At 69.6% G+C, this 113,733-nt stretch carries 102 protein-coding genes, 1 tRNA gene and 1 pseudogene (1 of these 104 cut by a window edge); 41 read left to right on the top strand and 63 right to left on the bottom strand.

The window, feature by feature from the left end; translation table 11 throughout:
* Window positions 1-1,783, bottom strand: partial view of a translation elongation factor 4 gene (gene lepA, locus HDA39_RS02045; protein WP_184793543.1) — the 5' portion only. It extends 104 nt beyond the left edge of the window; the window shows 1,783 of its 1,887 coding nt (coding positions 1-1,783); its start codon is at window positions 1,781-1,783; its stop codon lies off the left edge, out of view.
* 135 nt (window positions 1,784-1,918) lie between these two features.
* Between lepA and HDA39_RS02040 the strand changes: the two genes are divergently transcribed.
* From HDA39_RS02040 to HDA39_RS02020, 5 genes are all read left to right on the top strand, one after another.
* On the top strand, window positions 1,919-2,455 hold the full coding sequence (locus HDA39_RS02040; protein WP_238355956.1) for an RNA polymerase sigma factor: 537 nt from the start codon (window positions 1,919-1,921) through the stop codon (window positions 2,453-2,455).
* Complete coding sequence (locus HDA39_RS02035) at window positions 2,452-3,672, top strand: hypothetical protein (RefSeq protein WP_184793541.1); 1,221 nt, start codon at window positions 2,452-2,454, stop codon at window positions 3,670-3,672. Before HDA39_RS02040 ends, HDA39_RS02035 begins: the two co-directional genes overlap by 4 nt.
* Window positions 3,673-3,753: 81 nt before the next feature.
* Window positions 3,754-4,653, top strand: a complete 900-nt coding sequence (locus HDA39_RS02030) for a phosphotransferase family protein (protein ID WP_184793540.1) — start codon at window positions 3,754-3,756, stop codon at window positions 4,651-4,653.
* Between the two features lie 54 nt (window positions 4,654-4,707).
* The gene (locus tag HDA39_RS02025; RefSeq protein WP_184793539.1) at window positions 4,708-5,226 is read left to right on the top strand and encodes an RNA polymerase sigma factor; all 519 of its coding nucleotides are present in this window, start codon (window positions 4,708-4,710) and stop codon (window positions 5,224-5,226) included.
* Window positions 5,226-6,470, top strand: coding sequence for a hypothetical protein (locus HDA39_RS02020; RefSeq protein WP_184793538.1), 1,245 nt, complete (start codon window positions 5,226-5,228; stop codon window positions 6,468-6,470). The genes HDA39_RS02025 and HDA39_RS02020 overlap by 1 nt, the downstream gene beginning before the upstream one ends.
* 51 nt (window positions 6,471-6,521) lie before the next feature.
* On the opposite strand, the gene HDA39_RS02015 is transcribed toward HDA39_RS02020, so the two are convergent.
* Window positions 6,522-9,512, bottom strand: coding sequence for a S8 family serine peptidase (locus tag HDA39_RS02015; protein ID WP_184793537.1), 2,991 nt, complete (start codon window positions 9,510-9,512; stop codon window positions 6,522-6,524).
* A gap of 227 nt (window positions 9,513-9,739) precedes the next feature.
* On the opposite strand from HDA39_RS02015, the gene HDA39_RS02010 reads away from it, so the two are divergent.
* A complete protein-coding gene (locus HDA39_RS02010) occupies window positions 9,740-10,201 on the top strand; it encodes an SRPBCC family protein (protein ID WP_184793536.1) in 462 nt (153 codons plus the stop codon).
* Window positions 10,202-10,340: 139 nt separating this feature from the next.
* Window positions 10,341-10,601 carry a 30S ribosomal protein S20 gene (rpsT, locus tag HDA39_RS02005; protein ID WP_184793535.1) on the top strand — a complete coding sequence of 87 codons (261 nt, stop codon included), beginning with the start codon at window positions 10,341-10,343 and terminating at the stop codon, window positions 10,599-10,601.
* A gap of 237 nt (window positions 10,602-10,838) precedes the next feature.
* On the opposite strand, the gene HDA39_RS02000 is transcribed toward rpsT, so the two are convergent.
* From HDA39_RS02000 to holA, 3 genes are all read right to left on the bottom strand, one after another.
* Window positions 10,839-11,378: a GNAT family N-acetyltransferase gene (locus HDA39_RS02000; RefSeq protein ID WP_184793534.1), complete on the bottom strand. Its 540-nt coding sequence runs from the start codon at window positions 11,376-11,378 to the stop codon at window positions 10,839-10,841.
* A 769-nt stretch (window positions 11,379-12,147) separates the two neighbouring features.
* Window positions 12,148-12,285, bottom strand: coding sequence for a hypothetical protein (locus HDA39_RS01995; protein ID WP_184793533.1), 138 nt, complete (start codon window positions 12,283-12,285; stop codon window positions 12,148-12,150).
* A gap of 131 nt (window positions 12,286-12,416) precedes the next feature.
* Entirely contained in the window at window positions 12,417-13,361 is a 945-nt protein-coding gene (gene holA / locus HDA39_RS01990; RefSeq protein ID WP_337925591.1) for a DNA polymerase III subunit delta, read from the bottom strand.
* Between the two features lie 2,790 nt (window positions 13,362-16,151).
* Here holA and HDA39_RS01985 point away from each other — a divergent pair.
* Window positions 16,152-17,102: a ferredoxin reductase domain-containing protein gene (locus tag HDA39_RS01985; RefSeq protein ID WP_202892839.1), complete on the top strand. Its 951-nt coding sequence runs from the start codon at window positions 16,152-16,154 to the stop codon at window positions 17,100-17,102.
* A gap of 17 nt (window positions 17,103-17,119) precedes the next feature.
* Here the strand turns inward: HDA39_RS01985 and HDA39_RS01980 are convergent, their stop codons facing one another.
* The 3 genes from HDA39_RS01980 to HDA39_RS01970 form a co-directional block, all read right to left on the bottom strand.
* Entirely contained in the window at window positions 17,120-19,621 is a 2,502-nt protein-coding gene (locus tag HDA39_RS01980; protein ID WP_184793531.1) for a ComEC/Rec2 family competence protein, read from the bottom strand.
* Window positions 19,608-20,288 (bottom strand): helix-hairpin-helix domain-containing protein, encoded by a 681-nt coding sequence (locus HDA39_RS01975; protein WP_184793530.1) that lies wholly within the window; start codon window positions 20,286-20,288, stop codon window positions 19,608-19,610. Before HDA39_RS01975 ends, HDA39_RS01980 begins: the two co-directional genes overlap by 14 nt.
* A gap of 413 nt (window positions 20,289-20,701) precedes the next feature.
* A complete protein-coding gene (locus tag HDA39_RS01970; protein ID WP_184793529.1) occupies window positions 20,702-21,544 on the bottom strand; it encodes a DegV family protein in 843 nt (280 codons plus the stop codon).
* 53 nt (window positions 21,545-21,597) lie between these two features.
* Here HDA39_RS01970 and HDA39_RS01965 point away from each other — a divergent pair, with 53 nt between their 5' ends.
* Window positions 21,598-22,107 (top strand): pyridoxamine 5'-phosphate oxidase family protein, encoded by a 510-nt coding sequence (locus HDA39_RS01965; protein ID WP_184793528.1) that lies wholly within the window; start codon window positions 21,598-21,600, stop codon window positions 22,105-22,107.
* 556 nt (window positions 22,108-22,663) lie between these two features.
* On the opposite strand, the gene HDA39_RS01960 is transcribed toward HDA39_RS01965, so the two are convergent.
* The 5 genes from HDA39_RS01960 to HDA39_RS01940 all read right to left on the bottom strand — a co-directional run bounded on the left by HDA39_RS01960 (window position 22,664) and on the right by HDA39_RS01940 (window position 29,297).
* Window positions 22,664-25,219 (bottom strand): ATP-binding protein, encoded by a 2,556-nt coding sequence (locus tag HDA39_RS01960; protein WP_184793527.1) that lies wholly within the window; start codon window positions 25,217-25,219, stop codon window positions 22,664-22,666.
* 132 nt (window positions 25,220-25,351) lie between these two features.
* Entirely contained in the window at window positions 25,352-25,543 is a 192-nt protein-coding gene (locus HDA39_RS01955) for a hypothetical protein (protein WP_184793526.1), read from the bottom strand.
* A 100-nt stretch (window positions 25,544-25,643) separates the two neighbouring features.
* Window positions 25,644-26,063, bottom strand: coding sequence for a YjbQ family protein (locus HDA39_RS01950; protein WP_184793525.1), 420 nt, complete (start codon window positions 26,061-26,063; stop codon window positions 25,644-25,646).
* Window positions 26,064-26,068: 5 nt separating this feature from the next.
* The gene (leuS, locus tag HDA39_RS01945; RefSeq protein ID WP_184793524.1) at window positions 26,069-28,549 is read right to left on the bottom strand and encodes a leucine--tRNA ligase; all 2,481 of its coding nucleotides are present in this window, start codon (window positions 28,547-28,549) and stop codon (window positions 26,069-26,071) included.
* A gap of 157 nt (window positions 28,550-28,706) precedes the next feature.
* Window positions 28,707-29,297 carry a TetR/AcrR family transcriptional regulator C-terminal domain-containing protein gene (locus HDA39_RS01940; protein WP_184793523.1) on the bottom strand — a complete coding sequence of 197 codons (591 nt, stop codon included), beginning with the start codon at window positions 29,295-29,297 and terminating at the stop codon, window positions 28,707-28,709.
* A 110-nt stretch (window positions 29,298-29,407) separates the two neighbouring features.
* On the opposite strand from HDA39_RS01940, the gene HDA39_RS01935 reads away from it, so the two are divergent.
* Window positions 29,408-29,842, top strand: coding sequence for a hypothetical protein (locus HDA39_RS01935; RefSeq protein WP_184793522.1), 435 nt, complete (start codon window positions 29,408-29,410; stop codon window positions 29,840-29,842).
* Here HDA39_RS01935 and HDA39_RS01930 read toward each other — a convergent pair.
* The 7 genes from HDA39_RS01930 to HDA39_RS01900 form a co-directional block, all read right to left on the bottom strand.
* Window positions 29,826-30,728, bottom strand: coding sequence for a helix-turn-helix domain-containing protein (locus tag HDA39_RS01930; RefSeq protein ID WP_184793521.1), 903 nt, complete (start codon window positions 30,726-30,728; stop codon window positions 29,826-29,828). The two genes, HDA39_RS01935 and HDA39_RS01930, sit on opposite strands and share 17 nt — an antisense overlap.
* Window positions 30,725-31,483 (bottom strand): phytanoyl-CoA dioxygenase family protein, encoded by a 759-nt coding sequence (locus tag HDA39_RS01925; RefSeq protein ID WP_184793520.1) that lies wholly within the window; start codon window positions 31,481-31,483, stop codon window positions 30,725-30,727. Before HDA39_RS01925 ends, HDA39_RS01930 begins: the two co-directional genes overlap by 4 nt.
* Before the next feature lie 97 nt (window positions 31,484-31,580).
* Entirely contained in the window at window positions 31,581-33,356 is a 1,776-nt protein-coding gene (locus tag HDA39_RS01920; protein ID WP_184793519.1) for a GMC family oxidoreductase N-terminal domain-containing protein, read from the bottom strand.
* Window positions 33,356-34,252 (bottom strand): hypothetical protein, encoded by an 897-nt coding sequence (locus HDA39_RS01915; RefSeq protein WP_184793518.1) that lies wholly within the window; start codon window positions 34,250-34,252, stop codon window positions 33,356-33,358. Before HDA39_RS01915 ends, HDA39_RS01920 begins: the two co-directional genes overlap by 1 nt.
* A 96-nt stretch (window positions 34,253-34,348) precedes the next feature.
* The gene (locus HDA39_RS01910; RefSeq protein ID WP_184793517.1) at window positions 34,349-34,609 is read right to left on the bottom strand and encodes a hypothetical protein; all 261 of its coding nucleotides are present in this window, start codon (window positions 34,607-34,609) and stop codon (window positions 34,349-34,351) included.
* 19 nt (window positions 34,610-34,628) lie between these two features.
* Window positions 34,629-36,311 (bottom strand): sodium:solute symporter family protein, encoded by a 1,683-nt coding sequence (locus tag HDA39_RS01905; RefSeq protein WP_184793516.1) that lies wholly within the window; start codon window positions 36,309-36,311, stop codon window positions 34,629-34,631.
* 226 nt (window positions 36,312-36,537) lie between these two features.
* Window positions 36,538-37,548: an endonuclease/exonuclease/phosphatase family protein gene (locus HDA39_RS01900; RefSeq protein WP_184793515.1), complete on the bottom strand. Its 1,011-nt coding sequence runs from the start codon at window positions 37,546-37,548 to the stop codon at window positions 36,538-36,540.
* A gap of 155 nt (window positions 37,549-37,703) precedes the next feature.
* On the opposite strand from HDA39_RS01900, the gene HDA39_RS01895 reads away from it, so the two are divergent.
* Entirely contained in the window at window positions 37,704-38,198 is a 495-nt protein-coding gene (locus HDA39_RS01895; protein ID WP_184793514.1) for a PaaI family thioesterase, read from the top strand.
* Window positions 38,199-38,250: 52 nt separating this feature from the next.
* The gene (locus HDA39_RS01890) at window positions 38,251-38,859 is read left to right on the top strand and encodes a hypothetical protein (protein WP_184793513.1); all 609 of its coding nucleotides are present in this window, start codon (window positions 38,251-38,253) and stop codon (window positions 38,857-38,859) included.
* Between the two features lie 37 nt (window positions 38,860-38,896).
* Here HDA39_RS01890 and HDA39_RS01885 read toward each other — a convergent pair whose 3' ends face one another.
* From HDA39_RS01885 to HDA39_RS01855, 7 genes are all read right to left on the bottom strand, one after another.
* Entirely contained in the window at window positions 38,897-39,916 is a 1,020-nt protein-coding gene (locus tag HDA39_RS01885) for an ABC transporter substrate-binding protein (protein ID WP_184793512.1), read from the bottom strand.
* Between the two features lie 79 nt (window positions 39,917-39,995).
* Complete coding sequence (locus HDA39_RS01880) at window positions 39,996-42,275, bottom strand: glycoside hydrolase family 95 protein (protein ID WP_184793511.1); 2,280 nt, start codon at window positions 42,273-42,275, stop codon at window positions 39,996-39,998.
* 21 nt (window positions 42,276-42,296) lie between these two features.
* Window positions 42,297-43,958, bottom strand: coding sequence for a type 2 periplasmic-binding domain-containing protein (locus HDA39_RS01875; protein WP_184793510.1), 1,662 nt, complete (start codon window positions 43,956-43,958; stop codon window positions 42,297-42,299).
* A 27-nt stretch (window positions 43,959-43,985) separates the two neighbouring features.
* Window positions 43,986-44,936 carry a carbohydrate ABC transporter permease gene (locus HDA39_RS01870; protein ID WP_184793509.1) on the bottom strand — a complete coding sequence of 317 codons (951 nt, stop codon included), beginning with the start codon at window positions 44,934-44,936 and terminating at the stop codon, window positions 43,986-43,988.
* Entirely contained in the window at window positions 44,933-45,928 is a 996-nt protein-coding gene (locus HDA39_RS01865; RefSeq protein WP_184793508.1) for an ABC transporter permease subunit, read from the bottom strand. The genes HDA39_RS01870 and HDA39_RS01865 overlap by 4 nt, the downstream gene beginning before the upstream one ends.
* A gap of 385 nt (window positions 45,929-46,313) precedes the next feature.
* Window positions 46,314-46,874 carry a GNAT family N-acetyltransferase gene (locus tag HDA39_RS01860; protein ID WP_184793507.1) on the bottom strand — a complete coding sequence of 187 codons (561 nt, stop codon included), beginning with the start codon at window positions 46,872-46,874 and terminating at the stop codon, window positions 46,314-46,316.
* A 12-nt stretch (window positions 46,875-46,886) separates the two neighbouring features.
* Window positions 46,887-47,792 carry a phosphotransferase enzyme family protein gene (locus HDA39_RS01855; protein ID WP_184793506.1) on the bottom strand — a complete coding sequence of 302 codons (906 nt, stop codon included), beginning with the start codon at window positions 47,790-47,792 and terminating at the stop codon, window positions 46,887-46,889.
* A 52-nt stretch (window positions 47,793-47,844) separates the two neighbouring features.
* Here HDA39_RS01855 and HDA39_RS01850 point away from each other — a divergent pair, with 52 nt between their 5' ends.
* On the top strand, window positions 47,845-48,684 hold the full coding sequence (locus HDA39_RS01850) for a GNAT family N-acetyltransferase (RefSeq protein WP_184793505.1): 840 nt from the start codon (window positions 47,845-47,847) through the stop codon (window positions 48,682-48,684).
* Between the two features lie 152 nt (window positions 48,685-48,836).
* Here HDA39_RS01850 and HDA39_RS01845 read toward each other — a convergent pair whose 3' ends face one another.
* Both HDA39_RS01845 and HDA39_RS01840 read right to left on the bottom strand, forming a co-directional pair.
* Window positions 48,837-49,814, bottom strand: a complete 978-nt coding sequence (locus HDA39_RS01845) for a TerC/Alx family metal homeostasis membrane protein (protein WP_184793504.1) — start codon at window positions 49,812-49,814, stop codon at window positions 48,837-48,839.
* Between the two features lie 255 nt (window positions 49,815-50,069).
* The gene (locus HDA39_RS01840; protein WP_184793503.1) at window positions 50,070-51,080 is read right to left on the bottom strand and encodes an AraC family transcriptional regulator; all 1,011 of its coding nucleotides are present in this window, start codon (window positions 51,078-51,080) and stop codon (window positions 50,070-50,072) included.
* 71 nt (window positions 51,081-51,151) lie between these two features.
* Here HDA39_RS01840 and HDA39_RS01835 point away from each other — a divergent pair, with 71 nt between their 5' ends.
* A complete protein-coding gene (locus HDA39_RS01835; RefSeq protein WP_184793502.1) occupies window positions 51,152-52,537 on the top strand; it encodes an FAD-dependent oxidoreductase in 1,386 nt (461 codons plus the stop codon).
* Between the two features lie 141 nt (window positions 52,538-52,678).
* Complete coding sequence (locus tag HDA39_RS01830) at window positions 52,679-54,742, top strand: PQQ-dependent sugar dehydrogenase (RefSeq protein WP_184793501.1); 2,064 nt, start codon at window positions 52,679-52,681, stop codon at window positions 54,740-54,742.
* Between the two features lie 50 nt (window positions 54,743-54,792).
* Here HDA39_RS01830 and HDA39_RS01825 read toward each other — a convergent pair whose 3' ends face one another.
* The 3 genes and pseudogenes from HDA39_RS01825 to HDA39_RS44055 form a co-directional block, all read right to left on the bottom strand.
* Complete coding sequence (locus tag HDA39_RS01825; RefSeq protein ID WP_184793500.1) at window positions 54,793-55,452, bottom strand: siderophore-interacting protein; 660 nt, start codon at window positions 55,450-55,452, stop codon at window positions 54,793-54,795.
* Window positions 55,453-55,460: 8 nt separating this feature from the next.
* Window positions 55,461-55,589: a hypothetical protein gene (locus HDA39_RS42985; protein ID WP_273481448.1), complete on the bottom strand. Its 129-nt coding sequence runs from the start codon at window positions 55,587-55,589 to the stop codon at window positions 55,461-55,463.
* Between the two features lie 320 nt (window positions 55,590-55,909).
* A pseudogene (locus tag HDA39_RS44055) lies at window positions 55,910-56,179 on the bottom strand (ABC transporter substrate-binding protein); the annotation flags it as partial.
* A gap of 328 nt (window positions 56,180-56,507) precedes the next feature.
* Here HDA39_RS44055 and HDA39_RS01815 point away from each other — a divergent pair.
* Both HDA39_RS01815 and HDA39_RS01810 read left to right on the top strand, forming a co-directional pair.
* The gene (locus tag HDA39_RS01815; protein ID WP_184793499.1) at window positions 56,508-57,305 is read left to right on the top strand and encodes a helix-turn-helix transcriptional regulator; all 798 of its coding nucleotides are present in this window, start codon (window positions 56,508-56,510) and stop codon (window positions 57,303-57,305) included.
* A gap of 17 nt (window positions 57,306-57,322) precedes the next feature.
* Entirely contained in the window at window positions 57,323-58,081 is a 759-nt protein-coding gene (locus HDA39_RS01810) for a class I SAM-dependent methyltransferase (protein WP_184793498.1), read from the top strand.
* On the opposite strand, the gene HDA39_RS01805 is transcribed toward HDA39_RS01810, so the two are convergent.
* Entirely contained in the window at window positions 58,071-58,784 is a 714-nt protein-coding gene (locus HDA39_RS01805) for a transporter substrate-binding domain-containing protein (RefSeq protein WP_184793497.1), read from the bottom strand. The genes HDA39_RS01810 and HDA39_RS01805 overlap by 11 nt on opposite strands.
* Before the next feature lie 10 nt (window positions 58,785-58,794).
* Complete coding sequence (locus HDA39_RS01800; protein WP_202892838.1) at window positions 58,795-59,610, bottom strand: methyltransferase domain-containing protein; 816 nt, start codon at window positions 59,608-59,610, stop codon at window positions 58,795-58,797.
* A 151-nt stretch (window positions 59,611-59,761) separates the two neighbouring features.
* Here HDA39_RS01800 and helR point away from each other — a divergent pair, with 151 nt between their 5' ends.
* From helR to HDA39_RS01785, 3 genes are all read left to right on the top strand, one after another.
* The gene (helR, locus tag HDA39_RS01795) at window positions 59,762-61,909 is read left to right on the top strand and encodes an RNA polymerase recycling motor ATPase HelR (protein ID WP_184793495.1); all 2,148 of its coding nucleotides are present in this window, start codon (window positions 59,762-59,764) and stop codon (window positions 61,907-61,909) included.
* A gap of 100 nt (window positions 61,910-62,009) precedes the next feature.
* A complete protein-coding gene (locus HDA39_RS01790) occupies window positions 62,010-62,426 on the top strand; it encodes a YciI family protein (protein WP_184793494.1) in 417 nt (138 codons plus the stop codon).
* Window positions 62,427-62,433: 7 nt separating this feature from the next.
* Window positions 62,434-63,669, top strand: coding sequence for an RNA polymerase sigma factor (locus HDA39_RS01785; protein WP_184793493.1), 1,236 nt, complete (start codon window positions 62,434-62,436; stop codon window positions 63,667-63,669).
* A 19-nt stretch (window positions 63,670-63,688) separates the two neighbouring features.
* Here HDA39_RS01785 and HDA39_RS01780 read toward each other — a convergent pair whose 3' ends face one another.
* Window positions 63,689-64,312: a TetR/AcrR family transcriptional regulator gene (locus HDA39_RS01780; RefSeq protein ID WP_184793492.1), complete on the bottom strand. Its 624-nt coding sequence runs from the start codon at window positions 64,310-64,312 to the stop codon at window positions 63,689-63,691.
* 76 nt (window positions 64,313-64,388) lie between these two features.
* Between HDA39_RS01780 and HDA39_RS01775 the strand changes: the two genes are divergently transcribed.
* The gene (locus tag HDA39_RS01775) at window positions 64,389-65,237 is read left to right on the top strand and encodes an alpha/beta fold hydrolase (RefSeq protein WP_184793491.1); all 849 of its coding nucleotides are present in this window, start codon (window positions 64,389-64,391) and stop codon (window positions 65,235-65,237) included.
* 54 nt (window positions 65,238-65,291) lie between these two features.
* Here HDA39_RS01775 and HDA39_RS01770 read toward each other — a convergent pair whose 3' ends face one another.
* The gene (locus HDA39_RS01770; protein WP_184793490.1) at window positions 65,292-65,918 is read right to left on the bottom strand and encodes a TetR family transcriptional regulator; all 627 of its coding nucleotides are present in this window, start codon (window positions 65,916-65,918) and stop codon (window positions 65,292-65,294) included.
* Window positions 65,919-66,057: 139 nt separating this feature from the next.
* Between HDA39_RS01770 and HDA39_RS01765 the strand changes: the two genes are divergently transcribed.
* A complete protein-coding gene (locus HDA39_RS01765) occupies window positions 66,058-66,540 on the top strand; it encodes a DUF2867 domain-containing protein (protein WP_184793489.1) in 483 nt (160 codons plus the stop codon).
* A gap of 96 nt (window positions 66,541-66,636) precedes the next feature.
* Here the strand turns inward: HDA39_RS01765 and HDA39_RS01760 are convergent, their stop codons facing one another.
* Window positions 66,637-67,380 (bottom strand): VOC family protein, encoded by a 744-nt coding sequence (locus HDA39_RS01760; protein ID WP_184793488.1) that lies wholly within the window; start codon window positions 67,378-67,380, stop codon window positions 66,637-66,639.
* Window positions 67,381-67,458: 78 nt separating this feature from the next.
* Here HDA39_RS01760 and HDA39_RS01755 point away from each other — a divergent pair, with 78 nt between their 5' ends.
* On the top strand, window positions 67,459-68,391 hold the full coding sequence (locus HDA39_RS01755) for an ATP-binding cassette domain-containing protein (RefSeq protein WP_184793487.1): 933 nt from the start codon (window positions 67,459-67,461) through the stop codon (window positions 68,389-68,391).
* Window positions 68,388-69,137 (top strand): ABC transporter permease, encoded by a 750-nt coding sequence (locus tag HDA39_RS01750; RefSeq protein WP_184793486.1) that lies wholly within the window; start codon window positions 68,388-68,390, stop codon window positions 69,135-69,137. The genes HDA39_RS01755 and HDA39_RS01750 overlap by 4 nt, the downstream gene beginning before the upstream one ends.
* On the opposite strand, the gene HDA39_RS01745 is transcribed toward HDA39_RS01750, so the two are convergent.
* Window positions 69,121-72,210 carry a BTAD domain-containing putative transcriptional regulator gene (locus tag HDA39_RS01745; RefSeq protein WP_184793485.1) on the bottom strand — a complete coding sequence of 1,030 codons (3,090 nt, stop codon included), beginning with the start codon at window positions 72,208-72,210 and terminating at the stop codon, window positions 69,121-69,123. The genes HDA39_RS01750 and HDA39_RS01745 overlap by 17 nt on opposite strands.
* 43 nt (window positions 72,211-72,253) lie before the next feature.
* Complete coding sequence (locus HDA39_RS01740) at window positions 72,254-72,892, bottom strand: DUF998 domain-containing protein (protein WP_184793484.1); 639 nt, start codon at window positions 72,890-72,892, stop codon at window positions 72,254-72,256.
* Between the two features lie 418 nt (window positions 72,893-73,310).
* Here HDA39_RS01740 and HDA39_RS01735 point away from each other — a divergent pair, with 418 nt between their 5' ends.
* Together HDA39_RS01735 and HDA39_RS01730 are read left to right on the top strand one after the other, a co-directional pair.
* Window positions 73,311-73,940, top strand: a complete 630-nt coding sequence (locus HDA39_RS01735) for a histidine phosphatase family protein (RefSeq protein ID WP_184793483.1) — start codon at window positions 73,311-73,313, stop codon at window positions 73,938-73,940.
* A 161-nt stretch (window positions 73,941-74,101) separates the two neighbouring features.
* Complete coding sequence (locus HDA39_RS01730; protein WP_202892837.1) at window positions 74,102-74,767, top strand: N-acetyltransferase; 666 nt, start codon at window positions 74,102-74,104, stop codon at window positions 74,765-74,767.
* Between the two features lie 126 nt (window positions 74,768-74,893).
* Here the strand turns inward: HDA39_RS01730 and HDA39_RS01725 are convergent, their stop codons facing one another.
* The 6 genes from HDA39_RS01725 to HDA39_RS01700 form a co-directional block, all read right to left on the bottom strand.
* Window positions 74,894-75,232 carry a hypothetical protein gene (locus HDA39_RS01725; RefSeq protein ID WP_184793482.1) on the bottom strand — a complete coding sequence of 113 codons (339 nt, stop codon included), beginning with the start codon at window positions 75,230-75,232 and terminating at the stop codon, window positions 74,894-74,896.
* 278 nt (window positions 75,233-75,510) lie between these two features.
* Window positions 75,511-75,583, bottom strand: a tRNA-Ala gene (locus HDA39_RS01720).
* Between the two features lie 353 nt (window positions 75,584-75,936).
* Complete coding sequence (locus HDA39_RS01715; RefSeq protein ID WP_184793481.1) at window positions 75,937-76,584, bottom strand: histidine phosphatase family protein; 648 nt, start codon at window positions 76,582-76,584, stop codon at window positions 75,937-75,939.
* Window positions 76,585-76,723: 139 nt separating this feature from the next.
* Window positions 76,724-77,107 carry a ribosome silencing factor gene (gene rsfS, locus HDA39_RS01710; RefSeq protein ID WP_184793480.1) on the bottom strand — a complete coding sequence of 128 codons (384 nt, stop codon included), beginning with the start codon at window positions 77,105-77,107 and terminating at the stop codon, window positions 76,724-76,726.
* Between the two features lie 10 nt (window positions 77,108-77,117).
* Window positions 77,118-77,729 carry a nicotinate-nucleotide adenylyltransferase gene (gene nadD, locus HDA39_RS01705; protein WP_184793479.1) on the bottom strand — a complete coding sequence of 204 codons (612 nt, stop codon included), beginning with the start codon at window positions 77,727-77,729 and terminating at the stop codon, window positions 77,118-77,120.
* A gap of 18 nt (window positions 77,730-77,747) precedes the next feature.
* Entirely contained in the window at window positions 77,748-77,906 is a 159-nt protein-coding gene (locus HDA39_RS01700) for a hypothetical protein (RefSeq protein WP_184793478.1), read from the bottom strand.
* A 339-nt stretch (window positions 77,907-78,245) separates the two neighbouring features.
* Between HDA39_RS01700 and HDA39_RS01695 the strand changes: the two genes are divergently transcribed.
* Entirely contained in the window at window positions 78,246-78,695 is a 450-nt protein-coding gene (locus HDA39_RS01695; RefSeq protein ID WP_184793477.1) for an Lrp/AsnC family transcriptional regulator, read from the top strand.
* Here HDA39_RS01695 and HDA39_RS01690 read toward each other — a convergent pair.
* Window positions 78,628-79,824, bottom strand: a complete 1,197-nt coding sequence (locus HDA39_RS01690) for an MFS transporter (protein WP_184793476.1) — start codon at window positions 79,822-79,824, stop codon at window positions 78,628-78,630. The two genes, HDA39_RS01695 and HDA39_RS01690, sit on opposite strands and share 68 nt — an antisense overlap.
* Before the next feature lie 111 nt (window positions 79,825-79,935).
* Between HDA39_RS01690 and HDA39_RS01685 the strand changes: the two genes are divergently transcribed.
* Both HDA39_RS01685 and HDA39_RS01680 read left to right on the top strand, forming a co-directional pair.
* The gene (locus HDA39_RS01685; protein WP_184793475.1) at window positions 79,936-80,796 is read left to right on the top strand and encodes a winged helix-turn-helix transcriptional regulator; all 861 of its coding nucleotides are present in this window, start codon (window positions 79,936-79,938) and stop codon (window positions 80,794-80,796) included.
* Window positions 80,793-81,482 (top strand): 4'-phosphopantetheinyl transferase family protein, encoded by a 690-nt coding sequence (locus HDA39_RS01680; RefSeq protein ID WP_184793474.1) that lies wholly within the window; start codon window positions 80,793-80,795, stop codon window positions 81,480-81,482. Before HDA39_RS01685 ends, HDA39_RS01680 begins: the two co-directional genes overlap by 4 nt.
* 24 nt (window positions 81,483-81,506) lie before the next feature.
* Here HDA39_RS01680 and HDA39_RS01675 read toward each other — a convergent pair whose 3' ends face one another.
* The 10 genes from HDA39_RS01675 to HDA39_RS01635 all read right to left on the bottom strand — a co-directional run bounded on the left by HDA39_RS01675 (window position 81,507) and on the right by HDA39_RS01635 (window position 94,204).
* Window positions 81,507-82,751, bottom strand: a complete 1,245-nt coding sequence (locus HDA39_RS01675; protein ID WP_184793473.1) for a glutamate-5-semialdehyde dehydrogenase — start codon at window positions 82,749-82,751, stop codon at window positions 81,507-81,509.
* Between the two features lie 3 nt (window positions 82,752-82,754).
* On the bottom strand, window positions 82,755-82,880 hold the full coding sequence (locus HDA39_RS42980) for a hypothetical protein (protein ID WP_273481447.1): 126 nt from the start codon (window positions 82,878-82,880) through the stop codon (window positions 82,755-82,757).
* A gap of 192 nt (window positions 82,881-83,072) precedes the next feature.
* The gene (gene proB / locus HDA39_RS01670) at window positions 83,073-84,185 is read right to left on the bottom strand and encodes a glutamate 5-kinase (RefSeq protein ID WP_184793472.1); all 1,113 of its coding nucleotides are present in this window, start codon (window positions 84,183-84,185) and stop codon (window positions 83,073-83,075) included.
* A gap of 59 nt (window positions 84,186-84,244) precedes the next feature.
* Complete coding sequence (gene obgE, locus HDA39_RS01665) at window positions 84,245-85,879, bottom strand: GTPase ObgE (RefSeq protein WP_184793471.1); 1,635 nt, start codon at window positions 85,877-85,879, stop codon at window positions 84,245-84,247.
* A 119-nt stretch (window positions 85,880-85,998) separates the two neighbouring features.
* On the bottom strand, window positions 85,999-86,259 hold the full coding sequence (gene rpmA, locus HDA39_RS01660) for a 50S ribosomal protein L27 (RefSeq protein ID WP_184793470.1): 261 nt from the start codon (window positions 86,257-86,259) through the stop codon (window positions 85,999-86,001).
* 7 nt (window positions 86,260-86,266) lie between these two features.
* A complete protein-coding gene (rplU, locus tag HDA39_RS01655) occupies window positions 86,267-86,608 on the bottom strand; it encodes a 50S ribosomal protein L21 (RefSeq protein WP_184793469.1) in 342 nt (113 codons plus the stop codon).
* A gap of 157 nt (window positions 86,609-86,765) precedes the next feature.
* Window positions 86,766-90,128, bottom strand: coding sequence for an Rne/Rng family ribonuclease (locus HDA39_RS01650; RefSeq protein WP_184793468.1), 3,363 nt, complete (start codon window positions 90,126-90,128; stop codon window positions 86,766-86,768).
* Between the two features lie 143 nt (window positions 90,129-90,271).
* A complete protein-coding gene (locus HDA39_RS01645) occupies window positions 90,272-91,099 on the bottom strand; it encodes a TIGR03936 family radical SAM-associated protein (RefSeq protein WP_184793467.1) in 828 nt (275 codons plus the stop codon).
* 68 nt (window positions 91,100-91,167) lie between these two features.
* Window positions 91,168-91,668, bottom strand: coding sequence for an anthrone oxygenase family protein (locus tag HDA39_RS01640; RefSeq protein ID WP_184793466.1), 501 nt, complete (start codon window positions 91,666-91,668; stop codon window positions 91,168-91,170).
* A 196-nt stretch (window positions 91,669-91,864) separates the two neighbouring features.
* Window positions 91,865-94,204 (bottom strand): M64 family metallopeptidase, encoded by a 2,340-nt coding sequence (locus tag HDA39_RS01635; RefSeq protein ID WP_184793465.1) that lies wholly within the window; start codon window positions 94,202-94,204, stop codon window positions 91,865-91,867.
* Window positions 94,205-94,378: 174 nt separating this feature from the next.
* Between HDA39_RS01635 and HDA39_RS01630 the strand changes: the two genes are divergently transcribed.
* On the top strand, window positions 94,379-95,182 hold the full coding sequence (locus HDA39_RS01630; protein WP_184793464.1) for a lysophospholipid acyltransferase family protein: 804 nt from the start codon (window positions 94,379-94,381) through the stop codon (window positions 95,180-95,182).
* A 39-nt stretch (window positions 95,183-95,221) separates the two neighbouring features.
* Window positions 95,222-96,100 carry a prephenate dehydratase gene (locus tag HDA39_RS01625; RefSeq protein ID WP_184793463.1) on the top strand — a complete coding sequence of 293 codons (879 nt, stop codon included), beginning with the start codon at window positions 95,222-95,224 and terminating at the stop codon, window positions 96,098-96,100.
* 62 nt (window positions 96,101-96,162) lie between these two features.
* On the opposite strand, the gene HDA39_RS01620 is transcribed toward HDA39_RS01625, so the two are convergent.
* Window positions 96,163-98,664 carry a S8 family serine peptidase gene (locus HDA39_RS01620; protein WP_184793462.1) on the bottom strand — a complete coding sequence of 834 codons (2,502 nt, stop codon included), beginning with the start codon at window positions 98,662-98,664 and terminating at the stop codon, window positions 96,163-96,165.
* A 129-nt stretch (window positions 98,665-98,793) separates the two neighbouring features.
* Between HDA39_RS01620 and HDA39_RS01615 the strand changes: the two genes are divergently transcribed.
* Window positions 98,794-99,780, top strand: coding sequence for a GNAT family N-acetyltransferase (locus tag HDA39_RS01615; protein WP_184793461.1), 987 nt, complete (start codon window positions 98,794-98,796; stop codon window positions 99,778-99,780).
* Here the strand turns inward: HDA39_RS01615 and HDA39_RS01610 are convergent.
* Entirely contained in the window at window positions 99,773-100,321 is a 549-nt protein-coding gene (locus tag HDA39_RS01610) for a hypothetical protein (RefSeq protein ID WP_184793460.1), read from the bottom strand. The two genes, HDA39_RS01615 and HDA39_RS01610, sit on opposite strands and share 8 nt — an antisense overlap.
* A gap of 299 nt (window positions 100,322-100,620) precedes the next feature.
* Here HDA39_RS01610 and HDA39_RS01605 point away from each other — a divergent pair, with 299 nt between their 5' ends.
* From HDA39_RS01605 to HDA39_RS01590, 4 genes are all read left to right on the top strand, one after another.
* Window positions 100,621-102,942, top strand: coding sequence for a DUF8189 domain-containing protein (locus tag HDA39_RS01605; protein WP_238355954.1), 2,322 nt, complete (start codon window positions 100,621-100,623; stop codon window positions 102,940-102,942).
* 110 nt (window positions 102,943-103,052) lie between these two features.
* Window positions 103,053-103,223: a hypothetical protein gene (locus HDA39_RS01600; RefSeq protein ID WP_184793459.1), complete on the top strand. Its 171-nt coding sequence runs from the start codon at window positions 103,053-103,055 to the stop codon at window positions 103,221-103,223.
* 128 nt (window positions 103,224-103,351) lie between these two features.
* On the top strand, window positions 103,352-104,680 hold the full coding sequence (locus HDA39_RS01595; RefSeq protein ID WP_184793458.1) for a M28 family metallopeptidase: 1,329 nt from the start codon (window positions 103,352-103,354) through the stop codon (window positions 104,678-104,680).
* A gap of 5 nt (window positions 104,681-104,685) precedes the next feature.
* Window positions 104,686-106,062, top strand: a complete 1,377-nt coding sequence (locus HDA39_RS01590; RefSeq protein WP_184793457.1) for an HAD-IA family hydrolase — start codon at window positions 104,686-104,688, stop codon at window positions 106,060-106,062.
* Window positions 106,063-106,162: 100 nt separating this feature from the next.
* Here the strand turns inward: HDA39_RS01590 and HDA39_RS01585 are convergent, their stop codons facing one another.
* Together HDA39_RS01585 and HDA39_RS01580 are read right to left on the bottom strand one after the other, a co-directional pair.
* The gene (locus tag HDA39_RS01585; protein ID WP_184793456.1) at window positions 106,163-108,094 is read right to left on the bottom strand and encodes a TIGR03960 family B12-binding radical SAM protein; all 1,932 of its coding nucleotides are present in this window, start codon (window positions 108,092-108,094) and stop codon (window positions 106,163-106,165) included.
* Window positions 108,095-108,131: 37 nt separating this feature from the next.
* The gene (locus tag HDA39_RS01580; protein ID WP_184793455.1) at window positions 108,132-108,614 is read right to left on the bottom strand and encodes a winged helix-turn-helix transcriptional regulator; all 483 of its coding nucleotides are present in this window, start codon (window positions 108,612-108,614) and stop codon (window positions 108,132-108,134) included.
* An 86-nt stretch (window positions 108,615-108,700) separates the two neighbouring features.
* On the opposite strand from HDA39_RS01580, the gene HDA39_RS01575 reads away from it, so the two are divergent.
* Entirely contained in the window at window positions 108,701-109,093 is a 393-nt protein-coding gene (locus HDA39_RS01575; protein WP_184793454.1) for a PPOX class F420-dependent oxidoreductase, read from the top strand.
* Between the two features lie 42 nt (window positions 109,094-109,135).
* Here the strand turns inward: HDA39_RS01575 and pcaD are convergent, their stop codons facing one another.
* Complete coding sequence (gene pcaD, locus HDA39_RS01570; protein WP_184793453.1) at window positions 109,136-109,894, bottom strand: 3-oxoadipate enol-lactonase; 759 nt, start codon at window positions 109,892-109,894, stop codon at window positions 109,136-109,138.
* Between the two features lie 36 nt (window positions 109,895-109,930).
* Here pcaD and HDA39_RS01565 point away from each other — a divergent pair, with 36 nt between their 5' ends.
* Window positions 109,931-110,884: an asparaginase gene (locus HDA39_RS01565; protein ID WP_184793452.1), complete on the top strand. Its 954-nt coding sequence runs from the start codon at window positions 109,931-109,933 to the stop codon at window positions 110,882-110,884.
* 9 nt (window positions 110,885-110,893) lie between these two features.
* Here the strand turns inward: HDA39_RS01565 and HDA39_RS01560 are convergent, their stop codons facing one another.
* The gene (locus tag HDA39_RS01560) at window positions 110,894-111,304 is read right to left on the bottom strand and encodes a DUF2000 domain-containing protein (RefSeq protein ID WP_184793451.1); all 411 of its coding nucleotides are present in this window, start codon (window positions 111,302-111,304) and stop codon (window positions 110,894-110,896) included.
* 111 nt (window positions 111,305-111,415) lie between these two features.
* Here HDA39_RS01560 and HDA39_RS01555 point away from each other — a divergent pair, with 111 nt between their 5' ends.
* On the top strand, window positions 111,416-111,865 hold the full coding sequence (locus HDA39_RS01555) for an Lrp/AsnC family transcriptional regulator (protein WP_184793450.1): 450 nt from the start codon (window positions 111,416-111,418) through the stop codon (window positions 111,863-111,865).
* A gap of 69 nt (window positions 111,866-111,934) precedes the next feature.
* Here HDA39_RS01555 and HDA39_RS01550 read toward each other — a convergent pair whose 3' ends face one another.
* The gene (locus tag HDA39_RS01550; protein ID WP_184793449.1) at window positions 111,935-112,342 is read right to left on the bottom strand and encodes a RidA family protein; all 408 of its coding nucleotides are present in this window, start codon (window positions 112,340-112,342) and stop codon (window positions 111,935-111,937) included.
* Window positions 112,343-112,439: 97 nt separating this feature from the next.
* Between HDA39_RS01550 and HDA39_RS01545 the strand changes: the two genes are divergently transcribed.
* Together HDA39_RS01545 and HDA39_RS01540 are read left to right on the top strand one after the other, a co-directional pair.
* Window positions 112,440-112,820, top strand: a complete 381-nt coding sequence (locus HDA39_RS01545) for a winged helix-turn-helix transcriptional regulator (protein WP_184793448.1) — start codon at window positions 112,440-112,442, stop codon at window positions 112,818-112,820.
* Between the two features lie 92 nt (window positions 112,821-112,912).
* Entirely contained in the window at window positions 112,913-113,707 is a 795-nt protein-coding gene (locus HDA39_RS01540) for a hypothetical protein (RefSeq protein WP_184793447.1), read from the top strand.
* Window positions 113,708-113,733: the final 26 nt, after the last annotated feature.

The following is a 113,733-nucleotide window of genomic DNA, read 5'->3' as shown; positions in this document are numbered from 1 at the left end:
CCTTCTGCTTCTCCAGCAGCTTGCGCTTCCGGGTGATGTCACCGCCGTAGCACTTGGCGAGCACGTCCTTGCGGATCGCCCGGATCGACTCCCGGGCGATGATCCGGGACCCGATCGCGGCCTGGATCGGCACCTCGAACTGCTGGCGCGGAATGAGTTCCTTGAGCTTGCCGGCCAGCGAGACGCCGTACGCGTAGGCGTTGTCGCGGTGCACGATCGCGGAGAACGCGTCGACGGTCTCGCCCTGCAGCAGGATGTCGACCTTGACCAGCGCCGCGGACTGCTCACCGGTCGGCTCGTAGTCGAGCGAGGCGTAGCCCTTGGTCTTCGACTTCAGCTGGTCGAAGAAGTCGAAGACGATCTCGGCCAGCGGCAGCGTGTAGCGTAGCTCGACGCGGTCCTCGGACAGGTACTCCATACCGAGCAGGTTGCCCCGCTTGGTCTGGCACAGGTCCATGATCGTGCCGATGAAGTCCTTCGGGCTGAGGATCGTCGCCCGCACCACCGGCTCGTAGATGTCGGCGATCTTGCCCTCGGGGAACTCGCTCGGGTTGGTGACGACGTGCTCCTTGCCGTCCTCCATCTCGACCCGGTAGACCACGTTCGGCGCGGTCGAGATCAGGTCCAGGTCGAACTCGCGCTCGAGCCGCTCGCGGACGATCTCCATGTGCAGCAGACCGAGGAAGCCGCAGCGGAAGCCGAAGCCGAGGGCGCCCGAGCTCTCCGGCTCGTACTGCAGGGCGGCGTCGTTCAGCTGCAGGCGCTCCAGCGCGTCGCGCAGCGTCGGGTAGTCGTCGCCGTCGATCGGGAACAGACCGGAGTAGACCATCGGCTGGGGGTGCTTGTACCCACCCAGGGCCTCGGTCGCGCCGCGGATCGACGAGGTGACGGTGTCACCGACGCGGGACTGGCGGACGTCCTTCACGCCGGTGATCAGGTAGCCGACCTCGCCGACGCCGATGCTCAGGCCCTTCACCGGCTCGGGCGAGATGACACCGACCTCGAGCATCTCGTGCACGGCGCCGGACGACATCATCTTGATCTTGTCGCGGTGCGTCAGCTCGCCGTCGACCACCCGGACGTAGGTGACCACGCCGCGGTAGGTGTCGTACACCGAGTCGAAGATCAGGGCCCGCGGCGGAGCGTCCTTGACGCCCTTCGGCGGCTCGACCTGCGCGACGATCTCGCTGAGCAGGTCCTCGACACCCTCACCGGTCTTGGCCGAGACCCGCAGGACGTCGGACTCCTTGCAGCCGATGATGTGCGCCAGCTCGGCGGCGTACTTCTCCGGCATGGCGCCCGGCAGGTCGATCTTGTTCAGCACCGGGATGATGTGCAGGTCCGCGTTCAGCGCGAGGTACAGGTTGGCCAGCGTCTGCGCCTCGATCCCCTGCGCCGCGTCGACCAGCAGCACCGCGCCCTCGCACGCCTCCAGCGACCGCGACACCTCGTAGGTGAAGTCGACGTGGCCGGGGGTGTCGATCATGTTCAGGATGTACGTCGTACCGTCCTCGGCGAGCAGGCCGCCGGGGCTGTCCGGCTTCGGCGCGTACGGCAGGCGCACGGCCTGGGACTTGATCGTGATGCCGCGCTCGCGCTCGATGTCCATCCGGTCCAGGTACTGCGCCCGCATCTGCCGGCCGTCGACGACACCGGTGATCTGCAGCATCCGGTCGGCCAGCGTCGACTTGCCGTGGTCGATGTGGGCGATGATGCAGAAGTTCCGGATCAGCGACGGGTCGGTGCGACCCGGCTGCGGAACGGTCGTGGGTCCTACGGGCACGGAGGGATCCAGTTCGTCTGAGGATGGAGACAGGACAACTCCTCCATCTTCCCATGACACGCCAGCCCTTTCCGCATCGAAGCGTCCGGCCGTGCAACAAACGGCGTGGACCGGTGTCTCTCTACCGTGACGAACATGATGCTGAGCCTGGGCCGCTCCCGGACTCACCCGCCGCCCGTCGCGGAGCGTGAGTCCGCGATCACCCGGCTCTACGAGGAACAGTGGGCCGGGATGGTCCGGCTCGCCCTGCTGATGCTGGGCGACCGTGCCTCGGCCGAGGACGCCGTGCAGGAGTCCTTCACGGCCGTCTACCGGCGCTGGGACAAGATCAAGGACGGCACCCGGGTGGAGGCCTACCTGCGGTCGGCGGTGCTGAACACCAGCCGCTCGGTCCTGCGCCGCCGCAAGCTCGCCGTACTGCACCGGCCGCCCGTCGATCCGCCGGTCTGGTCCGCCGAGAGCCAGGCGATGCTCGGCGAGGACCGGCGCGAGGTGCTGGCCGCGCTGGCGACGCTGCCGGCCCGTCGGCGAGAAGTGCTGGTGATGCGGTTCTACCTGCACCTGTCCGACGCCGACATCGCCCTGACGCTCGGCATCACCGAGGTCTCGGTCCGTTCGACCATCTCCCGGGCGCTGAAGGCCCTGGGCGCGAAGCTGAAGGAGGACCGGTGAATCTCGACCAGCGTCTGACCGACGCGCTCGACTCCGCCGCCCGGACCGTGCCTGACGACGCGGTGCCAGCTGAGATCGTGAACACTCCCGTACGGCGTACGCGGCCGGTGCTCGTGGTCGCGCTCGCCGCGGCGGCCGTGGTCGCGGCGGTCGCCGTACCGGTGGCTCTCTCCCGGAACCACGACCCCCAGGTCACCACCGGCAGCTGCGCGACGCCTCCCGCCGTCGAGCCGTTGGAGTACTCGCAGGTCAACGGCACCAAGCCGGCCACGCCGGAGGTCGACCGGATGCCGTTCGGCGCACCGCCCCGGGTGCCGTTCACGATGGCCCCGAACCGCGAGGGGACGGGGGGCTATCTCGAGGACAACGGCGTCCGCACGCCGGTCGAGACCGGCTACACCTACTTCGGCCTCGGCCGGGTCGACTGCGGGTGGATCATCGGCCGGCAGCGCTACGGCCCCGGCGGTGAGCTCGTGATCGGGCGATTGGACACCTCCGGCGCGTTCAACTCGTTCGGCGCGGTGTCCGGCGACGGCATGGGCCTGTCGCCGGACCGGTCCGAGGTCGCCTTCGTCGCGCCGACCGGGGACGGCCAGGCCCGGGTCGCCGTCCGGAACGTTGCCACCGGCAAGGAGACGGCGTCGTGGCCGACCGACCTGGAGGCCGAGGTGCTGGGCTGGAACGGTGCCGGGATCTGGTTCATGCCACGGGGTGAACGCACCCAGACCCGGGTCTGGAAGCCGGGCTCGGAGCCGGTACCGGTGGACACCGAGGGGCGCCGGCTGACGGCGTACCGGACGACCGATCGGATCCTGCTCAGTGAACCGGCGCAGACCGGCGAGGACGGTCAGGGGCCTGGACCGTGCGTGCGGGTCGCCGAACTGGACGGCACGCGGCTGAGGACTCTGCGGGAGCAGTGCGGCAGCAGCACCGCGGTGCTGTCACCGGACGGGAAGATCCTGGTGGCCGAGGGAGCCACGGTCGGGGCAGTGGTGGTCGACACCGGGGCCAAGACGCGTCTGCAGCTGTCGCCGCGGCTGCTCCATGCGGATTACCCGGGCGTGTGGGAGGACGACACCCACCTGATCGGCCAGATGGGGCTGGGAACCAACCGCGACATCACGTTGAGGTGCGACGTCGTCAACGGGTCCTGCGAACGCATCCAGGACGGCCCACGGCAAGGCGGGCTGCCGGGGCCTGGCATCGGGCGCCCCTGACCCTTCCACCGGCCGGGCTACTGTCCGGCCGGTGGAAAACCGGCCGCCAGTGGCTGGACCGACCATCTACCCTCAGTAGGCATGGCGCACGCACTGGGGACCCGCTTGGCCTACGAACAGGCTCCTGCCCGGGTGCGCGCGTGGGTCGAGCGCTCGCTCGGTGCCTCGGTCGTCTCGGCCTCCACGCAGCTGGGCGGGTTCTCGCCGGGCGTCGCGGCGCGGTTGGTGACGGCCTCGGGCCGGCGTGCGTTCGTCAAGGCGGTCGGCCCCGAGCTCAACCCGGGCACCCCCGACCTGATCCGCAACGAGATCACCGCCATGCAGGCGATCGGCCCGCTGCCGCAGACCCCCGGCCTGTACGGCGTGTACGACGACGGCGACTGGGTCGGGATCCTGCTGGAGGACATCTCCGGCTACGTGCCGCCGCACCCGTGGCACCAGCACGACGCTTCCCGGGTGCTCGACGCGCTGGCCGACCTGTCCGAGTCGCTGGACCCGGCGCCCTGGTCGGAGGCCCCGGTCGCGGCTGAGCGCAGTCAGGGCTTCCTGAGCCGGTGGGAGAAGGTGATCGCCGACGGCGTCGCCGTACCGGACTGGGCAGCCGGCCGCGAGCAGGAGTTCGCCGAACTGGCCCAGACCGGGCTGGACGAGCTCTCGAAGGGCAGTGCCCTGGCGCACTGGGACCTGCGGGCCGACAACCTCCTGCTCACCGAGGACCGGGTCGTCTTCGTCGACTGGGCCCACGCCTCGATCGCACCGGTCTGGACGGACACGGTCATCCTGTGCGGCGACATGTACGAGTCGGTGGACCTGCCGGACCTCCCGGACGAGCCGGGGGTGAACGGCCTGATCGCCGGGCTCTGCGCCGGGTACCTGTGGGGCAGCACCCAGCCGCCCCAGCCGAGCATCCCGACCATGCGGCCCTGGCAGTACGAGACCGCGCAGGTCCACTTCGACTGGCTGCGCGAACGACTCGGCTGACACCTGATGCAGCGTTCTGACTCACCGGGCGTCTAGACGGGTGTGACGAATCCAATGGTGAGTATCGGCGCCGCCGTACCGGTGCCTGACGACGCACCGGCCGCCGTGACCCGGCTGTACCGGGAGCACTGGGTCGGTCTGGTCCGACTGGCGGTGCTGATGGTCGACGACCGTCAGCACGCCGAGGACCTGGTCCAGGAAGCCTTCGCCGAGCTGTACCGGCGCTGGCCACTCGACGACTCCGGCAAAGCCCTCGGCTACCTCCGTACGACGGTGCTCAACCGCAGCCGATCCGCACTACGCCGGCGCCGCGTGGCCCGGCTCTACGCACCCCCTCTCGACCGGCCCGGCGCATCGGCCGAGAGCGAGGTGGTGCTCAGCGAGGAGCGCCAGGAGGTGCAGCGGGCGCTGAGCAAACTCCCTCGGCGTACCCGTGAAGTGCTCGTCCTGCGCTACTACCTCGACCTCCCGCACGCCGAGATCGCCCAGACCCTCGGGATCAACGAGTCGACCGCACGCGCCACCGCGTCGCGAGGCCTCGCCCTCCTGACCCAGCACCTGAAGGACTCCTGATGAACGACACCGAGACCCGCCTCCGCGATTACCTGCACACCAAGGCCGCCACGGTTCCGGACGGCGCCGAGCCTCCTGGCCTCGACGAGGCCGCTGCCAGGAAGCGGCACCTCTGGCCGGTCGTGCTGGCCGCGGCCGCCATCGGCGCGATCCTCGTTCTGACCGTGCCCTTCCTCACCCGCCTCGGTGACAAGACCGACCCGGCCAAGCCCGCGCCGGCTCTCGCGGTCCCCTACACCCTCTCGATTCTCGACTCCGAGGGCAGCGGCACGAAGACGTTGCACGACGGGAAGACCGCCGTACAGGTCCCGAACGACGTCTTCTCCCTGTCCTCCCGGGTCGACGGAGGCTGGGCCGGCACGGTGTCGGTGCCGCGGACCGGCGGAGGCAACGCCCAGCGGATCGGTGTCCTGCGACCCGACGGCACGTTCCGCGCGTTCGGACCGAAGGACACCAACTACCTGGCCGTCTCGCCCGATCGCCGGCAGCTGGCCACGGCCGAGCCACTCGGTGGCGGCAAGACCCGGATCGCCACGTACGACGTGGCCTCCGGCCGCCAGGTCGCCGCGGTGATGGTTCCGCACCAGACCTCCATCGTGTACGGCTGGAACAAGAACGGCATCTGGTTCGCCCAGGACTACAAGGTCGGCGCCCAGCCGCTGGTGTGGCAGCCGTCGACCGGCCGGCTGATCCAGCTCTCCGTCCGGGGCTTCGACCTGAGACTGATCGCACCGCCGAACGCCGACCGGGTCATGCTGGTGACCCGGGTGAAGCAGGGGGCCTGGTGCATCCAGGCGGCCCGGTTGGCCGGCTCCGGACTGGTGGTCGACCGTGAGCACTGCGGCACCGGCGGTCGCGCCATCTACCCGGACTTCTCCGCCGACGGCTCCACGATTCTCGACGTCGACCAGAACCTCGTCGTCGACGTCGCCACCGGTCGCAAGACGAAGCTGCAGCTTCCCGGCCCGCTGGAGATGCTGGCCTCGACGGCCTCCGACGGTAGTGGGCACGTGCTCGTCGAGTTCGGGCACCGGATGCTCGGCGGCGAGCCGCGACGGGGCCTGACGCCACCTCCGTCGGGCGCGCTCACACCGAACCCGAGCAGCCGCACCCCTGTTCCGAACGCCGGCCGGCTCGTCCCGGAGGGCGGCGGCGAGGTCTACCGGTGCGATCTCGGGACCGGTGCCTGCCAGGAGGCGCTGAAGATCCCGAAGCGCGGACTCCTTCGGCTGATTCAGCCGTAGTACAGGACGAGGGGCCCCACGCTTCGTGCGTGGGGCCCCTCGTCGTGCAGCTCAGCTGTCGACGCGGACCACCGTCGAGCCGGACCCGGCCGCACCGTCGGTGTACGACAGCAGACCCAGGTACCTCGTGCCGGCGGTCAGGCCGGACCAGGCGGCAGTCACAGTCGCCTGGCCTGCCACCTGGACTTGCTGGCTGGCAGGAGTCGCGGTGAGGTTGCCTGCCGGGGTCTGCAGCTCCCAGTGGTTGAGCTTGACGCCCTGCTCGTCAGCACCGGCGAACAGGTCGACGTACACGTCGTACGAACCACCGGCCGGAGCAGGCAGGTTCACCTCTTCCTCGGCCGAGCCGCCGGTGCTGCTGCCGAGCACTGCCGTCGTACCGGCCTTGTAGACGAACACGTCGAGGTCCGTGCCGGCCGGGTAGTCGGCGTCGAAGGTGGAGAACCGGGCGTACTTCGTCCCGGCCGGGACGTTCACGGTGAACTTGGCGACGTGCTCGTTGGCCGCCGGGTTCGCGGTCGGGAACGACACCCCGCCCGGGTTCTTCAGGGCCGCCTCGTTGACGCCCGCCGCGGCCAGGCCGACCGCGGAGGTCTGCAGCGTCCCGGCGTACCCGGAGGTGAGCGGGACCGGGACGGACCCGGTGGTGCCCGTGCCGTTGACCTGGACCGGCGCCTTGACGGTCAGCGGCCGGACCGCGAGCGTGCTGCTGACCACGTGCCGCGCGGAGCGCAGGTTGAGCTTGCCGAACGAGTACTGCTCCAGCAGAGCGCCGTTGTTCTCGAAGGTCACCCGGTACGACGCACTGGCGCCCGGCAGCAGGACCAGCAGCTTCGGCGTCACGGTCACCTTGAAGCCGGCCAGGCCCTCCACCTTCGGGAAGTACACCTCGGGCAGCTTGCCGACGTTCTTCACGGTCCGCTTGACGGTCTGCTTGCCGGCCAGGTCGCCGATCGCGATCGTCGGGTAGTTCAGGTCGCTCGGGTCGATCTTGCCCTTGGCGCACAGCTCGTGCGTCGCGCCGACCTGCCCGGACCCGCAGACGAACCGCGCCCAGTCGTCGTACGACGAGTCGTAGACCAGGCCCGGATCCATCGCCTTCTTCGGCTGCATCAGGCCGGCGCCGTACCCGAACGGGTTGCCCGGCGAGCCGGCGTCGTTCTGGATCGGCCCGCCCTCGGCGTTCAGCGACGTGGCGGTGGTCAGCAGGGCCGACTTGATCGCCATCGGCGACCAGGTCGGGTACCGGCCCTTCAGTACGGCGGCGGCGCCGGCAAGGTGCGGCGCGGCCATCGACGTACCGCTCATGAAGGCGTACTCGCCACCGGCGGCCGCGAACTGACTCGTTGCCGCGAGCACGTTGGTGCCCGGCGCCATCACGTCCGGCTTGAGCAGGTCACCGTTGCCGGCCAGGGACGGGCCGCGGCTCGACGAGCTGGCGACCTTCGGCGCGTTGACGCGCACGGTCTTCGCGGCGGCGATCGTGGCGGTCGGGTTCGCGGTCGCGGCGTACGCCTTGACCTCCGGGCCGACCACGTTGTCCAGGTGGACCGTCGGGACCGAGTGCAGGTCGGAGTCGAGCGTGTTCGCGGTCGGGTTGACCAGGATCATCCCGACGCCGCCCGCGGCCTTGACCTGGCGGCTCTTGTCGACCCGGTCGCTGACGCCGCGGTCGCAGACGACGATCTTGCCGGTCGCCTTGGCCGCGTCGAGCGTGCCGGGCATGCAGAGCACGAGGTTGGTCTGGTTCGCGCCGTCGAGGCCGGCGTCCTTGGCCAGGACGAGCGGCTTGCTCGGCGTACCGTTCGCGATACCGGCGCCGGTGTACGACTTGCCGTTGCCGAGGGTGACCGTGGTCTGGACGTCGCGGTCATGGGTGCCGTTGGCAACGGTCGTCACCCACGGGTAGTTCTTGCCGACCGTGCTGACGCCCGGCCCGGTGTTGCCCGCGCTGGTCGAGACGAACACGCCGGCCTTCGCAGCCCGCAGGAACGCCAGGCCGGTCGCGTTGACGAACGTCGACCCGGAGCCGGAGATCGAGTAGTTGAGTACGTCGACGCCGTCGGCGACGGCCGCGTCGATCCCGGCCACGATGTCGGCGTCGGTCCCGCTGCCGCCACCGGCCGCGTCGACGGCCCAGAGCACCTTGTAGATCGCCAGCCGCGCGTGCGGGGCGATGCCGGACCCCTTGCCGTAGTCCCGGTCGAGCACCTTCATGTCGACGCCGTGGTTGCCGGCCGCCGTACTGGCGGTGTGGGTGCCGTGGCCGCCGTAGTCACGCGGCGAGCGGTACTCCTCCGGGATCGGGCGGTTGCCGATGCCGGCGTCGAAGTAGCGGGCGCCGATCACCTTGTTGTTGCAGGCCACCGGAGCCTCCGTGCCGACCTGGCAGGTGCCCTTCCACTTCTTCTTGACCAGCGCGTCGGAGGCCTTGGTCGTCTTGATCGGCGCGAAGCTCGGCCGCTCCGGGGTGAACCCGGAGTCGAGCACCCCGACGATCACGCCGTCGCCGGCCTTGTCGACGCCACCGGCCTGCTGCCAGGCGCCGCCCTTGCCGGACAGGCCCAGGTACCGCGGGGTGTCGACGGTGTCCGCCTGCTGCAGCTCGCTCGGCTCGACGCTCTTCACACCGGACGTCTTGGCCAGCCGCACCGCGTCGTCGTGCGACATCCGCGCCGAGAACCCGGCGTACGTGTAGTCGTAGTCGTACAGCTTCTCGACACCCGGGACCTGGTCGAGCACCTGGGTCCGCTCGCTGGCGAGGTGCTCGACGTAGCTGACCACCGGGGTCGCCTCACGCAGCAGCTTGCCGCCGGGCAGCACCCGGGTCGCGGCCAGGCCGGCGATGTCGCCGTCGTACTCGGTGACCGGGGAGTCGTCGAGCTGGACGATGTACGCCCCGGTCGAGGACTCCTTGACCTGCGGGTCAGCTTGGGTCGGGGTGGAGGCGGTCGCGTGGTTCACGACGGTGGCGACCAGAGCGGTCGCGCTCACGGCGGCGACGGTGAGCACCGTCAGACGCCGGCGGGCAGAAGCTGGCACGGAGTTCCTCCAGAGCTGGACGGAGCTGGCTGGTCGGCTTACTGGTTCGTTGCCGAGGTGGCGGCCGTCCCCAACGGCGCCACGAGGGCCCTGAGTATGCCGGTGGCCCGCGTGGATGTCACGCTCGGTCGGCGCCGTGTCACGGGATGCCGGGTGCTTTTGCCCGTCGTACCGGGTTCTTGTTGCTGTTTCTTTTGCCTTGCCTCTTCAGATCACCAGGAGCTTCGATGCCGGACCACAGCGAGTCGATCCAGGTCGCCACGGCGCCCGCGGCCGTCTACGCCCTGATCACCGACCTCCCGCGGATGAGCGAGTGGTCGCCGGAGTGCACGCGGGTCACCTGGCGCGGGAGCGCGCCGTACGGCGTTGTCGGGAGCCGGTTCATCGGGCACAACCGGGTCGGCGCTGCTCGGTGGTTCACGCAGGGAGTCGTCACCGAAGCGCTGGTGGACCGGCGCTTCACCTTCCACATCCACTTCGGCCCGGTCCCCATCTCGGACTGGTCCTACGAGCTCGCCCCCGCCGCGGACGGCACGTGCGTGGTTACCGAGTCCTGGACCGACCGCCGCCCGCGCCCTCTGCGCCGCGCCTTCGCGCTGGCCTTCGGCCAGCGCGCTCCGCGCAACGAGCACGGCATCCACACCACCCTGGTCAACCTGAAGGCGACGGCCGAGTCCGCCGTACGCTGAACCTGCGGGGAGCCCCTCAGTTTGGAGGACCCCCCAAGTTGTTGCTAATCTGTCTCTTCGCGTGTGTGCGTCGGTTTACCGCCCTGCACCCGCCACCTTTCCTGTACTGACCGCAAACTCCTGATCGAGGCTCTGCTCCGTGGCGAACATCAAGTCCCAGATCAAGCGCAACCGCCAGAACGAGGCTGCGCGGCTTCGCAACAAGTCGGTGAAGTCGACCCTCAAGACGGCTGTTCGCCGCTTCCGTGAGGCCGCCGACGCCGGCGACTCCGCGAAGGCCCAGGAGCAGGCCCAGGTTGCTGGCCGCCTGCTCGACAAGGCTGCCAGCAAGGGCGTCATCCACGCCAACCAGGCCGCCAACCGGAAGTCGTCCATCTTCAAGAAGGCCGCTTCCCTCTGATCGCACCCAACGATCGGCCCTCCACCCAGTGGACCGGGCCGATCGTTTTTGCGTGCCTGAAACCGCTGGCCTTGACCTGCAGGTAGGCACCCCCTCCGGTCGGCCGGCTTCTCAGCCTCTTCACCGGCCCCACCTCGTACCAGCCTGCCGGTCCGCGCCTCAACCTGCGCGTCTTCCCAGCCCGCCGGTCCGCGCCTCAGCCTGCGCGTCGTCGTACCAGCCTGCCGGTCCGAGCCTTCAGCCCTGCTCGAGCTCCCGGGTCATCCAAATCGAATCCCCACGCTCGGCATCCGCGGTCACCCGCCCACTCCGCTCGAACCCGAGCTTCTCGAGCACCCGGAACGACTCCGCGTTCCACTCCCGCACGGTCGCCCACAACCGCCGCCGCCCCGTCCGCGCCGCCGCCTCGACAACCGCCCGCGCAGCCTCCGTCGCATACCCCTGCCCGTGCGCCCGCCGAGCCAACTCGTACGCAATCTCAGGCTCCTCGAACGACGCCTGCCCCACGGTCAACCCGCAGTACCCGATGAACTCCCCCGTATCCCGCCGCTCGATCGGCAACAACCCCAACCCCGGCGCGGCAGCCAACGGATTCTCGACCAGCCACCCCCGAATCTCCTCCACCGTCGGCCGCCCCTCAGCATCAACCCGCCGCACCGCCCGCGGATCCCGCTCCAACCACAACCCCCGGTACTCCGCAGCATCCGCCCCCACCCACCGCCGCAACCGCAACCGCTCGGTCCCCAACTCCCCCGGCAGTTCCCCATACGTAGCCACCCACCCAACCTAGCCGCCCACCCCCGCACCCCGATCCAGGGCCAAGCCCACACCCCTGCCCACACACCGATCCAGGCCCGGGCCCCCGCTCGCACGCCGATCCAGCCCAGGCCACCGCACCAACCCGTACACCGATCCAGGACCAGGCCCCCTGCCCGCGCGGCGGTCCAGGGCCGAGCCCACACCCCAGCACCTCCAGCTCCACCTGCAGGACCGTCCGGTCACGCCCACACGCCGATCCAGCGCAAGGCTCAACCCAGCCCACACACCAAAGGACCGCTCAGCCCATACCCCGGCGCCTCGCACCGACGACCACAGAACCCGCCCACTCCCGTTGCCCGGCAGTCGCCCGGGCGCCCACCACCCCACCCCCGCGAACTCGCCCCACTGGCAAGCGCCGGAGACACTGCAGCAAGCAATCCACCCCCGGCCACCGCTCATCCTCCGCCCCGGCTGCCTGCCCCCTGACCGACCGTGGCCACCCGCCGGCAGCAACCCGCACCGCCGAGAACACGCCCTCCACCCCGAGGCCGAACCACAGCACGCCCCATCGCCGCTTCGAAACGGCACCGACTCAACGCCGTACCGTCAGCACCCGCGTCGATGCAACCCCAGCTCCTGCCGTGGTTGCGGCGCCTGCTCGGGCCGGCGCCAATGCAGGCCGTCAGCACCTGCCGTCGCCCCGGGCCCGACGGACCATCAACATCTGCCGTCGACCCAGTACCGACCCGGCACCAGCATCCGCCGTCGCCCCAGGATCGGCAGCCTGTCAGCGTTTGCCGTCGGCGCAGACCGACGCGGTGTCACGCATGTCGTCGTCGCGGACCGACCCGGTATCACGCATGTCGTCGCCGCTGACCGACCCGGTGTCAGCACATGCCGCCAGCGCGGCCGACGAAGTCAGCATCTACCCGGCGCGCGGCCAGCGAAGCATCCGCTTCGTCCGTGAACCCAGGTCCGACGGATTACAGCACCTACCGTGTGCCACGAATCGACAGCCTGTCAGCATCTGCCCTCGGCACGGGGCCAGCCGGGATGTCAGCGTCGACCGTGGGCTCGGCTGACGGTGATCACCATGCGCTCCAGCGCGTACCCGGCGTCGCCCGATGCACCCTTCACGTCAGCATCCGCTTGGGCGACCGCCTTGATCGCGGTAGCCAGACCACCCGGAGTCCACCCTCGAGACTGCTGGCGGAGAGTCTTCAGCTTCCACGGAGGTACGCCGACCTCGCGGGCCAGATCTGCCTCGCGGAGACCAGGAGGCGCACTGGAAAACTTCGCCAAACCGCGAAGCCCACCAGCCATCGCACTCGTGACCAGAACCGCAGCGACCCCGCAATCAAGAGCCCACCGCAACTGCTCAAGTGCCGGCTCGGTACGACCCGCGATGGCAGCATCGGCAACTGCAAAACTCGTGACCTCAGCGCGCCCACCGAAGTACTGGCTGATCAAGTCGGTCGAGATCGATTGCCCGTCCGAGTCCGACACCAGCTGCGAACACGCGCCCGACAACGCGCGGAGATCATGCCCGACGGCATCCACCAGCGCAGCCGCACTGTGCTCGTCGATCGAACCGCCGAACGACCGGATCTCCCCCAGCACAAACTGCGGCAACTCCCAAGTCTTCGGCGCCGTCGCGACGACCTCATTCACCGAGGCCTTGCGCAACTTGTCGAGTACACCCTTGCCCTTCTGCCCACCCGAGTGCACCAGCACGACCAGCACGTCGTCCGCCGGCGCACCCGCATACTCCAGCAAATGGGCGACCATCTCGGCCGGCAAGTTCTCCAGCATCCGCAGCACCAGCACACGCTCGGTCGCGAACAACGAAGGCCCGGTCAGCTCCGCAAAGTCCCCGACATCAAGCTCGCCCGCCCCGACATCGGTGACCTCGACATCAGTCTTCCCCTTGGACACAGCAGCAATCGCGGACCGCACAGCCCGATCCGCCAAAAACGTCTCCGAGCCGGTGACGAGCAACACGTCACCCAACTTCGGCGCACCACTTTTCCGAGCAGCCATAACCCCCACAGCATCCCACGCCCCACCGACAACCCCCGCCTCCACCCCACGCGCCACCTAGTCCACCTCGCCAACAGCCAGCACACTCACGACCACACGAACGCTGCCGAACTCGGACATCTCTCCCCGGCCATTCACACCCAGACCCCAAGGCGCCACGCACCGGTTTCTCCTCCAGTGCTTAGCCAGCGAGTACCAAGCCGGCCCGCAAATGACGCGTGCCGCCGCCTGCACCTTGCCCCACCCCACAGACCGCACCGCCCCCGATCCGGCGGGCACGTGCGTACTCCGGAGAACCGAACTTGCCCACACAGCAGCCCAGTAGCAGTGTGCGAAACCAATCGCCCAGGCAGGCACACAGGCGGACAGGCAGGCGGACGGGGGGATGCCGGAGCGGGCGGCCAGGCGTGCCGTACATAGCGGCGGCGTGGACCGACGCAGGAGCGTGGCCGTTGGCCGACGCGCTCCGAACCGGCGCGGGTTTGCACAGAACCGGGGCACGACGACGCGGCACACCGCGCGCAGAGGTCGAACAGACCGACCGCCGGAACGCGGCCACGACCCGACGCGCACAACCCGGGCCACGCAACACGCAGTACGCGCGGATCGATCACCGGACCGCGGCCATCGGCCGATTCGATCCGAACCGGCGCGGGCCACGCACAATTGGGCGGGACGGTGCGGCACGCCGTACGCAGAGGTCAAACAGACCTACCGCCGGAGCGTGGCCATCGGCGCCGAAGCGCGCCCGGGCCGGCCAACGCACAGGACGTGCGAATCAACCACCGGAAGCGTGGCCACTGGCCGACATGCTCGGAGCCGGGGCGCGGATAATGCGGAACCGGAGCGGACGACGCAGCGCGCCGCAGGGTGGAGGTCGCGTAGACCGACCGTCGGGACGCGTCCGCGAGGGCCATCGCGGGCGACGCGCAGTACGTGGCACACCCGCGCGTCAGCCCGGCGACAGCGCCGCCTCCGGCTCCCCGACACCTCGGCCTTGGGCTCCGCAGGCACCTCGGCCTCCGGTGGCAACGCCTCCTCTTCGGAGCGCGGTCGCAGGCCGACCTACTCCGAGCCGGCGCAAGGGGGGACACGGAGTTGGGACAGGTGGCGCGCTGTACGCAGAGGTCGGTGGAGCGCGGGGCGGGGTGTGGGCCAACGCCCTTGGAGCCGTCGCAGGCAGCGCGGCGCGAGTGCGTAGTGGTCTCGTGGACCGACCGTCGGAGGTGGCCCACAGAGCCCGCGCGGAGCCGGAGCGGGCGACGAGCGCGTCCGGTGACCACGAGAGCGACCAGCACACGCTGTGCGCCGTGCGTCGTAGTGGTGTGGAGCGGCTGCCGCCAGCGGGCGCGGAAGCTGGCGCGGGCCGAGCCAGCAGCAGCGTCCCACCGCCGTACTCGTCACATCAGCCTCTGGCGGGTGGGCGGGCGATGTGGCGCGCTGTGCCTGGTGTGTGGATCGACTGTCCGAACGTGGACCGCGGGCTCTGCACTGCCGGGTCTGGGGTGTGGGGCACGGGCGCAGCGTTGGCTGATCTGTGGGCGGTCAGCAAGTACAGGGCGGTGACCGGTGCTGGGCACCGGTCGGGGTTTCGGCGGCGTTGCGGCACGGCGGCTCGGTGGGATGCGTGGTGTGGGACTGGTGGTGCCGGCGCGTTCGGCTGGCGTGGGTGAGTGCAGGGCATTGCCTGTGCTTGGCGGCGCGGGGTCGGTCTCGGGAGGCCGAGCGCGGCGGTGGCTAGATGCGTGGTGCGGGGTGAGGGCGCCGACCCTCTGGGGTAAGTGGCGGCTGGGCGGTGGCATGGGTGAGAACTGGTTGGGGTCGTGCAGGCGGAGTGGTTGATGTGCGGCGGGTGGCTGGGCGGTGTGGCTGGGCGGATTGTTTGGTTGGGGGCGGATGGCAAGGGTGTAAGGGGTTGCTTGGGAGTGCAGCAGTGGGTTGGCGTTGTGCTGTGGGGGTTCGGGGTGGACTGTTGAGGTTTTGTTGCAGTGGGGTTGCACACGGGGGTGGGGGCGAACTGGGGTTGGGGTGAGGTCGTCTCAGCCTGCGACGCCGGGTTGGTTCGGTGGTTCGCGTGGGCTTGGTCATCGGGGTGATGATCGGCGGCGCTCTTCGGGGTGGTTCGAAATTCTGGGGGAATTTCATGGATGCGGTGGATTTGTCGTTGGCGGAGCGCGGTCTGGGGCCTGGGGCGGAGTGCAAGCCTGGGCGTCGGGTTGGGCATGGGCGGCGGACGGTTGGGACGCGGGCAAAGCGCTTGCAGGTAAGGGCAAACGGGGTGGCCCGGGAGGATGCGCGGACTGGGAGCGGACGTCGTGCGACTACAGAGCAACCGCATGCCGGGCCGGCGAATGGCAGGGGTGCTGCGGTTGGGATGGGAGGGCTGGGGCGGGGGACGCCGGATTTGGCGGAGGTGGTTTTGCCGGTGCCTCTTCCATTGGGGCGGCGGGTTTTGAAGGATCCTCGGTTGATGCAGAGCCATCGGTTGATGGTTCTGGTGCTGGGGATCAATCTGGTGGTGCTCGCGCTCGGGCTGGGGAGGTCTTGGTGGGGTGGTGGGGGGCAAGCGGTGGTGAATCTTGCTTTGGTTGCGCAGGGCAACTTTGCGGTGGGGGTGCTGGTTCGGCAGCAGTTCTTGGTGAACTGGCTGTCTCGGGTGGTGATGCGGGTGCCCAAGTCGTGGCCGTTGCGGGTGCGGTGGGCGTTGGCGAAGGGGTACCACCTGGGTGGGGTGCATGTGGGTGGGGCGGTTTGTGGGACGTTCTGGTTCTGGGGCTGGTTGTGGTGGCGACCGGGCAGGTCGAGCTCGCGCTCACGGTCGTGTACTTCGTACAGGCTGCTTTGCTGGTGGGGATTGTCCTGACTTCGCGGCCGAAGGTTCGGGCGACGCGGCATGATCTGTTCGAGCGGGTGCATCGGTTCGGTGGGTGGGGACTGTCGGCGTTGTTCTGGGTCGGCGCTGTGTTGCTGGTGGATGAGCGGCGTGGGAGTGAGTCGCTGGGGTCGGCGCTGGTTGGTACTCCGACTGTGTGGGTGCTGGTGGTGACCACGGTCAGTTCGCTGGTTCCGTGGATGTTGTTGCGGCGGATTCCGATCGAGGTGGTGCGGCCGTCGTCGCATGTCGCGTTGGTGAAGAGTGGGCGTCGTACGCCGATGGCTGGTACGACGCGGGCGATCTCGCGGCATCCGTTGCGGCAGTGGCACAGCTTCGCCGTGATTCCGACGCCTGGGCAGGAAGGGTTCCGGATGGCAGTCTCGCGGGCTGGGGACTGGACTGGTGAGTTCATCGACGAACCGCCTTCGCAGGTGTGGGTGCGTGGGGTGGCCACGGCGGGGATGGCGAACTACGGGACGGTGTTCAAGCGAGTGGTCTACATGGTGACGGGGAGCGGGATCGGGCCCGTGCTCGCGCACGTGCTGGCTGCTCGGGTGCCGCACCGGCTGGTCTGGGTGACGCGGGATCCGGTGAAGACGTACGGACAGGAACTGGTCGACGAGATTCTGGCCGCGCAGCCGGACACGGTCATCTGGGATACCGACGCGAAAGGCAAGCCGGACATGGTGAAGCTTGCGTACGCCGCGTACGCGGAATCGGATGCCGAGGCCGTGATCTGTGTGTCGAACAAGAAGGTGACGTGGTCGGTGGTGCACGGGATGGAGCGGTTGGGAATCCCTGCTCTGGGGCCGATCTGGGACTCCTGAGTGACGCGGTGAGCTGGTCATGGCTGCCGCCCCTGGGTGGCTGTGGCCAGGGAGTCGCCGTCGGTCGTGACGGCGACTGCTCCGGCGGTGTCGGTACGGCGGATGGTGGTGCCGGTTCGCGTGAGGAGGTCGAGAGTCCGTGGGGCGGGGTGGCCGTAGTCATTGGCGAGGCCGACGGAGATGACGGCCAGGCGCGGAGCAGCCTTGGCGAAGAAAGCCGGGTCTTGGCGGGCCGACCCGTGATGCGGGACCTTGAGGATGTCGGCGCGGATGTCGGGGTGGGCGGCCAGGACTGACCGTTGGGCTTCGGGTTCGAGGTCGCCGGTGAGCAGGATGCGCAGGCCGGCGGTCTCCACGAGCATGACGATGCTGGCGTTGTTCTCGGGCGAGCTTTCGTTGTCGTCGGTGGTCGAGGGGTTGTCGGGCAGGGACGGGACCTGGGCGGGCCAAAGGGTCGTCCAGGTGAGGGCGCCGACTGTTCGGCGTTCCAGGTAGGTCACTGGGCGGACGGGGATCTGGTGAGCGGCCGCGAGGGCTTGGACTCGGCGGTGTTCGGCGGGTGGAGAGAAGTACGGCGTCACCTCGAGCTCGTCGACTTGGCGGTCGTTGACCGCACCGGCGAGGCCTCCGGCGTGGTCGGCGTGGAAGTGGGTGAGCACAAGGACCGGGATGTGGGTGATGTGGAGGTCTTGCAAGCAGCGGTCCATCGGGGTTGGGTCGGGGCCGGTGTCGACCACGACGGCAGAGTTGGGTCCGGCGCGTAGGACAAAGCCGTCGCCCTGGCCGACAGCGCACGCCACCATGAACCAGTTGGCGGGCGGCCAGCCCAGGCGTGGAGTGGGACGAAGGACCACGAAGACGAGAATCGCCAAGCAGAGCAGGACTGCCAGCGGACGGGTGAGGACTCGGTGCAGGCCGAAGGTCAGCGCAACGCAGAGCAGCGTGAGGATCGTGACGCCGACGACTGTGGCGGGCCATGGGCTGACGGCGCCTGGGAGGTCTGCGCCGGTCTCAGCGACGAGGATGATCCAGCGGGCCGGCCAGCTTGCCAGCCAACCGGCCAGGCGGGCTAGGTCTGAACTCAGTAAGGCGATCCCGGCGGCGCCGAAGCCGAGGATGGTGGCCGGGCCGACTGCGGGACCCGCGAGCAGGTTGGCGGCGACGGCGACGAGCGAGACCTGGCCGGAGAGCCACGCGACGACCGGCGTACAGGCTAGTTGGGCTGCTAGTGGGCAGGAGATGGCTTCGGCCAGGCGGAGTGGCATCCAGTTGGCGAGGGCGTCGCGCCAGCCGGGGCCGAGGAGCACGATTCCGGCGGTGGCCAGAACGGACAGGGCGAAGCCTGCTGAGCGTGCGAGTGAGGTGTCGAGCAGGAGTAGCGCGATGACGGCGACGGAGAGGCTTCGGACTGCGCGGCGTCTGGTGCCGCCGGTGGTCATCGCTGCGAGGGCGACCAGGCCCATGGCTGCGGCGCGCAGAACGCTTGGTTGAGGGCGGGCGAGCACGACGAACGCGACGACGATCAGCAGGCCGACGACGGTGAGACCGCGGGCGCGGACGCCGAGGAGCCTGGCCATGGGGAGGACGAAGGCGAGCAGGAGGGTGAGGTTCGTGCCGGAGACCGCGGAAAGGTGAGTGAGGCCGGTCAGTTGGAAGTCGGTGACGAGGTCGGGTGGGAGGGCTGATTCGTCGCCCATCACGAGGGCGGGGACCAGACCGCGGACGTCGGCGGGCTGGTCTTGGACGGATTCGCGGAGGCCGGCGCGGACGTGTTCGGCAGCGCGGAGCCACCAGGCGGGATCTTCGAGGATCTTCGGGGTTGAGCGGGCGGAGAGCATGGCGGCGACGTCGGAGCCGGGGTCTACGGGGCTGAGACGGCCGGTGGTTTCGACGTGCTGGCCGAGGCGGACATGCTGCCAGGCGGGTGAGCCGATGAGCAGGATCTTGGTGCTGATGCGGGTGGTTTCTCCTTGAGCGGTGAGCTGTTCGGCGGTGGCTTTCAGGACGACGTACGGCGGACGGCGGTTGCCGGGGGTGCTGCGGACGGCGGGGTCGCTGGTGATCTTGAGATGGAGCTTGGCAGTGGAGTTGGTGGCGGCGAGGGCTGGGACGGGGCCGGTGGTCAGTTGGTGGATCTGGAGGGCTGAGGCTGCGGCCATGCCTGCGGAGAGGGCTGTGATCGCGACGAGGGTGAAGAGGAGTCGGGAGCGGCGTCGGAGGGCGATGGTGAGCAGGGTCAGGGTGAGGGCGGTGGCTGTTGCGGCGGTGATGACGGCGACGATGCCGGCTTGAGGCATCAGGAGGATCGCGGTGATCCAGCCGGCGGCTGCGGGGAGGAGGAGGCGGGCGTCGAGGGTCGGCTCTTCGTCGGGGTCGGGAGTGGAGGGCTCTTCGTGGGTTGGGGTGTGGAGTTCATGGTGGGTGGGGTTGGGGAGCTGTTGCTGGGTGGGGTTGTGGAGCTGTTGTGGGGCCGCCGGGAACGGGGCGGGGCTGGTGGGGTCGCGGTCAGATGCGGACATGGGGTTTCAGGTCCTCGTACTTCTTGGTGCCTACGCCGGAGACCTCCTGGAGTTGGTCGATGGTGGTGAAGCGGCCGTGCTCGGTGCGGTAGTCGAGTATGCGCTGGGCGAGGACGGGGCCTACGCCGGGGAGGTCGTCGAGTTGGTCGAGGGTGGCGGTGTTGAGGTCGATCGGGCCGGTGCTGGTGGGGGTTGCCGGGCGGTTGGTTGAGTTGGTGGTGGGTGGCGGTGGTTGGTTGGGCGTGCCGACGAGGATTTGTTCGCCGTCGGTGAGGGGGCGGGCGAGGTTGAGGGTGGTCAGGTCGGCGCCGGGGAGGGCGCCGCCTGCTGCTTCCAGGGCGTCGGCTACTCGGTTGCCCGATTTGGTGTGGATGAGGCCGGGGCGGCGGACCTTGCCGGCTACGTGGATGACGAGGGTGGTTGGTGGGGTTGTTGCTTTCGTTGGTGGGGTTGGTCCGGTGACTGGGGAGCCGGTGACCAGGCCGGGGGTTTCGGAGGGGCGGTTGGGGATTGGTTCGGGTTGGGAGCGGAGGACGGAGCAGCCGGCCCAGGTCAGGCCTGCGGCGAGGACGAGGGCGATCACGATGAGGTGGCGTGGGGCCACGGTCCAGCGGGTGCCGCGCAGGCGTTCGGGCAGCACGGTGTCAGGGATCCATCCGCCTCGCACTTGGTCCTCCCGTTCGTCGGCCGGTCTCGGGGCGGAGGCGGCGCGCAACCGGTCCAGGGCAGCCTGGCGGTCGGCCGGGTCCGGCGCTGGAGAGCGGCGTGGTGGCTTCACACAGGAAAAGTACGAGGGAATCCGGTGTTTTTGGGTGGGGATTTTTGCCTGTGGAGAAGTTCGAGGTGGGTGTTCATGCGGCCGGGGAGGTTGCCGGGGGTTGGGGTGGCTGCGGCCGGAGGAGAAGAAGTAGAAGAGGAGGCCGGGGGTGGTGGTGCGCGGGAGCCGCGGGTGGGTGCGCGGGAGCACCCGGGTGGGCGCATGGGAGCGCCCGAGTGCATACGCGGGAGCGCCGGGGGCTGGCGTCCGAGAGCGCCGGGGCCCGGCGCCCGGGACAGCCGGAGGACTCCGGGTGGGCCGAGTTACTGGGGGGCGACTACTACCGCGAGCATGCCGGGGCCTACGTGGGCTCCTATGACGGCGCCTACTTCGCGGAGGACGATTTCTTTGGCTTGGGGGAGGCGGGTGGCGAGGCCGTCGGCGAGGGTGTGGGCTTTGTCGAGGTTGGCCAGGTGGTGGACTGCTAGTTGGACTGGGCCGGTGCCGGCGCGTTGGACGGCTATGTCGGCGAGGCGGGCTATGGCTCGGGAAGAGGTTCGGACCTTTTCCAAGGGGACGATGCGGCCGCCGCTGATGGTGAGGAGGGGTTTTACGGCCAGGGCGGTGCCCAGGAGGGCCTGGGCTGGGCCGATTCGGCCGCCTCGGCGGAGGTATTCGAGGGTGTCTACGTAGAAGTACGACGAGATGGAAGACATCTGTGCTCGGGCGGCCGCTTCGACCTCCTGGTGGGAGGCGCCGGAGGCGGCGGCGGATGCGGCGGCCAGGGCGGGGAAGCCCAGGCCCATGCCGAGGGAGCGGGAGTCGATCACGCGGACCGGGATCGGGGACTCCTTGGCGCCGATCATGGCGGCCTCGACGGTGCCGGACATGTCGCCGGAGAGGTGGATCGAGACGATCGACTCGGCGCCCGCGGCCGCGCACTCGGCGTACGTGTCGGCGAAGGACTGCGGCGACGGGCGGCTGGTGGAGACGGGAGTGAAGGCCTTGAGCGCCTCCGCGACGGCGTCCGCGCTGGTGCCGCCGTCGTCGTACGAGACGCCGCCGATGACTACCTGCAGCGGTACGACGGTCAGCGGGAGCCGGAGCACCTCGTGCGCAGACAGGCCCGCCGTGGAGTCGGTGACGACGTGCACGCGGGCTGACATGCAGCGAGGTTACCGGACAGTTTTCGTCGGTGCCTGGTGCGAGAGTGGGGAGAATGAGGGAAACCACAGCGGAGATCACCGGGCTGCAGGAGCTGCTGGACGCCGCGTACGGGCGTTCGACCGAGCACCTGCGCAACATCGTCACCGACGAGCGCAACTTGACCGCCGAGGAGCTCACCCAGGCCCTGACCGGCATGTGCACGCTCAACCTGGCCACCGTCACGGCCAAGGGTGAGCCGCGGATCAGCGCGGTCGACGGGCACTTCCTGCACGCGCGCTGGGTGTTCACGACGGCGGACTCGGCGGCGAAGGCCAGGCATCTGAGGAAACGCCCGGCGGCCAGCCTGTCGTACGTCGACGGCGAGCGGATCGGGGTGTTCAGCCACGGTCAGGTCGAGTTCCTGACGGCCGGCCACGCGGACTTCGACGAGATCGAGCAACACCTCACGGCCCACTACGGCAGTTCACCGTCGAGCTGGGCCGACGACATCGTCTACTGCCGCCTGCAGCCGCACTGGATGGTCGGCTACGCGTTCGACAAGTCGAAGCTCACGAAGGCCTAGCGAGGTGGCGGCCGACCCCTCCGCCGACTGCCACCTCGCTGCGAACCGACTCCCCCTGGCTGTCAGTTCAGTACACCTCGAACTCCCCCGTACCAAGCCCCCCGGGGAGCCCCAGCGGCCGACCCCACCGATGAGTGACCAAACCCATCGGCTGTCCCGTGTCGGCCGGGCCCGCACTCGTCCCCTGTGTCGTGTGCATGGCCGCTGCTGGAGCCCCACCCCGGGTCCGGTGCCCTGACGGTGCACGGCACCCGGTACTACGTAGGACAGACCCACACGTCGCAGCACTCCGGAGCTTCACGACAGCTGAACGGCGCCCCCACCGATCACTGCCGGACCTGCTCCGTGTCGCCTCCGCCCGTCCCGTGGTCTCCCTAAGCCGGTCGGTGGTCCGCAGTTGCCTCGTCACGGTCCACCTCCTGCCTCGGACACCCGGTCCGGCCGTCGAACTCTGTCTGTGTGGCACCTGCCCTACACCGAATATCTTGGTCGGGACAGGCCCCCACGACGAGGCAGAAGAACCGGCAGTTCCCCGGTAGCTTCACTGGAGAAGCGTTTAGGAAAGCGCGCGCAGTACGTCGTCCGCCAGCCGCCGTACGGACTCGGCCGGGTTCGGCTCAGGCCAGCCCGGCGCCTGCGAGGCGCTCGAGCACGACTCCTGCAGGACCGCCCAAGCGGTCGGCAGCATCGGCGGGTCCATCGTCCGCTGCCAGGCCAGCAGCTGCCCGCACAGCAGGTCAGCGGCAGCCGACTGCCCAGCCGCATGCAGTACGGCGACCGCCTCCGGCAGCACATCCAGCAGGTAGACGACACGCCCCTCAACCTGCAGCCGGCTCACCGCGTCGCGAATCGCGACACGGGCCGCAGCAAGGTCCCCAGTACGCCGGGCAAGCCGGCTTCGGTACAGCATCACCAGGTAGTCGAAGTACCCCCGGTGCCCGCGGATGTCCGCATCGGCCTCGTCCAGCAGGGCCTGCGCCTCGTCGAAGCGCCCCTCCTGGAACTCCACCATCGCCAGGCACCCGGCGATCTTCGTCCGCTCCGGGTCGTCGGAGGCCTGACTGTCGCGGGCGAGCTCCGCCCACCGCCGCGCCTCACCGAGGTCGCCCAGCTCGAGCGAGACCCGGCTGAGCGCCATGTACGCGATCTCGTCCGGGTAGACCCCCGGGTTCACCAGCGCGGCCTCCCAGGCCAGCAGCAGCTCCTTGGCCTCCGGCAGCCGACCCCACCGGCCCAGCGCGAGCCCACAGATCGCCTGGACCGTCGCGGACCGCTGGACGTTCCCGTGCTCCCGCGCGTCGGCCACAAGCGTCGGGATCTCGGCCAGACTCGCCGTGTCCAGCAGCAGCGACCCGGACGACACCCAGCCCCCACGAGCCACCAGGCCCATCTCCGACTCCGGCGCGATCAGCGTGCGGGCTTCGCCGTACAACCGCCGAGCAGCCCGTACGTCGCCAGTCAGGCTCGACAGCCGGCCACCGATGGCCAGCAGCATCCCGCTGACCTCCTTGTCCTCCACGTTCTCGGCGCACTCCACCGCCCAGCGGATCCCGCTCTGCGCCACGCTCGCCTGGTACTGCCAGGCGATCCGGAAGCCCAGCACGATCTGCGCGGCGGTGTCCCACTGGCCCAGCTCGGCAGCGCGCTCCAGCGCCACCTCGAACGTCGCCGAGTTCGCGTTCGCGGCCCGGTACCGCCGGTCGCGGTCAGGACTCGACCAGGCGCCCTCCAGCCCCTTCACGTACTCCGCGCACCACGCCACGGCCCGGTCGCGGAACTCCGTCAGGTCGGTGCCCTGCGACGTCAGCCCGCCGTACGCGTGCTCACGAATCGTCTCCAGCATCTTGTACCGCGCGCCGTACAGCTGCTCGAACTCCAGCACCGGCTGCAGCAGCGACTTGTCCACCAGCTCGGCCAGCAGCATCGGTACGTCGAGCGGGTCGATCGGCAGGCCGGTACACACGCCGACCACCGCGTCCAGCGTGAACGGCGACCCGAGCATCGACGCCCGGTACAGCAGCTGCCGCGCGGCGTCGGACAGCGCGTCGACGCTCCAGGCGATCGTGTCGGCCAGCGTCCGCTGGTGCGGCGCCCCGAACCGTCGCGGCCCGGACAGCAGCCGGAAGCGGTCGTCCAGCGCGGTCAGAATCGTCTCCACCGACAGCGACCCGGCCCGGGCCGCGGCCAGCTCCAGCGCGAGCGGCAACCCGTCGAGCCGCTGGCACAGCCGCGCGACCGTGGCCGCGTTGTCCGGCGTCAGCGCGAAGTCCGGCCGGACCCGGGCGGCCCGTCGTACGAACATCTCGACCGCGGGGCTGGCGGCGATCTCCGCGAAGTCCCGGTCGTTCCGCGGTACGACGAGCACCTCGACCCGGCGGACCACCTCGTCCGGCAGCCCGAGCGGGATCCGCGAGGTCACCAGTACGCCGACGCCCGGGAAGCTGCGGACCATCCGGTTCGCCACTGTGGCGACTCCGTCGAGCACGTGCTCGGCGTTGTCCTCCACGATCACCAGGTCCCCCGGCTGGCGCCCGGACAGCACGTCATCCAGGTCGGACGTGCCAGGCGCCGTACCGAAGGCATCCAGAATCGCCGACGGTACGGCGGCATCGCGCTGCACCGTCGTCAGGTCGACGACCACCACAGTCGTGTCCACACCCGAGAAGCGATCGGCCGCGGCCAGCGCGAGCTCGGTCTTGCCGACCCCACCAGGTCCGACCAACGTGACCAGCCGGTTCTGCCGCAGCAGGTCAGCCAGCTCGGCCAGCTCCTTGTCCCGCCCGACCAGCCCGTCCGGAATCGGCCTGGTCCCCCGCCAGCGCATCCCGGTCGCCGCCGGAGCACCCACGGCGATCACCGGCCGGACGGTCCCGTGCCCAGCGGCGGCGAGAAACTCCCCCGCGTCCTCGAGCCCCAGGGCCGAGGCCAGCAGCCGCACCGAGTCCTTGCGCGGCCGCGCGACGCGGCCCGCCTCCAGCTCGCGAATCGTCCGCACGCTCAGGCCGGCCGCTTCGGCAAGCTCCTCCTGGGAGAACCCCGCCCGGACCCTCAGGTCGAGCAGGAGATCGGCGAAACCGCTCCGTCCCGCAGCCCGGCCATCCGCGTCCGACAAAGCCCGTCACCCCTTCTGAGCCTCACACCGCCACAGCACAAGATACGTGACCGGAGCGGGGACAGCGGGCACCCCCGGGGCGGCGGCACGGAACAGAGCAGTTGACCCGGGATTTGCTGCCCGAACAGGCAGTCACGCGCTGACGCGCGCGTCCTCGGCCTTCTCCTCGGCGTACAGGGAAAGGACCTCGGTCCAGTCCGAGAGGCGGGCCGCGGTGAGGGTCCGGCCGTGGTCGGCGTTGAGCAGGCTGCCCGCGCAGATGTTCCTGGTCGCGCGCACGATCAGCTCGGTACCGGCACCGCGCAACGAGTCAAGGGCTGCCATGCGGATATTCAAGCGAAGACGTGTTTCGCCGAGGTAACACGTCCGGCAACATCACGATACGTCAGCAAAAACCCCGCAAAAGACACTCAACGTCAATTGTTCACGACGGCAGCCAGGAAAGGCGCACCTGACGGGAAGGATTGTCCACATTCGTGTCCACCAGGCAGATCGACTGCCAGGTCCCGAGCATCAGCTGCCCACCCAGCACCGGGATAGACGCGTACGGCGGAATCAGCGCCGGCAGCACGTGATCGCGACCGTGCCCGGGTGTGCCGTGCCGGTGCTCCCACCGGAAGTCGCGCGGCAGCAACTCCTCCAGCACAGCCAGAAGATCCGTGTCGCTGCCGGCACCGGTCTCGAGGATCGCCACCCCGGCCGTCGCGTGCGGGACGAACACGTGCAGCAGCCCGTCGCCCTGGGCCTGGTGGGCCTCGGCAGCGACGAACTGCTCGCACCGGCTGGTGAGGTCGAAGACGACCTCACCAGCACCGGTCCGTACGTCGATCAGTTCGGAACGCATGGCAATCAGGCCGGGACGATGTTGACCAGCTTCGGCGCGCGCACGATCACCTTGCGCACCCCACGACCGTCCAGCGCCTTCTGCACCGCTTCCGAGTCCAGCGCCAGCTTCTCCAGGTCGGCGTCGCTGATGTCCGGGGCGACCTCCAGCCGCTCCTTCACCTTGCCCGCGATCTGTACGACGCAGGTGACCGAGTCCTCGACCAGCAGCGCCGGGTCGACCGTCGGCCAGCCGGCCTTGGCGACCGTCGGCTGGTGGCCCAGGTTCTCCCACATGTCCTCGGCCGTGTACGGCGCGACCAGGCTCAGCAGGATCGCCACCGCCTCGGTCGCCTCGCGCACCGCCGGGTCGGCGGCCCCCGGACCGGAGTCGATCGCCTTGCGGGTGGCGTTCACCAGCTCCATCACCCGGGCGATCATCACGTTGAACCGGTACGAGTCGATCAGCTCGCTCGCGTCGGCCACGGTCTTGTGGGTCAGCTTCCGCAGCGCCAGGTCACCACCGGCAACATCGACCCCGACCTCGGACTCCACCGAGCCGCTCAGCCGCCAGGCGCGCTGCAGGAAGCGCAGCGAGCCACCGGGCGACAGGTCGGCCCAGTCGATGTCGTCGTCCGGCGGACCGGCGAAGACCATCGTCAGCCGGATCGCGTCGACGCCGAACTCGTCCAGCTGGTCGCCCAGGTTGACCCCGTTGCCCAGCGACTTGCTCATCGCCTTGCCCTCGTTGATCACCTGGCCCTGGTTCAGCAGCCGGGTGAAGGGCTCGGTGGCGTCCAGCAGGCCCATGTCGTGCAGCGCCTTGGTGAAGAACCGCGCGTACAGCAGGTGCAGTACGGCGTGCTCCTTGCCACCGACGTACTGGTACGTCGGCATCCACCGATTGACCGCATCGCGATCGAAAGCGCCCTCGGTGTACCCCGGCGAGCAGTAGCGCAGGAAGTACCACGACGAGTCGACGAAGGTGTCCATCGTGTCGGTGTCCCGCTCGGCGGCGCCGCCGCACTTCGGGCAGGCCACCTCGACCCATTCGCGGACCGAGGCCAGCGGCGAGACGCCCTTGGGCTGCAGCGCCGCACCGCGCAGGTCCGGCAGCTCGACCGGCAGCTGGTCCTCGGGCACCGGAACCTCACCGCACGAAGGGCAGTGGATGATCGGGATCGGCGCACCCCAGTAGCGCTGGCGGCTCAGCAGCCAGTCGCGCAGCCGGTAGTTGATCGTGCGCTCGCCCAGCTCCTTGTCCTGCAGCCAGTCGATGATCTTGGTCTTGGCCTCGCCGATCTCCAGCCCGTCCAAGCTGATTTCACGATTCGAACTGTTGATCGCCGGGCCCTCGCCGGTGTACGCCTTGCCGTCGAAGCCCTCTTCCGGCTGCACGGTGCGCACGATCGGCAGGCCGAACTTCTCGGCGAACTCCCAGTCGCGGCTGTCCTGGCCCGGCACCGCCATGATCGCGCCGGTGCCGTAGTCGGCCAGCACGTAGTCGGCGGCCCAGATCGGGATCCGCTCGCCGGTGACCGGGTTGACGGCGTACGAGCCCAGGAAGACGCCGGTCTTCTCGCGCTCGGTGCTCAACCGCTCGATCTCGGTCGACGCCTTGACGGCCTTCAGGTACTCGTCGAACGCCGCGCGCTGGTCCGGCGTGACCAGCTCCTCGGCCAGCTTGGCGTCCGGCGCGACCACCATGAAGGTGGCGCCGAACAGCGTGTCGGGGCGCGTGGTGAACACCTTGATCGGCTCGTCGCGGCCCTCGACCTGGAACGAGGCGAACGCGCCCTCGGACCGGCCGATCCAGTTCCGCTGCATCAGCAGGATCTCTTCGGGCCACTGCAGCTGGTCCATGTCGTCCAGCAGGCGCTGCGCGTACTCGGTGGTCTTGAAGTACCACTGGGTCAGCTCGCGCTTGGTGACCTCGTGGCCACACCGCTCGCACCGGCCCTGGACGACCTGCTCGTTGGCCAGCACGGTCTGGTCGTGCGGGCACCAGTTGACGAACGACGCCTTGCGGTAGGCCAGTCCCCGCTCGAAGAACTGCAGGAACAGCCACTGCGTCCACTTGTAGTACTCCGGGTCGGACGTGTGCAGCCGGCGCGACCAGTCGAAGCTCAGCGCGTAGCGGCGGATCGACTCGGCCTGGGTCTCGATGTTGGCGTACGTGTACGTCGCCGGGTGCTCGTTGCGCTTGATCGCCGCGTTCTCGGCGGGCAGCCCGAAGGAGTCCCAGCCGATCGGGTTCATCACGTCGTAGCCCTGCTGGAACCAGTACCGGGCCAGGACGTCGTGCAGCGCGAAGACCTCGCCGTGGCCCATGTGCAGGTCGCCCGACGGGTAGGAGAACATCGTCAGCGCGTACCGCCGCTCGGCCGAGCCGTCGTCCTTGGCCTTGAACGGGTCGAGCTTCTCCCAGACCGGCCGCCACTTGTCCTGCATGGCGGTGAAGTCGTAGCCGCCCCGGTCGATCGGAGTGTCTTCCACCTGCTCGCTCACGGTCCTACTCCCGCATTCTTCTGTGATGGTTGAGCCCAAATGTGCCAGAAAGGCATCCCAGACATGAAAAAGCCCCTCACACAGGAGGGGATGCCGTACTGACGTGGATCTGCCAGTACGGCTAACTAAGGAGCAGGCTCACTCGCATACCTCCATACTACCGCCCCGCGTCGAGTCCTTTCAGCAGGGCGTCGAGCGCGAACGTGAAACGCGTGTCCGCATCGCGGTCCGGTCCGGCGGCCGCCGCCTTCGCCAGCAGCGGGAACTCCCCCGCGTCGATCGCAGCCAGGTGGTCGACCGGGTCACCGTCCGAGGCCGTCACGACATGGCCGACGACGAAGCCGGTCACGGCGTACAGGACGTCCAGCGCTCGGGCGGGCTGCAGTCCAGCAGCGCTGAGCCCTTCCAGCGCCGTCTCCAGGACGCGGAGGTTCTGAGCCGTGACAGCCGGCCTGGAGGCGATCAGAGGAACCAGGTTGGGGTGTGCGAGCAGTGCGGTGCGCAGATCGACCGCATAGGAGCGCATGCCCTCCCGCCAGGACTCCTGGAAGGTCGGTGGGGTCAAGGGAGTGATCAGCTGCTCGACCAGGCCGTCCAGCAGGGCGTCCTTGCTCGGCAGGTGGTGATACAAGGTCATCGCCTCGACGCCGAGCTCAGCACCCAGCCGTCGCATCGACAGCGCCTTCAGCCCTTCCCGATCGGCCAGTACGACGGCCGCGCGCAGCACCGCCTCGCGCGTCAGCCCCACGCGTTGTCCTGGCGCCCGGCGACCCGGCACGGCGACCTCCTCGACTTGAAAGTTCTTACACCGTAAGTTTACCCTCAAACTTACACCGTAAGAATGAGGAGGTTCGAGAGATGTCCCCGAAGAAGGCCCTGCTCGCCGGGCTGGTGCTGACCGTGCTGGCGACAGCTGCGCCACTGGTCAACCTGATGACGGTCGACAGCATCGGCGACCACGTACGCAGCGCGTACCCGGACTGGTCGGCCGCCGACGTCAGCAAGGACCGGACGGCGATCACGGCTTACCTGGTCGTCGTCGGAGTCCTCGGCCTGGTCGGCTGGCTGACGACACTGGCCGGAGTGAGCCGCGGCAAGCGCTGGACCCGCTGGGTCGGTACGACGCTCTTCGCGGTGGGCGCCACCGTCGCACTGATCGACGTGAGCGTCGGCGGAGAGGCGTACAAGACCATCGTGCCGCCGTTCCACGGGACGCTCGGACTGCTGCCGGCACTGGCCGGGCTGGTCGCCGTGGTCGCGCTGTGGCGTCGGCCGGTCAGCTCCCGAACGTAGTACCGCCCGTACGGCGGTAGACGGTCGGCGTGGTGCCGTAGTGACGGCGGAAGGCCGTCGAGAACGGCCGGACGTCGGAGTAGCCGGCCGCGTGGGCCACCTGGGTCACCGAGTTCGACGGGTCGAGCAGGAGTTGAGCAGCGAGCTCCAGCCTGAGCCGACGCAGGGTGGACATCAGCGAGGACCCAGTGACCGAGCGGAACAGCCGCTCGGTGTGCCGCTCGGACAGGTGGACCGCGGCCGCCACGTCCCGCACGGTGATCGGCCTGGCCAGGTTGTCGAGCAGCAGCCGCTGCATGGCATCCACCACGACCTGGTCGCGCGAGTCGGACCGAGCCGGCTCCACCGACAGGTCGTCGTCGAGAGCGAACGCCCGAGCGGTGTCGACCACCAGAGCAGCACCGAGAGCTGCCAGCGCTGCCTGGTAGCCAGAGCACGGAGAGGCGGCTTCTGCGGCTAGTGCAGCAACAGTAGAAGCCAGTCCGCCGACGGCCTGGGAGACAACAGGCCCGTCCGCTCGGGTGAGGCCGGACCACCAGCCGGTCCCTGCGACGTTGGAGACCGGCCGGAACGTGAAGCCCCAGAAGGCGATCCCCAACGGTTCCGCCCGGCTGGACTCGATCTCGTGCGTGTCACCAGGGCGAGCCAGGAACACCGTCCCCGGCTGTACGGCGTACTCGGTGGTGCCGGAGTTGAAGCGCCCCTCGCCCGAGAACGCCAGGCAGACCTCGTGGAAGGAGTGGCTGTGCCAGTAGTTGCGCCAGTACGCCGGCCGGTAGTGCCCCCAGCTCACGAAGTCCGCGCGAAACCCGTCGACCTCGCAGGACTCCAGCAGCCCTGCGAGGTCGACGAAACGATCAGCCGTCGCAACGGACGACAGGCTCAAGCGCCGCTCCTACCGGTCGGGTCGACTCCCCGCAGCATCATGCCCTGACCGAGCGAGTGGTCGTGCGTCTTCACCGACGGCGGGTCGCCCGCGTCGCGGTACTGCACCAGCCACGTCGTCCGCGCCTCGTCGCTCACGTTCACGCCGGACCCGTGCACGGTCAGGTAGGTGAAGAACAGCACGTCCCCCGCCTCGGCCGGCTGCGGGACCGCGGAGTCGAACGGTACGTCGGGCAGGTGGTACGACCCCTCCGGGTCGTGCTCGCGCGGCCCGTCCAGGTGACTGCCCGGGATCACCCGCACGCAGCCCTTCTCCTCCGGCGCGTCGTCGAAGTGGAAGATCGCCGCACCGACCCGGTGGTAGGTGTGCGGGAAGAACGGGTAGTCCTGGTGCAGCGGGAACGGCGACCCGTTCTCCGGCGGCTTCACGAACAGCTTGGTGTGGTGGAGCTGGACGTTGTCCACCCCCATCACCGCGGCGGCCACGTCGGTGAACCGCGGGTCCACCAGCAGTCGCGAGTACGCCGCGTCGTAGAACTGCGCGTCGTGCAGGTGCTGCAGCCGGGTGGCGCCGCCGGACAGGCCCATCGCCGACTTCCAGGTCGGGTCGTCGCTACGGTTCAGCTGGGCCAGCAGGGCGTGGCTGCGTTCCCGGTACGACGCCGCCTCCTCCTTGCTGAGCAGGCCTTTCACCAGCACGAAGCCCTGCGCCGCGTACTGCTGGGCCAGCGCCGAAAGATCGGTGGTCAGAGTCATCTCGAAGTCCTCCTCGTCGGGGTACTTCGAGCCTAGGAACACCGGCGCCCGAACGGCAGGACCGGGCCGGACGCCGATGTTCGTCAAACGGACACAGCTAGAGCCCCAGCTGCCCCATCCGCACGCTGACCCGCGGATCGGTCGACACCACCGGCGCCTCCGACCGCACCCACGGGTCCCCGTCGAAGTACGTCTGGAAGATCTTCTCCGCCGTCCGCGTCGCCACCGCCTGGCTGGTCAGCGTCGGGTTCGGGCCGCCGAGCCCGTTGGCCAGCGCCGAGTTGTCGGCGACGAACAGCCGCTTGACGGCCCTGGCCTCGCCGCTGCCCTCGAGCACCGAGTTCTGCGCCGACTCCCCCATCCGCATCGACGACTGGACGTGCAGGATGAGCGGCGCCCAGTCGACCCGGTAGACCTTCTTCGCGCCCGCGCCGCGCAGCAGCTCGGCCGCCTTGCGGGCCATGAACTCGCGGTTCCGCACCGTCCGCCGGGTCCGCTTGCGCTGCTTGAAGGTGACCTTCGGGATCGGCCCGTTCTCGTCGGCCGGCAGCGCCGACAGCGTGACCCGGTTCTGCGCCTCGACGTCGTCGTCGGTGATCACCAGCACGGTCAGCAGGCGGTCGATGCCACCGGCCATCAGCTCCTTCAGCTCCGGGCCCATCACCCGCCCGGCCGGCCCGTCCCACGGCCCGGTCGCGCCGCGGCCGTTCTTGTACTGGCCGCGGATCCCGCTGTCCGACAGCGTCCCGGAGAACGCGTTCAGCGCGGGCGGGAGCCCGACGTTCTCCAGACCGCCGTACCCCGGGTAGTCCAGGCGCGCGCTGGACCCGACGCCCTTCGGGTTGCCGGTGTAGTCGTCGAACGAACCGATCATCCAGTCGAAGAAGTGGTCGGTGTACCCGCGGCCGACCCAGCCGTTCTGGTTCGGCAGGCCGCTGTTGAACCACAGCCGCGGGTTCTCGGTGCAGCCGCCGGCCATCACCACGACGCGGGCGTCCTCGCGGTGCTCGTCACCGGACACGTTGTCCCGCCACGTCACGCCGGTCGCGGTCAGCTCGCCGTTGCGCTTCTCGCTGTGCACCTTCGTCACGTACGCGTCCGCGATCAGCTCGGCCGGCTTGCCGCCGCGCGCCCACACGTTCGCGGTGATGGCCATCGGCACGTAGCTGTTGTCGGTCGAGCGCTTCGCGAACTGGTTGCGCGGGGCACCGTTCGGCCGCATGCAGCCCTGGAAGCAGTAGCCGCAGAAGGTGCAGCCGGTCGCCTGCGGGTAGTTCAGCAGGTTCTTGTCCGACGTCTTGCCGGCCGTCCCGCCCGGCTGCAGGATCGCGTTCTCCTGCGGCCGGTACGACGGCCGGAGCGTCGTCTTCGTGGTCTGCACCGGCAGCCCGAGCGTCTCGGCGCCCTTGAAGAACACCTGCTCCTTGGTGCCCATCGCCGCGGTCATCACCGGCATCGTCGCCTCGACCCACTCGAAGTACGGCACCAGCTCGGAGTACGTGAACGGGAACCGGTGCTTCACGTCGTACTCGTTGCGGTCGGCACCGTCGTACCCCTGGAAGACGCCGGGGTACGCGCGCGGGTAGTTGCCGTAGAAGTGCTGGGTGGTGCCGCCGACGCCGGACAGCTGCCAGACGAACGAGTTCTGCGGCCACTCCCGGTACCAGGCCGGCTTGCTGCGGTCGGTCGGGCCGAGCCGGAAGTAGCCGGACAGCGGGTTGTTCGCGTCCTCCTCGAACGTACTCCACTCCTCCCGCGGCTTCGCGTGCCGCGGTCCGGCCTCCAGCAGCAGGACGTCGAGCCCCTTCGCGGCGAGCTCCTTGGCGACCACCGGGCCGCCACCGCCGGCCCCGATCACGATCACGTCGCGCATCAGTCGTGCACCTCTTTGCGTCCCTGGTAGTAGCCGATGAAGTCGTCCCAGCCCTCGACCGGCCCGTTCGGCTGGTAGCCCGACAGGGACCAGGCGACCGGGCGCCTGCGGAGGGTCTTGGTGGTCTTGTCGAGTACGCCGTACTCGCTGTACGCGCCGAAGGTGGCGAACTCGATCAGCGCACCGCCGACGAACTTGAGCAGCCCCGACACCGACTCCTTCAGCGGCTCCGGGAAGTGCACGTCGAGCAGCGCGACCAGGTCGGAGTCGGTCTTCTCGATCAGCGCGAACGCGGCCGCCTTCTCGGCGTACGTCAGCCGCGCGAACGGCGACAGGTGCACGCCGCTGACCGCGAGCGGGTTGACCTGGGTCGCCATCAGGTTGAGCAGGCCGGCGATCGGGAACGACAGCGGGATCGCCTCGTCGCTCTGCAGGTACGCCGCCAGCGCGCGGTCGAGCTGCCGCAGCTCGGGCGGGAGCAGCTCGAGCCCGGGCAGGGCGATCCCGCTGTCCGCGAGCCCGGTGACGAGCGCGGCCGAGATCGGCTGCGCGATCGCGTCGGGGAACGGGACGAAGTTGTCCAGGGCCTCGATCATGAAGTCGGTCGCGCCGGACTCCAGCGCGCCCGGCGTGCTGCTCGGGGTGCCCTGGGTGCGGGAGTACGGGTCCGGTCCGGGCATCGCGAAGACGGTCAGGCCGTTCAGGGTGTCGCGGGCGAGCTCGGCCAGCACCGGCCGGATCAGGTCGACGACAGGGGGCAGGAGCGGGTTACCGGTGGCGGCGTCGGCCGGGGCGAGGAGGCCGCGGGCCAGCAGGCCGCCTCCACCCAGCGCCGCACCGAGCACACCGATCCGGGCCAGGAAGGCCCGGCGGGACAACGGAGCTGCAGCAGGCATACGTGGTCCTTCGCGGTGGAACGGGGGCGATGCCGGCGTCCCACCGCAAAGGACCACCGGCGCTAGTGGTCTTACAACGACCGATAGCGCCGGAGGTCATGCCTGTTCCGTGCCGGATGTCTCCGACGGCTCCGCCGGTACGACGATCGGCCGCAGCCGCGACCAGAGCACGAAGACCGCGGCGAAGACGAGCATCGCGATCCCGCCCCACAGGTTGATGTTCAGCCCGTCGGCCTTGTCCACCTCGGCCGGGTCGGCGATGATCCCGAGGACCGTCAGCAGTACGCCGTACAGGCCGATCAGTGCCGCGATCACCACCCGGATGTCGAACGCTCCGGCCTTCTGCTTGTCTGCCATCTCTCGCTTCCTTTCCGGGTCAGCCGAAGACGATGTTGAGGACGACGGTCATCGCGAGCGCGATGCCGGCCAGCAGGGTGGGCCTGCGGTACCAGCCGTGGTCGCCCGCCTGGGCCGCCTCGGTCCGGTCGGCCTTCGGGGTCAGCGAGTAGACCAGCCCCTTCAGGTCCTCGTCCGCCTTCGGCCTGGTGACCATGCTGACCGCGACACTGACCACGATGTCGACGACGAACGCCGCACCGGCGCCGACGAAGCTCGCGCCCTGGCCCGGCAGGTTGATCACGCCGGTCTCGGACAGGATGAACACCAGCACCGCGGTCGACGTACCGCTGACCAGGCCGACCCAGCCGGCCGTGGCCGTCATCCGCTTCCAGAACATGCCGAGGATGAAGGTGGCGAACAGCGGCGCGTTGAAGAACGAGAACAGCTGCTGCAGGTAGTCCATCAGGTTGCTGTAGCCCGACGCGATCGCCGCCGTACCGACCGCGATCAGCGTGCCGATCACCGTCACCCAGCGGCCGGTCCGCAGGTAGAAGCCGTCGCTGCGGTCCTTGATCACGTACCGCTCGAGCAGGTCGTACGTCATCACCGTGTTGAACGAGCTGAGGTTCGCCGCCATCCCGGCCATGAACGACGCCAGCAGACCGGTGATCGCCAGGCCGAGCATGCCGTTCGGCAGCAGGTCGCGCATCAGCAGCAGCAACGCGTCGTTGTAGGTGACCTCAGAGCCGGTGCCGGCCTTGACCGCCTGCAGCTCCGGTACGGCGACCGCGGCGATCATGCCGGGGATGATCACGATGAACGGGATGAACATCTTCGGGAACGCGCCGATGATCGGCGTCCGCCGGGCCGCCGACATGTTCTTGCTGGCCATCGCGCGCTGGACCTCGACGAAGTTCGTCGTCCAGTAACCGAACGACAGCACGAAACCGAGACCGAAGACCAGGCCGATCACCGACAGGAAGCTGTTGTCGAAGCCGCTCAGCTGGTTGCCCGGCCAGGCGCTCAACTGCTCGGCGCCGCCGTTGGGTGCGGCGGTGACCTTGTCGACCAGGCCCTGCCAGCCGCCGACCCGGTGCAGGCCGACGATCGTCAGCGGCAGCAGCGCGGCGACGATCACGAAGAACTGCAGCACCTCGTTGTAGATCGCCGCGGACAGGCCGCCGAGCGTGATGTAGCTGAGAACGATGACCGCGGCAACGATCGTGGAGACCCAGATCGGCCAGCCCAGCAGCACGTTGACGATGGTGGCGAGCAGGAACAGGTTCACGCCCGCGATCAGGACCTGCGCCACGGCGAAGCTGATCGCGTTCACCAGGTGGGCGGGTTTGCCGAACCGGCGCAGCATGAACTCCGGCACGCTGCGCACCTTGGAGCCGTAGTAGAACGGCATCATCACGACGCCGAGGAACAGCATCGCGGGGATCGCGCCGATCCAGAAGTAGTGCACGGTCGGCATGCCGTACTGGGCGCCGTTGGCCGACATGCCCATGATCTCGATCGCGCCGAGGTTGGCCGAGATGAACGCCAGCCCGGTCACCCAGGCCGGCAGCGAGCGGCCGGACAGGAAGAAGTCGAGGCTGTTCGAGACCGCGCGTTTGGCGAGGTACCCGATGCCGAGCACGAAGACGAAGTACAACGCGATGATGATGTAGTCGATCGCCTGGGCGTCCAGCCTCAGGACCGATTCTTGTGCGAACATCCGGCCTCCGCATCGTCTCGTGACGCAAGGTGCTGTTACCGGTGAGGAACGTTACTCCTGCTTTCAACCACAGTCCCGCTGGGTCGTGCCCGGGCGTTTCTCCACCCGGGCTCCACCTCCGGCTGGTCCCGCGGACGCAGAGCACCAACGACGGGTTCGCGAAGATCGGTGCGCGGCATCGCGCCGAGGCGGTCAGGTACGCCTACCGGCACGGGATCGCGGAGGCTTAGATCGTCAGCTCGGCGACAACAGGCCGGTGATCGCTGCCGGTCGGTTCCATCACCCATGCCTTGGTGGGCGTCACGCCGCGGACCATGATGTGGTCGATCCGCGCCATCGGGAACTTCGCCGGCCAGGTGAAGCCGAACCCCTGCCCGGCCGCGCCCTGCGCCGAGCGCAGACCGGCGGTGATCGGTGCGAGGCTGCGGTCGTTCGCGGTCCCGTTGAAGTCGCCCATCACGACCACCCCGGCGCGCTTCTCGGCCGCGATCTGCTGCCCGAGCTGCTTGATCGTCTCGTTGCGCTGGTTCGAGGTGAAACCGCTCGTGCCGACCCGCACCGACGCCAGGTGCGCGACGTAGAAGGCGACCTTGCCCTCCGGCGTACTGACCTCGGCGCGCAGCGCGCGGGTCCAGGAGAAGCCGACGTCGACGGCCTTGCCCTCCTCGACCGGGAACTTCGACCACAGTGCCACGGTCCCCCGCGACACCACGTGCGGGTACTCCGCGGCGAGCTCGCGCTTGTAGACCTTCAGGTCCGCCGCCGTGATCTCCTCCAGCGCGATCACGTCCGCGTCGGCCGCGAGCAGGTCCGCGGCGGTCCTCTCCGGGTCCGGGTTGTCGGCGTCGACGTTGTGCGACAGCACGCGCAGGTCGTGCGGCCCACCGTCGGACCCGTTCGGGATCAGCAGGTGACCGAACATCAAGCCCCACACGACCGCGGGCACGAGCAGCGCGACGCCGGCCGTGGCCGACCGGCGGACGAGCGCGGCCACGGCGAGCACCGGTACGGCGAGCCCGACCCACGGCAGGAAGGTGTCGAGCAGGCTGCCCAGGTTGCCGACCGAGTTCGGCACGTGGCGGTGGAACATCAGCGGCAGCGCCGACAGGATCGCGAGGACGGCGATCACGATGCCGCGACGCCACTTGCCGCCGGTACGACGCTGCCCACCTGAGCGGCGCTTGCGGGCGGCGCTGCGCGGCGGGCGGCTGGCGAGTGCTGTCTGGCGGTCGGGCATGACGTCGATTCTTACGGAACCGCGGTCCGTACCAAAGTCCGTGACACGTAAGGCCCGGGTAATTCATCCGATGGAAGGACGGACGGCGAACCCGGCGGCGTCGATCGGAGGACCGGGTCCGCCGAAAGAACCTGGCTGAGTCTACTATTCAGACCATGGGTGAGCAGACGTTCCGATGGACCGATCCCGAGCAGGTACTGGCCGAGACGGCGGCGCTCAGCGGGCTGGAGTACATGCAAGGCCTGACCGAGGGGACCATTCCACCACCACCGATCGCGGTGCTGATGCAGTTCGGCCCGGTGAGCGTGGAGAAGGGCAAGGTCGCGTTCAGCTGCCAGCCGTCGCACGCGTCGTACAACCCGATCGGGATGGTGCACGGCGGTCTGGTGTGCACGCTGCTGGACACGGTGACCGGCTGCGCGGCGCACACCACCTTGCCGGCCGGCGTCGGGTATACGTCGGTCGAGATCAAGGTGAACTACCTGCGCCCGGTCCTGGCCGACACCGGTGAGCTGATCGGCACCGGCTGGGTGGTGAAGGGCGGCCGCTCGGTGATATTTGCCGAAGGCAACGTAGTGAACGCGGCCGGCGACCTGATCGCGACCGCGACCAGCACTCTCCTGGTCAGGTCCCGGCCCGGAGCGGCGTGACGGACGCGCCACAGGACTGGTGCGCGACCCCGGCAGCGCACACAATGCGGTTATGACGAAGACCGAGCCCGCGCCGTCGTTCGTGGTGCGCAGGAGCCGCTGGGAGAGCACGGCCGGGCTCCTGTACGTCGGCCTGGTGGTCTTCGGCCTGATGATCGCGCTGACCATCGGCTGCGTCGTGGTCGCGCTGGCCAGGAACGAACCGGTCCGCGAGCCGCTCGAGACCGTCTGGCTGTCGTTCGGCGGGATGCCGCTGATCTTCGCGGTCGGGCTGCCGGTGCTGCTCGGCGTCGGCTGGGTCACGACCGCGGAGTCCCGGCACGAGGCGGACGGCGAGGAGATCCTGCTCGCGATCGACAGCGAGGGCGTCTATCTCGGCGGCGACCAGCCGCAGAAGCTGCCGTGGGACCAGGTGCACGGTATCTGCCGGGTCGAGCGGCGCGAGGTGCACGGCGAGGACGACGAGACCTGGTCGTCGTACCTGATCGTCCAGAAGGTCCCGGATGCCGAGCTGCCCAAGCTGTCGAAGAACTGGGGCCCGTCGTGCGACTGGCCGGGCAGCCTGCTCACCAGGACGCTGCCGTTCGACGAGCTCGAGGCCGCAGTACGCCGGTACGCCCCGCACGTCGCGGTCAACGACCGCGGACGGGTCCCCGACTGACGCCAGCCCACCGTCAAGCGGGCCGGCGTACAGGCGGTCAGCTCTTGGCGGTGAGGTACTTCTCCAGGTCGTCCAGCGTGGCCTGCGCGCCGATCGGGCCCAGGCCGAGGAACCAGACCTCGTCGTTGACCCGCTGCACCTTGCCGGACTTCACGCCGGACAGCGCCTTCCACAGCGTCCCGTTGACGACCGTGTTCTCCGCGGTCGTCTCGGGCTTGCCGTAGCTGGAGTAGAAGATCCAGTCGCCGTCGGCCTGGCCGATGTTCTCCTGGGAGACCTCCAGTGCGAGCTCCTGGATGTCCTGCACCTTGGGCCGCGGCAGGCCGATGTCCTTCAGGATCACGCCGATGAACGACAGGTTGCCGTACAGCCGGATCTCGGCCGGGCGGAACCGGACCAGCGAGATCGTCGGCGAGCCCTGGACCTTGCTCTTCACCTCGGTGGCGCGCTTCTGGTAGTCGTTCAGCAGCTGGGTCGCCTTGGCCTCCTCGCCGAGCGAGTCGGCGACCAGCAGGAAGTCTTCCTTCCACGGGAAGCCCGGCCGGATGCTCATCACGGTCGGCGCGATCGCGCTGAGCTTGGCGTACAGGTCGTTGGCCCGCAGCTTGCTGCCGAGGATCAGGTCGGGCTTGAGCTTCGCGATCGCCTCGAGGTTCAGCTCGCTGACGCCGCCGACGGGCTGGATCCCCTGCGCCTTGTCCGCCAGGTAGCTCGGTACGCCGTTCTGGCCGGCGTTGGTGCCCATGCCGACCGGCGTGATGCCGAGCGCGAGGACGCCGTCCAGCTCGCCGCTGTCGAGGACGACGACCCGTTCGGGCTTCTTCTCGAGCTTGGTCTCACCGAGGGCGTGCTTGACCGTCCGCGGAAAGGCGCCGTCGGCGGCGTCCGACCCGAGCTTCGCGGTCTCCGCGTCGGCGGTCGAGAACAGCCGTCCGCCGGTCGCCACCTCGGTGTCGCCGGCCCCGGTGTCGGCCGACTTGTCGTCGCTGCCGCAGCCGGCCAGCGCCAGGCCGAGCACAGCCAGTCCCGCGACCGTCGCGGTCCATCGGCTCCTCATGTTGTGTCCTCTTCTCAGGCGGATAATTCGTAGCGAACATTACCTGAGTTCGGTTAGGCAACCCTCATCTGGTTGCGGATCACACCACATGACGTCGGTCACCCGCCACCAGTTCGACCTCGACCGGCTCGGCCGTCGCGCCCAGAGCGACCCGGAAGCGACCGGCCCGGTCGGCACGCACCACCGCAGCGGTGATCTGCCCGTCCTGCCAGGTGACGTCGAAGGACAGGCCGCCGCGGGCCCGCAGACCGTGGTACGAACCGGTGGCCCACTCGGCCGGCAGCGCCGGAAGCAGCCGTACGACGTCCGTGTGGCTCTGGATCAGCAGCTCGGCGATCGCGCCGGTCAGGCCGAAGTTCGCGTCGATCTGGAAGATGTCGCCGTCGCGGTGGAGCAGGTTCCCGGCGACCAGGCGGCTGGTGTAGTGGCGGACGACGTCGGCGGCCTTCTGCGGCTCGGCCAGGCGGGCGTAGAGGGCGATCAGCCAGGCGCTGGTCCAGCCACCGGCGGGACGGCCGGAGGTGCGGAGCTCGAGCGACTTGCGGACACCGCCGGCCCACTCCGGCGTACGGGCGGGGTCGATCTGGTTGCCGGGGTACAGCCCGTACAGGTGGGACTGGTGCCGATGGTCGAACTCCGAGGGCGGCCAGTCGGTCGGCCACTCCAGCATCCGGCCGTCGGCGGTGAGCCCGATCTCGGGCAGCCGCTCGGCCGCCTTGGCACAGCGCGCCGCGAGGTCGGACGAGAGACCGAGTGCGGTCTCCGCCTCCGACAGGTTCGCGAACAGCTCGCGGATCAGCCACAGGTCGTACGTCGACGTGAGGTCGACCGAGGCCTTCTCCCCCGACGGCAGCAGGAAGTGGTGCTCGGGAGCCGTCGACGGGATGAACTGCAACCGGCCGTCGCCGTCCTCGACCAGCATCGCCAGCACGAACTCGGCCGCGCCGGCCAGGATCGGGTACGCGCGGTCGCGCAACCAGGCCTCGTCCGGGTGGAAGCGGTGGTGCTCCATCAGATGGGCTGACAGCCAGACCCCACAGGTCGCGGCCGTCGCCCAGACCGGGTCGTCGCCGCCGTCGCCGACCGGCCAGGTGGCGCGCCAGAGGTCGGCGTTGTGGTGCGAGACCCAACCGGGTGCGTCGTACAGGATGCGCGCGGTCTCGCGACCGGACTCGGCCAGGCCCTCGAGCAGATCGGTCAGCGGATCGAAGCACTCGCGCAGACCGGTCACGTCGGCGAGCCAGTAGTTCATCTGGGTGTTGATGTTGTTGGTCCAGTCGCTGGCCCACATCGGGCGGCGCTCGGCGTTCCAGATCCCTTGCAGGTTGGCCGCCTGGGTCCCCGGCCGCGACGATGCCATCAGCAAGTACCGGCCGAAGGCGAAGACCAGCCCCGCCAGGTCCGGATCGTTGCCACCGGCACCGACCGCGCGGACCCGCTCGTCGGTCGGCAGGTCGACCGCCGGACCGAGCGTCAGCCCGGCCCGGTCGTACAGCGCGGTGTGGTCGTCGAGGTGCCGCTGCAGAAGCTTGTCCGGGGCAACCGCATCCACCAGCCGTACGGCGTCCGGCAGCGGCAACTTGCGCCCCGGCGGGACCGACCAGCCCTGGAAGCTGCTCGCCGCGGCCAGCACGAGCGTGACCGAGTCCGCGCCCTCGACGGTGTGTCCGTCCGGGCCGGTGGTGAGCGTACCGCCGTCGGCGAACGCCCGCAGGACGACGCCGAACCCGATCCCCCGCCCGTCCTCGTACCGGATCGGGTCCGGGCTGTCGCGGTACTCGATGGTGAGGTCGGACGGCGCGCGCCCCGTGATCGCGATCGTCCGGCTGTCGACCACCGACGCCTCGACCGGGTGCACGCTGGTCAGCGCGGCCGACAGGTCGACCGACCCCGGGACGTCGGCCGCGACGGTCCAGACCAGGACCTGGTCCGGCGTCGACACGTAGCTCTCGCGCCGATATCTGACGCCGCCTTGCGTGTAGTCGATCGCGGCGATCCCGGTCCGCAGGTCGAGGCTGCGCCGATAGTCCGCGACCTCGGCCTCGGCCGTCGTGATCAGCAGGTCACCGAGCGGCTGGTACGACTCGACCAGCGGACCTTGCAACGCCCGCGTCCGTTCCGTCGCCGCCTTCCGGTCGCCGTCCTCGAGCAGCAACCGCCGTACGTCGGCCAGTACGGCGGGCCCGTCGGGCACCCGCAGCGTGCGCGGCCCGTCGCCGGACCACACGTCGTCCAGGTTGAGCGCGATCCGCTCGTCGGCGATCCGGCCGAAGACCATGCCGCCGAGGTGTCCGTTCCCGATCGGCAACGCCTCGAACCAATCCGGTGCGGGCGTCGAGAACCACAACTCGTGCGACATGGTCTTCCTTCGGTTTTCTGGTTACTTGCTGCCGGACTTGTACTTGTCGTACGCCTGCTGGTTGATCTCCAGGAAGCGCGGCATTCCGGTGCTGTCCAGACCCTTGACGTAGGTGTCCCAGTCGGAGTCGATGTTCTTCGACCCGGTGATGAACGCCAACTGGTTCTGGGTCACGTAGTTGTTCAGGTTGGTCTGCAGCGTGGCCAGCTCACCGCTCAGGCTCGGGTCCGGCCAGACCACGGCCTGCGGGTACACCTGCGCCCGGTCGCCGTGACCGTCGTACTGCTTCGTGGCCTGGAACAACCGCCGCTCGTAGCCGGCGCCGGTGTAGATGTCGGTCGGGGTGACCTGCGCGTTCCGGAACGCGAGCACGTTGTGGTACTGCGCGAGCGCGCCCCAGCTGATGTTCTTCGGCGCGTTCTGGACCGGCTTGTACAGCGGCTTGGTGTTGGCGTCGAGCCCGACCTCACCAGCGGCGGGCTTGTTCCAGCCGACGCCCTCGGGGCCGTTGTTGGTGATGATCTGGCCCTCGTCGGTGAAGATGTAGTCGAGCATCTTGATCGCCGCGACCTGTGCCTCCTTGCTGGACTTGTTGGTCAGCATGAAGGTGTAGTTGAGCGTCGGCAGATACTGCTCGCCGGAGTAGCTCTTGCCGTTCGGGCCGGTCAGTGGCGGGACCGAGTCGTACTGCTTGTCCCGGCCGTCCTTGGAGTCGGACTGCACGAAGATGTACGGGTGCAGCATCGACGCGGAGCCGATCCGGACCGCCTTCGGGTCGTTGCCCTGGGCCTGCAGCGCGGCCGCGTTCTGGGTGAACGCGCCCTGGTCGATCAGGCCCTCCTTGTAGAGCGAGGCGATGAACTTCAGGCCATCGCGCCACTCCGGGGTGACCAGCGGGCTGACGACCTTGTCGCCGTTCAGGGTGATCAGGCCCTGGACGCCGTTGTTCGCGCCGACCGGCGGGTAGGCGTACGCGCCCATCAGGTACGAGATCAGGGTGCCGTCCTGGGTGTCCGCGGTCAGCGGGATCTCGTCGGCCTTGCCGTTGCCGTTCGGGTCCTGGGTCTTGAAGGCCTTCAGGACCGTGCGCAGCTCCTCCGGGGTCTTCGGCTGCTGCAGGCCGAGCTTCTTCAGCCAGGTGGAGTTCATCCACAGCTTGTTCGGGAAGCTGCAGTGGTAGCAGTCGGCCCACTGCGGCAGCGCGTAGATGTGCCCGTCCGGCGTGGTCGACTCCTCCTTGTAGGCCTTGTTCTCGTCCAGGAACTTCTGGATGTTCGGGGCGTTGTCCTTGATCAGCTGCTCGAGCGGGACGGCGACGCCCTGCTGGCCGAGCTTGAGCACCTCGGCCTTGCTGAAGCCGTCGACCCACGGGATCAGGAAGAACAGGTCGGGGTAGTCACCGCTGGCCAGCGAGATCTGCCGCTTCTCCTTGGCCGGGCCGGCGTCGAACGTCGTCGTCTGCCACTTGAACTGGAGCTTGAACTTGTCGCTCATGACCTTGGTCACCGAGTTGGTGTCCAGGTTCATGGTCTGGTCGGCCGGCGTGAACACGTCGATGACGGTCTTGCCGTCGGCCGTCGTCTCGTTGGCGACCGCGTCGGACTTGTCGGAGCTGCACGCGGCCAGGGTGGCCAGCAGGCCGGCCGCGGCGAGCGCGGTGAGCGTGCGCACGGATGAGCGCATTGCGGTGTTCCTTTCTGGATGGGCTTCTCAGCCCTTGACTGCGCCGACCATGACGCCCTTGGTGAAGTGGCGGGCGACGAAGGGATAGATGACCAGTACGGGCAGGCTCGAGATGACGATGAGCGCGTACTTCAAGACGTTGGCCAGCTGTTGCTGTTCGAGCTGCTGCGCCAGGTTGGTGGTAGTGGTCGACCCGGAGAGGGTGTTCAGGATCAGCACGTTGCGCAGCACGATCTGCAACGGGTAGAGGCCTGGGTCCTTCAGGTAGATCAGGGCGTCGAAGTAGCTGTTCCACTGGAAGATCGCGTACATCAAGGCGATGACCGCGATCACGGGCTTGGACAGCGGCAGCACGATCGACCAGAGGAAGCGCAGGTCGCTGGCGCCGTCGATGGTGGCGGCCTCGTAGAGCTCGTCGGGAATCGTCGAGCGGAAGAAGGTGCGCGCGATGATGACCTGCCAGACGCCGATCGCGCTCGGGATCACCATCGCCCACCGGGTGTTCAGCATCCCGAGGTCCTGGACCACCAGGTACGTCGGGATCAGGCCGCCGGAGAACAGCATCGTGAAGATCAGCGCGCTCATCACCACGTTGCGGCCGAACAGCGTCTTGCGCGACAGCGGGTAGGCGATCGCGATCGTCAGCGTGACGCTGATCAGCGTGCCGCCGATCGCGTAGATGAACGAGTTCAGGTAGCCCTTCATGATCAGGGGATCGCCGAAGGCCTCCTGGTAGGCCTTGATGCTGGGCTCGATCGGCCACAGCAGCACCCGCCCGGCGCTCACCGCCGACGCGCTGCTGAACGAGTTGGCGACGATGTAGATCAGCGGTACGGCGACCACGATCAGCGCCAGCCAGAGCATGATCTTGACGCCGACCAGGAAGATCTTGTCGGTCCGGGTCTCCTCGATCGCGGTCCGCCGCGACTCCTCCGGACGCCGTCCGGTCCGCCGGAAGCCTTGCAGAGTGACGCTCATGACCACAGTCCGTTCCCGGTGATCCGCTTGGCGACGAAGTTCACGACCACCAGCAGGACGAGGTTGACGACGGAGTTGAACAGCCCGATCGCGGTCGCCATCGAGAAGTCGGCGTTCAGCAGACCGGTCTTGTAGACGTAGGTGGCGATGATCTCGGCGTTCGACTGGTTCAGCGGGTTCTGCAGCAGGAACGCCTTCTCGAACCCGATCGACATGATGTTGCCGACGCCGAGGATCAAGATGATCACCGCGGTCGGCATGATGCCGGGCAGGTCGACGTTCCAGATCCGCTGCACCCGGCTGGCCCCGTCGATCCGGGCCGACTCGTGCAGCGCCGGGTCGATGCCGGCCAGCGCGGCCAGGTAGATCACCGCGGAGTACCCGGTGGTCTGCCAGACGTCGGACCACACGTAGATGTGCCGGAAGTAGTCCGGGTTGCCGAGGAAGTCGACCTTCGGGATGCCGAACAGCCCGATCGCGTCGTTCACGAAGCCCAGCTGCGGCGACAGCACCAGGATCGTCATCGAGACCACGACCACGGTGGAGATGAAGTACGGCGCGTAGGTGACCAGCTGCACCGTCTTCTTGAAGACCCCGACCCGGATCTCGTTCAGCGCGACCGCCAGGATGATCGGGATCGGGAAGCTGGCCAGCACGGTGTAGGCGGCCAGGTAGAACGTGTTCTTCACCAGGGTCCAGAACACCGGGTTCTGGAAGAACAGCTCGAAGTTCCGGAAGCCGACCCACTCGCTGCCCCACGGCCCCTTGATCGGGCTGTAGTCCTTGAACGCGATCACCGCGTTGGAGATCGGGACGTACTTGAAGATCACGAAGTACGCGATCGGCAGCACCATCAGCAGGTAGAGCTGCCAGTGCCGGCCGAAACTCCGGCCCGCCGCGGCCCGGCGGGTCGGCCGGCGGCGAACGCCGGCCACCGCCTGTTTCACCACCGGCGCCGGTGGTGCGGGTTTCACCTCGATCGTTCCACTCACTCCCGAATCCCTTTCCTGGTCCAGCACGTGCTGTGACGACTCGCGCACCGCCAGCAGCAGAACCGATATCCGATAGGATCTCGGAACTCTTCTCCGGGAGAATGACACAGAACCCGGCGTTGCGGAAGAGCCATCACACCGGTCGATATCCGAAGTTGACCAAGTCGGCGAAACCCCTGCTGCGTAAGGCGTTCAGGCCGTTGCCGAGGGCATTCAGATCTGCGGGAACGCCGAAAAGACCCACTGGTGTCACCAATGGATCCGGGCATCACGACAGCGCAGAGCGGAGACGTTCTGAGCGGTCGTCTCCGGTCCGTACCAGTTTGTTTCTGGTGTTAACTATGTCGCAGTCAACTGGTTCCCGCCGACTATGTCAAGACTTTGATCAGTCGGTCGCGAGGCGGGCGTGGCTGTGGGCGTCGTGCCAGCCGTCGGCGTGCAGCATCGAGCCGCGCAGCGTTCCCTCCCGCGGGAAGCCGGCCTTGGTGGCGACGCGGCAGGAGTTCTCGTTGCGCACCGAGTGCTCGATGGACAGCCGGTGCAGCCGGAGGGTGTCGAAGCACCAGCCGGTCAGCGTCCGTACGGCCTGCCCGGCCAGTCCACGGCCGCGCGCGGCCGGGAGCACCCAGTAGGAGAGGTGCGCCTTGGCCTCGTACAGGTTGATTCCGCGCAGACCGATCTGCCCGAGCGCCTGGCCGTCGACGACGATCGCCCAGCTGGCGGCCTCCTCCGCGGCCCACCGTTCCGGCCACTGCTCGATCCAGGCGAGCGCCTCGGCGTCGTCGTCGATCCGCAGCACGTGCCAGCGGTGGAGCTCCACATCGCTGAAGGCCTCCCGTACGGCGGCGACGTCGCCCTCCCGCCAAGGCCGCATCCCCGGCAGCCCAGGCTGCTCCAGAAGCCGCAGAGTCCCAGCTGCCAACGCGGGTTCACCCAGTCTCGGCACACCACGAGTGTGTCAGGGGCGCGGCGTTCCTGTTCGGGCGAGTTGGTGGTCGATGTCCACCAGGTCGAAGGTGCCGGTGTGTTGGCCGGTCCACAGGGCGGCCATCACCATGTTGATCCGGAAGATCCGCTCCAGCGGCTCGATCGCGGCGAGCTCCTCGTCGGACAAGGGGATGCCGAGCGCGGTCGCCTTCTCCTGGTACGCCGTGAGCAGCTCGGGCGAGCGGTGCACCCGTGCGACCACGAACTCCCAGCTCCGGCTGTCGACGTGCGCCAGGTCGAAGTCGATCACGCCCAGCGGACCGAAGTGCACGTTCCACTCGGCGAAGTCGCCGTGCACGATCGACTGCGGCAGCTCCAGCAGTTTGCGCTCGGCAACGAGTTCCCGGCCGCGGGCCATCGCGGCGTCGGCCCAGTCGGCCAGGTCGGGGCGGAGCTCCCGGAGCGCGAGCACGCCCGGGTCCCAGTCCTGGAAGTTGCCCATCGCCACCAGATCGCAGCCCTGGAAGAACCCCTCGCGCTGCGGAAGGTCGATCTCGAGATCCCGCAGGTCCGCATGCAACTGCGCCAGCACCGCACCTCGCTCGCCCCGCTGCGCGACCGTCTCCTTGCGCCGCGCCTGCCCGGGCACGAACCGCGTCGCGGCCCACAGCCGGTCGGCGTACTCGATCGGGCCGGCGACCGTGCTCGGCACTTCCCAGCCCCGGCACGTCAGATGCGCGAGCACCTTCGCCTCGAACAGCAGGTCCAGCTTGGTGCGCAGTACGTGGTAGCGCCGCAGCACGACGCACTCCCCGCCACCGGTCCACAGGAACCAGACGCCGTTGCCGGGATCGGCCGGATCGGCGCGCTGGACCTCCTCGAGCTTCTCGACCGGCAGACCGAGCAGAGCGGCGACGTCGTACGGCGCGGTGGGCATCCGGCCATTATCCAGCTGCGAACCCGGCCCCGCACCGGGATAATCGGCGCCCATGGACCTGCGCGCGCTGGCGGTGACCGACGGCGTCGACGCCGTCCGGGCCGGCTTCACCCCGGAATTTGTTGCCCTAGACAACGATCAGTTGATCGGCTGTACGGCGTTGCGCTGGTGGGACGAGTCCGACGGCACCCGTCTCTACCTGCTGCTCGGCTGGGTCGAACCGGTCTTCCGCGGCCGCGGCTACGGCCGCCAGATCCTCGCCTGGCAGGAGGCCCAGGCCCGCGAGCACCTGGCCGCCAACCCCACCGACGGCACCGCCCTGTACGGCGGCAACACCCGCGAGCACGACCCGTCCGTCGAGGCGCTCCTGCGGGCCGCCGGCTACCAGGTCGCCTTCACACGGGTCCACCTGACACTGGACCTCGACGGCGCCCCGCTCACCGATCTCCCGCCCGGCCTCGAGCTCCGCGCGGCGTCCACGGATCACCATCGCGCCGTCTTCGAGGCCAACGCCGAGGTGTTCAGCGACCGCACCCTCGGCTACGTCCAGGACACCTTCGAGGAGTTCGAGCGCGAGGCCGCCGACGACTTCCCCGACCACGAGCTGTGGACACTCGCGTACGACGGCGACCAGCTGGCCGGCTGGGTGATCAGCACCGAGGAGGAGGAAGGCCTCGCCGACACTCCGTGGGTCGGCGTACGCCCGGCGTACCGGCGCCAGGGCCTGGCCTCGGCGCTACTGCGCGCCAACCACGCGCAACTCCTGGACCACGGCATCACGACCAGCGGCATCTGGACCCTGGCCGAGAACCCCACCGGCAGCGTCGCACCCTACGAGTCCCTGGGTTACCACGAAGACGCCCGGCAGCCGAGGTATCGCAAACCGGTGTAGACAACGAAAGACCTGACCCGACCATCACGGGGGAACGGCCGGGCCAGGCACTTTCGATGGTACCCCTGCGCGCGGGGATCAACCGGGTGAATCACGGGCGAAAACAGCGCCTTCGCGCGACAGCGCCGATCAGCACGTCGCCCGTACCGGTCTCAGTCGCTCCCGGTCTCCACCCGGCGCCGGTCGTACCCGGACTTGATCAGGCTGGCGACCGTGGTGACGAACAGGGTGCCGGCGATGAAGCCGAGCGAGGTGGCGATCCCGATGTGCGGCAGGTGGATCGCGCCGATGTCGTCGATGTGCGAACCGTGCAGGGCCTCGATGATCAGCTTGACGCCGATGAACGCGAGGATCACCGACAGGCCGACGTTCAGGTAGATCACCCGTTCCAGCAGGCCGCCGATCAGGAAGTACAGCTGGCGCAGGCCCATCAGCGCGAACGCGTTCGCGGTCAGCACGATGTAGGCGTCCTGGGTGAGGCCGAAGATGGCCGGGATCGAGTCGAGCGCGAAGATCACGTTCGCCATCCCGATCGCGGAGATCACGATCACCAGCGGGGTGAGCATCCGGCGGCCGTCGACCCGGGTGACCAGCTTGCTGCCGTCGTAGTCGTGGGTCAGCGGGAGGATCCTGCGCATCCCGCGGAGGACGGCGTTCTCCTGGAAGTCCTGCTCGTCGCTCTCGCCTTCCAGCGCCAGCCGGACCGCGGTGTAGACCAGGAACGCGCCGAAGATGTAGAACACCCAGCTGGCCGCGGAGATCGCGGCCGCGCCGGCCAGGATGAAGACCGCGCGGAGCAGCATCGAGACCACGATGCCGATGTAGAGCACCTTGTCCTGGGCCAGCGACGGCACCGCGAACCGGGCCATGATGATCACGAAGACGAACAGGTTGTCGACGCTCAGGCTGTACTCGGTGATGTAGCCGGCCACGAACTCGCCCCCGCTCGCGCCGGGGCTGAGGACGAACAGGCCGATCGCGAACAGCGCCGCCAGGCCGATGTAGAACAGCACCCACCGGGTCGCGTCCTTGATCGTGACGCTGTGTTTGCGGCGTGCGATCACGATCAGGTCGAAGGCGACGATCGCCAGCAACCCGGCGATCGTGAGCACCCAGACGGCAGGGGACATGACAGAGACCATGACGGTTCCTCCGGACGACGACAGACAGCACCTGGTCCGGAGGTCTCTTCCGCCCGGGCGTACGCTCACGCCCGGACCGGCAGCACCGGGTCGGCCGCCCAGGCCTTCCGTGATGACGACACTGCCGTTGCGAGCCCGGTACGACGTGCGGCCGGGCTCGGGGGAATACTCCCCTCCATCGAACTATTCTATTCGGCGCCAATGGTATACGGCATACCGCCAAGTCGGCCAGTGGGGTGGTCGCTACGGCGTGCGCCCGAGCCGGCGGAACCGGCCCGGCGTACTGCCGCTGGCCTGCTGGAAGGCCCGGCTGAAGGCCGACTCCGACTGGTAGCCGACCTCGGCCGCGACCGTCGCCACGGTCAGCTCGCCGCGGCCGAGCAGGTCGGCGGCGACCATCATCCGGATCCGGGTGACGAGCGCGTTCACCGTCGTACCGGTGTGTTTGCCGAAGTGCCGGACGAAGGTCGCCCGTGACATCGAGGCCACCTGCGCGAGCCGCTCGACGGACCAGTCCGCGCCGGGCTCCCGCAGTACGGCGTCGATCGCGTCCGCGATCCGCGGGTCCTCGACCGCCGTCCACAGCGGGCCGGGAGTCAACTCCCCCGCCGACCGGCGCAGAACCATCGCCAGCAGGGCCTCGCACAGGCTGGTCAGGATCGCGCCCGCTCCCGGCCCCGGACTGCTCGCCTCGCTCCGCATCATCGTGCACAGCGCGCGGATCGCGGCCTCGTCGTCCGCCACGGAGACGATCAGCGGATCCGGCAGGCTGCGGAACAGCATCACACCCGCGGCGGACCCCGGCGTGTAGTACCCGCAGAACAGGTCGATGACCGCCTCCCCGCCGCCCTGACTCCGCAACGTCCCGAACGCCGGGCCGGAGGTGTCGACCACGCCGGACAGCGGCTCGGCAAGTCGATGCCCGCCACCACCGATCAAGTACCGGCCCCCGATCGGTGGTCCGTACTTGTCGGGAGTCGACGAGTCAAGCTCAGACGTTTGCTGGGCGAACCTCCCGTTCGTCCGGACGAAGTGCGGCGGACTCCCCGGCAGGATCACGGCCTCGCCGGCACGCAACGGGAAGGAGCCTGACGGGGTCTCGAACGTGCACTCGCCGTCGAGCAGCAGGTGGAACGTCGCGTCCGTCTCGCCGTACGCCGGGACCTTCATCTCGGTCGCCTCGGCGAGCAGACAGCGCTTGTCGAGAGTGGCCTGCAGATCGGCCAGCTTGAGCAGGTGACTGATGGAGTCCATGAGACGATACGACCGAAATCTGAGTCGGGAACGACTGGTACGTCTCAAGTGTACGGACCGACACTACGGCCATGACCTCACAGAACCTGCTCCGGGCCGACGTCGTGGTGATCGGCTTCGGCAAGGGCGGCAAGATCGCCGCCGGCACGCTGGGCCGCCTCGGGCGCCGCGTCGTCCTGATCGAGCGGTCCGACCAGATGTACGGCGGAACCTGCCCGAACGTGGGCTGCGTCCCGACCAAGGCCCTCGTGCACCGCTCCGGCCGGCGCCGTTCGAACGATCCGCCGCAGGAGTGGTTCGAGCGGGCGGTCGGCGAGGTCCAGGCGATCACGTCGTCGTTCCGGGCCGGCAACTTCGAGGCGCTGGACGGCGCGGAGACGATCACCGTGATCACCGGCGAGGCGTCGTTCGCCGATCCGCACACGGTCGTGGTCGAGACCGGTGCCGGCCCGGTCGAGGTACGCGGCGAGACGATCCTGATCAACACCGGCTCGGAGCCGGTGATCCCGGACCTCCCGGGCCTGCGTGACAGCCCGCTGACGATGACGAACGTCGACCTGATCCACACCACCCACCTGCCCGACCGCCTGGTGGTGATCGGCGGCGGCTACCTGGGGATCGAGTTCGCCTCGATCTACCGGCGCTTCGGGTCGCAGGTGACCGTGCTCGAGGCATCGCCGCGGATCCTCGGCCGGGAGGACGACGACATCGCGGCGGTCGCCGAGCAGATCCTGACCGACGAGGGCGTGCGGATCGTCCCGGGTGCGCGGGTGCTGGAGATCCGGGACGATGACACCGTGGTCTACGAGAAGGACGGCCGCGAGCACACGCTGACCGCCGACGCGATCCTCTCCGCGACCGGGCGGCAGCCGGCGACGGCGGCGCTGAAGCTGGACAACGCCGGAGTCCGTACGACGGCGAGCGGCGCGGTCGAGGTCGACGAGTACCTGCGGACGGCACAGCCGCACATCTTCGCGCTCGGCGACGTCAACGGCGGGCCGCAGTTCACCTACATCTCGCTCGACGACAGCCGGATCGTGCTCGACCAGCTGATCGGTGAGGGCCGGCGGACGACGACCGACCGGGTCGCCGTACCGCAGACGCTGTTCATGTCGCCGCCGCTGGCGACGGTCGGGCTGACCGAGAAGGCGGCCCGGGCGGCCAGGTACCGGATCAAGGTGGGATACCAGCCGGTCGCCGACATCGTCGCGATGCCGCGGGCGTACATCGTCGAGGAGACCCGGGGCGCGATGAAGTTCGTGATCGACCTGGACACCGACCAGATCCTCGGGGCGGCCCTGCTCAGCGTCGACGCGCAGGAGCTGGTCAACGTGGTCGCGCTGGTGATGCGTCAGGGCGTGACGGCGAGCGCGTTGCAGAGCTCGATCTTCACCCACCCGTCGTCGACCGAGGCGTTCAACGACGTGATCGGCGCCGTGGTCCGCTCGGACGTCTAGCGCGGCAGGCGCATTCCCGACGTCTTGACAGTGGTTCGCCGACGGTGGTGTGATCAGCGCTGATAGTTAGGAAACGTTCCTGCCTATCAGCGTTGGTTCCCCTGCAGCTCCTCCCGCCCCAGGAAGTCAGGAGACCGCCCGATGAGACTTCGTTCTGCCCGGCGTACGGCGGTGGCGGGTCTGACCGCCATCGCCGTGACGCTGGCTCTCGCCACGCCACCCGCCGCGGCGGCGCCCACCGACTACCAGGCCGAGGACGCGCTGATCTCGCAGGGCCTGGTCGAGTCGAACCATGCCGGGTTCACCGGCCGCGGGTTCGTCAACTTCGACAACCTGGTCGGCAGCTACGTCGAGTGGACCGTCCAGTCCCCCACCACCGGCCCGGCCGACGTCACCCTGCGGTACGCGAACGGTACGGCGGCCGCCCGGCCGCTCGACTTCACCGTGAACGGTGTCGCCGGCGCGGTCGGCATCACCTTCCCCGGTACGGGCGCGTGGACCACCTGGCAGACCAAGACGGTGCGGCTGTCCTTGGTGGCCGGGAGCAACAAGATCCGCGCCCGGGCAACGACCGCCGACGGCGGCCCGAACGCCGACAGGCTGACCGTCGACCCGACCAGCGACGACACCCAGCCGCCGTCCGCGCCGAGCAACCTTGCGGTCGGCAACATCAAGCCGAACGCCGCCACGTTCAGCTGGTCGGCCGCGAACGACAACGTCGGCGTGGTCCGGTACGAGATCAACCGCGGCGGCAACGTGCTCAAGGTGGTCGACGCGAACACGCTGACCGCGACCGTCGACACGCTGACCTCGAACACGGCGTACGACGTCTCCGTCGGCGCTTTCGATGCCGCCGGCAACGCGTCGCAGCAGAGCAACGTGGTCACGTTCACCACGCCGGTCAGCGGCGACACCCAGCCGCCGACCGTCCCGGGCAACCTGCGATCGGCCGGCGCCACGGCGAACAGCGTCTCGCTGGCGTGGAACGCGTCGACCGACAACAGCGGCAGCGTCGCCGGGTACGACGTTTACCAGGGCAGCACGCTGGTCTCCAGCACGGGTTCGCTGACCGCGACGGTGACGAACCTGAGCGCCAACACGGCGTACACGTTCACCGTGAAGGCGCGTGACCCCGACGGCAACGCGTCCGGGCCGAGCAACGCGGTGACCGTCCGGACGAGCGGCGGTGGGACCGGCGGCATCCCGGAGTACGAGCGGGACATCGCGCGGGTCGACCTCGGCTGGAGCGTCGCGTTCCTGCCGGACGGGTCGGGCTCGGCGCTGGTCACCGAGCGGGACCGGTTCGAACTGCTGCTGGTGTCGTCGACGGGGCAGAAAACCACGCTGGGCAAGGTCCCTGGTGCGGTCACGACCACCGGTGAGGGCGGGTTGCTCGGCCTCGCGCTGTCGCCGAACTTCAGCACCGACCACTGGGTGTACCTCTACCACACGGCCGCGAACGACAACCGGATCGTGCGGATGAAGTACGAGAACGGCGTCCTGGCCACGACGTCCGAGCCGGTGCTCACCGGGCTGGCGAAGAACCGGTACCATAACGGCGGCCGGATCCGGTTCGGTCCGGACGGCAAGCTGTACGCCGCGGTCGGTGACGCGAAGAACTCCGGCAACGCGCAGAACCGCGGCTCGCTGAACGGCAAGATCCTGCGGATCAACCCCGACGGGACGGCGCCGAGCGACAACCCGTTCTTCAGCACCGGCGGCAACGCCCGGTACGTGTGGGGGCTCGGCTTCCGCAACCCGCAGGGACTCGCGTGGGACTCGCGCGGTCAGCTCTGGGCGGCGGAGTTCGGCGAGAACAGCCAGGACGAACTGAACCTCGTGCAGAAGGGCGGCAACTACGGCTGGCCCGCGTGCGAGGGAACGATCGGCGACTGCGGCGGCTACATCGCACCGAAGCGGACCTGGTCGACCGCGCAGGCCGGGCCGAGCGGCGTGGAGATCGTCAACGACTGGATCTACATCGCCGGCGTCACCGGACGGCAGCTGTGGGTCACCCAGATCAATGCCGCAGGCAACGGTGTGGGGACTCCGCAGGCCTTGTTCTCCGGTCGCTGGGGACGGTTGCGCAGCATCACCAAGACGCCCGACGGCGCCCTGTGGCTGACCTCGACGAACAACGACATGAACGGCGGGTCGCCGTCCACGATCGACAACTACGTCGTCCGGCTGAAGTTCCCGGGCTGACCCCGAACGCCAGGGGCCCTTCCGAACTGCCCTCGGAAGGGCCCCTGGCTCTAGTCCTCGTCGGCGTCCGCGACGCCGCGCTTCCAGTACCCGGTGACCAGGGAGTGGTCCTTGTTCCAGGCCCGGAGCGGCCGGATCTCGTCGGCCTCCCCCGCCGCGAACAAGAAGGTGTTGGGTACGGCGGGCAACTCCATGACTGTTGCTGCCAGCAATGACCTGGGGACCCACCGGGTCCTGAGGCCCGCGCGCTCGGCCAGCGGGTAGCCCGTCTCGTCCTCGTGGTCGAACTCGACGACCAGGTCCACCGACACGTCCCGCGGCGACTCCTCCAGCCAGCGGGCCGCCGCCGGCAGACCGGTCGGGTCGACGGCGAACACGTAGTGGCCGTAGTTGTGCGGGAACGACTTCGCACCGGGCGGACCGGCGATCGCCACCGGGTCCCCGACCGCGAGCCGCTCGGCCCAGGTCGAGGCGAGACCGCCGGAGTGGACCACGAAGTCGAGGTCGAGCTCGCGGCCGCCGGAGTACCGGCGGACCGTGTACCGGCGGGTGGTCGGCAGCGGCTTCGGCCAGTCGAGCATCTGGTGCGCGTTCGGCGTCGGAACCCGGTGCGTGCCGTCGGGATCGGGGAAGACGATCTTGACGTGGTCGTCGCACTGGTAGCTGTGGAAGCCGTCCAGGCCCGGGCCCGCGAGCGTGATCCGGAGCATGTGCGGCGTCACGTACGCGCGGCGCGCGACGGTCGTCGTACGGCCGACTCGTACGTGGCGGCCTGGGTGTAGCGAACCGGGTAGACCTGCCCGGCCTTGACCGCCGGGATGCTCTTCCACAGCGGGGAGTCGAGCACCGACTGCACCGCGGGGCCGACGCTGCCGTCGGGTTCGAGCGTGTAGGTGATCGCGTCGGCGTCCCGGAAGCTCTCGGACGCAGTTCGATCGAGTCGTACTCGGACACGCCCGCGCTGCCTTCGCCCTTCTTCTTCACCTGGCCGTAGTAGTCGACGCCGACGTCGCCGGCGATGTTGGTGCCCCACGAACCGGCGTACTCGCGCATGAAGTTGCCCTTCTCGACCTGGCCGTAGCCGCCGAGATGACCGAACTTCCTGCCCTGCAGCACGGTCGCGTACTTGCTCCTCAGCTGGGCGGCCTTGTCCTCGTAGGCCTTCTTGGCCTGGTCGAAGTTCGCCGTCCGGCCGGCCGCGTCGGACTGCCTGCGGGACAGCTCGCGCCAGGCGTCCGGCAGCGTCGGCCCGATCGCGACGACCGGGGCGATCAGCTTCAGCCGCTCCAGGTCGATGTCACCGAGCACAGGCGCCGGCACACCGATCACGATCAGGTCCGGCTTGGCCAGCGCGATCTTCTCGTAGTCCGTCTCGTCGGCCGTCTCACCGGCGACCTTCTCCAGCTGGTCGTAGGCCGTCTTGTCCTCGGCCGACATCATCGGGATCCCGCGCTTCCAGCTCGAGATGCCGACCAGCGCGGCATCGGCCTCGACCAGAGCCGGTACGGCGTACCCGGTGGCGACGACGCGCCGCGGCTCCTTCGGGATGGTGACCTCGCCGTTGTCGGCGGCGAACACACGGGTTTCGGCCGGTGCGGCCTCGGGCTCGTTGGCGCCGCAGGCGACCAGGGTGGTCGCGAGGACGAGTGCACCCAGCAGGCGCAGGGACATGGCTTCTCCAGTTGCTGTCGGACCAAGTTAGGTTAGCCTTACTCGCTGGCGCGCTATAGCGCCGAGAGGACAGCCGATCTCGCCGGGAGGACAGATGAGTCTGGTGACCGTCTTCGGCACGGACCCGGAGACCTGCGAGGAGTACGGCTACGGCCTGGGCCGGCCCGACGGCATCCTCGTCCTGCGCTACACGTCGGCCGGCGCGCTCGACTTCGCCGAGAGCCGGCAGGACATCCTGCACCAGCTGTACTGGTCCCCCGACGGCCCGCTGTCGGTCACCCACGGCGTCTCGACCCACTTCGTCGACTCGACCGACTCCGTCTGGGTCCACCGCGCCGTCACGCACGCCGTCCACGCGCTCGACCGCCAGACGGTCTACCGCATCTGCCTGCGCGAGGTCCCCGAAGCTCTGGCCGGCCTCCGCATCGCCACCGCTTCGATGCCTCCCGCAACTGCTGAGCTGGTTGGTTCCCTCGCTTCACCTTGCGCCGAGGAGGTCGCTCTCAGCCACCGCCGCACCCTGATGTCCTCCCTGGGCGCTTCGGTCCGGGACCTCTCGGCACCCCACAGCGACGGCCCCGGCTGGGCCCTCCGCGTCGCCCGCGCCCTGGCCCAGGACCCGTCCGACCCCACCACGCTCGACGAGTGGGCCACCCGCCTCCACCTCAGCGTCAAGACCCTCCAACGCGACTTCCTCCGCGAGTTCGGCCAACCCTTCACCACCTGGCGCACCGACCTCCGCCTCCGCGCTTCCCTCGTCCTCCTCGACACCCACCCCGTCACCGAAGTAGCCCACCGCGTCGGCTACTCCACCCCGTCGGCGTACATCACCGCCTTCACCCGCCACTACGGCCACACCCCCGGCCGCCACCCCCTCCGCCACACGGGGTGACGCTCTAAAGTGGAGCGATGAAGACGCCTTCCGCTCATGCTGTCAGTCAGTACGCCGGATCTTCTGAGCGGTTGCGGGCCCGGATGGCGGTGCACGAGTTCAGCACCAATCCGCAGGGGTGGTTCGGGTGGTTGGGTGAGCGGCTGGGCGCGCAGGGGGACGTGCTGGAGGTGGGAGCGGGGACCGGGAAGCTGTGGGGTGAGGTTTCTGCTGGTGGGGCTCGGTTGACGCTGACGGATGCTTCGGCTGCGATGTGCGAGGAGCTTCGGCGCGTGCCCGGGGCCGTCGTACGGCGGGCTGATGCGGCGCACTTGCCGTTCGCGGACGCGAGTTTCGATCTGGTGATCGCGAACCACATGCTCTACCACCTGGACGATCCGGCGGTGGCGCTGGCGGAGTTCGCGCGGGTACTGCGGCCGGGTGGGCGGCTGGTCGCGGCGCTCAACGGGCGGGAGCACATGGCCGAGCTGCGGGACCTCGGGCCGGCGGTCGGTCGACCGGACCTGCTGCGCGGAATGGTCCTGAACGACCTCGTGACCGAGAACGCCGGGGCGCTGGTCGCCGAGCGCTTCACCGATGTCGCCGTCGAGACTTATCCGGACGACCTGCGGATCCCGACCGTCGAACCCGTGCTGGCCTATCTCGACAGCCTGTCCAGCGGGCCGTTGGACCCGGGGCAGCGGGCGGCCACGCGCGAGCTGGTCCAGGCGAAGATCGATGCCGACGGCTACTTCTTCGTCCGGAAGTCCGTCGGGCTGGTGACAGCTAGTCGCTGAGCGGGGCGACGGTCGCGTCGAGGCGGCCGGAGCGCTTCAGGGAGTCGGCGACGAAGCCGCTGGCCTTGAGCTGCTCGATCTGGTCGCTGAGCCAGATGGTGGTGTCCGCGTGGCGTTTCGGCGCGCAGACGGCCTGGCGGATCTCCATGAAGCGGTCCGGGATCACGCGGGTGCCGGGAGTGCGGGCGACGAACTCCTCGACCGGCTTGCGGATGCCCGCGCCGGCGTCGAGGGACTCGACGTGGAAGAGGTCGACGCCTTCGGCCCCGCGGACGATCGTGGCGTGCTGGAGGGTCCGGGTCAGGAACAGGTCGTACGCCGAGCCTTCCTTCACGCCGACCCTGATCCCGGCTCGGTCGACACCGGCCGGAGTGGTGATCGAGGAGTTCTCGGGAACGACGTACACGCCCTCGATGATCACGTACGGCGAGGTGAAGGCGACCTGACCGGCCCGGGCCGGTTCGATGGCGAGGAATCCCAGGTCGGCGCGACCATCGGCGAGCGCCTCGAAGGACTGCTTCGCGGCGTCGAAGCAGAGGAACTCGACCGGCACCTCCAGCCGCCGCGCGACCTCGCGGGCGAGGTCGACGGTCACCCCGCTCGGCTGCTCGGGCGTGCCCTGCGCGAGCACCGGGTTGCCGAGGTTGATCGACGCGCGCAGCACGCCGGTGGGAGCCAGGTCGTCACGGAGGTCGATCGCCATGCTCGCGACTCTAGCGGCCCGCGGCGACCGACGGCCGAGCGCTCTGTCCCCGCCGTCCCCAGGCCGAGATCAGCGGCGCCGTCGCGAGGTCGAGCTTGCCCGAGGCAACATTCTCCAGGTGCTCCGCGATCTCCTCCGCCGTCGCGAGGCCGGCGGCAACCAGCCGGTCCCGGATCTGTTGCACGGTAGCGATTTCGAGCGTCGTACAAGCCGGTGAGGTGATCGGGAAGAACGCATCGGCCTGGACGTCGGCCAGCCCGGCCTCGCGCAGCAACCGCGGCAGCGTCCGCCCGAACGCGAGCTCCGCCCCACGCTCCGCCATCAAGCTCCGGAACCCCCGCCGCAACCGGTTCGCCAGCTCCTGCGCCGGGCCGAACTCGTCCGGACAGATCAGCGGCTGCAGCGCCGGGTCCGCATCCTCGAGCACGAGCCAGCCGCCCGGTTTCAACGCTCCGACCATCGCGGTCAGGGCCTCGGCCCGCCGCGGCACGTGCGTCAGCACCAGCCGCGCGTGAATCAGGTCGAACTCCCCCGGCGGATCGTCGGCCCCGACGTCGTGCCGCAGTACGTCGTACGCCGCGTCGGCCGGCATCCACGCCGTATCGATGTCCGTGGCAACGACTCGCCCCGACGGCCCGACCCGCGCCGCGAGCCAGTCCGGTACGCCGGGCCCGCCGGATCCGACCTCCCAGCAGCTCCACCCGGCCGTCAGGCCGGTCGCCGCGAGGTGCCGGAACGTCACCGGATCGAGCAGCGCCGACAGCGCTTCGAACCGCCGGCCGGCCTCGGTCTGCTGGTTGTCGAGCAGATATCCCTGGTCGCTCACGCCGTCCATCACACACCGGGCACAAAAAAGCGGCAAGGAAGTGTCTTCCTTGCCACAACCAACTTATAGCGCATGGGGGGACTTGCCGCAAGGCCCAGTTCATAGCTCACAATCATCGATCGAACCACTCATCGGTGAGAAACGGAGACCCATGTCTGTGGGAACGACCAGTGCCTTCGACCTCGCGGGCCACCCCGCCAAGGACGACCCCGCGCTGATCGGGCGCGACGAGCAGCACTTCGCGGCGATCGCGGCCAGCCTGGCCCAGTCGATCGCCGACCTGTCCGGGCGCCTGGACGAGATCCGCAAGTCCCCGGGCGGCACGGGGCAGGAGGCTCTGGATCGCGACCTGGAGATCCATCGGCTGACCACGCGCCTGCGGACCTTGCGCCGGTTCGGCCTCGACCTGTGCCTCGGCCAGATGGTCGCCACCGACGGCGAGCCCGTGTACGTCGGCCGGCTCGGCCTGACCGCCACCGACGGGCGCCGGCTGCTGATCGACTGGCGCTCCCCCGCCGCCGAGCCGTTCTTCGGCGCGACGCACGCGAAGCCGATGGACCTCGTCTTCCGTCGCCGCTACCGCTGGACCCGCGGCCGGATCAGTGACTACTGGGACGAGGTGTTCACCTCCGACGGGTTCGAGGGGCACGCGGCGGCACTCGACGACCAGTCGGCGTTCATCGCGAGCCTGGGCAGCAACCGCTCGGACCGGATGCGCGACGTCCTGGGCACCATCCAGTCCGACCAGGACGCGATCATCCGCGCGAGCTCGCGCGGGGCGCTCGTCGTCGACGGCGGTCCTGGTACCGGGAAGACCGTCGTCGCGCTGCACCGGTCGGCGTACCTGCTCTACTCCGATCCGCGCCTGGAGCAGCGGCGGGGCGGCGTCCTGTTCATCGGCCCTCACCAGCCGTACCTGGCGTACGTCTCCGACGTACTGCCGAGCCTCGGCGAGGAAGGCGTCCAGACCTGCACCCTGCGGGACCTGCTGCCCGAAGGTGCGACGGCAGGTCCGGAAATCGATCCCGACGTCCTGCGGCTGAAGTCGACGGCGCAGATGGTGGAGGCGATCGAGCCCGCGGCCGCGCTGTACGAGGAGCCGCCGACCAAGCCGCTGGTCGTCGAGACCGACTGGGCCGACCTCTACCTCAGCGTCGGCGACTGGGCCGAGGCCTTCGGATCGGTCGACGCCGGTACGCCGCACAACGAGGGCCGCGACCTGGCCTGGGACGAGCTGCTCACGATCCTGCTGGACAAGATCGACCAGGACGACGAGGAGATCTCGATCGACCAGGTCCGCCGGTCCCTGCAGCGCAACGAGGTACTCCGCGACACCTTCGATCGGGCCTGGCCGTTGCTCGAACCGACCGACCTGGTCGCGGACCTGTGGTCCGTCGCGGCGTACCTGCGCCGCTGCGCTCCTTGGCTGGAGCCCGACGAGGTCCGGCTGCTGCAGCGCGACGACCCGTACGCGTGGACCGTGTCCGACCTGCCGCTGCTCGACGCCGCCCGCCAGCGGCTCGGCGACCCGGAGGCGTCGGTGCGGAAACGGCGCCAGCGCGCCGTGGCCGCGGCGGAACGCGAGCGGATGTCCGAGGTGATCGACCGGCTCCGCGCCGCCGACGACGGTGAGGGGCTCGTGCAGAGCCTGGTCCACGGCGATCTCCAGGACGCGCTGATCGACGAGGGCGCTCTGCCGACGCCCGATCCCGACGAGCTGGCCGGGCCGTTCGCGCACATCGTCGTGGACGAGGCGCAGGAGCTGACCGACGCCGAGTGGCAGATGCTGCTGCTGCGCAACCCGTCCCGCAGCTTCACCATCGTCGGCGACCGCGCCCAGGCCCGCCACGGCTTCACCGAGACCTGGGAGGAGCGGCTGCACCGCGTCGGCCTGGACCGGGTCGAGCTGGCCGGTCTGACCGTCAACTACCGCACGCCGTCGGAGATCATGACCGAGGCCGAACCGGTGATCCGCGCCGTCCTGCCCGACGCGAACGTGCCGACCTCGATCCGCGACAGCGGGCGACCCGTTGTCCATGGCAACGTGGCGGCCCGGGACACGATCATCGCGGAGTGGCTGGCCGAGCACCCCGATTCCGTGGCCTGTGTGATCGGCGACCCGACGTTCGAGGGGACCTCCCGGGTCCGGTCGCTGACGCCGGTCCTTGCCAAGGGCCTCGAGTTCGACCTGGTCGTGCTGGTCGATCCGGAGTCCTTCGGCGAGGGCGTCGAGGGTGCCGTCGACCGCTACGTCGCGATGACCCGGGCGACCCAGCAGCTCGTCGTACTGACCAGCTGAGAAACTTTTGGCATGCTGTCGATCGGTGCGCGCGCCGTTCGACCTGTGGGTGGAGAGGGGCCGCCGTGGCCCCTCCCACCAGCTGAAAGGACCATCCCCCATGAGCAAGTACATGCTGATCATGCGGCCGACCGACGAGGCCTTCGCGAACTTCGCGGACGTCGACTTCGACGAGATCGTCTCGACGATCGGGAAGTACAACGACGAGCTGATCCGGGCCGGTGTGCTGCTGGCCGCCGAGGGCCTCGACCCCGAGGAGAGCGTGGTGGTCGACTTCACCGGTGAGGCGCCGGTCGTCTCCGACGGCCCGTACGGCGAGACGAAGGAGCTGTTCAGCGGCTACTACATCCTCGAGGTGTCGTCGCGACAGGAGGCGGTCGAGTGGGCCAAGCGGATGCCGTACACCGCCCACTCGAAGATCGAGGTCCGCCGCGTCACCCGCATCGACGAGCTGCCCCAGGACAACCCCTGGGTCCAGAACGAGCGCACCTGGCGCGAGTCCACCGGCCAGCTGTGAGCCTTGGATGACTGAGGCGAGGCGTGCCGTCGAGGCCGTGTGGCGGAGTGAGTCCGCACGGATCGTCGGCGCGCTCGCCCGGTACACCCGCGACTTCGCGCTCGCCGAGGACGTCGCGCAGGAAGCGCTCGCCGAGGCGCTCGTCAGCTGGTCGACCAACGGCATCCCCGACCAGCCGGCCAACTGGCTGACCGCGGTCGGCCGCCGGCGGGCGATCGACGCGTTCCGCCGGCGAGCGGGAGCCGACGAGCGGTACGCCGTACTGGCTCGCGATCTCGACGAGACGACTCCGGGCGCCGACGCCCTCTTCGACCCCGACGCGATCGACGACGACCTGCTCGCGCTGATCTTCACCTCCTGCCACCCGATCCTGGCCAAGGAGTCCCGCGTCGCGCTCACCCTGCGCGTGGTCGGTGGTCTGACGACCGACGAGATCGCCAAGTCGCTGCTCGTCCCCGTCCCGACCGTTCAGGCCCGCATCACGCGCGCGAAGAAGACCATCGCCGCCGCCGAGATCCCGTTCGCCGTACCCGACCCTGCCGAGCGTCCCGCCCGCCTGAGCTCGGTCCTGAACGTGATCTACCTGATCTTCACCGAGGGCTCGTCGGCCTCCCACGGCGACTCTTGGATCCGCACCGACCTCGCCCAGGAGGCCCTCCGCCTCTCCCGCAGCCTCGCCCGCCTCACCCCGGAGCCCGAGGCGCAGAGCCTGCTGGCCCTGATGGAACTGACCGCGGCCCGCTTCCCCGCGCGCGTCGACGCCGAAGGCCGCCCGGTCCTCCTCGAAGACCAGGACCGCCACCTCTGGGATCATTCGGCCATCCGCCGCGGCCGAGCCGCCCTCGCCAAGGCCGTGTCCGTCGGCCGAGGCCTCGGCTTCTACGGCCTCCAGGCCGCGATCGCCGAGTGCCACGCCACCGCGGTCTCCGTCGACGAAACCAACTGGCCGCGCATCGTCGCCCTGTACGACGGCCTTGCCCAGCTCGCCCCGTCCCCCGTCGTCGACCTCAACCGAGCCGCCGCCGTCGCCATGTCTCAGGGCCCGGCCTCCGGCCTCGCGATCGTCAACGAACTGGCCGACGGCGTACTCGGCAAGTCCCACCTCTTGTACGCCGTACAAGCCGCCCTGCTCGCCCGTCTGAACCGCCCCGACGAAGCCCGCGCCGCCTATCTTCAGGCAGCAGCCCTCTGCACCAACGACGCCGAACGCTCCGTACTGGAGTCCAAAGCCGCCGAACAGTAGCGCGGTCGAGGACCCGAAGCTATGAGCTCCGAACGTGACCGTGATCGGGCCGGCCTGGCGGTGCCTGGTCCACCGCGGCGCGAACCAGGGCGGCCATCGACCGGCCTGCTACCAAGAGCGGTTCTGGATCCCGGGACGCACGGCTCAGCACGAATGCGCCCTCGAGGATCATGATCGTCGACTGGGCCAGTTCGCGCGCGACGCCGGAGTCGCACCACGTGCCGAACCACTCCGCCAGCGCCTGAACCCAGGTCTCGAAGACGTCAGCCGTGGCCACGCGCAGCACTTCGTCGGTGCTCGCCACCTCGAGCGCCACCGTGGCGATGGTGCACGCGTCGGCATAGTCCGCCGCGGCCAGATCGGTGGCGGCCGCTTCGAACGCGCGGTGCACTGCCGCAGCGGGGTCCGGATCGCCGTCGAGAAGACCGAGCACCAGGTCGAGGTACTCACGGCCCGTCGAACGGATGACCGTTTCCGCGAGTTGCTGCTTGCCGCCCGGGAAGTGGTGGTAGATCGAGCCGAACGGTGCACCGGCGTCCGCCGAGATCTGCTTCAGGCCGGTCCCGGTGTAGCCGTTGCGGCGAAAGAGTCTGGCGGCCGTGGACTCGATCCGCGCGCGGTTCGAGGGTGTTGGGGGTGGCATGTCTGTGGTCCGGACGTGTGTGGGGAGAGGTCTCCCTCAGATTACAGTAGAACGATCTATCCAGTAGCATCTCGCCATGCCTCAGATCACGCTGTCCGCCGGCCAGGTCGACTATGTGGACACGGGTGGTGACGGGCCGGTCCTGGTCTTCACCCATGGGCTCCCGATGAACGAGACGCAGTGGCGGAAGGTCGTGCCGCTCCTCGAGGGCTACCGGTGCATCCTGCCGACCCTGCCGATGGGTGGGCACCGGCAGCCGATGCGCGCCGATGCGGACTTGTCCGAGCGAGGCGTCGCGCTGCTGCTCGGCGAGTTCTTCGAGGCGCTCGAACTCGATGACGTGTGTCTCATCATGAACGACTGGGGTGGGCCGCAGTTCCTCGTCACCGAGGGGCGCGCGGACAGGGTCGGCCGCCTCGTCATGGTTGCGTGCGAAGCCTTCGACAACTTCCCGCCGGGTCCGGCGAAGCCCTTGTCGAAGGTGGTGGCCCTGCCAGGCGGTGCTTGGCTCCTGCTCAAGCTGCTGAACCTGAAGTGGTTCAGGCACCTTCCGGCCGGCTTCGGTGGTTTGAGCCTGACGCGAGTTCCCGACTCCGTCATGGACGACTGGTTCGCTCCGGCGTCGAAGAACCGAGCGATCAGGCGTGACTTCAAGAAGTTCGCCACGTCCGCGCCCAGTCGCCGGACGCTCCTCGAGTGGAGCACGCGTCTGAGCGACTTCGATCGGCCGGCCCTGATCGTCTGGGCCACGCAGGACAAGTTCATGCCGCGGGACCACGGTCCACGGCTCGCCGAACTGTTCCCTCAGGGCCGCTTGGTGGAGATCGAGGACTCTGCCACCTTGATTCCCGAGGACCAGCCGGAGCGGCTTGCCGCGGTGCTCGAGGAGTTTCTGGCCGGGACTGGAGAGGCCGGGCTTCGCTGACAGGGCCCCACCCTGTCCGACCAACACCACCACGACTCGGTCGAACCATCGAGGCTAAGGCGCAGGGTCGGGAAGCTCGTCCGCGGGGAGGCCCAGCGTGCCCCGCACCGCACGCCGCATGAGCTTGACGTCGTGCGGTGCCTGTCCGGCGAGCTCGATCCCGACGGCCTCCAGCACTCCGGAGAACGCGGCGGCCGTCAGCCGCACCGGCGGTCCCGGGGGGATCGAGCCGTCGCGCCGGGCGGCGGCGATGAGCGTCCGGCAGTCCGACTCGAGGACGTCGATGACCGACGCGACGGCTCGTCCCACCGGATGATCCTGACCGGCGAACTCGATGCGCAGGCTGAGCATGACGCGGGCCACGTCGCGGCGGCAGTAGATCGCGTGACCGCGGGCCAGCGCCATCAACGAGGCAAGGGGGGTGGACTCGGCGAGCGCAGGGTCGCGTACCTCGGTCGTCCAGGTCTCTTCGACCCATTGCACGACCGCCAGGACGAGTTCGGCCTTGCCCTCGAACTGGTGGTAGATCGCGCCCCGGGTGTAGCCGGCCTCCTTCGCCACGCCGGCGAGCGTCAGATTGGCGTACCCGTAGGTGGAGATGCCACGGGCGGCCGCCGAGAGCAGAGCGGCTCTGGTTCGGCTTCGTCGCTCGAGCTGGGTGCGCCCTTCGGAAGCACTCACGTCGTTCCACCTTCGTTCATGACGCACTACCGGTCGCCGTGGGACCGCAGATCTCCGCGGGTGCGGATCAGCGCCGCAATGCTACTCTCAAGATAGATACGTGCACGTCTGTATCTATCTTGAACCCGAGAGGACCACGATGACCGACCAGCACCCTGCGGATGCCACGTCCAAGCCCGGGTCCGCCCTGCTCGCCGCCTGCGGTGTGCAGGCGGATTGGAGCGACTGCCAGCGTCAGCCGGTCGGTCCGTCGGCGTCCACCGACCCCTTGGCGTGGACGAGCGAACTCTTTCACCGGCCACCGGCGTGGGTGGCCTCAGCGCTCGCCCTTCGCGACCGAGCGGTCGCCCTGTTCGGCATCCGCACCGCAGCGGAGCATTCCTTTCGGGTGCGCGCGTCGAACGAGCACGAGGCGCTGATCGGCACCGACGACAAGCACCTGGACTTCAGGGCCTCGATCCGGTGCGTCGACGGTGCGGTGGAGGTGATCACGATCGTCCAGATTCACAACCTGCTCGGCCGGCTGTACTTCGCACCGGTGCGCCTCCTGCACCCGCCGATGGTGCGGCAGATGCTACGGCGCGCGGCGAAGGAACTCGACCCCGCTGCCGAGCGGCCCTGAGGTGTGAGCATCCCGTGGACGGTCGGGCTATTGGTCAGAAAACGCGCCTGACCCACTCGATAGTCGAGAGTGCTCGGCAGACCGGCCCGCGAGCGCTCAGCGGCTGCCCAACGGCGTGAGCAAGCAGAACTCGTTGTCCTCCGGGTCGGTGAAGACCGTCCACGGGACGTCGCCCTGGCCGATGTCGAGGTCGGTGGCGCCGAGACTCCGCAGCCGGTCCGCCTCAGCCGGGTGGTCGTCACCGGCGTACGGCCGAAGGTCCAGGTGGATGCGGTTCAGCCCGCTCTTCGCGTCCGGGACGCGCAGGAACTCCAAGTACGGCCCGACGCCCCGCGCCGAACGCAACGTCGCCGAGTCGTCCGTCACCTCCCCAACCACCCAGTCCATGGCCTCGCCCCAGAAGCGGGCCATCGCCCGGGGATCCGTGCAGTCGACCACCACCGCGGCCACCGGCCCGGTGTCGCGGTAGATCTCCCGCGGCTCCAGCACGCAGAACTCGTTCCCCTCCGGATCGGCCAGCACCGTCCACGGGACGTCCCCCTGACCGATGTCCACCGGCGTCGCCCCGAGCCCACGAAGCCGTGCCACCAGCTCCTGCTGATGCTCCGGAGAGCTGGACGCGAGGTCGAGATGGACCCGGTTCTTCACCGTCTTCGGCGCCGGCACCGCGAGTACGTCGATGTAGACGGCCGTCGCGTCCGGGTACTCGACGCCCTTCGGCTCGACGTTCGTCTCGTCCGGCTCGTCGGTGACCTTCCAGCCGAGCGCCTCCGCCCAGAACCGCCCGAGCGCGGACTTGTCCTGAGCCTTCACCGAGATCTGCACCAGCCGGGTCGCCATGACCGCATCCTAGGCCGGTGTCAGGGCGTGTCAGGACGGTGGCGGAGCCATGTCAGCGGGCGCGATGAAGCTCTTCCCATGACAAGCACAGCGATCGCGGTCTCGGGGCTGCGGAAGGCGTTCAAGGACAAGGTCGTGCTGGACGGCATCGATCTGGAGGTACCGGCCGGGTCGATCTTCTCGTTGCTCGGGCCGAACGGCGCGGGCAAGACGACGACGGTGAACGTGCTGACGACGTTGATCGGGGCCGACGGCGGGACAGCGCGGGTGGCCGGGTACGACGTACAGACCGACGCCAAGGCGGTGCGGGCGGCGATCGGCGTGACCGGGCAGTTCGCGGCGGTCGACGAGCTGCTGACCGGTCGGGAGAACCTGCAGCTGATGGTCGACCTGAGCCGGTCGGTCGACGGCGACGTCGTACAGAAGCTGCTCGACCGGTTCGACCTGACCGGGTCCGCGGACAAGGCGGTGTCGACGTACTCCGGCGGCATGAGCCGCAAGCTCGACCTGGCGATGACGCTGGTCGGGAACCCGCAGATCATCTTCCTGGACGAGCCGACGACCGGTCTCGACCCGCGGAGCCGGCGGACGATGTGGACGATCATCCGCGAGCTCGTGGCCGACGGCGTGACCGTCTTTCTCACCACGCAGTACCTCGAGGAGGCCGACCAGCTCGCCGACCGGATCGCCGTCCTGGACCAGGGCCGGCTCGTTGCCCAAGGCACCCCCGACGAGCTGAAGCGTCAGCTCCCCGGAACGCACGTCCGGCTGCGCTTCACCACCCCGGCCGAACTCGACGCGGCGTCGCGGCTGTTCCCCGACGCCACCCGCGACGACGAGGCCCTCGCGCTCAAGGTCCCGAGCGACGGCGGCACCAAGTCGCTGCGCGGCGTGCTCGACCGGCTCGACGAGTACGAGCTGAGCGCCGAGGAGTTCTCCGTCCACACCCCCGATCTCGACGACGTGTTCCTCGCCCTTACCGGCCACACCACGGAGGTAGTCGCATCATGAGCGCCAAGTCCCACTCACTCGTCATGCTGCAGCGCGACTTCCGGCACGTCGCCCGCAACCCGACCTCGGTCTTCAACGCCGTCCTGATGCCGGTGATCATGCTGTTCATGTTCGTGTACGTGCTCGGTGACGCGTTCAGCGTCGGCGTCGACTACATCGACTACGCGACGCCGGGCATGATGCTGCTGGCGATCTGCTACGGACTCGGCGGTACGGCGGTCGCGGTGAACGCCGACATGACCAAGGGCATCATCAACCGGTTCAAGGTGATGGACGTTCCCCGGCACGCGGTCCTGACCGGCAAGGTCGTCGCCAGCGTGCTGACCAACGTGATCGCCATCGCGGCCTTGGTCGGCGTCGCCTTCCTGCTGGGCTTCAGCCCGTCGGCGGGTTTCGTCGACTGGCTGGGCGTGATCGGCCTGGTCCTGCTGCTCGGTTTCGCGACCGCGTGGCTGACCGTCGCTCTGGGCCTGGCCTCGAAGTCGCCGGAGACGGCCGCGTTCGCCGCCGTACCGCTGATCATGCTGCCGTTCTTCAGCAGCGCGATCGTTCCGGCGGACAAGATGGGCCCGGGCATCAAGCAGTTCGCGCAGTACCAGCCGTTCACGCCGATCATCGAGGCCCTGCGCGGCTTCCTGAACGGTACGCCGCAGACGAGCGACGTGCTGACCGCGCTGGCCTGGTGCTTCGGGATCGCGCTGGTCGGCTACCTGTGGGCGTCGGCGACGTTCAAGAAGCGAGCGTGATCTCGAACAGCTGATCCCAGCTGGTCTCCCGGCCTTGCTCAGCCGCCTCGGCGTACCGTACGTCGCCGAGGCGGCTTCGCGCTGTCTGCTCGATGCGGGCCTCGTCCGGCAACGACCGGTCCGGCAGGCCCCGTACGGCGGTGCTTGCCGCGAGCAACCGTACGGCGAGCTCGTCCTGGTCGCGGCGCAACGCCAGGTTCGCCAGCCCGACGAGGACGCCCGCGATCACGGGCGCGTGCCCGGCCGAACTCGCCGCCTGGCAGGCCGCTCGGAGGTGCTCGCGCGCTGCGCCGAGATCCTCGGTGACATAGGCGAGCAACGTCTCGGTCGTCGCGCTGACGTGCGGCTGCTTCGCTTCGTCACCGAGCAGGGTGGCCAGGAGCTGGATCTGCTTCAGCGCCTCGTCGGTCTCACCGGCCCAGCGGGCCAGCTCCGCCTTCGACAACGCGAGCATGGCCAGCGATCCCGGCCAGTTGACCCGGTCGGCGTACTGCTGGGCCTCGGCCATCGCGGTAGTGCTCGCCCCGGCATCGCCCAGCAACCAGTACAGCTGGGCCTGGCGCGAGCGCATCCGGATCGCGTCGTCGAAGGACCCGAGTTCGGTGATGACGGCAACGGCTTCGTCGTAGTACTCGCAGGCCCGCTCGAACTCGCCCCGGGTGGCGATCCGTTCGGCCAGCTCGGTGATCGCGAACGAGATCCCGAACCGCTCGCCGAGTGCGCGGAACGCGGTGACCGCCAGTTCGAGCTGCGCGTCGGCCTCGAAACCACCGTGGCCGAGTACGCCGCGCATCTTGCCCAGCTGCAAACGGCCCATCGCGCGGACCCACGGATCCTCGCTGCCGAGCATCGGCTCCCACGCGGACAGGATGTCGCCGGGCGCTCGCAGCATGTGTTCGAGCGGGGCGATCAGGGCGAGCACCGGGCTGACGAGCTGTGTGCGCCGGCTGATCCGGTATGCCTCGTGGATCCACTCCTCCGCGTGGTGCTCGTCGCCCGGCCCGCTGTTGAGGAACGTCACGACGATGACGTACACCATCGCCCGCACCTCGTCGGTCACCTCGCCGGGCGTCCTGGTGGCGGCCATCACCAACTCGTTGCCCTCGGCCTTGTTCCCGCTGAGCCACCAGTACAGACCGGCCGCGGCCGCGAGCCGCATCGCGCTCTGGGCCTCGCCGGCGGCGATCGCTCCGCGCATCGCCGCGCTGAGGTTGTCGTGGTCGGCCGCGAGCGTCGCCAGCCATTCCAGCTGCTCGGCTCGACGGAAGTAGGGCTCGGCGGTCTCGGCGAGCTCGGTGAAGTAGGCGAGGTGGGCGTGACGGGCGGTAGTTGCCTCTCCGGCCTCGGCGAGGCGCTGGACGCCGTACTCGCGGATGGTGCCGAGCAGCCGGTACTTGTCGCCGTCGGCAACGATCAGGGATTTCTCGGTGAGGGCCGTCAGGAGTTCGAGGACCTGCCAGGACTCGACGGTGTCGCCGGCGCAGACTCGCTCGGCGGCTTCCAGGCTGGCGCCGCCGGAGAACACGGAGAGCCGGCGCAGCACGGCGCGTTCGGCGTCGCTGAGCAGCTCCCAGCTCCAGTCGATCACCGCTCGGAGCGTTCGTTGCCTCGGGAGCGCCGTACGGCTGCCGCCGGTGAGCAGCCGGAAGATGTCGTCGAGGCGGTCGGCGAGCTGGTCGAGGGACATCGTGCGCAACCGGGCCGCGGCCAACTCGATCGCCAGCGGCATGCCGTCGAGTGCCCGGCAGACGCGGGCCATGGTCTGTACGTCTGTCAGCTCCTTGCCCACGGCACCTGCTCGGTCGCGCAGCAGGCGGACCGCGGCGGAGGCTTCGATCTCGTCGGTGTCGGCGGTTGTCGACGGCAGCGTGAGCGGCAGGACTCGCCACAGGGCTTCGCCAGTGATGCCGAGCGACTCCCGGCTGGTCGCGATGATCCGCAGCTTCGGGCACTCGCCGAGCACCCGGTGAGCGAAGGCGGCGGCCGACTCGATCACGTGCTCGCAGTTGTCGAGGATGAGGAGCGCTTCACGGTCACGGAACGCGTTCACGAACCGATCGGTCGGGTCGAGATCCGTCGGGTCACCGAGCAGCCCGTCGCGAAGGCCGACCGCGGCGAGCGTCGCCTGCGCAACGTCGCTGTCCGCGCTGATCGGCGCGAGCTCGACCATCCAGACGCCGTCAGGCACACCGTCAATCAGAGTGCGGGCGGTTTCTGCAGCCAGCCTCGTCTTCCCCGCGCCGCCCGGCCCGACCAGCGTCGTCAACCGATGCCCGGCGACCAGCTCACGAACCTTGGCGAGATCCGACTCCTTGCCGACGAAGCTCGTCAGCTCGGCCCGCAGGTTGGTCTTGCGCTCTTCCGGCTTCCGCCCCATCTCGCCGCGCAGCAGAGCGACATGTACCGCCGACAACTCCGGCGACGGATCGACCCCCAGCTCATCGGCGAGAGCCTGCCGAGTCCGCTCGAAGACCTGCAGGGCGTCGGCGTTCCGCCCAGCCGCGGCGAGGGCCCGCATCAGCGCGGCGACCAGCCGCTCGCGCACCGGGTGGGCGGCGACAAGGTCGGTCAGCTCCGGCACCAGCTCGGCGCCGCTCTGCGCGTCGTACCGGTCCTCCAACGCCGACAGCCGAAGCCCGTCGAGCCGCGTCACCGCCGCGTCGTACGCCGTACTGTCCTGCAGCCCGATGTCCTGCATCGCCGCACCGCGCCACAACCCGAGCGCCTCACCCAGCAGCCCCGGATCCTGCCGCGCCTGGCTGACCAACCGCTCGAACCTGACAGCATCCACCGCGTCCGGCTCGACCACCAGCCGATACCCCTCCGGATGCCCCTCGACCACACCCTCCGGCAATGCCTTCCGCAGCCGCGAAACCAACCGCTGCAAGGCGTTCGCGGCCTCCGCGGGCGGGTTCTCGCCCCAGATCCAGTCGACCAGCGTCGCCTTCGGCACCACCTGCCCCGGCCGCAGCGCCAGCGCGATCAGCAACCCGCGCAACCGAGCGCCCGGTACGTCGGCGACAGCACCGTCGCCGATCCGCACCTCGAACGGCCCAAGCATCCCGATCTGCACCCGCTGATCTTGCCACGCGCGGGTGTACCCGCACGCCTTGGCTTCAGGCCGCCGCCTGCTCACCCCTCAGCTTCAGGGCCGCGCCCGACAGGATCAGCATCGCGTAGATGACGCCCGTCGCCAGCACCGCGGACGCCGCAGGCACTCCGGCCATCGACGCGACGTCCGCGAGGATCACCGCGGCACCACCGCTGCGAGCGACCCACGCCCAGCCGCGCTCACCGCGCCGAGCAAAGAACCGACCGAGCACGAACAGCACAGCGGTCAGCGCGGCGAACGCGATCGTGCCGGCCAGCAGGTGGGCGATCGCATGCCAACTGATCGTCGCAGGCGCCCCCAGCGGCGTACCCGCCGGAAATCCGTCACCGGCGTCCAGCACGAAGACGCCGGCCAAGATGTAGCCCACGCCGTACGCCGTCACCAAGCGTGGCGCCCATTTACTCCCGGTCGCCCAACCGATCCCACGCGCACCGACGATCGCAAGAGCCCCGGCAACGACGAAGTTAGTGATCTGCAACCAGCCGAGCGACCCGGTCGACAACATGCTCAGCGGATGACGAGTGAGGTCGAACCCGTCCCGCGTCGCGGCCTGGCCGAGCGCGACGACGGCCCAGAGCGGACCGGCTAGTGCGAGCGCTCCGAGCGTTTCGACCTTGGGTGCGGTGATCGTTGCAGTGGACATCGTTCGTTCCTTTCGGCGTACGGCGGTCCCGTTGACCGCCGGCACCTACAGGTCGAACGGCGGCGCCGCAGATCGACGCCGTGGCAGCGCCAATTGCGCGGAGAGCAGCCCGGCAGCGGCGATCAAGCCCCAGAGCGCCCAGGGGCCGATCGCGTAGACGGCGCCGCCGATCGCCGCCGCGGCCGGCCGATCTTGTCGGCGAGATCCCCACCCGCAGCGTTGCCCACCCCGGACACACCCAGCACAAACCCGCGGCGCCCGCCGAGTGCCCGCGCCCGGTCAGATAGAGCACGATGAACACCGGCAGAAAGTTGCCCACCCGGATGACCAGGATGCCCAGACTGGTGATCCACACCCTGTCCGGCCGCCCGCGCACATCAGGATTCCTCCCTCGCCGGGATCGACAGAAGAGGACACGATGAGAACCCTGTACGTCGTCACGCACCCCGAGGCCACGCACCACGTCGACCGCGTCGTCGGCGGTCAGTTCGACTCCGAGCTCACGCCCCGAGGCCACCGGCAGGCCTCCGCAATCGCCAACCGCCTCGCCGAACTCGTCCCACCCGGCGCCGACCTCTTCACCTCAGACCTCAAACGCACCACCCAGACCGCCGAGGCCATCGCGTTGAAGCTAGGACTCACCCCCGTCCTCATGACCGACCTCCGCGAAAAGTCCTACGGCCTCGCCGGCGGCAAGCCCCAACAGTGGCTGAACGACCGCTTCGTCTTCCCACCGGCCTCCGGCGAACGCCTCCACCACAACGAAGGCATCGAAGGCGCCGAAACCAGAGCCGCCCTGGCCCACCGCGCCTACCGCGCCGTCGACCAGATCCTCGCCCGCAACTCCCCCCACCAAGTCATCGTCACCCACGGCACAGCCCTGACCTTCGTCCTCTGCGCCTGGCTCCGCTTCCCGGTCGACTCCACCGGCTACGCCTCCTTCCGCTCCACCAGCGGAGGCATCACCACCCTCCAGGAAGACGACCGCTACCACTACCGAACCATCGAGTCCCTGAACAACACCACTCACCTGCCCCCAGGCGACTGACCGGCAGCCGGACAAACGCTTCTTCACCGACTCCGTCGAACTGCGACGATGCCGGTATGAAGCACCTCCTCCCATCCGGCCACCGGGTCTAGATCACCACGATCGCGCAGCGGCCGGAGTTCGCGGGAGCTGCGATCGACGTCGGTGGCTGGAGTGAGTTCATGCGCCACAACCGGATCTCCGAGGCCTACTTCTGGCAGACCCTCGAGGCCTTCCCGACGACCTGTTTGATTGCGACCACGGAGGACGGGTCACCTGTAGCGGACGCACAAGCGGTGCAACTGGAATTCGGCGGTCGAGGACGCGAACAACTACCTGCCGGTGGTTGGGAGCAAGCAGTCGTCTGGGCCTACGCCGATGCCCGCCACAGCGTCGTACCGAACGTCGCCTGCGCGCTCAACATCAGCGTCAGCAAAGACTTCCAAGGTCAGGGACTGGCAGGCCTGATGCTCGCCGTACTGCGTGATGCGGCTGCCAACCTGGATCTGACCGGCCTCCTCGCACCCGTGCGCCCAAGTCACAAGCATCTCGAGCCACTCACTCCTATGCCCGAGTACGCCGACCGGACCCGCGAAGACGGCCTGCCCTCCGACCCATGGCTCAGAACCCACGTCAGAGCCGGCGGCGAGATTGTCGGCACGGCGCCCACATCCTGGCTGGTCTCAGGAACCCTGGAGGACTGGAGAACCTGGACCGGACTCCCGTTCGACCAGACCGGCCCTGTCGAAGTACCAGGCGCCCTGACCACGGTGCACTGCGACCTCGCCTCCAACTACGCCGTGTACGTCGAACCCAACGTCTGGGTCCGACATACCCTCCGCCGATGACAGCCCCGCGGACGGAACCTGCCTGTCAAGCGGGGACACGCGGGGCCCCCAAGGCAGCATTCGCGCCCAGGAACTCAGCGAGCGCGCGGACCGGGCAGCACGTTGCGACTCCGGGTGTCGCGTTGCTCAGGTGGTGACGCGCTTCGTCGACGAGCAGCTCTTGTAGCCGGTGCGCGTGTTCGTGTTGCACACGTAGAAGTCGATCCGGAGGCCGTGACCCGCCGCGATGGGGCCGCGGGTGACTGCGCCTCCATGGCAACTGCTGTCCGAGACCTTGCTCCAGACGCCAGTGATCTTGAAGTGCAGCACCGCCCCTCGCGCGTCACAGCTCTTGTCTTTGACGATCAGGGTGTAGTTCCCGCTCGCCGCGACGGCCACCTGCCCCAACGCCCCGCCGTCCGGCGAGGTCACCGACGCCGTGGCGGCCTGCGCTGGAGTTGCCACCAGCAACCCGCTCAGCATCACGGCGCCTCCTACGAGTGCCCCCAGTGCACGTGCCTTCATCAGTCCTCCGAGAGAGATGTCCCGAGCCGGCTCGCGCCCGCCCGCTGGATTGTCGCGACGGTACGAGTTGTCGCCGACGTGTCTCTGCCCGTACCGCACCCGTACTTCGCGTGGCCGGCGCTGAGGACGCTGTCGAGGAGCGGCGTTGAAGCCGGCGAGGAGCCGTAGCCTCCCGGCCAGCTTCCCGGGTCAAAAAACAGAGGCCCTTTCCCAACCGGGAAAGGGCCTCTGACCTGCGGTGGAGCTTAGGGGATTCGAACCCCTGACCTCTTCCATGCCATGGAAGCGCGCTACCAACTGCGCCAAAGCCCCGCGTTCTTGCGACTCCGAAAGCTTAGCGGAAGAGGGGCCTCAAAGAAAAATCGGTTCCCGTGGGGGTGGAGGTGACGAGAGACACGGGTGTTGTGGCAGGGAGTGGAGAGGTGGTTGCGGTAGCGCGGAGGCAAGGCTCGCCCGTACGAGCTGCTGCCCGGCGTACGAGCAGCTGCCCGGCGTACGAGCAGCTGCCCGGCGTACGAGCAGCTGCCCGGCGTACGAGCAGCTGCCCGGCGTACGAGCAGCTGCCCGGCGTACGAGCAGCTGCCCGGCGTACGAGCAGCTGCCCGGCGTACGAGCAGCTGCCCGGCGTACTCGACCGCGCCCTGGGGGCGCGGTCTTGTGGACGGCTACTGCTGCGGGTCGTCGCTCATGACGGGCTCCGGGAGGGAGCCGGCGTTCCATTCCTCAATGCGCCAGTTGTTGTTGCGGCTGGGGAGGAGGGAGATCCAGTTGCAGTTGGAGAGGCCGCCGAAGGCGGGCCAGTGGGCCTGGGGGATGCCCAGGAAGAGGCAGACGCCTACTCGGGCGGCCAGGCCGTGGGTGGCGACCACGACGGTGTCGGCGGGGTCTGCGTCCTCTACGGCGCGCTGGAGGGCGGGGGCGAAGCGGGCTGCTACCTCTTCTACGGTTTCGCCGGCCGTGCCGCGGCGTTGGGGTTCGCCGGCTCGGATGCGGGCGGCGGCCTCGGGGTTCATGTCGGCGAGTTCGGCCATGGTGAGGCCGGCCCAGTCGTCGACGTCGATCTCGCGGAGGGACTTGTCGTACTCGACCGTGAGGCCGGTCAGCGCTGCCAGCTCGGCCGCGGTGGAGGCGGCGCGCTGGAGGTCGCTGGCGATCAGGCGGGTCGGCGCGAGGGACGCGAGGCGCGCCGCGGCCGCGCGGGCCTGCTCGACGCCGACCTCGTCCAGGGGGATGTCGGCCTGGCCCTGGACCTTGTCCTGGAGGTTCCACTCGGTGCGGCCGTGGCGCCAGACGATCAGGCGTCCTGCAGTCATAACCCATACTCCCGGGAGTAGCGGAGCCGACCGGGCGACCCCGAATCAAGTGTTCAGTTCAGTACGGCGAGCCAACACCCGCTGCACAGCTCGACGCCGTACGCCGAGCGAACGCCCGCCGTACGGCGTACCAGCAAAGTCAGTCCGTCGGCGCGCCCGGCACCGGCGACGGCAGCGGGATCACCGGGCAGTCGCGCCACAGCCGCTCGAGGGAGTAGAAGCTGCGCTCCTCGTTGTGCTGGACGTGGATGACGATCTCCAGGTAGTCCAGCAGCACCCAGCGGCCCTCGCGGGCGCCCTCGCGGCGGACCGGCTTGGCGTCGAAGTCCTCGCGCAGCTTGTCCTCGATCGCGTCGACGATCGCGCGGACCTGGCGGTCGTTGGACGCCGAGGCGACCAGGAACGCGTCGGTGATCGCGAGCTGCTCGGAGACGTCGAACGCGAGCACGTTCTCGGCCTTCTTGTCGTGGGCTGCCTCGGCTGCCGCGGTGAGCAGCTCGACGGCACGTTCGGAGGCTGGCATGAAGTTCCTTCTAGTGGTTGGTGTAGAGGTCGCGCTTGGCGATGTACTGGACGATTCCGTCCGGGACCAGGTACCAGGTCGGGTTGCCCTTGGCGACCCGGGCGCGGCACTCGGTCGACGAGATGGCCAGCGCGGGCACCTCGAGCAGGGTGATCCGGTCCATCGGGAGCCGGTCGAGCGGGAGCTCGGTCGCCTCGGTCCCCGGCCGGGTGCAGCCCACGAACTGGGCCAGTTTGAACATCTCGTCGACGTCGCGCCAGGTCAGGATCTGGGCCAGCGCGTCGGCGCCGGTGATGAAGAACAGCTCGGCGTCGGGGTAGAGCCGGGACAGGTCGCGCAGGGTGTCGATCGTGTACGTCGGCCCGGGCCGGTCGATGTCCACCCGGCTGACCGAGAACCGGGGGTTCGAGGCGGTCGCGATCACCGTCATCAGGTACCGGTCCTCGGGCGGCGAGACGGCCCGGTCGGTCTTCTGCCAGGGCTGGCCGGTCGGGACGAAGATCACCTCGTCCAGGTCGAAGTACGCCTGCACCTCGCTGGCGGCCACCAGGTGGCCGTGGTGGATCGGGTCGAACGTTCCGCCCATGACGCCGAGGCGCCGGACCCGCTCCGGGGAGTTCACGTCAGCTCGATCCGCCGCTCAGCTGTGCGGCCGGCCCTTGCCCATGATCACGGTCAGCGCCAGCAGCGCGACCAGCACGAACAGGGCGAACCCGCCGTACCACCACGGCGAGATGTGCGACGCCTCGCCGGCGGCTTCGGACAGCGGCGCCAGCTGGGGCAGGAGTTGAAGAGCCATGGGGTAGAGCCTATCTCGCCCCACCCCCAAGAAGCGCGACCGGTCGGCCCCACGGGGCCTGCCGGTCGCGCGATGGAGCTCAGTGCTTGCGGGTCAGCAGCCGGCGCAGAGCCGACGGGCGCGAGGCGACACGGTTGTGCAGCTCGGCGACGCGACGGAGCTCGTAGATGTGGGCACGGGCGACTTCGGGGGTGATCATGATTCCTTCACGGGGTAGTGGTGATGTCGGAGGGGCATCTCCGACTAGTCAAAATTGTACGCCGTACACTCGGCGAACACAAACGAATTAAAGGCAGATCAGACGATCTCCCTACGAATCTGTGGTTAACGGGAGGATTCATGGATGTTATCGATCGACAGCTGGTCGAGGCGCTGCGGGCCAACGGGCGGTCCAGCTGGGCCGAGCTCGGGCGGGTCGTCGGGCTGTCCGGGCCGAGCGTCCAGGAGCGGGTGAAGCGGCTCGAGGAGCGCGGCGTCCTGCTCGGCTACCGCGCGGTGGTCGCCCCGGACCAGGTCGGGCTCGGCACGAGCGCGCTGATCGGGCTGTTCCAGCGCGACGACGTGGAGACCGACGACATCGTCGAGGGCGTCCGCGAGATCGAGGCCGTCGAGGACTGCTGGTTCGTGGCCGGGGACCAGGAGCTGGTGGTCAAAGTGCGCGTCGCCGACGTCACCCAGCTCGAGGCGGTCGTCGGCCAGCTCCGCCGGGTCAACGGCGTGGTCAGGACCCGGACGACGGTCGTCCTGTCGACCCGCTGGGAAGCACGGCCCGCTCCCCTGCCGCAGTGACGGCCGCGGCCGCTGCCAGAGCCAGTACGGCGGCCGCCGGGTAGAGGAGCGCCGGCACGTGCTCGTACGCCGTACCGCCGAGTGCCGGCGCCAGGAACATCCCGCTGATCGACGCAGCGGCGTACAGGCTGCTGTAGCGGCCGACCATCCCCTCTGGCGCGGCGTCGGCCACGTGGGCAGTCGCAGTCGGCTTGTAGAGCATCTCCCCGGCAGTGATCACCGCTACTGCCATAGCGGCGCCTACCAGCGCCGGCCACACTCCCAGCACGGCCAGACCCAGTCCAACGAGCAGGAAGCCCGCTGCGATCACACGTCGAGCCTGGTGACCTGCAAGCCGTACTGCTAGCGGCGCCTCGAGCAGGACGATCACTACCGAGCTCAGCCCGATCAGTACGCCGTACGCGACCGCAGGCGAGCCGGCGTCCCTCAGCAGCAGCGGCATGGTCGCGAAGAGCTGCCGGTACGCCGTGTCGACCACGACGATCGCAGCGAGCAGTACGACGGTCGGCCTGTCCTGCCTCAGCGCCCGCCAGACGCCGTGGGCCTGCTTGACGACGACTCGGGTCGCAGGCGGGACCCAACGCCAGACCACCACCGCCAGGACCAGACTGCTCACCGCGTCGACCACGAAGACCAGCGAGAAGTCGTACGCCGCCAGCAGGCCGCCCAGCGGCGGGCCGATGGTGAACCCGGCGTTGCTGGCGGTCCGCGACAGCGCGATCCCTTCGCGGCGTCGGTCAGCCGGCATCGCGGTCGCGACGAGGGCACTGAGGTTCGGGCGGCTCGCTCCCCCGCACAGCCCGGCGATGACGGCTGTGACGGCCAGGCCGCTGTTGGGGACGACCGGCATCGCCAGGCAGGCCGCCGCCCAGGTCAGCTGGCTGCCGATCGCCGCTGTCCGCAGGCCGAACCGGTCGCCGATCCAGCCGCCGCCGAGATTGCCGCCGAGCAGGCCCAGGCCGTACGCCGCTGCGGCGAACCCGGCCTGCTGGGCGCTCATGCCGCGGTCGTCGACGAGGTAGAGGGTCAGGTAGATCCAGGCCAGCGCGCCGGCCGAGCTGACCAACTGCCCCAGCATCACCGCTTTGAGCCAGCCGGGGAGATCGGCGATCCGGCGCCAGAAGTTCATGCTCACCCCTTGAGAGTTCCTGGCGGGAACTTACTCGGCCGACTAAGTTGGGCGCAACAGGATTCGGGTCGGCCGTCGGCCGGCGAGCGGTTGGGACGAGGGAGGCAGCAGGTGCGGCGGAGCAGTTTCTCGCCCGAGCCGGACTGTGCGGTGGCGCAGTCGCTCGCGGTCGTCGGCGACCCGTGGGAGCTGCTGATCGTGCGCGACCTCGCCCGCGGGCTCGACCGCTTCGACCTGCTGGCCGACTCGCTGCGCATCTCCCGCAAGGTGCTGACCGAGCGGTTGGTCGGGCTGATGGACAGCGGGGTCGTCGAGCGTACGGCGTACCAGGAACGTCCGACGCGGTACGCCTACGGGCTGACCCCACGCGGCCGGGCGCTGCTCCCGGTGCTCGTGGCGCTGCAGGACTGGGGCGATCGCTGGCTCCTCGGCGACGGCGAACTCACCGGCACCAACGATGCCGCCGAGCCACCCGCCCAGCGCCTTCACGAGCTGGTCGGGCACCGGGTCCCCGCCGAGTTGTTGCTTCCCGCAACCACTGGCGGACTGGTCGATGTGCTGTCGGCCGAGACGACGGTCATCTTCGGCTTCCCCGCGACCGGGCGCCCCACGCCGTTGCCGGACGAATGGCCGACCATCGCCGGCGCGCACGGCTGCACCCTCGAGAACAGACTCTTCAGCAAGCACCACGACGCCTTCCGCGCCGCAGGCATCACGGTCCACGGCGTGAGCACCCAACGCCCCGACGAGCAGCGCGCCTTCGCCGAACTGGAGCAGATCGCCCACCCGCTGCTCTCCGACACGGACCTGCAGCTCACGGCCTCGCTGCGCCTGCCGACCTTCCGCTCCGGCGGCCTCGAACGCCTCAAACGCTTCGTCCTCGTGGTCGGCGCCGACCGCGTGATCCGCGCCGTCCGCTACCCGGTCACCGACATCCCCGACGCGGTCAGCTGGGCGTTGAACACCGCATGATCGAGGTCTGGTGGGCCCGCCTCAGCACCCAGCCGATCGACCCTCGATGGATCACCGACCTCGATCCAGCCGAACGCGAGCGCTTGGCGGCGTACGTACGGACGGAGGACCAGAACCGCTTCCTGCTCGGCTGCACCATCGTCCGCCGCCTCCTCGCCCGCCGCCAACAGTTGCCCCCAGCAAGCATCCGCCTGGACCGCCGCTGCCCCGACTGCGGCCGCCCCCACGGCAAGGTCCGCACCGAGGGCGCCGAGCTCTCGATCACCCACTCCGGCGACCTGGTCGGCGTCGCCTTCCACCCGACCACACCAATCGGCCTGGACGTGGAGCTGGTCAACCCCGCCGTCGACGCGGTCGCGCTGGCGCGCGTGAGCCTCGCCTCGGCGGAGACCGACGACCTCGTACGCCGCCCAGCCGCGGATCAGCCGGCCGCGTTCACGACGTACTGGACCCGCAAGGAAGCCGTGGTCAAAGCCACCGGCGACGGAATCCGCACCGACCTCACCAAGCTGGTCGTCACTCCACCCGACCAGCCCGCCGCGGTCGTCAGCTGGCCGGACCACGCCGGCCCGATCCAGCTGATCGACGTCGACTCAGCCCCGAATCACCGGGCCGCCCTCGCCGCTTTGAGCGACGAGCCGATCGAGATGAGTCTCGAGGACGCCGCCAACCTGCTCAGCTCCTGACCGCACCGCGCGCCGCCGATCCACTCAGGTCCTGATCTGGCCCTCGCCGATCACCACGTACTTCGTCGACGTCATCTCCGGCAGCCCCATCGGCCCGCGCGCGTGCAGCTTCTGGGTGGAGATCCCGATCTCCGCGCCGAAGCCGTACTCGCCGCCGTCGGTGAAGCGGGTGCTGGCGTTGACCACCACCGCCGCCGAGTCGACCGCCTGCACGAACCGGCGCGACGCCGCCTGCGACCTGGTGATGATCGCGTCGGTGTGGCTGGAGCTGTACTTGCGGATGTGCTCGACCGCGGCCTCCAGCGAGTCGACGACGGCCGCCGACAGCTCCAGGCCGTGGTACTCCGCCGCGTAGTCCTCGTCCGTGGCCGGCTGGATGTCCTTGCCCGCAGCAACCACCTTCGGGTCGCCGTGCACCGTGACACCGGCCTCGGCCAGCGCCGGCAGCGCCTTGGCCAGGAACTCGTCCGCCACAGAGGCGTGCACCAGCAGCGATTCCGTCGCGTTGCACACGCTCGGCCGCTGGGTCTTGGAGTTCATCAGGATCGTCAGCGCGAGCTCCAGATCCGCGTCCGCGTCGACGTACACGTGGCAGTTGCCGACGCCGGTCTCGATCACCGGCACGGTCGACTCGGTGACCACGGTCTGGATCAGCCCGGCACCACCGCGCGGAATCAGTACGTCGACCAGCCCGCGCGCCTGCATCAGCTCCTTGACCGCGGCGCGGTCCCCCGGCACGCCCTGGATCACGTCCGCCGGCAGGCCGGCCTCGACGACGGCGTCTCGCAGTACGGCGATGATCGCCTCGTTCGACGAGGCCGCCGAGGACGAGCCCCGCAGCAGCACCGCGTTCCCCGACTTCAGGCAGATCCCCGCCGCGTCGGCGGTCACGTTCGGGCGCGCCTCGTAGATGATCCCGACGACGCCGAACGGCACCCGCACCTGCTTGAGCTCCAGCCCGTTCGGCAGGTTGTACCCGCGAACGACCTCGCCCACCGGATCCACCAGCCCCGCCAACTGCTCCAGCCCCGCGGCCATCGCGTCCACGCGCCCCGGGTCCAGCGCCAGCCGGTCAACAGTCGACTCCGCCGTACCGGCCTCACGCGCCGCCGCGACATCCTTCGCGTTGGCCGTCACGATCCGCTCGGTGTTGGCCCGGAGAGCCGCCGCCATCGCGTGCAACGCCGCGTCCTTGGTCGCGCGCGACGCCGCAGCCAACGCGTACGACGCCTCCCGGGCCTGCCGGCACAGCTGGATGATCTCGCTCATCCCTCAATCGTAGGCCGCACCCCCGGCCGCGCGCCCGGCCGTCTCACTCCCCGTGCCGCCCGGTACGACGTACGCCGCGACCGCCGCGCGCCAGTCCTTGAAGTGCGGCGCCCCGGCAGCCAGGCCCAATCCATCCTCCTGGAGGCCGAATGCCCGGTCCTGGCCGTGAAAAGCCCTAGCAATCCTCACTAGGCGGCGCCGAAACCCCCGGAGACACAGCCTCACACACCGGCTCGCTCCCAGCCCCCGAACACCCCAACCACCGACAGCCCCAGCGCCAGCACCACCAGAACAACCTTCATCCCTGCTCCTTCTTGTTCTTCAGAGGAGTACGAGGTCGTCTCGGTGGACTACTTCTCGTTCGTACGCCGCGCCGAGCTCCTTGGCCAGGTCTCTTGTGGAGCGGCCGAGGAGGTCGGGGAGTTCTGTGGCGTCGTAGTTGACGAGGCCTCGGGCGACGACCACGCCCGAGGGCGAGACCAGGTCGACCGGGTCGCCGGCGGAGAAGTTGCCTTCTACTGTGAGGATTCCGGCCGGCAGCAGCGACGTACGGCGTTCGGTGACCGCGCGGACGGCGCCCTCGTCGAGCTGGAGGCGGCCCTGGCCTGAAGTGGCGTGTTGGAGCCAGAGGAGACGGGTCTTGGCGCGGCGGCCGGTGGGGTGGAAGAGGGTGCCTACGGGGTCGCCTCGGAGGGCCTCGCCTACTCGCCCCGCGGAAGTCAGTACGACGGGAATGCCTGCAGCGGTGGCGATCGCGGCGGCTTCGACCTTGGTCTGCATGCCGCCCGTGCCGACGCCGGACGAGCCGGTGCGGCCGATCTGCAACGACTTCAGGTCCTCGGGGCCTCGGACCTCGGGGAGCATGACCGTGCCGGGCTTGCGGGGGTCGCCGTTGTAGAGGCCGTCGACGTCGGAGAGCAGGACCAGCAGGTCGGTGTGCACCAGGTGGCTCGTCAACGCGGCGAGGCGGTCGTTGTCGCCGAAGCGGATCTCGGTGGTCGCGACGGTGTCGTTCTCGTTGACGATCGGCACCACACCGAGCTCCAGCAAGCGCGCGAAGGTGCGGTACGCGTTGCGGTAGTGCGACCGGCGGGTGACATCGTCGACCGTCAACAGGACCTGCCCGACTCGCAGACCGTGCGCGGCGAAGGCGTCGCTGTACCGCGCCATCAGCAACCCCTGCCCGACCGACGCGGCGGCCTGCTGGGTCGCCAGGTCGCGTGGGCGCGAGCGGAGCCCCATCGGTGCGAGGCCGGCGGCGATCGCGCCGGACGAGACGAGGACGACCTCGGTGCCGTCGACGCGCCGGGCGGCGAGGGCGTCGACGAGCAGGCGGAGCCGGTCGAGGTCGATCCGGCCCCGCTGGGTCAGTGACGACGACCCGACCTTCACGACGATTCGGGCGGCCTGAACGACCTCCGCGCGGGGTTTCATCAGTTCTCCCACCAGGGATGCAGTTGCCTTGGGCCCCCATCATTGCGGGCCCACGGCACCTACTTGCGGTCTTCCGCCTCGATGTCGATGTCCTGACCGGCGGCGAACGCGAGCTCGGCCCGCAGTTCCTGCTCGGCCTCCAGCTCCCGAGCCTGCTTGCGGGCGAGCCGCTCGGCCGCCTTCTGGGCCGCCTTCGACTCGGCCGGGGACAGGTCGACCTCGTCCTCGGTCCAGCCCGCGCCGTACTCCGACAGGTCGGGCGACGCCTCGATCTCGCCGGACCTGCGCGCGTGGTACATCTCGTCCTTGGCCTTGCGGCGCTGCGCGGCCGGACGGTCCTCCTCGAGGCGGTGGTCCTCACCACGCCGCGAGAGCAGCTCCGCACCAGCCTGTACGTCGGGCGCGAAGTCGAACACGACCGCGTTCGGGCCGTCGCCGATCATCACGCCGTCGCCCTCGACCGCGCCTTGCTCCAGCAGCGCTTTCTCGACGCCGAGCCGGTTCAGCCGGTCGGCCAGGTACCCGGTCGCCTCGGCGTTGGTGAAGTCGGTCTGCCGGACCCAGCGCTCGGGCTTGTCGCCCTGCACCAGCCACGCGCCGTCGGGGGTCTTCTTCACCTTGAACTCGACCCCGCCGGTCGCCTGCGGCCGGATGATGATCCGGGTCGTGTCGGGCTTCGCCGTCTCGGCACGCCGCTTGGTGACGACCTCGGCCATCGCGAACTTCAGCGCGTCCAGGCCCTCGTGGCTGGCGGTCGAGATCGAGAACACCTTCATCCCGCGCGTTTCCAGGTCCGCGGTCACCATCTCCGCGATCTCGCGCGCGTCCGGGACGTCGACCTTGTTCAGCGCGACCAGCCGCGGCCGGTCCTCGAGGCCGCCGTGCGCGGTCAGCTCGGCCTCGATCGTGTCCAGGTCGCTCAGCGGGTCACGGCCCGGCTCGTACGTCGCGCAGTCGATCACGTGGATCAGCGCCGCGCAGCGCTCGACGTGCCGCAGGAAGTCGTGCCCGAGCCCGCGGCCCTCGCTGGCGCCCTCGATCAGGCCCGGTACGTCGGCCACGGTGAACGTGGTCTCGCCCGCGACCACGACGCCGAGGTTCGGGATCAGGGTGGTGAACGGGTAGTCGGCGATCTTCGGCCGCGCGCGGCTGATCGAGGCGACCAGCGACGACTTGCCCGCGCTCGGGAAGCCGACCAGGCCGATGTCGGCGACGACCTTGAGCTCGAGGACGACCGTGCGCTCCTCGCCGTCCTCACCGAGCAGCGCGAAGCCGGGCGCCTTGCGGGCCGAGCTGGCCAGCGCCGCGTTGCCCAGGCCGCCCTTGCCGCCGGCGGCCGCGACGAACTCCGCGCCGGGACCGACCAGGTCGGCGAGGACCTCGCCCTCCGGCGTACTGATCACGGTGCCGTCCGGGACCGGCAGGACGACGTCGCCGCCCTTGCTGCCGGCCTGGTGGTCACCCTTGCCCTGGGCACCGTTCGTCGCCGAGCGGTGGCTGGAGCGGTGGTAGTCGACCAGCGTGGTCAGGTCGGGGTCGACGCGCACGATGATGCTGCCGCCGTCTCCGCCGTTGCCGCCGTCCGGGCCGCCGAGCGGCTTGAACTTCTCCCGGTGCACCGAGGCGCAGCCGTTTCCGCCGTTGCCACCGGTGACGTGCACCGTGACCCGGTCGACAAAGCTGGGAATCGCCATCGGTGTTCTCTACTTCCTGCAGGGTTCGGAGAGGGTTCTCCTGGAACAGCGAAAGGGACGGGCCGCGGTATTCCGCGACCCGCCCCTCTCAGAGCTTGCAAACGTGCCGGGTGGCGGTGTTACTCCGCCGGGGCCGGGACGATGTTGACGACGCGACGGCCGCGACGGGTGCCGAACTCGACCCGCCCCTCGGCCAGCGCGAACAGCGTGTCGTCGCCACCCCGGCCGACCAGCGAGCCCGGGTGGAAGTGCGTGCCGCGCTGCCGGACGATGATCTCGCCGGCGTTGACCAGCTGGCCGCCGAACCGCTTGACGCCGAGCCGCTGCGCGTTCGAGTCGCGCCCGTTACGGGTGGACGCCGCGCCCTTCTTGTGTGCCATGTCTAGATCAGCTCCCCTTCTTCTCAGAGGACGACAGTTTCTTAGCGTCGATCGCGGTGACCTTGACCTGGGTGTAGTGCTGACGGTGCCCCTGGCGCTTGCGGTAACCGGTCTTGTTCTTGTACTTGAGGATGGTGATCTTCGGGCCCTTGGTCCGGCCGAGGACCTCGGCCGACACGGCCACCTTGGACAAAGCGGCGGCATCGGTCGTCACGGTGTCGCCATCGACGACGAGGACTGCGGGCAGCGAAACCGTCTCGCCCACCTGGTCCGTCAGGCTGTCGATCTCGATGACATCGCCGACGGCGACCTTCTGCTGGGTGCCGCCACTGCGCACGATCGCGTACACCGTGGATCTCACTCTCTGTTTGTTCGGAAGACTTACCGAGCCTGGGTGCTGGTGGAGTCAAGCCACACCAGCACACCCGGCCCACACAAAGGAGGCACGCAGGATGCGCGCCGAAAGGGAAGTTTACTACGCGAGCGTCGCAAACTTCAAAACGGTGCTAGGGAGCGGTCGTGACCAGCTCCTGAGCGGTGTCCGCGTCGGAATCGGCCGACTTCGACCGGCTCCGGCTGCTGCGACGGCGACGGGTCCGGGTGGACCCGTTGTCCGAGGACTCCGACGCTTCGGCCGGGGCCTCCGCAGCAACGTCCTGTACGTCGTTCACCCGCTCTTCGGAGCCCGAGTCGGCCGCCGGTCCCGAGTCCGGGGCCGGAGCCTCGTCGTGCCCGTTCGCCGCTGCCGAGGCGGCGGCGATCTGGGCCAGGCGCTGCGCGGCGTCGCCGTTGTGCGGCGCCGCGTCAGCGGTCTCGGTCTGCTCGTCGTCGCGACGGCCCTTGCCCCGGTTGCGGCGTGAGCTCTTGCGGCCCTCGCCGTCGGAGGAGGCCTTGCCGTGGTCGTGGCCGTTCTTCTGCTCCTGCTGCTGGCCGCGGCCCCCGCCGCGGCGGGACTCCTTCGGCTCGTCGTGCAGGATCAGGCCACGGCCACCGCAGTGGTCACAGTTCTCGCTGAACGCCTCGAGCAGCCCGGTGCCGATCCGCTTGCGCGTCATCTGCACCAGCCCCAGCGAGGTCACCTCGGCGACCTGGTGCTTGGTCCGGTCGCGGCCCAGGCACTCCACCAGGCGGCGCAGTACGAGATCGCGGTTGGACTCCAGCACCATGTCGATGAAGTCGATCACGATGATGCCGCCGATGTCGCGCAGCCGCAGCTGGCGGACGATCTCCTCGGCCGCTTCCAGGTTGTTCTTGGTGACGGTCTCCTCGAGGTTGCCCCCGGAGCCGGTGAACTTGCCGGTGTTGACGTCGACGACGGTCATCGCCTCGGTCCGGTCGATGATCAGCGAACCGCCCGACGGCAGCCAGACCTTGCGGTCCAGCGCCTTCTTGATCTGCTCGTCGATCCGGAAGTTGGCGAACACGTCGTTGTCGCCGGTCCACTTCTCGACCCGGTCGGCCAGGTGCGGCGCGACCGACGAGACGTACTCGCTGACCTGGTCGAAGGCGTCGTCACCGGAGATCACCAGCTTGGTGAAGTCCTCGGTGAACAGGTCGCGGACGACGCGGATCAGCAGGTCCGGCTCGCCGTGCAGCAGCTGCGGCGCCTGGCCCGACTTCGACAGCTTGTCGATCTCGGTCCAGTACGACTGCAGGCGGCTGACGTCGGCGGTCAGCTCCTCCTCGGTCGCGCCCTCGGCCGCCGTACGGACGATGACGCCCGCCTCGTCCGGGACGATGTCCTTGAGGATGGTCTTGAGCCGGTTGCGCTCGGTGTCGGGCAGCTTGCGGCTGATCCCGCCGTTGCCGCCGCGCGGCACGTACACGACGTACCGGCCGGGCAGGCTGATCTGGTTGGTGAGCCGGGCGCCCTTGTGGCCGATCGGGTCCTTGGTCACCTGGACCAGGACGGCCTGGCCGGACTTCAGCACCGACTCGATCTTGCGCGGGCCGTTGCCGCCGCCGAGCGTGGCCCAGTCGACCTCGCCGGCGTACAGGACCGCGTTGCGGCCCTTGCCGATGTCGATGAACGCGGCCTCCATGCTGGGCAGCACGTTCTGCACCCGGCCGAGGTACACGTTGCCGATCAGCGAGACCTGCTCCTCCTGGGCGACGTAGTGCTCGACCAGGACGTTGTCCTCGGAGACGGCGATCTGGGTCAGGTCGCCGCGGGCGCGGATCACCATCGCCCGCTCGACCGACTCCCGCCGGGCCAGGAACTCGGCCTCGGTGACGATCGGCGCGCGGCGGCGGCCGGCGGCGCGACCCTCACGGCGGCGCTGCTTCTTCGCCTCCAGGCGGGTCGAGCCCTCGACCGCGGTGATCTCGTTCGCGGTGTTCTTGCTGCGCGGCTCACGGACCCGTACGACGGTCTCGTCCGGGTCGTCGGCCGCGCCGGAACCCTCTTCGCCCTTGCGGCGACGACGGCGGCGGCGACGGCGCGACGAGCTGCCGGAGCCCTCGTCGTCGGACTGCTCCCCGTCGTCCTCGGTGTCGGCCTCGGCGGACTGCTCGTCGTCGGTGTCGTCCTCGTCGGAGTCGGCGTTGTCGTCCGCGCCCTCGCCCGACTTGCGGCGGCGACGGCCTCCGCGACGGCGACGGCGACGGCGGGTGCCCTCGCCGTCCTCCTCGGCGTCGTCGTCGGCCGCGTCGTCGGCGGTGATCTCCTCGGCCGCCTCGGTGGTGGCCTCGGCGAGCTCCTCGGCGTCCTTGCCCCGGCGGGAGCGACGGCGACGCGCGGTCGGCTGCTCCTCGATCTCCGCGGTCTCGGCCGGTACGTCGGTCGGCTGCTCGGTCTGTACGTCGACCTCGGCGGCCGCGCCGCGGCGGCTGCGGGTCCGCTTGCGCGGGGTGTCGGTGGTCTCCGGGGTGGCCTCGACCGGGCTGGTCGCTGCCGCCTGGGGGGCGACCTCTACCGGTGCCTGGAACAGCGGGGCTGCAACGGGGGCGCGGCGGCGGGAGCGGCGCTGGGGGGTCTCCTCGGCGGGTGCCTCGGGCTCCTCGGTTGCGGCCGGGGTGCCGCCGCCGACGGTCACGTAGGACGTACCGGTGGTGGTGACCGACTTGGGTGCGGTCTCGGCGGTGGTGCGGGAGGCCTGGCCGGCGCCGGAAACGTCGCCTGTGGCTGAGGCCGCGGCGGCGCCAGTTGTGTCCGAAGCAGTGTTGCCCGATTGGGCAGAGGTCGCGCCCGAGCGGGCGGACCGGCCGCGGCCGGTGCCGGACTGGGTCGTCCCGGCCTGGGTGGTGGTGACCGACTTGGGTGCGGTCTCGGCGGTGGTACCGGAGGCCTGGCCGGCGCCGGAAACGTCGCCTGTGGCTGAGGCCGCGGCGGCGCCCGTTGCGTTCGAGGCAGAGGTGCCTGACTGGGCAGACGTGGCGGCCTCGGCTGCGAGGGTTTCCTCGTCTTCCTCGGCGTCGGCTACGGGGCCGTCGGTGAGGGGGGAGTCGGGGGTCAGGAGGTCGGGCTGGGGGGCCGTGGCCTTCTTGGTGGTGCGGCGGCGGGTGGTCTTCTTCGCCGGGGCCGGGGTTTCGACGACCGGGCCGGCGTCGGAGGTGCTGGTGTCCTCGGCGGGGGCGGCAGCGGCCTTCTTGACCGTGCGCTTGGCGGCCGCCTTCTTGGCGGGGGCCTTCGCGGCGGTCTTGCGGGCGGCGGCCTTCTTCACCGGAGCCGGGGCCGGGTCGGCGCTCTCGGCGTCGGACTGGGTGCTCACCTCGGCGGGCGCGGCGGTCTTCTTGACCGTGCGCTTGCGGGTGGTGGCGGTCTTGGCCGTCGTCTTCTTCGCGGCGGTCTTCTTAGTGCCGGCCTTGCGGGCCGGCTGGGTGGGGGCCGAGTCGTCGGCCTCAGTGGTGTTCGGCTCGTTGTCGAGCATGCAGTGCGGGTCTCCTCAGGCCCTCCGGCGCATCCTGCGACCCCTGTCACGGGTCCGGCGCGCCCAGGGGGCGGTCACGGTCTCGCCGTTTCCGGCGGGTGGCCGGCACGGCGGAAGCCTGCTGGGTCCCGCTCCCCCGCGCTTCAGGGCGCAGTCGGAGCGGCGACGTCGCCCTCCGCGTGGTGCGTCTCATGGTCTACCGCCTGGCCGGTCGCGGTCGCCTGGTTGGCGTCGCGGTCACGAGCGAGCGGATCGTCCACTGTGCCGGAGGCCGCGATGAGCGGGCCCTGGGCGAGCCTGGTCAGAAGAGCCGGGCCCGTCACCGGAAGCGTCGCTACTTCGAGCACGCCGGCGAGAGCGTCGTCGGGTCTCACGGCCGGGGTTCCGTGCCGTAACACCACTTGCAGTATCGCACACGTGGCAACCGTCGCCGGTCCACTACCGACGGTGAGTCGGAGAACGGCCTCTCGACAGTCGAACGAGCGAAGCCCCCGTTTGGTCATGCGCTCGACCAGAATTTCCTCCCGCGCGAGGAACGCCTCCACCGCGCCGGCGGCGTCGGCCGCATCCACGCCCGGCAGCGCGATCTCCCACTCGCTGGCCTCCAGTTGCTCGGCCAGCGACCCACCCACGGCGGTCACCACGTCCAGCACGTCCAGCCCGGGCGGCAGCGCCTCGTCCAGAGCAGCCCGTACGACGTCCGGCGCGCGCTCGTGTGTGAGCGAGATCTCCAAGTACTCCGCCTCGGAGGCCGCGCCGGTCGGCGCGGCGCCGGCGTACGAGATCTTCGGGTGCGGGCTGAATCCGTGCGAAAACGCCACCGGCAGCTCCGCGCGCCGGACCGCCCGCTCGAAGGCGCGCTGGAAGTCGCGGTGCGAGGTGAACCGCAGGCGTCCCCGCTTGGCGAAGCGCACACGCAACTTCTGGACCGCGGGGAGCTGCTGGGACGGCGGAGCTTGAACAGGTGCCACGACGGCATTCTGACAGCCCGGCGCCCCAGACTCACATCGTCACTCGCAGCGACCGAGACAACAGAAGGTCACGGCTGGACCGAGGACCGGCCGCTGACGTAGAGCGCCCAGGCCAGCAGACCGAACGCGACCGTGTTGAGAGCGACGCGGAGCAGGTTGAACGAGCGCCAGCGGGCCTCGTCGAAGGCGGCGCGGGCGGCGGCGACGTCGATCGTGTCCGGGTCGCCGGCGGCCTTGAGGGTGTCGTTCATCGGGACGTTGACGGTGATCGTGACGACGAACGTGATCAGGTAGAGCACGAAGGCGACGGCGATCCAGGGAAACGCCTTCTCCTTGAGGTGCAGTACGCCGGCCAGCAGCGTGAACACCAGCGCCCCGACGAAGCCCAGCCCCAGGAAGATCGGGTTGAGGATCGCCCGGTCCATCGACTGGAACGCGCCGACGAAGGTCTTGTCGTCGGTCTTCGCCAGCCCCGGCATGACCGCGTTCGCGTAGATCCCGAACACTCCCGCGAGCATCCCGGTGGTGATGGTGGCCGCCATCAGCGATGCCACCCGTAGTCCGTTCATCCAGCCCTCCCAAGCCCGGCAGTCAGCCCCGCAGCGGCAAACTACCGCCGCGGGGCTGCCACGAACCTGTCACCGGGCCGGACGCGCGGACCTGGTCCCGCGGTCAGGCGGACGCGAGCCCTGCGGCCAGGCGGACGCGGGCCCTGCGGCCAGGGCGGACGCGGGCCCTGCGGCCAGGGCGGACGCGGACCCTCCGTCAGAGCCTCGCGCACTGCCCCGAGCGCGGGCCGGCGACCTTGTTGGGCGCCTGCAGGTTGCTCGGCGCCGCCGCGTTGCCGGAGCAGGCGAGCGGGCCGTTGACCGTGTTGCCGGCCAGTACGACGGGTTCCGCTGTCCGCGCGCCGGTCACCGAGACCGGGCCGCTGACGGTGCTGCCGACGACGACCGCCGCTCCGGTGATCGCCTCCAGCGAGACCGGGCCGTTGACCGTCGTCCGGAGCAGGTGGACCTGAGCGGCCCGGACGCCGCGGACCGGGCCCGAGATCTTGGTGTCGGTGGCAACCAACGAGGCCCCGGCGCCGACGCTGACCGGGCCGTTGATCGTCGCGTTCTTCAAGCAGGTCACGCCGTTCGCCACGGTCAGCGGGCCGTTCCGTACGCCGGTGATCGTCGTCGTACAAGCGGGGGCCGGACGCAACAACGTCACCGCGAACCGGCGCGCGTCGCCGATGTTGCCGGAGGCATCGATCGCCCGGTACTCGACCTGGTGCCGCCCGTACCCGGACGGGACGTCGTCCCACGGGACCACCCGCGGTACGCCGAGCTTGCCGTAGACCAGCTGGTCGATCTCCGTGCCCTCGGCGGTGAACTTGAACGGCGCGTTCGCGTCGGTCGGCCAGCCGTAGTAGTTGTACCAACCGTCGCCGTCGACGCGGAACTCCGGGACGACGTACCCGGGGCTGTCGTCGGTCGCGGCCAGCTTCATCGTGAACGCGTCGTTGTAGACGTACTCCGGGCCGGTCGGCTTCTGCACGGTGAGCAGCGGCTTGGACAGGGTCGAGGCGACCTCGGCCTGGACGCCGTCGACGGTCCAGCTCAGCGTGCTGGTGCCGACGGTCGCGGTCAGCGTGTGCCGGCTGGTCAGGTTCAGGGCGGAGAGGTCGAAGTCGCGGTCGTTGCCCGGATTCGGTACGTCGGCGCCGTCGAGCTGCCAGCTCACGCCCGGCTGGTCGGTGTCGGACTGGGTGGTCTCGACGTAGACGACCTCGTCCGCGTTGACGGGGTGATCCGTGGCGGTGGAGGTGGTGAAAGCGGGGGCGTCGGCCGCGGTCGCCGCCGGCACGGCTTCGCCGGCTGGGGCGGGGGCGAGGGCCGACTTGCTGGTGTCCACCGTCCACGTGCGGGTCGCCGTCAGCGCGGACGACGCCCGAACAGCCGGGTCGCGGACGAAATCGGTGGGGTCGACGATCTTCGCGGTCAACGTGTGCGCTCCCGGAGCCAGATCGAGCGTGCCGAGGTCGAGCGACCGTGCGTTGGACGTCTCCAGCTCGATGCCGTCGAGGGTCCAGCTGACGTCGAGCTCGTGGCTTGCCGGGTGCAGGGTCTGCAGCCAGACCACCTGATCACCCGCGACCGTGCCGGCCGGCGTACTGGCCTGGAAGAGCGTCGCGCGGGACGAGATCCGCTGGGTCATCCGCTCCCGCGAGACCTGGTCGAAGTAGTAGCCGAGCACCTTCATCATCGAGTGCTTGCTCGGCCGCCAGATCCCCGACCCGGCGTACTGGCCGGCCTCGAAGCGCCCGATCTTGCCGCCGCTCTCGCTGTCGTCGCCGAGCCAGCGCCACCACTTCTTCTGCTCGGCCAGCATCTGCTGCTCGGTGAGCAGCGTGTGGTGGATCGAGCTGGGCTCCGGACCGACGTACGGCTCGCCGCGGTCGCCGCGGGCATAGTAGTCGTACTCGTCCTGCAGCCCGCCGAGCGAGTGGCCGAGCTCGTGCGGCGTGATCAGCGCGGACAGCGCGTTGCCGCCGGACGCGGTCGCGTAGCTGCCGCCGGCGCCGCCGTACGTGTCGCTGTTGCCGATAGCAAGGATCTGGCGGTTGGTCGACGTGGTCCCGGCGACCAGGTCCGCGTACGACGCGGCGGCGCCCGAGCTGACCGTCAGCAGGCGCTGGACGCTCCCCGCGTTGCAGCCGCCCCAGAAGCCCATGCTCAGCGGGGTGTCGACCTTCGGCGAGGTCAGGTCCGGATCGCAGTCGACGCCGCTCTGCGGCGACGGGATCTCGATCGCGTAGACGTTGAGGTAGTTCCGGTAGGACTTGAACGGCTCGATGCTCCACAGGATGTTCAGGTGCTTGTCCACCTGCTCCCGGAACTTCGGCAGCTCGGCGGCGGTGTACCCGTCGCCCATCACCACCAGGTTGAACCGGGAGGCCGCCGGGCCGGTGACCTGCAGCGGTATCACCTTGGCCTCGGGGGCCGCCTGCGCGTCCGTCGTACTCCCGGATGCCGTCGCGGCGAGCGGCAGTCCGGCGAAGACGGCCGCGGCCACCCCTACCACCGCCGTCAGCCGGCGCGCCTTGAATCCAGTCCTCACAACTGCGGCCCTCCTGCTCGGGCGTCCCCCTGCGGCTCGTCCGGAGCCCGCCGTGAGAAGCCTACGAACGATGAGGGCTGCTTGTCAGCGGTTGCCGCGCGCCGCCGCCGCGGGAGCATGTTCGGGCGTCGTACGGCATCATGAGGGCTCGGGGATCGTGAGGAGAGGACATCGATGACGCAACCGGCACAGTCGCCGCGGCCCGAACCGGACCGCGACCAGCAGGTCGACGACACTGGCGACGGTGACGGCAAGGGCATCTACTGGGTGCTGAAGAACGTCGTGCTCGGCCCCCCGGTCAAGCGGATCTTCCGGCCCCGGATCGAGGGAGCCGAGAACATCCCGGAGCTCGGCGCGGCGATCATCGCCAGCAACCACCTGTCGTACGCCGACTGGATCTTCATGCCGCTCGCGGTCCGCCGCCGGATCACCTTCGTGGCGAAGTCCGACTACTTCACCGGCGCCGGGATCAAGGGCCGGTTCCAGCGCGGCTTCTTCAAGGGCACCGGCCAGGTCCCGATCGACCGCTCCGGCGGTTCGGCGTCCGAGGGCGCAATCCGGGCCGGGATGAAGGTGCTCGAGCGCGGCGACCTGTTCGGCATCTATCCCGAGGGCACCCGCTCGCACGACGGCCGGCTCTACAAGGGCCGCACCGGCGTCGCGCGGCTGGCGCTGGAGGCCAAGGTCCCGGTGATCCCGGTCGGTGTGATCGGCACCGACGTGGTCGCGCCGCCCGGCAAGGTGGTCGCGTCACTGGCCTCCCCGACGGTCAAGTTCGGCGAGCCGCTGGACTTCTCCCGGTACGACGGGATGGAGGGCGACCGGCTGATCCTGCGCGCGGTCACCGACGAGATCATGTACAAGATCATGGAGCTGTCCGGCCAGGAGTACGTCGACATGTACGCCACCAAGGCCAAGACGCTGGAGGGCCGGGCGACCACCGGCGCGCCGAAGAAGGTCCGCAAGTCGGACACCTGATCCGGAGCTTGAGACAGCCGGGGCGTAGCCTGGATGATCGTGGACGGACCGATCGCTTATCAGGGTGAGCCAGGCGCCAACTCGGCGATGGCGTGCACCGAGATGTTCCCCGACCGTGAGCAGTTGCCCTGCACCACGTTCGAGGACGCGCTGGAGGCGGTCAGCACCGGGCGGGCCGGGCTGGCGATGATCCCGGTGGACAACTCGATCGCCGGGCGGGTAGCCGACATCCACCATCTGCTGCCGGAGTCCGGGCTGCACATCGTCGGCGAGCACTTCCTGCCGATCCACTTCCAGCTGATGGCCTCGCCGGGCGCGACGCTGGACTCGATCACCACCGTGCGCAGCCACGTCCACGCGCTCGGGCAGTGCCGCAAGATCATCCGCGAGCACGGCTGGTCGACCGTCGTCGCCGACGACACGGCCGGTGCCGCCCGCGAGGTCGCCGAGCTGGGCGACCCGACCGTCGCCGCGCTCTCGCCGCGGGCCGCCGCCGGCCTGTACGGGCTGGATGTGCTCGCCACGGACGTCGAGGACGAGCACCACAACACGACTCGCTTCCTGGTCCTGTCCCGCGAGCCGGAGGTCCCGCCGGTCGGCTCCGGCCCGGTGATCACCAGCTTCATCTACCGGGTCCGCAACGTGTCGGCCGCCCTCTACAAGGCGCTCGGCGGGTTCGCCACCAACGGCGTCAACATGACCAAGCTGGAGAGCTACCAGCTCGGCGGCACGTTCTTCGCCACCCAGTTCTACGCCGACGTCGAGGGCCACCCCGAGGACCCGAATCTCGCGCTCGCCCTGGAGGAGCTCGCCTTCTTCTCGGTCGAGGTCCGCCTGCTCGGCGTCTACCCGGCGCACCCGTTCCGCGCCCAGATCGCAGAGCCCGCGGCCAACCGGGCGCTCCGGCCGCACCACTAGGCGAGAATTGAGAGACACGCCCTAGCCGCTCCCCCGTTCACGGGAGAGCGGCTCGCGGCGAGCTACGGCGTCGTCAGCGTCTCGTACGTCGTCCGGCCGGCCTTGTACTGGCGGGGCTCGTTCTGGACCTCGCCGAGCATCTGCTGCCAGTCGGTGCGCGGTTCCAGGTACTGGTCGACCCTGGCCGGGAGCTTGACCGGCGCGGCGATCGGGAACGTCTCGACACCGGGCTGCCGACCGGCCAGAGCCCACTGCGACTCCCCCGAACCCTTGTACTGGGCAACGACGTGGGCCAGTTGGCGGTCGGTGAAGATCCGGCGCTGCAGGCCGTCGAAGAACTGGCCGCGGCGGGTGTCGATCAGCCCGTAGACGTACGGCGTGTCCGTCAGCGTGCCGTCCGCGGCGAGCTTGCCGACGTACGACGCGACGAAGCCCTGGAACCGGTCGGCGGCAGCCGGGCGGCCCATCCGGCCGAGGAAGAGCTTGTCGCCCTCGGGCTGGAGGTTGAACGTCAGCGCCTTGTCGCCGGCCCGGTTCGTGAGCTCGTACCCGAAGAAGACCACGAACGTCCCGGCGTCGGCCCTGGGCACGGTGATCTTGACCGGCTTCGCCTTCCGGAGGTCGACGACGAGCGTGGTGTCCTTGCTGATCGTGAGTTCGGGCTGGACCATCCGGTAGTGCTCGCCGGCCGGCCCGAACGCGGTGACGTCGAGCCCGTACTTGCCCTTGGCAACGCGCCCGGGATCGCTCGACTCGAACGTGGTCAGGTTGGTCAGCCCGACGAACGCCCGGTCGGCCGGGACGGGCTTGCCGTCAGCGCCGAGCACCGTGACCGCGACGTCGTAGCTCTCGACCTCCTTGTCGGCGACCAGAGGCACGTTCACCTGCTGGCTCCCGGCGGTCGCCGTCAGCCGGCCGGTGTAGAGCCCGTCTGGGCCGCTGTGTGTGGTGTCGGACGTGACCTGCACCGACGCGGTCCCACCCGCCGGCACGGTGAGCCGATCGGCGCTCAGCCTCAGGACGCCCGCCGCCGTGCCCTTCGTCAGCTCGGCCTTCAACTCGAGCGTGACGGCGCTGGTGCCGAAGTTCTTGAAGCCGACCTCCTTGCTCACCGGCTTGTCGTCCGCGTGCGGCCACTGCGCCGTGCCGAACGAAACGCTCGACGTCATCGCGACCACCGTCTGCTGGACCGCCCGCGCGACATCGACGCGTCCAGAACCTTGCTGGTACGGCGTGAGCGCGGGATTCGCCTTCGCGGTCGAGGTCAGCGCGGCCTTCAGCTCGGTCGCCTTCCAACCGGAGTGCTGCTGCGCGAGCAGCGCCGCGGCTCCGGCGACGTGCGGGGTGGCCATCGACGTACCGGACATCCGCGCGTACTTGTCGCCGACCGGCTCCTCCGGGTGCGACGCCGAGGACTTCGCGGCCACGATGCCGACGCCGGGCGCGGTCACGTCGGGCTTGATCGCGCCGCCGCTGACCGGGCCGGGCGCGGAGAAGTCCGCCAGGTTCTCGTCGCGGTCGACCGCACCGACGGTGAGCGCCGCGGCCGCCGTACCGGGTGACTCGACCTCGCGCCCATTGTTGCCCGCAGCAACGACGAACAGCGTGCCGGTCTCGCGGGTCCAGCGGTCGACGGCCTGGTCGAGCGGTCCGCCTTCGGCGCTGGATCCACCGAGGCTGAGGTTGACGACCTTGGCCTTCTGCGCGACGGCCCACTCGACACCGGCCAGTACGTCGGACTCGGCGCAGCCGCCGAAGTCGTCGCACACCTTGCCGTCGAGCAGCTTGGCGTCCGGGGCGACGCCCTGGTAGCCGTCGGCGCCCTTGCCCGCGATGGTCGACGCGACGTGCGTCCCGTGGCCGACCGCGTCGGCCGCCGGGTCGGCGGTGAAGTTCTTGGTCGCGACGACCTGGCCGGTCAGGTCGGGGTGGGTCGCGTCGATGCCGCTGTCGAGGACGGCGACAGTGACGCCCTTGCCGGTGTAGCCGGCCTGCCAGGCGGCCGGCGCGCCGATCTGCGGGACGCTGTGGTCGAGCGACGGACGCAGCTTGCCGTCGAGCCAGATCTTGGTGCTGGTGATCCGGGTGGTCTGCCGGCCGAGGTCCTTCAGGAAGCTCGCGGCGTTCTCCTTGGGCACCGACAGGGCCGTACCGGACTTCAGGGCCTTGGTCGCCTGCCGGGACTGCACGGCAGCACCAGTGACGATCAGCGGGATGTCGGCGCGCGTGGCGTCGTCGTAACCGTCGCGCAGCAGCAGGTCGAGGTCGAACAACCGGCGGTCAAGCCGGCCGGAGTCGACGGCAGCGCGGACGTCCGACGGGATGACGGTCCAGGAGCCGTTGGCCTTGCGGCTCTCGAAACCGATCTGCTCACGGCCGGCGGGACGAACGACCGAGATTGGGTCACCGCCCTTGAGGACGACCTTGTCGCCGGTGATCAGGGTGACGCTCCGGTCTTGCGCGCCGGTCTCGTCGAGCTGCTCGGCGGAGGCCTGGCCGGCCGGCACGAGCGCCAGCACCAGAACCGCCGCCAGCAAGGGGGTCGTCCATCGTCGTGTACGCACGCAGAACTCCTTCGTCGTCGGCCTTCACCTCACACATGTCCGGCCCAGGGGGCAAACGTTTCGCGGCCGGTGGAAACGTTGGTGGAAATTGGCGCGCGGCGGCCGTCGTACACGTCCTAGGGTCTGGGCATGCAGATCGTCGAGGTGGACGGGCACGACCCGGTCGAGTTCGCGAGGTTCTTCGCGGTCCGGGACGACGTCCGGCGGGCCGAGCAGGAGTTCCCGGTCGGGCTCGGGCAGGAGGAGACGCGCGGGCTGTTCACCGGCAACGACCCCGACGAACGCTCGAACGGACTCGGTCTGGTCGACGGCGACACCTGGCTCGGGATGGCCTGGCTGGACTGGTGGCTGACCGAGAACACGCACGTGGTCGACGTCGAGATCGCGGTCGACCCGCGGTTCCGCCGCCAGGGCGTCGCATCCCAGTTGCTCGACGAGGTCAAGGCGCGGGCGCTCGCCGACGGCCGGACACAGCTGACGACTTCAGTGATCGCCTCGCCGGACGGGACGAGCTCCGGTACGGCGTTCGCCGAGGCGCGGGGGTTCGTGCGGAAGCACACCGAGCTGCACCAGGTGATCGAGCTGCCGATGGACGACGCGGTGGTGGACGCGCTCGGGCGCGCCGTACCGGGGTACGAGCTGGTGCAGTGGGGTGACCGGACGCCGGACGCGTGGCTCGGGGAGTTCGCCGATGCGTACACGGTGATGAGCCGGGATGTGCCGCACGGCGATCGGTCGGTGGAGATCCAGGTGTGGACGCCTGAGCGGTTGGTCGCGCGTGAGAAGCGGCGGGTCGAGCAGGGACGGTTCACGCACACGACTGTTGCGGTCGACGGGGACGGGCGGCTGGCGGCGTACACGCAGATGGGTGGGAACCGGGCGGTGCCGGAGCGGCTTTACCAGTACGACACGTTCGTCCGGCCGGACCATCGCGGGCGCGGGCTGGGGATCGCGGTGAAGATCCCGAACCTGCGGTCGCTGCAGGCGGAGCTCGATCACCCGGCGGTGCTGCACACCTGGAACGCGCCGGAGAACGCCCCGATGATCGCGGTCAACCAGAAGCTCGGCTTCCGGGCCAGCGACCGGAGGGTCGCGCTGGAGCTGGAGCTCAGCTGAAGGTCCAGGCCGGGTAGTCCCTCTCCAGGACGGCGCGGTGGCCGGACCAGTTGGTGTGGTCGCGGCGTTCGGGGTCGAGGGTGGAGGGGTGGCCGCCGACCAGGCGGTAGCCCCAGGTGAACGCGGCGACCGGGACGACCTCGCGGGTGCGGATCACGTCGGGGACGACGGTCAGGAACGTGGTCGCGGTCCAGACGCCGTCGGGGTGGTCGGGGTTGGCGGGGGCGTCGAAGAACGTCGGCAGGTGGCCGTACGAGTAAAAAGGCGCCGCGCCGGCGAAGTACGGGAGGACGTCGACGGTGGTCTCGCCGTCGAAGCTGCGGGCGATCACCTGGATCCAGCCCATGATCGCGTTCAGGCCCTGGCCGTGGTAGCGCAGGGTCGCCGTACAGATCGGGAAGCCGCGGAACGTCTCGGCGTCGAGGTCCGGCACGATCAGCTGGTGGCCCGAGGCCCACGGGTCGTCGTTGGCGAGCACGCGGACGTTGACCAGGCCGCGCTGACCGCGGGTCTCGAACGGGACGGACAGTTCTCGGCGCATCGGGCCTCCCCCTTGAGGTTTCAAGCAATTCTCCAACGTTTGCTGGGTTTTCGGTGAATCTGGTTGCCAGGGGCTGAGGTCTTGCACTGTACGTGCGTACCGTCGCATGGTGAGACGGAGCAGTCGCTTGGGGGCAGCCTGTTCGTGGGGGAAGACGGGAAGAGTCCGTCTTCAGCTGAAACGTGGGTCTGGGGGATCTGGGAAAGCGTCTCGGTCCGGGACCGTTCGGTGCGTACTCGGGGTGCGTCGCCGCCGTGGGTTCCGTCCTGCTCGTCGCCCCTGTGCACCAAGGGGGAGCAATGCCGAGAAAGGCCAACGGGAGAGCGGACAAGATCCACGGAACCGATCCCGACGGAATGCCGGGGACGCCGATGTCCAACGGCGTGACCGAACCGCCGCGGACGAGCATGCCGGGCGTGAGCGGAACGGGCGGAATGGGTGGTGGGGCGGGGTCGCCCGGATCGCCTGGCGCCTCCGGCGCCGGCGGGATGGGCGCGGGCGCCGCGCCCAGCGCCTCCGGCGCGGGCGGGATGCCGGGCGGAGGCGGCGCCGGGATGCCCGGAGCCTCCGGCCCCGGTGGGATGCCGGGTGGGATGGGCGGAGACACCAACGGGTCCGGGGGTGATGTGGAGCGGCCGGCGCGGCGTAGTTGTGGGGTGATGGATGTTCACCGGCGGCTGCTGTCCAGCGACCCGGCGTACGCGGCGGCGCGGTCCGCCCTGGAGAACGCGACAACGCAGTACCTGGCCCGCCAGCATCGGTTCGCCGGCGTCGCGAAGATCCCGGTCGTGGTCCACGTCGTCTGGAACTCGCCCGTGCAGAACGTCTCGCAGGCGCAGATCGACAGCCAGCTCGACGTCCTGAACCGCGACTTCCGCGCCACCAACACCGACCTCGGGTTCGTGCCGGCGCCGTTCACCGGGCTGATCGCCGACTCGCGGATCGAGTTCTTCCTCGCCACCGAGGACCCGAACGGCAACCCGACCACCGGCGTGACGAGAACCCAGACGAACAAGACCTCGTTCTCGCACGACGACCAGATCAAGTCCTCGGCGACCGGCGGCGTCGACCCGTGGCCGACCGACCGCTACCTGAACGTCTGGGTCGGCCAGCTCGGCGGCGGCCTGCTCGGCTACGCCCAGTTCCCGGGCGGACCGGCCGAGACCGACGGCGTCGTCATCCTGCACAGCGGGTTCGGCACCACCGGTACGGCGGCCGCGCCGTTCGACCTCGGCCGGACCACGACGCACGAGATCGGCCACTACCTGAACCTGTTCCACATCTGGGGCGACGACGGCTCGGGCTGCTCCGGCAGCGACGAGGTCGCCGACACCCCGAACCAGGGCGGCCCGAACTTCGGCGTCCCGGCGTTCCCGAAGGTGTCCTGCAGCAACGGGCCGAACGGCGACCTGTTCGTCAACTACATGGACTACACCGACGACCGCGGCATGGTCATGTTCACCACCGACCAGGTCGCCCGGATGGAGGCCTGCCTCGACACCGTCCGGACCGACCTCATCTCGTCGTACGAGGAATCCGGTCCGCCGGTCCCGGCCGGCCCGGTCGTGTCGTGGAGCGGTGACCGGCTGGACGCGTTCGTGCTCGGCACCGACCGGGCGATGTACCACAAGTGGTGGGACGGATCGGCCTGGGGACCGTCGGTCGGCGGGTACGAGTACATGGGTGGTGTCTGCATGAGTGCACCGGAAGTGGCGTCCTGGGGACCGGACCGGCTGGACGCGTTCGTCCTCGGCACGGACCACGGCGTCTACCACAAGGCGTGGGACGGATCGTCCTGGCAACCGTCCGCGACCGGGTACGAGGAACTCGGCGGGATCTGCCTGAGCCCGCCGCGGGTCGCGACCTGGGGACCGGACCGGCTCGATCTGTTCGTGCTCAGCACGGACCGCGCGATCTACCACAAGTGGTGGGACGGCTCGGCGTGGAACGGCTACGAGTACCTCGGCGGCGTCTGCATGAGCCCGCCGGAGGTGGTCTCGTGGGGACCGGACCGGCTGGACCTGTTCGTGCTCAGCACCGACAACGCGGTCTGGCACAAGTGGTGGGACGGCTCGGCCTGGTCTGGCTTCGAGTCGCTCGGCGGCATCTGCGCCAGCCCGCCGACCGTGGTCTCGTGGGGACCGGACCGGCTCGACCTGTTCGTCCTCGGCACCGACTCGGCGCTCTACCACCAGTCCTGGAACGGTACGGCGTGGTCCGGCTGGGTCTCGCTCGGCGGAGTCTGCGCGAGCGCGCCGACGGCGGTCTCGTGGGGGCCGGACCGGCTGGACGTGTTCGTGCTCGGCATGGACTCGGCGCTCTACCACCAGTGGTACGACGGTACGGCGTGGTCGGGCTTCGAGTACCTCGGCGGGGTCTGCGTCGACGAGCCGCGGGTGACCGCGTGGGACAGCGACCGGCTGGACGTGTTCGTGGTCGGGACCGACGGCGGGCTCTACCACAAGTGGTGGGACGGGACCGCCTGGGGACCGTCGGCCACCGACTACGAGGCACTCGGCGGGATCGTCAGCGACTTCAAGGTCACGCTGCCGGCGCCGGCACCGGGCGCCGCGCCCGCGATGATGCCCAAGGCAACCATCGGAGAGGTGGTGCCGACCTGAGTCCCGACCTGATCGGGCGGTGGACGCACTCCTTCGAGGAGGACCACGACGGGATCAGCGTCTACCGCCGCGACGACTTCGCCTTCCCGCCGGCCCGTGGCCGGCGGGGGGTGGAGTTCCGCGCCGACGGGACCTTCGTCGAACGCCTGATCGGCCGCGGCGACGCCCCCGAGGAACACCTCGGCCGGTGGGAGCCGTCCGGCGTGATCGCCCGCGGCGCGACCGGCTCGGCCCTGGTCGTCAACGCGACCGCGGACCGCCTCGAACTCGCTTGGCAGTAAGGCTCACCCTCGCCCCGACGAACCCGCTTGCGTCCGAAGATCCTGCATGCGTCCGAAGAACTGTGCGCTATAGCCTCGGGCTCTTCGGACGCAAGGAGATTTTTCGGACGCAAGGAGAGGAGAACTCGATGACGACTTCACCTGTGCGTTATCTCGTCGTACCGGCCGCCGAGGCGGCCGATGCCGGGCGGGCTGCTCGGTTCGGGGACCGGACGATCCTGTGGTGTGCCGCCGCGCAGCGGCTCGGCCGTGCGTCGCGGACCGTGCCGGGGCTGCTGCTCGTCACGCAGGTCGGGCGGTCGTTCCAGGACGACTACCCGGACGTGGTTCCGCTGCTCGACCACGGCCGTCAGCTGGTGATCTCCGCCGCCGACAAGCCGCGGCGCCGGTCCAACCACCACTGGCGGGTCGAACCGTTGCGTCCCGGGGTCGTCGTCGACCTCCCTCCCCTCGGGGCCCAACGGGTGGAGCGGACCACCGCCGACCTGCTCGCCCAGCTCTCCCCCACGGCGTACCAGGCCGACGTCACCTGGCTGGCGAACCTGCCGACCCGGCACTCGCTCAGCGCCACCTTCACCCAGGCGGTCGACTTCGCCGCCGCGAAGATGGTTGCCCTGGGCTACACGACGACCCGGATGCCGATCACGGTCGGCGCCGGCCACTCGGAGAACCTGATCGGCGACCGCGCGGGCGCCGGTCCGGGTCCGCGCGGACTCGTGCTGATCACTGCGCACCTCGACTCGATCAACCACGCCGGTGGACCGGCCTCGTCCGCACCCGGTGCCGACGACAACGGCAGCGGTTCGGCCGGCGTACTGGAGCTTGGGCGGGTGCTGGCGACGCGCACGTGGCAACACGACGTACGGCTGATCCTGTTCGGCGGTGAGGAGCAAGGGCTGCACGGGAGCAAGCAGTACGTCACCGCGCTGCCCGCCGCTGATCGGGCGCGAGTCCGGGCAGTGCTCAACATGGACATGATCGCCTCGAAGAACACCGCGACGCCGACCGTGCTGCTGGAAGGCGCCGCGGTGTCGTCGACGCAGCTGAGTGACCTGACGGCAGCTGCGGCGACGTACACGGGGTTGAAGGTGGAGACGTCGTTCAACCCCTTCGCGAGTGACCACGTGCCGTTCATCAACGCGGGCCTGCCGGCGCTGCTGACGATCGAGGGCGCGGACAGTGCCAACGGCAACATCCACTCGGCCGGCGACACGTTGAGCACGCTGACCTGGCCGCTGGCCGCGGAGATCCTGCGGATGAACGCCGCGGCGCTCGCGGGCTGGCTGGTCGAGGTGCCGACGACGGTGGCTCGGCCGAGGCCGGCCGGGGCGGTGGTTTCTCGCGGGCCCGGGCTGCTCGATGTCTTCGTCGTCGGCGCGGATCGGGCGCTGCACCACAAGGCGTGGGACGGGACGTCCTGGCGGGATTACGAGTCCCTAGGAGGTGTCATAAGCTAATCGGGGTGACGGACCTGAAATGGAGCGGTTGCCTCAACACCCGTGACCTCACCGGCCTGCCCACCCGGTACGGCGGTACGACGCGCGCCGGGCTGATCCGGACCGACTCGCTGCACCAGCTGGACGACGCCGGCTGGGCTGCCTTCCGTGACGCGAAGGCGGGGCTCGTGCTGGATCTGCGGTCGGACTGGGAGATGACCGAGCCGCACCCGCTCGACGGCGACCTGTCGTACCGGCGGATCCCGTGGATCGACCCGGTCGCGGACAAGCTCCGGGTCGCCGAGGACGAGCCGCTGATGGCCGACATCTACCGCGGCAGCCTCGATCGCAACACCGGGCAGATCCTGCAGGCGTACCGCGCGATCGCGGCGGTGCCGCTGGACGTACCGGTGGTGGTGCACTGCCGCTCCGGCAAGGACCGGACCGGCCTGCTGGTCGCGCTGCTGCAGGAACTGGCCGGCGTACCGCGGGACGCGATCGCCGACGACTTCGCCGTCAGTGAAGCGAACCTGGGGATTCTGCAGCGGATCGCCGCGGTCCCGGGCACCGACGAGGACCGCGAGCTGGCGGGTCGCTTATGGCGATCACTGCCGGAGACGATTCTGGCGGCGCTCGATCATGTCGATGAGCGGTACGGCGGCGTACGGGCCTATCTGGCTGGGTGCGGACTGACGCCGCGGGAGATCCACCGGCTCGGGCTGAGGCTTCTGACCGGCGTTGAGGTCGAGGCGGTCGTGTTCGACTTCGACGGGCTGCTGATGGACACCGAGACGACGATGGTCGAGAGCTGGAAGGCCGAGTGGGCGCACCACGGGCTCGAGCTCGACCTCGCGGACGACTTCTGGCCGGGGCACGGCGGGGACACCAGCACGGTCCGGTACGCGCGGCTGGCGGCGCACGTTCCGGACTTCGATCGCGACGCCAGTCATGCACGGCGGACGGCGCATCGCGACCGGATGCACGCGTCGATGGACTTCCGGCCCGGGATCCGCGACTGGTTGCTGGAGGCCCGTGAGTTGGGCCTTCGCGTCGGGATTGCGAGCAGCTCGCCCCGGAAGTGGGTGGTGGGCCACCTGGAGCGGGTCGGCGCGCTGGACCTGTTCGACGTCGTGACGACCGGCGACGAGGTCGACGGCCACAAGCCGGATCCGGCCGTCTACAGCCTGGCGTTGGCACGGCTCGATCTCCCGGGGCGTTCTGCCCTGGCGGTCGAGGACACCCCGCACGGCGTCGAGGCCGCAGCCGCCGCGGGGATGCGGACGGCCGGCGTACCCAACCCCTACGTACCAGCGGAGACCATGCGCGCCGCCGGCGTCGTGCTCGACAGCGCCGAGCAGCTGTCGCTCAGCGAGACCTTGTACGCCGCCTGCTCAGCCGGCTGACGGCGTAGGCGCCGTCCAGGTCGCCGCGGTGGATGCGTTCAGGCGCTCACGGCCGCGACCCGCCTAGGAGGTTCGTTCACGACTGACTGTGGCCGTACGCTCAGACGACCGACAGCGGGAGCAGCTTCTTGCCGGTGGGGCCGATCTGGATCTCGGTGCCCATCTGCGGGCAGACGCCGCAGTCGAAGCACGGGGTCCAGCGGCAGTCCTCGACCTCGATCGCGCCGTCCTCCTCGAGCGCGTCCTGCCAGTCCTCCCACAGCCAGTCGCGGTCGAGGCCGGAGTCCAGGTGGTCCCACGGCAGGACCTCGGCGTACTCGCGCTCGCGGGTGGTGAACCAGGCCAGGTCGACCGGCTCGCCGGCCAGCGCCTTGTCGGCGCAGTCCAGCCACCGCTCGTACGAGAAGTGCTCGCTCCAGCCGTCGAAGCGGCCGCCGTCGCGCCAGACCGCCTCGATGATCCTGCCGACCCGGCGGTCGCCGCGGGACAGCAGGCCTTCGATGATGCCGGGCTTGCCGTCGTGGTACCGGAAGCCGATCGCCTTCGCGTACTTGCGATCCGACCGGATCGCCGCGCCGAGCTTGGCCAGCCGCGCGTCGGTCTCCCCGACGCCGAGCTGCGAGGCCCACTGGAACGGCGTGTGCGGCTTCGGCACGAACCCACCGATCGACACCGTGCAGCGGATGTCGTTGCGCCCGGAGACCTCGCGGCCGGTCGCGATCACCCGCTTGGCCAGGTCCGCGATCGCCAGCACGTCCTCGTCGGTCTCGGTCGGCAGGCCGCACATGAAGTACAGCTTCACCTGCCGCCAGCCGTGGCTGTACGCCGCGGCGACCGTGCGGATCAGGTCCTCCTCGCTGACCATCTTGTTGATCACCTTGCGCATCCGGTCCGAGCCGCCCTCGGGAGCGAAGGTCAGGCCGCTGCGCCGGCCGTTGCGGGAGAACTCGTTGGCCAGCGTGATGTTGAACGCGTCGACCCTTGTCGAAGGCAACGACAACGACACGTTGCTGCCCTCGTACTGGTCGCCCAGCCCCTTCGCGACCTCGGCGATCTCGCTGTGGTCGGCGGAGCTCAGGCTGAGCAGCCCGACCTCCTCGAACCCGGACTGCTTCAGCCCGTTCTCGACCATGGCGCCGATCGTGGTGATGCTGCGCTCACGGACCGGGCGGGTGATCATCCCGGCCTGGCAGAACCGGCAGCCGCGCGTGCAGCCGCGGAAGATCTCGACCGAGTACCGCTCGTGTACGGTCTCGGCCAGCGGGACCAGCGGCTTCTTCGGGTACGGCCAGGCGTCCAGGTCCATCACCGTGTGCTTCGCCGTCCGCCACGGAACGCCCGGCTTGTTCGGCGCGACGCGCTGGATCCGGCCGTCGGGCAGGTACTCGACGGTGAAGAACTTGGGGATGTAGACGCCGCCGGACTTCGCCAGCCGCAGCAGCACCTCGTCGCGACCGCCCGGGCGGCCCTCGTCCTTCCACTCCCGGATCACCTCGGAGACCGCGAGCACGATCTCCTCACCGTCGCCGAGCACCGCCGCGTCGATGAAGTCCGCGATCGGTTCGGGGTTGAAGGCCGCGTGGCCGCCGGCCAGCACGATCGGGTCGTCCTCGGTCCGGTCCACGGCGTACAGCGGGATCCCGGCCAGGTCGAGCGCGGTCAGCATGTTCGTGTACCCGAGCTCGGTCGAGAACGACAGGCCGAACACGTCGAACGCCCGCACCGGCCGGTGGCTGTCGAGCGTGAACTGCGGGATCTTGTGCTCCCGCATCACCGCCTCCATGTCCGGCCAGACCGAGTAGGTCCGCTCGGCGAGGATGTGGTCGCGCTCGTTCAGCACCTCGTACAGGATCTGCACGCCCTGGTTGGGCAGCGCGACCTCGTAGGCGTCCGGGTACATCAGCGCCCAGCGCACGCTCGCGGTGTCCCAGTCCTTGCTGACCGAGTTCAGCTCACCACCGACGTACTGGATCGGCTTCTGCACACCCGGAAGCACGGGCTCCAGGCGGGGGAACAACGACTCGACAGTCATCAGGACACTTCCGTACGGGGACAGAACGCCTACCAGCCTAACGCCGCCGTTGCCCATCCCCCGCATCCCTGCCTTTGGCGCCTGGGCCGGGCAGCAGCTCGACGTCCGCGGCACGCATGGGCTCGCCGCAGTCCGCGCAGCGCAGCTCGGGCCTGGTGATGTCGCCGCAGGCGTGGTGCCGGTAGAGCACGGGCGGACCGGCCTCGCCAGCCAGGTACTTGTCGCCCCAGCCGGACATCGCCATCAGTACGTCGAGCAGGTCGGTGCCCTTGGCGGTCAGGGCGTACTCGTAGCGCGGGCGCGCGTCGTACGGCCTGCGCTCGAGCACACCCTGCTCGACGAGCCAGCTCAGCCGCTCGGTCAGCACCTTGCGCGAGATGCCGAGATCGGCCTGGATCTGGTCGAAACGGTTGATCCCGGCCCAGATGTCGCGCAGCACCAGCGGCGACCAGGGCTCGCCGATCACGTCGAGCGTGCGGGCGATCGAGCACGCCATGTCACTGAACTGGGTCCTCTGCATGGTCCCAGGATAGCTCTTCGGGGTTCCCTGAGGGAACTTCAAATGCTACGGTCTCCTCAAGGAACCCCGACCTGAAGGAGCCCGCGATGCCCAAGGAACTCAGCACCGAAGTCCGCGCCGTCGTCGAGAGCACCGCGATCGGCCACCTCGCCACCGTGCTCCCCGACGGCTCACCCCACTCCGTACCGATCTGGGTCGACACCGAGGGCTCGTACGTGGTCTTCCTGACCGGCCCTGAATCTCGCAAGGCCCGCAACCTACGACAGGACCCGCGCGTCGCCCTCTCGCTGACCGCCCCGGACAACCCGTTCCTGCCGGTAACGCTGCGCGGCCGCGTCGTCGACTGGCTCGACGGAGACGCCGCGTGGACGATCGTCGATCGCGTCGCGATGAAGTACATCGGCCAGCCGTACGACCGGAACCTGGAGCGAGTCGTAGCCCTGATCGAGGTCGACCACCACACGGTGGGAGTCCGGTGAGATCGGCACCCCGAGACAGAACCGCCGGGCGCCTCGGGTGAGTCAGCCCAGGTGGGTGAGGAGGAGGGGGTTGATTCGGTCGGCGTCGGAGTACGTCACCAGGTGGGCGGCGTCTTCCAGGATCTCGAGGTGGGCGCCGGGGATGCCGGCGGCCAGTGGGACGACGGTTTCCGGTGGGATGGACGTGTCCTGCTCGGCGGTGACAAGGAGGACCGGCGCGGTGATGTCGGCCAGCCCCGCGGTCAGGTCGAGCGTGCTGAGAGCCTCGCAGCAGGCGGCGTAGCCTTCGGCCGGCGTACTGAGGAGTTGTTGGCGGATGACCTCGACCTCCTCGGCATGCGCCTCGGCGTACTCAGGAAGGAACCACCGCCCAAGCGTCGCCTCGACGATCGCCTGAGCGCCTTCCGCGCGGACCAGCGCGGCCCGGTCGATCCAGGTCTGCGCATTCGCGGCGGGGTTGACCGGCGGACAGAGCAGCGCAAAGCGGTGGAAACGATCCGGCGCGTTCTGCGCCAGCCACAGCCCGACCGCGCCGCCGAGCGAGATACCGACGTACGACGCCCGCTCGGCACCCGTCGTGTTGAGCAGCTCGACGACGTCGTTGCCGAGGTCCTCGATCGTGTACGGCCCGGGCGGCGCCTCGTCGGCGCCGTGACCGCGGTGGTCGAACGCGATCACCCGGAAGTTCTTGGACAGGGCGTCGAGCTGAGGCGCCCACATCGCGTGGGTGGTGCCGAGCGACGAGGCCAGCAGTACTACGGGCGCGTCGTCGGGGCCGGTCGTCCGATGGTTGAGCCGCATGGTTGTCACCTTAGGGTCGGTGCTAGCTTTCGCGACATGTCGAAGGGTGTTCCTGGGCTGGACGGGGTCGTCGAGCTCGCCACGGTGGTCCGCAACGGGTTCGTCGAGAGCCGGCACTTCGGGATGGCCGTCGCGGTCGACCCCGACGGCCGGCCGATCGTCGCGGTCGGGGATGTCGATGCGGTGATCCTCCCCCGCTCGACCGCGAAGCCACTGCAGGCGGTCGGGACGTTGGTCGCGGGCGCCGTACTGGACGAACGCGGGACGGCCATCGCGGCCGGCAGCCACACCGGCGAGGACCGGCACGTCGCACTCGTCGACGCGATGCTCGCGTCCGCGGGCCTCGACCGATCGGCTCTGCAGTGCCCACCGGACCGCCCCGAAGACGCACCCACCCGCTTCCGCTTGATTGCCGAAGGCATCGACCCCGAGCCGGTCCGGATGAACTGCTCCGGGAAGCACGCCGCCATGCTGATGGCAGCTGACGACCCGGCGAAGTACCTCGACCCTTCCTCCCCCGTGCAACAGACCATCCAGGCCGAGATCGAACGGTTGACCGAGGCAACCACCGGCATCCTCACCGTCGACGGCTGCGGCGCTCCCCTGCTGGGCATGCCGCTGTCCGGCCTCGCCCGATCCTTCAGCCTGCTCGCCACAGCCGCTACCGGATCTGCGGAGCACCAGGTCGCCACCGCGATGCGCGAGTACCCCGAGTACGTCGGCGGCCGCGGCCATCTGAACTCCGACACGATGCGGCTGCTGCCCGGCGTACTGGCCAAGGGCGGCGCCGAAGGCGTCATCGCGATGGCGACTCCGGACGGCCACGCGGTCGCGGTCAAGGTGATCGACGGCAACCCGCGGGCGACCACCGCCCTGGCGCTGACCCTCCTGGAGAAATGCGGCGCCGATGTCTCGGCTGCGGAGGCACTGCGGCACGTGCCCGTGCTCGGAGGCGGCCAACCGGTGGGTGACATCCTCCCCGTGATCTGACCCGGCGGGCTAGCGGTAGAGCGCCAGCGCGCCCGTCAGCGAGTCGACCGCGGCGCGTGGGCCGTACACACCGAGACCGAAGTACTCCAGATCCTCCGCCTTCGTCCCGCCGATCGTCGCCGTGTACTGCTCGTACGTCCGCGACCGCTGCGCGACCTGGTTCATGTCGTGCACCGTGACGCCGTCCCGCCCGGCCGCTTGGTCGCGGAGCTCGCGCAACTGCTCGCCCGACGCCCGCAGGACCGGGATCGGATGCGCGCTCATCCCCTCGTGCACCGCCCCCGACGCGTCCTCGACCGCCGCGCCCACGACGTCCTCGTGGTGGTGCCCGAGCGCGACCCCGAGCAACGCCGCCGTGTTCAGCGCGACGCCGACCGGCGCCTCGGCGGCGATCACCACGACCATCTTGTTCGCCAGCATCGGGCGAGCTCCTTCCACGTGCTCAACAGATCCGCCTGCACACTAGCCACCTGTACGCCGTACGCGCTGGCGAACCGAACGAAATTCGGCCGATGAGGGAAACTGGCCGGCATGGACGAACTTGATACGGCCCTGCTGCGGATGCTGCAGAACGACGCACGCCGGACCAACCGCGACATGGCCGCCGAACTCGGCATCGCGCCGTCGACCTGCCTCGAACGGATCCGCGGGCTGCGCGAGCGTGGCGTGATCAGCGGGTACCACGCGGCCGTCGACCTGCACGCGATCGACCGGTCCACCCAGGCGATCATCTCGATCAAGCTCCGCCCGCAGGCGATGGCCGTGGCGACCGCGTTCCAGGACTACGTGCAGAGCCTGCCGCAGACGCTGGAAATGTTCATGGTCTCGGGCGCCTCGGACTTCCTCGCCCACGTCGCGGTGAAGGACACGCAGGCGCTGCGCGATCTCGTCCTGCAGCTGGCCAAGCGCCAGGAGATCGGCGACATCCGCAGCTCGGTCGTCTTCGAGCACCACCGCCGGACGACGGTGATGCCGCTCTGAGGAAGTGGCCGTCGCTCTGCCTGGTGGCCAGAAGGTGCCGGACGTCGGCCGACACACCCTGTCGGCTCGTCAGTCGATGACGGCGACGGCCTCGATCTCGATCAGCAGGTCCGGCGCGGCCAGGGCGGCGACGCCGATGCCGGTGAACGGCGGGGCCGGGTTCACCCCGAGCCGCGCGAAGGCCCGGCCGGCGCCTTCGAGGAACGCCGGCATCTTGTCCGGCGTCCAGTCGACCAGGTACGCGGTCAGCTTGGCGACGTCGTCGAAGGTCGCACCGGCCGCGGCCAGCGCCGTGCCGAGGTTCAGGTACACCTGCTCGACCTGCGCGGCGAGATCGCCCGCGCCGACCGTCGTACCGGCCTCGTCCCACGCGACCTGGCCGGCGACGAACACCAGCCGCGAACCGGTCGCGACCGCGACCTGCCGGTACAGGTCGATCTGCGGCAGTTCGGCGGGGTTGATCAGGGTGACGGTCATCGGTCGCGCCTCTCGTGGTCTCTTGTGGTTACTGAGAAACCGTAGGAGAGTATGGACGACCACGGAAGAACGCACTTTCCAGTGACCGGGGAACCAAATGGTGACCAAGCAGTACAGCGGCGCGCCCGAGGACGCCGATCTCACCCGCGCCGACTCGCTGGCACGGGAGATCTTCTCCGACATCGCGAACAAGTGGGCGTTCCTGATCATCGAACTGCTCGCCGACCGCACGCTGCGCTTCAGCGAGCTGCGCAACGAGATCGAGGGCATCAGCCACAAGATGCTCACCCAGAACCTGCGCATGCTCGAGCGCTACGGCCTGGTCGAACGGACCGTTTACCCGACCGTTCCGCCGCGCGTCGAGTACACGCTGACCGCAGCCGGCCAAGCTCTGCACGAGATCGTCAGCGGAATGTGCGACTGGACGCACCGGTACCTCGCGCACATCGAGACCTCGCGGCAAGCCTTCGACGCCTGAACGGACGTTGGTGGTGTGACAGTTCGTGCAAGGTCGGCGTGACGGGACGAAATGTCCTGGCCCCGCCGTACGGCGCCTGAAATGGTCGAGGCATGGCTTCGAACCTGGACTGCCTCGGCCTCGGCGTACCGTCTCCGGAGGCGTTCGCCGACCTGATCGAACGGATCGGCCCGGCCGCCGTACTGGTCGCCCGCACCGACGACGGCGTCGAACTGCACCGCTGGGAAGACCCGTCCGGCGCCCGGCTGCTGCTCACCCGCGGGAAGCGCGGCATCACCCGCGTCACACCGTCGTACGCCGGTGAGCGCACCGTCCAGCTCCACGAGGTGCGTCGGGTCAGCGACGAGGCCGCCGTCGCCGACGTACTGGCCGACGGCGAAACCGCGACCCGCCTGGCCATCGAGCTCGAGGAACTCCCGGTACTCGGCGACGCCACCCACGAGGGGCTGGCGAGCGTAGTCGCCCTGGCACCCGACGCCGAGTTCTTCGCCGACGCAGCGACCTTCGCCACCGCCGACGCCAGCCTCCTCGGTGACGGCGACGCAGGCCCCCGCCCCGCCCACTACGAGGCCGACTGGATCTGGCCGCCACGGCTGGACGCCGAGTCCTTCATCCCCACCGGCCTGTTCGGCGCAGACAACGAGACCGAACCCCTGGCCCTCCTCAACGGCACCATCCGCTACGCCGAACGCCGCACCACCATGCTCACCGGCCAGGACTTCGTAGTAGCCCGAGCCCACACAGCCGCCTTCGAAGCCGACATCTGCCTCCCCGCCGATCACCCCGTCCCCCTCCCCGGCACAGTCATCAGCACCAACGCCTTCCTCACCGGCTCCCTCGAGGCGGATCTCCCGACACCCCGCCGCCGCTGGTTCTCCCGGGGATAACCCCTCTCCCGGTGGAGCGGGTTGCG

The sequence above is a fragment of the Kribbella italica genome (assembly GCF_014205135.1).
Classification (GTDB): domain Bacteria; phylum Actinomycetota; class Actinomycetes; order Propionibacteriales; family Kribbellaceae; genus Kribbella; species Kribbella italica.
This window is presented reverse-complemented; position numbering and strand designations above follow the sequence as displayed.

What these genes read in the sequence shown, in the direction of transcription:
- HDA39_RS02040 (WP_238355956.1), top strand. Translation starts at nt 1,919, where the DNA reads ATGATGCTGAGCCTGGGCCGCTCCCGGACTCACCCGCCGCCCGTCGCG.
- HDA39_RS02030 (WP_184793540.1), top strand. Translation starts at nt 3,754, where the DNA reads ATGGCGCACGCACTGGGGACCCGCTTGGCCTACGAACAGGCTCCTGCC.
- HDA39_RS02025 (WP_184793539.1), top strand. Translation starts at nt 4,708, where the DNA reads ATGGTGAGTATCGGCGCCGCCGTACCGGTGCCTGACGACGCACCGGCC.
- HDA39_RS02020 (WP_184793538.1), top strand. Translation starts at nt 5,226, where the DNA reads ATGAACGACACCGAGACCCGCCTCCGCGATTACCTGCACACCAAGGCC.
- HDA39_RS02010 (WP_184793536.1), top strand. Translation starts at nt 9,740, where the DNA reads ATGCCGGACCACAGCGAGTCGATCCAGGTCGCCACGGCGCCCGCGGCC.
- HDA39_RS01995 (WP_184793533.1), bottom strand. Translation starts at nt 12,285, where the DNA reads ATGCTGACTTCGTCGGCCGCGCTGGCGGCATGTGCTGACACCGGGTCG.
- HDA39_RS01980 (WP_184793531.1), bottom strand. Translation starts at nt 19,621, where the DNA reads ATGTCCGCATCTGACCGCGACCCCACCAGCCCCGCCCCGTTCCCGGCG.
- HDA39_RS01970 (WP_184793529.1), bottom strand. Translation starts at nt 21,544, where the DNA reads ATGTCAGCCCGCGTGCACGTCGTCACCGACTCCACGGCGGGCCTGTCT.
- HDA39_RS01965 (WP_184793528.1), top strand. Translation starts at nt 21,598, where the DNA reads ATGAGGGAAACCACAGCGGAGATCACCGGGCTGCAGGAGCTGCTGGAC.
- HDA39_RS01955 (WP_184793526.1), bottom strand. Translation starts at nt 25,543, where the DNA reads ATGGCAGCCCTTGACTCGTTGCGCGGTGCCGGTACCGAGCTGATCGTG.
- HDA39_RS01950 (WP_184793525.1), bottom strand. Translation starts at nt 26,063, where the DNA reads ATGCGTTCCGAACTGATCGACGTACGGACCGGTGCTGGTGAGGTCGTC.
- HDA39_RS01935 (WP_184793522.1), top strand. Translation starts at nt 29,408, where the DNA reads ATGTCCCCGAAGAAGGCCCTGCTCGCCGGGCTGGTGCTGACCGTGCTG.
- HDA39_RS01925 (WP_184793520.1), bottom strand. Translation starts at nt 31,483, where the DNA reads ATGACTCTGACCACCGATCTTTCGGCGCTGGCCCAGCAGTACGCGGCG.
- HDA39_RS01920 (WP_184793519.1), bottom strand. Translation starts at nt 33,356, where the DNA reads ATGCGCGACGTGATCGTGATCGGGGCCGGCGGTGGCGGCCCGGTGGTC.
- HDA39_RS01915 (WP_184793518.1), bottom strand. Translation starts at nt 34,252, where the DNA reads ATGCCTGCTGCAGCTCCGTTGTCCCGCCGGGCCTTCCTGGCCCGGATC.
- HDA39_RS01910 (WP_184793517.1), bottom strand. Translation starts at nt 34,609, where the DNA reads ATGGCAGACAAGCAGAAGGCCGGAGCGTTCGACATCCGGGTGGTGATC.
- HDA39_RS01905 (WP_184793516.1), bottom strand. Translation starts at nt 36,311, where the DNA reads ATGTTCGCACAAGAATCGGTCCTGAGGCTGGACGCCCAGGCGATCGAC.
- HDA39_RS01900 (WP_184793515.1), bottom strand. Translation starts at nt 37,548, where the DNA reads ATGCCCGACCGCCAGACAGCACTCGCCAGCCGCCCGCCGCGCAGCGCC.
- HDA39_RS01895 (WP_184793514.1), top strand. Translation starts at nt 37,704, where the DNA reads ATGGGTGAGCAGACGTTCCGATGGACCGATCCCGAGCAGGTACTGGCC.
- HDA39_RS01890 (WP_184793513.1), top strand. Translation starts at nt 38,251, where the DNA reads ATGACGAAGACCGAGCCCGCGCCGTCGTTCGTGGTGCGCAGGAGCCGC.
- HDA39_RS01885 (WP_184793512.1), bottom strand. Translation starts at nt 39,916, where the DNA reads ATGAGGAGCCGATGGACCGCGACGGTCGCGGGACTGGCTGTGCTCGGC.
- HDA39_RS01880 (WP_184793511.1), bottom strand. Translation starts at nt 42,275, where the DNA reads ATGTCGCACGAGTTGTGGTTCTCGACGCCCGCACCGGATTGGTTCGAG.
- HDA39_RS01875 (WP_184793510.1), bottom strand. Translation starts at nt 43,958, where the DNA reads ATGCGCTCATCCGTGCGCACGCTCACCGCGCTCGCCGCGGCCGGCCTG.
- HDA39_RS01870 (WP_184793509.1), bottom strand. Translation starts at nt 44,936, where the DNA reads ATGAGCGTCACTCTGCAAGGCTTCCGGCGGACCGGACGGCGTCCGGAG.
- HDA39_RS01855 (WP_184793506.1), bottom strand. Translation starts at nt 47,792, where the DNA reads ATGCCCACCGCGCCGTACGACGTCGCCGCTCTGCTCGGTCTGCCGGTC.
- HDA39_RS01850 (WP_184793505.1), top strand. Translation starts at nt 47,845, where the DNA reads ATGGACCTGCGCGCGCTGGCGGTGACCGACGGCGTCGACGCCGTCCGG.
- HDA39_RS01845 (WP_184793504.1), bottom strand. Translation starts at nt 49,814, where the DNA reads ATGTCCCCTGCCGTCTGGGTGCTCACGATCGCCGGGTTGCTGGCGATC.
- HDA39_RS01840 (WP_184793503.1), bottom strand. Translation starts at nt 51,080, where the DNA reads ATGGACTCCATCAGTCACCTGCTCAAGCTGGCCGATCTGCAGGCCACT.
- HDA39_RS01835 (WP_184793502.1), top strand. Translation starts at nt 51,152, where the DNA reads ATGACCTCACAGAACCTGCTCCGGGCCGACGTCGTGGTGATCGGCTTC.
- HDA39_RS01830 (WP_184793501.1), top strand. Translation starts at nt 52,679, where the DNA reads ATGAGACTTCGTTCTGCCCGGCGTACGGCGGTGGCGGGTCTGACCGCC.
- HDA39_RS01825 (WP_184793500.1), bottom strand. Translation starts at nt 55,452, where the DNA reads ATGCTCCGGATCACGCTCGCGGGCCCGGGCCTGGACGGCTTCCACAGC.
- HDA39_RS01815 (WP_184793499.1), top strand. Translation starts at nt 56,508, where the DNA reads ATGAGTCTGGTGACCGTCTTCGGCACGGACCCGGAGACCTGCGAGGAG.
- HDA39_RS01810 (WP_184793498.1), top strand. Translation starts at nt 57,323, where the DNA reads ATGAAGACGCCTTCCGCTCATGCTGTCAGTCAGTACGCCGGATCTTCT.
- HDA39_RS01805 (WP_184793497.1), bottom strand. Translation starts at nt 58,784, where the DNA reads ATGGCGATCGACCTCCGTGACGACCTGGCTCCCACCGGCGTGCTGCGC.
- helR (WP_184793495.1), top strand. Translation starts at nt 59,762, where the DNA reads ATGTCTGTGGGAACGACCAGTGCCTTCGACCTCGCGGGCCACCCCGCC.
- HDA39_RS01790 (WP_184793494.1), top strand. Translation starts at nt 62,010, where the DNA reads ATGAGCAAGTACATGCTGATCATGCGGCCGACCGACGAGGCCTTCGCG.
- HDA39_RS01785 (WP_184793493.1), top strand. Translation starts at nt 62,434, where the DNA reads ATGACTGAGGCGAGGCGTGCCGTCGAGGCCGTGTGGCGGAGTGAGTCC.
- HDA39_RS01780 (WP_184793492.1), bottom strand. Translation starts at nt 64,312, where the DNA reads ATGCCACCCCCAACACCCTCGAACCGCGCGCGGATCGAGTCCACGGCC.
- HDA39_RS01775 (WP_184793491.1), top strand. Translation starts at nt 64,389, where the DNA reads ATGCCTCAGATCACGCTGTCCGCCGGCCAGGTCGACTATGTGGACACG.
- HDA39_RS01765 (WP_184793489.1), top strand. Translation starts at nt 66,058, where the DNA reads ATGACCGACCAGCACCCTGCGGATGCCACGTCCAAGCCCGGGTCCGCC.
- HDA39_RS01760 (WP_184793488.1), bottom strand. Translation starts at nt 67,380, where the DNA reads ATGGCGACCCGGCTGGTGCAGATCTCGGTGAAGGCTCAGGACAAGTCC.
- HDA39_RS01755 (WP_184793487.1), top strand. Translation starts at nt 67,459, where the DNA reads ATGACAAGCACAGCGATCGCGGTCTCGGGGCTGCGGAAGGCGTTCAAG.
- HDA39_RS01750 (WP_184793486.1), top strand. Translation starts at nt 68,388, where the DNA reads ATGAGCGCCAAGTCCCACTCACTCGTCATGCTGCAGCGCGACTTCCGG.
- HDA39_RS01740 (WP_184793484.1), bottom strand. Translation starts at nt 72,892, where the DNA reads ATGTCCACTGCAACGATCACCGCACCCAAGGTCGAAACGCTCGGAGCG.
- HDA39_RS01735 (WP_184793483.1), top strand. Translation starts at nt 73,311, where the DNA reads ATGAGAACCCTGTACGTCGTCACGCACCCCGAGGCCACGCACCACGTC.
- HDA39_RS01730 (WP_202892837.1), top strand. Translation starts at nt 74,102, where the DNA reads ATGCGCCACAACCGGATCTCCGAGGCCTACTTCTGGCAGACCCTCGAG.
- HDA39_RS01715 (WP_184793481.1), bottom strand. Translation starts at nt 76,584, where the DNA reads ATGACTGCAGGACGCCTGATCGTCTGGCGCCACGGCCGCACCGAGTGG.
- rsfS (WP_184793480.1), bottom strand. Translation starts at nt 77,107, where the DNA reads ATGCCAGCCTCCGAACGTGCCGTCGAGCTGCTCACCGCGGCAGCCGAG.
- HDA39_RS01700 (WP_184793478.1), bottom strand. Translation starts at nt 77,906, where the DNA reads ATGGCTCTTCAACTCCTGCCCCAGCTGGCGCCGCTGTCCGAAGCCGCC.
- HDA39_RS01695 (WP_184793477.1), top strand. Translation starts at nt 78,246, where the DNA reads ATGGATGTTATCGATCGACAGCTGGTCGAGGCGCTGCGGGCCAACGGG.
- HDA39_RS01690 (WP_184793476.1), bottom strand. Translation starts at nt 79,824, where the DNA reads ATGAACTTCTGGCGCCGGATCGCCGATCTCCCCGGCTGGCTCAAAGCG.
- HDA39_RS01680 (WP_184793474.1), top strand. Translation starts at nt 80,793, where the DNA reads ATGATCGAGGTCTGGTGGGCCCGCCTCAGCACCCAGCCGATCGACCCT.
- HDA39_RS01675 (WP_184793473.1), bottom strand. Translation starts at nt 82,751, where the DNA reads ATGAGCGAGATCATCCAGCTGTGCCGGCAGGCCCGGGAGGCGTCGTAC.
- proB (WP_184793472.1), bottom strand. Translation starts at nt 84,185, where the DNA reads ATGAAACCCCGCGCGGAGGTCGTTCAGGCCGCCCGAATCGTCGTGAAG.
- obgE (WP_184793471.1), bottom strand. Translation starts at nt 85,879, where the DNA reads ATGGCGATTCCCAGCTTTGTCGACCGGGTCACGGTGCACGTCACCGGT.
- rpmA (WP_184793470.1), bottom strand. Translation starts at nt 86,259, where the DNA reads ATGGCACACAAGAAGGGCGCGGCGTCCACCCGTAACGGGCGCGACTCG.
- HDA39_RS01650 (WP_184793468.1), bottom strand. Translation starts at nt 90,128, where the DNA reads ATGCTCGACAACGAGCCGAACACCACTGAGGCCGACGACTCGGCCCCC.
- HDA39_RS01640 (WP_184793466.1), bottom strand. Translation starts at nt 91,668, where the DNA reads ATGAACGGACTACGGGTGGCATCGCTGATGGCGGCCACCATCACCACC.
- HDA39_RS01630 (WP_184793464.1), top strand. Translation starts at nt 94,379, where the DNA reads ATGACGCAACCGGCACAGTCGCCGCGGCCCGAACCGGACCGCGACCAG.
- HDA39_RS01615 (WP_184793461.1), top strand. Translation starts at nt 98,794, where the DNA reads ATGCAGATCGTCGAGGTGGACGGGCACGACCCGGTCGAGTTCGCGAGG.
- HDA39_RS01610 (WP_184793460.1), bottom strand. Translation starts at nt 100,321, where the DNA reads ATGCGCCGAGAACTGTCCGTCCCGTTCGAGACCCGCGGTCAGCGCGGC.
- HDA39_RS01605 (WP_238355954.1), top strand. Translation starts at nt 100,621, where the DNA reads ATGCCGAGAAAGGCCAACGGGAGAGCGGACAAGATCCACGGAACCGAT.
- HDA39_RS01595 (WP_184793458.1), top strand. Translation starts at nt 103,352, where the DNA reads ATGACGACTTCACCTGTGCGTTATCTCGTCGTACCGGCCGCCGAGGCG.
- HDA39_RS01585 (WP_184793456.1), bottom strand. Translation starts at nt 108,094, where the DNA reads ATGACTGTCGAGTCGTTGTTCCCCCGCCTGGAGCCCGTGCTTCCGGGT.
- HDA39_RS01580 (WP_184793455.1), bottom strand. Translation starts at nt 108,614, where the DNA reads ATGCAGAGGACCCAGTTCAGTGACATGGCGTGCTCGATCGCCCGCACG.
- HDA39_RS01575 (WP_184793454.1), top strand. Translation starts at nt 108,701, where the DNA reads ATGCCCAAGGAACTCAGCACCGAAGTCCGCGCCGTCGTCGAGAGCACC.
- pcaD (WP_184793453.1), bottom strand. Translation starts at nt 109,894, where the DNA reads ATGCGGCTCAACCATCGGACGACCGGCCCCGACGACGCGCCCGTAGTA.
- HDA39_RS01565 (WP_184793452.1), top strand. Translation starts at nt 109,931, where the DNA reads ATGTCGAAGGGTGTTCCTGGGCTGGACGGGGTCGTCGAGCTCGCCACG.
- HDA39_RS01560 (WP_184793451.1), bottom strand. Translation starts at nt 111,304, where the DNA reads ATGCTGGCGAACAAGATGGTCGTGGTGATCGCCGCCGAGGCGCCGGTC.
- HDA39_RS01555 (WP_184793450.1), top strand. Translation starts at nt 111,416, where the DNA reads ATGGACGAACTTGATACGGCCCTGCTGCGGATGCTGCAGAACGACGCA.
- HDA39_RS01550 (WP_184793449.1), bottom strand. Translation starts at nt 112,342, where the DNA reads ATGACCGTCACCCTGATCAACCCCGCCGAACTGCCGCAGATCGACCTG.
- HDA39_RS01545 (WP_184793448.1), top strand. Translation starts at nt 112,440, where the DNA reads ATGGTGACCAAGCAGTACAGCGGCGCGCCCGAGGACGCCGATCTCACC.
- HDA39_RS01540 (WP_184793447.1), top strand. Translation starts at nt 112,913, where the DNA reads ATGGCTTCGAACCTGGACTGCCTCGGCCTCGGCGTACCGTCTCCGGAG.